Source organism: Agrobacterium sp. 22-226-1 (assembly GCF_053522345.1).
Genome location: NZ_JBNWCP010000011.1, coordinates 1 through 113709 on the forward strand (window position 1 = coordinate 1; position 113709 = coordinate 113709).

Here is a 113709-nt window from a genome sequence, read left to right on the forward strand (position 1 = left end):
AAACAGGAACTTGACCTCTACACCAGACCCGAAACATATCTAAAAGGCGGGTCAAATCTCGGTGGAAATACCGGGTCAGTTCTCAGTGGAAATCAACACCCGTCGAAGCGGAGCCGCAGCGCGGCGTCATATTCGTGGCCCGCGCGAACGGCGGGGGAATGCGATGAGCATCGCGGCTTCGCGTTCGGGCGGGCTGCATCCGGTGTGCAGTCAGGCAGGGATTCGCCTGGCTGCGTTCCCGGTTTTCAGGGCAGGAAGGGAAGAAAGGGCGGAGGGCAAGATAAAGGAAACCGGCACCACGGGGCGGCGGTTTCAGGGCAAGCCCTTGTCTGCACACTGTTTTGGAGCGCCGTTTCCGGCACCTTGCTTCTTGAGCCCACGTGCCGCGCCTCAGTGCAAAGCCTTGGCTTTGCTGGGTTTCGACCGGCACCATAGCCCGAAATCGGACGGTTTTCCGCATTTTTGGCCGGAGGCGCGCCCTTGAGCGCCGACGACGAATTCCGTTTCCGGCCGAAGCCCGGCCGCATCCGCGCCGACACGCCGAAGCTCGGCAAGGCCAAGAGCTTTCTCACCCAGGCGAAGAAGATCGCCCGCCAGCAGAGCAACAGCCCGTCGCGGTCATCCGCGTCATCGCCATCGCGCTCTCGATTCTCGGCGACCGCCAAGGGCGGCAAGGCGTCGCGGACGAGCGCGCCGGGCCTGAAGCGCGGACGCGGCGCGGCCTTCGTTCGCGCCCGCACCTTGTCGGGCGGCTGGAGGCACAACGCGCCCGGTCAGCGCCGCGTCGTCGTCAAGACCCGCTACGTTCAGGGCGCGGGCAAGAATGGAAAGTCCGCCGCCCATCTGCGCTACATCCAGCGCGACGGCACCTCGCGCGACGGCGAACGCGGCCAGCTCTATTCGGCGACCGAGGATCGCGCCGACGGTGCGGCCTTCGTCGAGCGCGGCGCGGATGATCGCCACCAGTTCCGGTTCATCGTCTCGCCCGAGGACGCCGCGGACCTCTCCGACCTCACGGCCTATACCCGTGACCTCATGCGCCAGGTCGAAACCGATCTCGGCACCCGGCTCGATTGGGTCGCGGTCAATCACCACAATACCGGCCATCCCCACGTCCATGTCATCGTGCGCGGCAAGGACGAGCTGGGCGAAAACCTCGTCATCAACGGCGACTATCTCGCCAACGGTATCCGCGAGCGGGCGAGCGAGCTGACCACGCTGGAGCTAGGCCCCGTCACCGAGATCGAGCAGAGCCGCAAGCTCTGGGCCGAAATCGATCAGGACCGTTTCACCCGCATCGACCGTGCGTTGGTCGAGGAAGCCGATGAACGCTTCCTCGACCTGCGCCATGAGGCCGCCGATCCGAAGCGCCAGTTCAACCGGACGCTGCGCCTGCGCCGTCTCGCCAAACTGGAGAAGATGGGCCTCGCCACCGAGCACGCGCCGGGCGTTTGGGAATTGGGCGAGCGCATGGAACCGGCGCTGCGCGAGCTGGGCGAGCACGGCGACATCATCCGCAACATGCACAAGACGCTTAAGGCCGACGGGCTGGAGCGCGACCCCATGACCTTCCAGATTCACGATGGGCCGCCGAAGACTCCTATCGCCGGCCGCGTCGTCGACAAATATCTGACCGACGAGCTGGGCGAGAACCTGACCGTGGTGGTCGACGGCATCGACGGCCGCACGCACCATGTCGACGGCATCGACGCCGCCCGTGTCGCGGATGCACGGATCGGCAGCGTCGTCGAGATCGGCCCCGCCGACACCGCGAGCCGTCCGTCCGACCGCACCATCGCGACAGTCGCCGAAGGCGGCGTCTATCGGCCGAGCCGTCATCTCGAACAGGCGAAGTTCGAGGGCCGCGTGCCGGGCGGCGACTATGACGGCTATGTCGACGCCCATGTGCGCCGGCTGGAGGCGCTGCGCCGCGCCGGCATCGTCGAGCGGATCGACGCCGACCAATGGCGCATCCCCGACGACTTCGAGAGCCGCGCCGCCGCCTATGACGCGGGCCGCAACAAGCATGCCAATATCCGCATCCTCTCAGCCGCCCAGCTCGAACAGCAGATCGGCGCGGACGGCGCGACCTGGCTCGACCGGCGGCTCATGACGGCGGAAATATCCGACCTCGCGCCGACCGGCTTCGGCCTTGAGGTGCGCCAGGCGATCGACCGCCGCCGCGAGCATCATATCGACCGTGGCGACGCGACGCTCGGCCTGAACGGCGGCACGCTCTATCGGCGCAATCTCCTCGCCACGCTGCGCGCGCGGGAGATCGAACGCATCGGCGGCGAGATGGCTGCGACGAAGAACCTGCCGTTCCGCGCCGCCAGCGACGGCGAGACCGTCAGCGGCAGATTCACCGGGACCGTCCAGCTATCGAGCGGCAAGTTCGCCGTCGTCGAGCAGAGCCACGAGTTCACCCTTGTCCCGTGGCGCCCGGTCATCGACCGCCAACTTGGCCGTGAGGTGAGCGGTATCGTGCAGGGCGGATCGGTGTCGTGGCAGATTGGCCGACAACGGGGCCTAGCTCTGTAGCGATGTTTCGGTTGCCGGATGAAGCCGGTGAGGGCCGCTCTTGGGATCAAGCAAACCCGATCACACTTTATCCTGGATCGCGCAAATCTCCGCTTATGGAGAGAAGTCCAAGCATCCCAGTTGTGACGAAGATCGCCGCGAAGCCAGCCCAGACCGTCATGACGAATATCACGTCGCGAGAACGGACCACCGACGGTTTACGATCGCTACGACAGCTGAAGGCACCGAACCCGCGTGCATCCATGGCAAGGGAGAGACGTGTCGCGTAGCGGGCACCGGCCGCGAGCAGCGGAACAATCGATCGACCGGTGCGACGCAAATAGCCGACCGGACCAGCAGGATCGATGATGCCGCGCGCCCGCTGAGCCGCACGCAATGTGAGGAGCTCCTGACGGTAACGGGGTGCGAATCGCATCGCGGCGATCGAACCGTATGCAAAGCGATAGGGAAGGTGGCATTGGTGGACCAGTGCGCTTGCGAGCTGGTCGGTCGTGGTGCCGAGGGATCCAAGCAGCGCCAACATCATCATCGCCGCCAAGCGCACGGCGGTTGAGGCACCATGATGCACGGCGGCTGCGCGCAACGTAATCCACCCGTCGATGACAATAGGTGAGTCCCTGACGAGATCGGATCGGGTGAGCAGAGCGAAGACGAGGGTCGTCCAGGCGCCGACCAGCAGTATCGCTACGGCTCCGGCGAGCAACCCGCGAAGCCGCAGCGGGACACCAGAGACAATAGCGACAAGCGCGAACCCTGCGACGACGGCAGGTGTGGCGATGTCGCGGGTGAACAAGAGTAGAGCGAGCGGCGGGAGCGTTGCGGCGAGTTTGGCGACTGGGTTGATCGTCGCCAGCCAGCCCCGGCGGGTTGCGGTGGTTGCGGTATTGTGCCCGTCGCTCATGGCGCGATTTCCCGGATCTGCCCGGTGCGATAGACCGTCCGCCATTCAGGTTTTTCTCGCGCGAGTGCGAGCGCGATGCGGCGCACCGGCGGCGGACGGAGGCCTGCGCGCTCAATCAGCCTGGTGTCGCAAAGGATTTCTCCTGTCGCGCCCACGTCGAGGAGACGCCCCTGTGAAAGCAGCGCCACACGATCCGCATAATCCGCGATGAGCTGCAGATCGTGTGTGATCATTATGATGGTGATGCCCGTAGCGTTGAGTTCGCAGATCATGTTTACGATTTCACGCGCACGGACTTGATCCTGCCCGAAGGTCGGTTCGTCCAGGATGAGAATTTTCGGCTCCGTAATCAGAGCAGTTGCGACGGAAAGGCGGCGCTTCTCTCCATGGGAGAGGAGAAACGGATTCACATCGGCATAGCGGGCCAGATCAAAACGCCCGAGCATGCGATCGACACGATCGTCGATTTCGTGTTTGCAACGGCGCCGGACGCGCAGGCCGTAAGCGAGTTCATCGCGGACGGTGCGTGCGAGGAACTGATGCTCGGGATTCTGGAACACATAGCCGATCCGATCACCTACCTGCCGGACGTCCAGGGCGGTCATCGGGGTGCCGGCAAGCGTGATCGAACCAGACGAGAGCGGAACCAGACCTGCGATCGCGCGCGTGAGCGTGCTCTTTCCAGCCCCGTTGACACCGGCAATGGCAAGAAACTCCCCGGACATTATCCGAAGATCAACACCGTGGAGCACAGTCACGCCCCCAAGCCTCACACTGGCGGCGTGAACGTCGATGGGAACATCTTGCTGGGCAAGCACCTGATCGCGCGATCTGTCCGTATCGGTAGTCGATACGATCGTGCCCTCAGGCGCTTCGACCGCATCGAGAGCCGGAGCAAGCTCGCTGACTGTCAGCGGCAACTCCCGTTCGGGATCGGCGTCAAGACCCAGACGGAGAGCGACGCCGGTTGCGGTTGGAAGCCAAATTCCGCGTTCAGAAAGATCGCGGGCATGCCTGCCGAGCACTTCGGCAGGAGCGCCATCGTGAATTATGGTGCCGTTGCCGTCGAGCACGACGACACGATCGGCCAGTTGGAGAGCGTCATCGAGTTCGTGTTCGACCAGGACAATCGCACGCGAGGCGTCCTTGAGGGTTGTGAGAGCAGCGTAAAACTCGGCCGAAGCGACTGGATCAAGGTTCGCGGTCGGTTCGTCGAGCACAAGCACCGGCGGGTCAAGAGCAAGCGCACAGGCAATGGCAAGACGTTGCCGGCCACCGCCGGACAACTCGGTCGGAGTGCGGAGCGCTTCCTCGCGGCTATCGGCTAAACCCATTCTGCGAAGAGCGGCGAGCGCACGGGTCTCGATCTCGTCCACCGGCACGAGAAGATTTTCCAGCCCGAAGCACACTTCATCCAGCAAGCTTCCGGTTGCGACCTGAGCATCAGGGTCCTGAAAGACGATGCCGACCTTTCCAGCAAGCTGTCCGGAGTCGACATGCCTGGTATTGATGCCGCCGCACAGCACCCGACCGCGCAGGTCCGCTTCCAGACTTGTCGGAATGAGGCCGGCGAGGGCCAGCATGACAGTGGACTTGCCGCAGCCGGAAGGACCAAGCAGCAAAACCGTCTCACCGGGATAGATGTCGAGATCGATCTTATCGCCGATCCATCTGTCGCTCGTGTCATAGCGTATGCTGACGTCTTTCAGAGAGATGACGGGGTTCGTCTTATCGGCTGTCGTCACCACGAAGTCCTCCCGCAATGCCAGCTCGGGCCAGCGCACGAGCGACGACGAGGGACAACAGGCTTCCCGCGACAAAGGAGGCGATCTGGACGGTGCAGATCAAAGCGACCAGACCGCCGTCCATACTCGGCAGGTTGTACGTATAGATACTGATGGCGCAGGAGATGAGGCCGGAGATCACGCCTGCGGCGGTGAACATGATCCAGCCAAACCAGCGGTATCGGGTCACGAAGAATGGCATCTCCATGACGGCACCCCACATCGCCATCACAACGACCATCAGCAAGGCGCCTGGAGACACGATCAACACGACACCGGCAGCGGCCGCGCCGATCACACCCGAGCCGCCGCGTCGGAGCACGCCAAGCGGCAGCAACGCGGCCATGCCCCACAAACCGAACGAAGCGGAGGCGACGGGCGGAAAGGCGGTCGTAAAGCCGACAAGGGCAAGATTGACCGGGACCAGAATAATGCCGATCGCTGCACCGAGGGCCGCCGCGATCAGGATCGTTCGTGTGCTGTAACGCCGGCGGCGCGAAGCAACAGGTTCTTGGCCGGGAATAGACACAGGCTGGTTCCGTCGAAACGTGAGCGAGCGCGTTGGTCCCGGTCGGCTGAAGGCTCGACACGGGACCGAAACGACGTTCAGAAAGTCTTGGTGATGCCAACACCCACGATGCGGCCCTGGCCGACATTGACTGTCGGGACGCCATTGAGAGGCGCGCCAAAAGCCTCGTAACGCTCATCCAGCAAGTTCCGGCCGAAGGCGTAAACCTCGAAATCCCCGCCGTCGTTCCTCCAGCCAACACGCGCGTTCACAATATGGTACGGATCGAGGTCGAAGGAATCTTCGGGATCGGCCGCGCGAGAACCGTTGAACTGATACTGGACGCTGAATGAGAACGCCCCCGGCAGGTTCATGACCGATCCCGGCGCGTCGTATTGAAGCGCGGTCGAGAATGTCCAGTCAGCTGTGTTCGGGACGCGATTGCCCTTCACCCTAGCGTAGTTCGCGCCGTTCGCGCCAAGAGAGCTGTGCGTATAACCGACGCCGCCGATGAAGCTCAGGCTTTCGGTGATGCGAGCACGAGCCTGAAGCTCGAATCCGCTCGTTGTATAGTCCTGATAGGTGGTCTTGAATGCGAGAGGTGCCCGCGGATCGAGATAGGCGATAAGGCCATTCTTGATATCGTTGTGAAACACGCTCCCGTCGAGTTGCAGACGGTCATCGAACAGGCTCGCTTTCACACCAGCCTCGTAAGTCCAACCTGTCGCGGCGGGATATGGATCGGGAAGGACACCGTTCATGACGGACGGCAGGAGCGAGTAAACGCGCGTCGAGTGTCCGCGGGCAACGGAAACATACGTCTGAATGTCGTCGGTCCACTTGTAAGACAGTGCGAGCCTGCCGGTCGGATACGTCTGCGTGGTTGAATTGCGGCCGGTCAGTCCCGGCAAGTTCAGCGCGTTGGTGAAGCCTGCATCGATATCGTCATGGCTTAGACGTGCGCCGGCGGAGGCTTCCCAGCGCTCGGCGAACGGTATCGATATGTCGCCGAACAGACCAAGATTCGTGCTGTCGATGGACGCCGTGGTCGTGTTCGGCGGGAGCGTGCATTGCAAAGCATCGCACAAACGGCTGCCTTCGGTGCGCACCACACTCGCGCCCACCACCCAGCGGATCGGATCGCCTTCAAGCGAACTCAGGCGAAATTCCTGACTGTAGATGTTTTCCTTGTCGATCGTGCCGCCAACGCCTGGGATAGCAGGCAAACCGATCCTGTCGAAAACGAGCTTGTCAGCAAAACTCGACCATCTCTCGCTTTCATTGCTCTGATACGCGCTGATCGAGGTAAACCTGAATTGATCGAAATCATGTTCGACTTTTAGCGTCACATCCCCGTGCGTTGTTTTTGCGTAGGGCTCGGTCAACGTCCCGCTGATCGGAAAGCCAGGCGTGTCGCGTAGCAGAATTGCCGGGGCGTTGCCCTTGTCGCTCAAATATGAGCCGGACAAGGTAATCGTGGTGTTCTCCAGACCATTAAAGCGCAGGCCGCCACGAAATGCGCCGATATCACGCTTACCGAGATCCTCGGTGAACAGGCTGTCGATGTCTCCGTCCTGACGTCCAAAACGAACCGCCATCCGTCCGTCGAGCGCACCGGGAATGATATTGCCGCCGAGAACTGCTTCACCCATACGGTAGCCGTTCGATCCGAACTCAGTGGTGAAGCGAATGTCGCGTTCCCCGTCAGGTTCATTGGTCACGACATTGATGGCGCCGCCGAGCGCGTTGGTGCCCCAGAGCGTGCCCTGCGGCCCTCGCAGGACTTCGACGCGATTGACATCGAGCAGAACGCTCGAAGCGCTCATCATGCTGTTGGGAACACCATCGACATTGAAGCCAACGGTGCCGTCGGAGAAATTGAGCGGCGTGCCGAGGGAGCTTACGCCACGGATCGAGAAGAACTGCGTTCCGGCGCCACGGTCGACCCATTGAACATTGGGAGAATTGCGCGCGATGGCAGGGGCGGATGCAAGGGGAGCTGCGGCCAGGTCTTCCGGCGAGACCACGGTGACGCTCTCAGGCACGTCCTGAAGTCGCTCGTCCGTTTTGCGCGCGGTGATGATGATCGGGTCGAGAACTGTGACATTGTCGGCTTCTTGGCGCGACGAACGCCGGCTTTCCTGCGCATAGGTCGGCTCCATTGCCGAAAGAGCAAAGACCAGCGTGGTCACGGAAACCCCGCTCAACATCAGATTACTTTTATTCCAAAGTGACATACCAGCCCCCAACGACGATCCCACGGACATATCTGCGAGTGATCCGCATTATCGACGTTGATAAACTTGAGGCTGAAACTCGCCTTTCGCTGTTTCGCCAAACAGCTTTCCGATCCCGCCAAAATGCTCGCTGAGGGCTTCCGGGGCTATCGGAAGGGACTATTTACTGGCGCCTGCTCGGGGCAATCAGCTCATCCATGCCCTTTGAGATGACGCTCTGGCGGCACCGCTATTCGAAACCGGCAATGGTCCGGGGAGACGAGGATCCCATTGATGATCGATTCTTGGAGGCTTTCTCCGTCAAACAGACCTGCACCCCAAGGTTAGGTAGCGGTCATGTCCCGGTCCGGGTGTTTCCATCTTCGTTCGGCATGCATGCTGATCTGCCTTGTCACGGCGTTCCCGCAACCCGCGCTGGCTGCCGTGCTTGAGCCTTCCGTCAAGAAGGCTTGCGAAGCGGAGATCCTGTCAATCTGCGTGCGGCCGTGGCGGCTTACGCCCGACGCTATATCGATCTGTGTCGAGGAAAACCGCCTCAAGCTCTCTTCGATGTGCAGAGTTCTCTGGGCCACTCTTCGCAAGTGCCAGTTGGAGGTGAAAGAGGTGTGCGGCGGACTGAACCCGCTCACGATCAATCATTGTTTGAAGAACTCCATCGGCAAGTTCACCTCGACTTGCCGGGAGACATTAAACGATAGATGAGCTTCTTGTTGCTGCCGGACTATCGGGAGAAGGCGTCTTTTCGCGGTCTCCGCGTATCATCGCCACTGCCGCGCTCCGCGAAATAGCGGCCGGGCGACTTGCCGGTCGTCTTCTTGAACATGGTGATGAAGCTGCTGGCCGTTTCGTAGCCGAGGTCGAGCGCCACCGCCTGAACGCTGTCTCCGCTCGCCATGCGCTGGAGTGCCAGTGTAACGTGAAGCTGGTGACGCCAGCGCCAGAGACTCATGCCGGTCTCGCGTCGCATCTTCCGGCTCAGCGTTCTCTCGCTCATCGCGCAGCGCACCGCCCACTGCGCCACCGATGACTTGTCATCAGGAGCGGACATCATCATGTCGGCGAGACGCCGCAGGCTGGGATCGGATGGCAATGGAAGTCGGTGGTGTTCGGTCCGGGCAGTGCTCAGTTCATCGAGGATGACAGGAAGCAACCGGACTTCCGGCCCATCCAAGGGGTAAAGCGCACTAAACTGCGCGGCGCGGATCAGTGCCTCTCGCAGCAGGGGCGAGACAGACATCGTACAGCAGGCCCGTGGAAGGTTCGGATAGACGTTGGGATCGAAGAACAGAACGTAATATTCGGTCTTGCCGAAAGCCTGACACTTATGCGGCGTGCCGGATGGAATCCATACCGCGCTTTGCGGAGAGACCGTCCAGAGGCTACGCTCGATCTCGCAAGTGAGGACACCTTTGACGGTATAGATCAGTTCGCATCTGCGGTGCTGATGCTCTGAAACCTCAAGGCGGTTTGCGACCTGCTTGAGACCGATAGCGACGACAGGCCGAGGAATCCTGTCGATTCGAGCGACGTCCCGTTGCACGTACTGCAAAGCGGTCTCCAAACCATCCATGCCTGCTTCTCCTGGCCGGCGGAACGCCGCATCGAACGATCCCGCCAAAATCTCGAACCGGCCATTCGCTTCCTTTCCACCACACGGATCGGCGACTATTTCGAATGCGCCGGGGATGGCTCGGCAGGTGCGGGAGCGCGCCGGAAACGGCCATGAAGGCCCTCGATTGCCAGAAACACCGCCGGCGTGGTCAGGAGCGACAGCACCGTTGCCACAATCAGGCCGCCTATCACGACGATCGCCATAGGGGCGCGGAACCCGCCGCCGACGGCAGCACCCAATGCGCTCGGCAACATGCCTGCCACCATCGCCAGCGTGGTCATCAGGATGGGCCGAGCCCGGGTGCAGCAGGCATGGACGATGGCGTCGGCAGGCGGCATCCCGTGATCCTCACCGATCTTGGCGAAGTCCACGAGCAGAATCGCATTCTTGGCCACGATTCCCATCAGCATGAGAACGCCGATCAGCACGGGCAGATTGATCGGTGTGCCGGTCACGAACAATGCCAGGATCGCGCCAGTCAGGGCCAGCGGCAGGGACAACAGGATGATCAGAGGCTGACGCACGCCCGAGAACAGTAACACCAGGACGGCGAACATCAGCAGCAACCCGAGGCCCAGCGCGCCGACGAAGCCGTTCATGACCTCATCCATCAGTTCGCCGTCGCCAGCAGCCTGGATTGATATGCTGGACGACAACGCCCGCACCTCTTCGGAGGCACGAATTCCGGAGAGTGCTGTGCCGAGGGTCTGCCCGGCCGCGAGGTCGGCGCCAACCAAGACACGACGTTGGCGGTCATATCGTTCGATCGACGAAGGCCCGCCTTGCCACCGAACGTCGGCAACGGCGGAGAGCGGAACGGGCCGTCCGTCGATCCGCGTAACCGGGAGTGCACGCAGCAATTCGATGTCACGCCGGGCGGCAGCATCCAGACGTATGCGTATGGGGACCAGACGGTCTTCCGCCTTGAACTTCGGCAACACGATATCTGCGTCGCCCACCGCGGCCAGGCGCACCGCATCGGCAATCTGCACGGTCGAGATATCGAGCCGGGAGGCATCAGGCAGCCGCGGCGTGATGTGGATCTCGCTGCGCGTGAAGCCGGAATCCGTGGAGACGTTCGCCAGACCCATCGCCTGCATCTGTGTCTCAACCAGCGCTGTTGCTTCGTGCAACCGTGCGGGCGAAGCCGCAGCGACGGAGATTTCCACCTCGCGCCCGAGATTGCTGTTCAGCGGCCAAGCCCGCAGGTCCGGCAGGGTGCGCAGCAAATCGCGAACGGCAAGCTGCACCTGACGCTGGCTCCGCTGCCGCTCGCCCCTCGGTTTCAGGTGGACGATCAAGGTGGAAAGTCGGAGCTCCTGCCTTCCCGAAGGCGACACACCGCCTTCCACCAGGACGTGCGCAACGTCGGGTATTTCGGCGCGCACGCGCTTTGCCATGGCATCGGTCCGGTCGGCCAACTGCGTCAGTGTGATTCCGGGAGAGGCTTCCACGGCGAATATAAGACGGCCGGTATCTTCCGCCGGCACCAGATCATCCGGCAACTGACTGGCAGCCGCCAGTGACAGCGCAAAGCCCAGGACGCTGACGATGATCACCGTACCTTTCCGGCGAACCACCCAGCCCAGTATGTGCGCATACCAGCCGGTCGATGATACCGGGGACGTCTCCTCGGATAGCGGCTTTGTCGAAGAGCGCAGCAAGTTGGCCGCCATGATGGGCGTGATCAGCCGGGCCACCAGCAGCGAGAACAGGACCGAAACCGAGACCGTCAGGCCGAACTGCTTGAAGTATTGGCCTGCGACGCCGCTCATGAAGCCCACCGGCGCGAACACCACGGCGACGCTGGTCGAGATGGCCATCACCGCTAGGCCGATCTCGGCGGTGGCGTCGAATGTGGCCTGCCGGGGCGTCTTGCCCATGTGCATGTGCCGCTCGATGTTCTCGATCTCGACGATGGCGTCGTCCACCAGGATGCCGGTCACCAGCGTCACGCCAAGGAGGCTGAGCATGTTCAGCGTGTAGCCCGCCAGATCGAGCACCCAGAAGGTCGGAACGATGGCCAGCGGCAAGGAGGTCGCGGCGATCAGGGTGGCGCGCCAGTCGCGCAGAAAGACGAAGACCACGAAGACAGCCAGTGCCGCGCCTTCGAGCAACGTGCTCATTGCTGCATCGAAAGTCTCCTGCGTGGGGGTGACGGTCTCGTCGATGCGCGTGAACGTGATATCCGGTGCCGAGGCCTGTAGCGTTGGCAGCGCATCGGCGACCGCACGCGCCACCGCGATCTCGTCGGCGCCTCGCGCGCGAAACACGGAGAAGGCAGCCGCGGCCTGCTCGCCATCGCGGCGCAGGAATGTCTGAGCTTCGGCTGTCGTATCCGTTACGCGCGCGATGTCGCCGAGGCGCAGGCTGCGGCCGGCCAGAGGCAGGAGCGTGCCGGCCAGTTCCTCAACCGAGCGTGCGCGCGCCAGTATGCGTACCGGTTGCTGACTATCGGCCGCATTCCAATGCCCGGCGGGCAGATCGACGCGGCCGCCTCGAAGGGCGTTTTGCACGTCGCCGACAGTGATGCCCAGGGACAATAGCCGGTCCGGATAGAGGGCGATTTCAATCTCCCTCGCACTCCCGCCCCGGCGCACGACATCGCCGACACCAGGCAGTCCGCGCAGGTGTTGGGAAACGGCATCGTCGATGAACCATGACAGTTCCGCAAGGGATCTGCCGGGTGACGAAACCTGCCACGTCACCAACGCCACACCTTCCGTATCGACCTTGGAAACGATCGGCGCGTCGATGTCGGCAGGCAGTTGGCTGCGCAGCGCATCGACGCGACTCTTGACCTCGAAGAGCGCGGTGTCGGGCGCCACATTCAGTTGGAACTCGATCCGAGTGGAGGAAAGTCCATCGGTGATCGAAGAACTCACATGGCGTATGCCGGTGATCCCTGCCACCGCGTTCTCGACCAGACGTGTCACGTCCGTTTCCAGCTCTTCGGGCGCGGCTCCAGGCTGCGAAATGGACACGTTGACCAGCGGTAGGTCGATGTTGGGGGTGCGCCCGACCGGCAACGACAGGAAGGATGACACGCCCAGCAAGATCAGCAAGACGAACAGCACCAGCGAGGGGACGGGCTGGCGGATTGCCCAGGCGGAAATATTGAGATTCATCGCGCGATGCCCCTTGCGTCATCGCCGACTGCAGCGATCCGAACGGGATCGCCATCGCGCAGCAGCGAGCCCGCTCTCGCCACGACAGCATCGCCAGCATTCAGCCCCTCGATGATTTCGGCATGCTCGGCGTTCTGCGCGCCCAGCGTCACGGCCCGTCGCAGGGCCTTGCCGTCTGCGACGACGAAGACATAGGCTCCTTGCTGGTCGAACAGGAGGCTGGATTGCGGAATGGCGAGGAGATCGGCACGGCCTATCCGCAGGCGGGCGCTGGCGCCAGCGCCGGAGACGAGGCCAGAGGGCGCGTTGTTGAGGCTGATCCAGGCCCGGCCCAATCGGGTCTTGCTGTCCAGTGCGCCTGACAGGCGGCGCACCGTGCCCGACATCGCTTGTCCGTCTGCCAGGGTGATGTCGGCGCTCTGGCCGACGCTGGTCTGGCGCCATGCCGTTTCGCTCAGGTCGGCCACCAGTTCCATGACGCTCTCAGCGGCGATCTCGAAGAGGGGCTTTTCGTTCGCGACCTCGCCGATTTCGATGTGTCGTCGCTGCAGCAACCCCGCCACGGGTGCGCGGACTTCGGCGCGTGCAACGTCGATTTCCAACGCGCGCACACGCGCCTGTGCTTCTACATAGCTGGCCGTTGCTGCATCGGCGGCACTGCCTGCCATCGTGCCAGAAGTCTTAAGTGCTTGGGCGCGAGCCAGCGCCTGCTCGGCACGATGAAGTTCTCCACGCGCGCCGGACAACTCAGCGCTCTGCCGCTCGGAGGACAGGCGTGCTAGGACCTGGCCGGAGCGGACCGTCTGGCCCTCTTCGGCCAGGAGTTCGGTCACCACCAGGCCGGACGTCTGTGCGTGAACCAGCGCCACACGATGCGGTATCAGCGAACCGGTCACCGTGATGGAAGAAACCAGGGGCAGGATTTGTGCGCGCACGATGCTGACGACCGGAGCGGGATCCGTCGCCGCTTCAGGTTCATCCCCATCATTGCAACCTTGAAGGACTAGCAGGACGATCAGAAGGGCGGGCCATGATCGAGGGGAATGACGAGGCATAAAAGCGTTCCTAAAAAACTGTTCAGCATGTGCCGGAGGCTGTGCGGCTCACATGATCGTTGCCGGCCGGCGCCGATGCGTCCCCGGTTCCGAACTCAGATACGCTGGTGGTCAGCACGCCACATCGAACGATCCCGCCAAGATATCTCTCAAACCGGCCAATCATCTTGTTGGAGTGCGCGCGCGGTTGCTGACAGCCGTGGCTTACTGTGGCGAAGCAGGGCATAGCCAGCGGCCGGCAGATGGCAGGATCGCGGTATTTGTTGGCAGGCTTGCCGGAGCGGTCGGCCTGTCGCCTGTGATACGGATAACTGCGTCAGTTATTGCCCGTGGACTTGCCTGTTGACCGAATAGTGATGTCGGCCTTCGGCGGCTCCCGACATCTTGCACGGTCAACGAAAGGTAAGACGATGCTCCTAGATGATTCCCGCTTTCCCCTTGTCTTCCTGCGCGAGCATGAGGACGACGGCTCGTCCATTGACGAGGTGCTGGAGAGGAACAATCAGCTTGAAAGCCTTCTGGACAAGCAGACGCCGTTCGTGCTGATCGCCGATCACTCTACGCACGATCACGATGACGAGACGCCCGAGGAGCGCAAGGCAAAGGCGCTGTTCTTCAAGCGGATCAAGGACCGGATGAGGAAGTATTGCCTTGGGTTGATTGTGATCGAAGGCCACTCTCCGATAAACGCCGCGGCACGTGTCGCCGCGTCGGCGGCAAGCAAAGCTTTGGGCTTTTCCGTCCAGTTCGCAGCCGACGAAGAGCAAGCTGCTGCCAAGGGCTTACTCTTGCTTGAAAAGCATGCCGCCTGAGCCACAATGGCGAGTGGAGAAACACTCATCATTAAGGGGTACGATACCCTGTTCAGGGCAATGAGGCCGGATTGGAATAATGTAATGGAGTTTCCGCCTAAAACTGACATCGACGCGGTGGATGAAATTCCACGCCCCGTCTTCAGTCTGATCACTGAAGCGACCTTCGTCGGTGAAACGGAGCCTCATTGCCACAACAAGGCGCAATTGATGTATGTCATCAGTGGCGTCTTGACGGTTCAGGCCGCAGGCGGCATCTGGACGGTTCCGCCGCATTGCGCCTTATGGATACCCAGCGGCGTCTCCCATGCCGGCAGGATGGATGGTCACATCAAGATCGGGAGTTTGTACATCGATCCGGGTTTGGCCGTTCCGCTTGATCAGGATTGCGGCATTTTGTTCATACAGCCCTTCCTCCGCGAGTTGATCCTGCGCTTCGATTTTGAATCACCGCTGGAAAACATGGACCGCGGGCGCGAAACACGACTCATTTCAGTGCTGCTTGATGAACTGGCCGCGGCGCCACTTGAACCATTCTACCTGCCGATGCCGAACGACCGGAGGCTCCGGCGGCTGACCGAATCCATGATCGAAAATCCGGGCCTGCGTTTCACCATCGACGAGTGGGGTGCGCGCGTCGGGGCGAGCAATCGAACCCTGAGCCGGCTGTTTCAGCGCGAAACCGGCATGTCGTTCATTCGCTGGCGCCAGCAACTGCATATCGGTCTGGCGCTGCAGCGCCTCGCGCAAGGCGAACTGGTTACGAACATCGCCATCGATCTCGGCTATGAGAGTGTCAGCGCTTTCATCTCGATGTTCAGGCGAATGCTGGGAACAACACCCGCGCGGTATTTCGGTGAAGCAGTTTCGGCGGCCTCGGATCGCGGTGACCGAAAGACGCTCGCCCACGACGAACGTGATCACGACATCGCGGAAGCGGCCAAAACAGCGCCGAATGTCGTCCCGCTAAGATCGCAGCCGCTTCAGCACAAATAGCCCGGAGGAATCATACCGGCGGCGAATGACCGGCGCTGCATGTGATCATTCGGCTCGCGGGTCCATCCCTAGAGAGGATCGCGCCATTACAATCTTTCAGTAGGGACTAGAAATGCGCCGTCGGAAACTGAGCAAGATGCCTCAAATGCCAGCAAACCCATTGCTGCTTGGCGGTCGTATTCCGATGATGTCACTTGTACAGACACTCGCTGTCGCTGAGCATCTGAATTTCCGTCACGCGGCCAATGCGCTTGGGGTTACTCAATCGAGTGTCAGCGCGCGCGTGAAAATGCTGGAAGAAGAACTTGGTATTCTTCTCTTCGAACGCCACACGCGAGGCGTGCGCATCACACAAGCGGGCCGGCACTTTATCGAAGGCGTTGCTTTGGCAATCGATCAACTCGACCAGACCGTTAGAACCGCCGGCATGTTCTCGCGCGGTGAGCAGGGGCGTCTTCGAGTCGGTATTCACGCTCTGATCCCTGGCGGCTTCCTCGCTACTCTTTTGCAACATTATCGAGAGCGGCATCCAGGCATTGAGGTAGAGATCACCGAAGGCACTGCGCGCGAGGCGGTAATGCAGCTCCGCGCTGCCCACTTGGACATAGCATTCGTAGCAGGAACACCCGACCCCCCGGATTGCCACTCACGACAGATATGGACCGAAGCGCTGATGGCAGCGCTACCAACAAACCATCCGCTTGCCGAGCGCTCCTACGTCACGTGGTCAGATCTGGCAGCGGAGACGTTCCTCGTCCGATATAGTGGCGCCGGGCCGCAAGTTTATGACCATATCGTGGCGCGCCTAGCCGGTCGCTGGTCCGCCCCCTCAATCCTCCGTTTCGATGTCGGGCAAACCACGTTGCAATCAATGGTCGAGCAAGGATTCGGCATCACCATTGTCGGGCAGGCCGCGTCGCTTTTGCCAACTCCCGGCTTGGTCTTTCTTCTCATTGCAGACGAACCTGTGTCGGTTTCATTTTCCGCAGTCTGGTCGCCGCATCACCGCGGCGCGGCGCTGCGGAACCTACTTGCACTCGCTGACGAAATGGGGCGCTCAGCCCAGCTCACTCAGGTTCTCAGCGGCTCGACTCCACAATCCCGCGAACAAACCAAGGCATAACGCAAACCTATCCGATTTGTACGCCAGAGTATCCGACCGCCCTCCCGTTTCATCTTTTTTGTTGCCTGTCCCGAAAACACCCATTCTCTGATCGGCTCCGACATTTTTGCCGATTGGAGCCTGTATGCGTGGCGGCCGAATCCTCTGGGGTCAGATCACCGTCGTTCTGACCATAGTTCTCGTCATGACCTGGGCGGCGACGCAATGGACCGCGTGGCGGCTCGGCTTTCAGCCGCAACTCGGTCAGCCTTGGTTCGAGCTGGCGGGCGTTCCGATCTACTACCCGCCGGCCTTCTTCTGGTGGTGGTTTTCCTACGACGCCTATGCGCCGTCGATCTTCACCGACGGCTCGATCATCGCCGTATCCGGCGGCTTCATCGCCATCGCCGCTGCGATTCTCATGTCCCTCATCCGCGCGCGCGAAGCCCGCAACGTCGCGACCTACGGTTCGGCGCGATGGGCCGAGAAGGAGGAGGTGCTTGTGGCGGGCCTGCTCGACCTTGATGGCGTCGTGCTCGGAAAATACGAACGGGACTATCTGCGCCATGACGGCCCGGAGCATGTCCTGTGCTTCGCGCCGACGCGATCCGGCAAGGGCGTCGGCCTCGTCGTACCGACGCTGCTGACCTGGCCGGGAAGCTGCATCGTCCACGACATCAAGGGTGAGAACTGGACGCTGACGGCGGGCTTTCGCGCCAGGCACGGCCGCGTGCTGCTGTTCGATCCGACCAATGCCCGATCGTCGGCCTACAATCCGCTGCTCGAAGTCCGGAAGGGGGAATGGGAGGTCCGCGACGTGCAGAACATCGCGGACATTCTGGTCGATCCCGAAGGCAGTCTCGACAAGCGCAATCACTGGGAAAAGACCAGCCACAGTCTGCTTGTCGGGGCGATCCTGCACGTCCTCTACGCGGAGAAGGACAAGACGCTGGCGGGCGTCGCCAATTTCCTCTCCGATCCGCGCCGCCCGGTAGAAGCCACCCTGCGGGCGATGATGGACACGCCGCATCTCGGCGAAGCCGGCGTCCATCCCGTCATTGCATCGTCGGCGCGCGAGCTGCTGAACAAATCCGACAACGAACGCTCCGGCGTGCTCTCCACCGCCATGTCGTTTCTCGGCCTCTACCGCGATCCCGTCGTGGCCCGCGTCACGGCGCGCTGCGACTGGCGCATCGCCGATCTCGTCGGCGGCAAGAAGGCGGTCAGCCTCTACCTCGTCGTGCCGCCATCCGACATCAATCGCACCAAGCCGCTCATCCGCCTCATCCTCAACCAGATCGGCCGCCGGCTCACCGAGGAGTTGACCGCGACGACGAAGCGCCACCGGCTGCTCTTGATGCTCGACGAGTTTCCGGCGCTGGGGCGCCTCGACTTCTTTGAATCGGCGCTCGCCTTCATGGCGGGCTACGGCCTCAAGGGCTTCCTGATCGCCCAATCGCTCAACCAGATCGAACGTGCCTATGGGCCGAACAACGCCATCCTCGACAATTGCCATGTGCGCGTTAGCTTCGCGACCAACGACGAGCGCACCGCCAAGCGCGTGTCCGATGCGCTCGGCACGGCGACCGAAATGCGTGATTCCACCAACTATGCCGGCCACCGGCTTTCGCCCTGGCTCGGCCACCTGATGGTCTCGCGGCAGGAGACGGCGCGGCCGCTCATGACGCCCGGCGAGATCATGCAGCTCCCGCCGTCCGAGGAAATCGTCATGGTCGCGGGCACGCCGCCGATCCGCGCCACCAAGGCCCGCTATTTCGAGGATGCGCGTTTGCAGGAGCGCATCATCACGCCACCCGAGCTGGCGACCGCTCCCGCGAACACCGCCACGTCCGACGACTGGTCGGGCCGCGTCGTCGCGGCGGCAGGTCAGACGAGCGCGACGGGCGCGGGCGAAGACGGCGGCGATCCGGCCAATGCCGGTATCCGCCGTGAGCCGGAATTGCCCGAGCACGAAGAGATCACCCCGCCGCCGTCGCCGGCACAGGAGTTCGAGCTTCTGGACGACGAACTCGATGTGGACGCTGCCAAGGCCAACGCCATGCGCAGCCGCATGCGGATGGTCGCGCGGCAAGCCTCGCTCGACCCCGGCGACGGCATCGAACTGTAAGGACCGCGCCATGCCGACCCGCACCCGCAGGAATGTCTATTTCGATCCCACCTTGCTCAAACAGGTCGACGCCCTGGCGATGCGCCGCAAGGTCTCGGCATCAGCCATCGTGGAGGCCGCCGTCGCGTCGTTCCTCTCCGGCGACACGACCGAGAAGCTGGAGGCGGCCATGTCGCGCCGCCTCGACAAGCTCGGCCGCCAGATCGACACGCTCGACGAAGATCTCGCCGTGCTCGGCGAGACGCTCTCGCTCTTCGTCCTGATCTGGCTCTCCTCTACGCCGCCGCTGCCGGAGAACGCTCAGGCCGCCGCACGCGCGAAAGGCGCCGAGCGGTTCGAGGGCTTCATGCAGAATCTCGGCCGCCGTCTGGCGAGCGGCGACAGGTTCCTGAAACAGCTTTCGCGCGACGTCGAGTCCATACCCGAAGGTCCGGCAACAGACCAGAAAGATACGAACGGCGTACCGCAAGAATAATCGACCCGTCCTATTCACCGCCGATAGCCGTCGACCGCCGCGCGGCTCTCGATACTTGTTGAACAGGCCCGATTTCGGGCTCTTTTAATCATCCCCGATCGGGGAACTGTCTGTTGCGTCCCCTTCCAAATTTGGGGACGGCATGACTTCTTCTCACCAGAAACCGGAGGCGATCCAGCGCGGCGCGCGAATGCTCCGCACGGCGCTCGGCCCGGCTATCGCACGCTTTCTGGAAGACCCCGCCGTCGTCGAGGTGATGCTGAACCCCGATGGGCGCATCTGGATCGACCGGCTCTCCGACGGACTGTCCGACACCGGCGAAGTCCTGTCGCCCGCCGATGGCGAACGCATCGTGCGCCTGGTCGCCCATCATGTCGGCGCGGAGGTTCACGCCCGAAGCCCGCGCGTCTCGGCCGAACTGCCCGAGACCGGCGAGCGGTTCGAGGGGCTTCTTCCTCCCGTCGTCGCATCGCCAGCCTTCGCCATCCGCAAGCCCGCCGTCGCCGTCTTCACGCTCGACGACTATGTGGCCGCCGGGATCATGCGCGCCGATCAGGCCGTGACGCTGCGCGAAGCCGTCGCAGCGCGCGCCAACATCCTCGTCGCGGGCGGCACCTCCACCGGCAAGACCACGCTGACCAATGCGCTTCTCGCCGAAGTGGCGAAGACCACCGATCGCGTCGTCATCATCGAGGACACGCGCGAGCTGCAATGCACCGCGCCCAACCTCGTTTCCATGCGGACCAAGGATGGCGTCGCCACGCTCTCCGATCTCGTGCGCTCCTCGCTGCGCCTGCGCCCCGACCGCATCCCGGTCGGCGAGGTGCGCGGCGCCGAAGCGCTCGATCTCCTCAAAGCCTGGGGCACCGGCCATCCCGGCGGCGTCGGCACCATCCATGCCGGAACCGGCATCGGGGCGCTGCGCCGGCTCGAACAGCTCATCCAGGAAGCCGTCGTCACGGTCCCGCGCGCCCTGATCGCCGAGACCATCGACCTTGTTGCCGTCCTCTCCGGCCGCGGGTCCGCGCGCCGGCTCGCCGAACTCGCCCGTGTCGAAGGGCTCGGGCCGGACGGTGACTACCGCATCACGCACCCCAGCCCTTTGGCCACCCCCACCAGCACAGGAGAACCCTCATGATCCGTATCCCCATGCGCGCGCGCCGCACCGTCGCGACGGTCGCCGCCGTCGCCTATGTTAATCTCGTCCTCGCGCCCGCGGCGCACGCTTCCGGCTCCTCCATGCCGTGGGAAGCGCCGCTCCAGAAAATCCTTCAGTCGATCGAAGGCCCGGTCGCGAAGATCATCGCGGTCATCATCATCATCGCGACGGGTCTGGCGCTCGCCTTCGGCGACACCTCGGGCGGCTTCCGCAAGCTGATCCAGATCGTGTTCGGCCTGTCGATCGCCTTCGCGGCGTCGAGTTTCTTCCTGTCGTTCTTCTCGTTCGGCGGCGGGGCGCTCGTCTGATGGCGGTCGCATTCGAGCAACTGGACGTGCCGGGATTCACCGTCCCGGTTCACCGCGCGCTGACCGAGCACATCCTGCTCGGCGGCGCGCCGCGCTCCGTCGCGATCCTCAACGGGACGCTGGCCGGGGCCATGGGCCTCGGCTTGCGCCTCTGGCTGGTCGGACTGCTCATCTGGGCCGTCGGCCATTTCGCGGCGGTCTGGGCGGCCAAGCGCGATCCGCTCTTCGTCGAAGTCGGGCGCCGCCATCTGCGCATCCCCGGCCATCTCGCGGTCTGAAGGAGGCGCACCCCATGATGAACCTCGCCGAATATCGCCGCTCGGCTTCACGCCTTGCCGACTATCTGCCCTGGGTCGCGCTCGCCACTGAGGGCGTCGTGCTCAACAAGGACGGCAGCTTCCAGCGCACCGCGCGCTTTCGCGGTCCTGATCTCGACAGCGCCGTCGCCGCCGAGCTGGTCGCCGTCGCCGGCCGCATCAACAACGCCTTCCGCCGCCTCGGCTCCGGCTGGTCGATCTTCGTCGAGGCGCAGCGCCACGAGGCCGCGACCTATCCCGACAGCGTGCTTCCCGATCCGGCGTCCGGCCTGGTCGACGCCGAACGCAAGGCCGATTTCGAGGAGGCCGGCGCGCATTTCGTCTCCGGCTACTATCTGACCTTCCTTTATCTGCCACCGGCCGAAGAAGCCGCGCGCGCCGAGACCTGGCTCTACGAGGGCCGCGAACGTAGCGGCGTCGATCCGCATGAGATCCTGCGCGGCTTCAGCGATCGCACCGACCGCGTGCTGGCTCTGCTCGACGGCTTCATGCCCGAATGCGCGTGGCTCGATGACAGCGAGACGCTGACCTATCTGCACTCGACCGTCTCGACCAACCGGCACCGCGTCCGCGTGCCCGAGACGCCGATCTATCTCGATGCGCTGCTCGCCGATCAGCCGCTGACCGGCGGGCTGCAGCCGCGCCTGGGGCCGGAGCATCTGCGCGTCCTCACCATCATCGGCTTTCCGACCGCGACGACGCCCGGCCTGCTCGACGATCTCAACCGGCTCGCATTCCCGTATCGCTGGTCCACCCGCGCGATCCTGCTCGACAAGACCGACGCGACCAAGCTCCTCACCAAGATCCGTCGCCAGTGGTTCGCCAAGCGCAAGTCGATCGCCGCGATCCTCAAGGAAGTTATGACCAACGAGGCATCCGCCCTCGTGGATACCGACGCGGCCAACAAGGCGGCCGACGCCGACATAGCCTTGCAGGAGCTTGGCGCGGATGTCGCCGGCATGGCCTATGTCACGGCCACCATCACCGTCTGGGATGCCGACCCGCGTATCGCCGACGAGAAATTGCGGCTGGTAGAGAAGGTTATCCAGGGCCGCGACTTCACGGCCATGGTCGAGACCGTCAACGCGGTCGATGCCTGGCTCGGCAGCTTGCCCGGCCATGCCTACGCCAACGTCCGCCAGCCGCCCATTAGCACTTTGAATCTCGCCCACATGATCCCGCTTTCGGCGGTGTGGGCGGGGCCGGAACGGGACGAGCATTTCGGTGCGCCCCCCTTGCTTTACGGCAAGACCGAAGGCTCGACCCCGTTCCGGTTATCCCTTCATGTCGGCGACGTCGGCCATACGCTGGTCGTCGGCCCGACCGGCGCGGGCAAGTCCGTGCTGCTCGCGCTCATGGCGTTGCAGTTCCGGCGCTACGAACGCTCCCAGGTCTTCGCCTTCGACTTCGGCGGTTCGATCCGCGCCGCCGCGCTCGCTATGGGCGGCGACTGGCACGATCTCGGCGGCGGTCTCACCGAAGGCTCCGACGCTTCCGTCTCGCTCCAGCCGCTCGCCCGCATCCACGACTCCTACGAACGCGCCTGGGCGGCCGACTGGATCGTGGCGATCCTGATGCGCGAGGGCATCACGATCACGCCCGAGGCGAAGGAGCATGTCTGGACGGCACTGACCTCGCTCGCGTCCGCGCCAGTCGAAGAACGCACCATCACCGGCTTCGTCGTCCTGCTCCAGTCCAACGACATCAAGCAGGCGCTCCGGCCCTATTGCGTCGGCGGGGCCTATGGCCGGCTGCTCGATGCCGAGGCCGAACATCTGGGCAGCGCCGACGTGCAGGCGTTCGAGATCGAGGGGCTGGTCGGCACAGGGGCCGCGCCCGCCGTGCTCGCCTATCTCTTCCACCGGATCGGCGACCGGCTCGACGGCCGCCCTACGCTGCTCATCATCGACGAAGGCTGGCTCGCTCTCGATGATGACAGCTTCGCCGGCCAGCTCCGCGAATGGCTGAAGACGCTGCGCAAGAAGAACGCGTCCGTCATCTTCGCCACACAGTCGCTCAGCGACATCGACAATTCGAGCATCGCACCGGCCATCATCGAAAGCTGCCCGACGCGGCTTTTGCTGCCGAACGAACGCGCGATCGAGCCGCAGATCACGGCCATCTATCGCCGCTTCGGGCTCAACGATCGCCAGATCGAAATCCTGGCGCGGGCGACGCCCAAGCGGGATTACTATTGCCAGTCGCGGCGCGGCAATCGCCTGTTCGAGCTGGGCCTGTCCGAAGTCGGCCTCGCGCTCTGCGCCGCCTCCTCGAAATTCGACCAGACGCTGATCGCCAACCTCGTCGCCGAACACGGCCGCGAAGGCTTCCTCGCCGCGTGGCTCCGCGCCCGCGACGCCGGATGGGCGGCCGACCTCATCCCGACTTTTTCCACCGCAGCAAAGGAGTCCTGACCATGATTATCCGTCGTTTCCGCTCGCGCGCCATGGCGCTCGCCGCAACCATGCTGGCGGCCGCGCCGCTCGCGCTCTCGCCGATGGTGGCGACGCCCGCGCACGCCATCATCGTCTTCGATCCCTCCAACTATGCGCAAAACGTCCTGACCGCCGCGCGCACGCTGGAGCAGATCACCCACCAGATCACCTCGCTTCAGAACGAAGCGCAGATGCTCATCAATCAGGCGAAAAATCTCGCCAGCCTGCCGTTCTCCGCACTCCAGCAGATTCAGCAGTCCGTCCAGAAGACGCAGCAGCTTTTGCAACAGGCGCAGGGCATCGCCTTCAACGTCCAGCAGATCGACCAGATGTTCCAACAGAAATACGGGAACGTCTCGCTCTCGGCTTCCGATCAGCAGCTCGTCGCCAATGCCCGCGACCGCTGGAAGAACACGGTCGGCGGTTTGCAGGACGCGATGCGCGTGCAGGCCGGCGTCGTCGGCAACATCGACAGCAATCGCACGCAGATGTCGGCGCTCGTCAGCCAGAGCCAGAGCGCGACTGGTGCGCTTCAGGCGACGCAGGCCGGCAACCAGCTCCTCGCGCTTCAGTCGCAACAGCTTTCCGATCTCGTCGCGGTCGTCTCGGCCAATGGCCGGGCGAGCGCGCTGACCGATGCGGAACGCACCGCCGCCGCCGAACAAGGGCGTGAACAGCGCCGCCGCTTCCTGACGCCCGGCGCCGGCTATCAGCCCGGCAACGCGCAGATGTTCAACAGCGGCAAGTAACCGCCAGAAGGAGTATTCCTATGGACGGCAAGATGCTGGCCCGCCTCGGCGCTATCGTGTTCGTCGCTCTCGCCATCACGGCGACGGCCATCCAGATGACCCGCAAGGAGGACGCGCCGGCATCTTCGCCGGCTGCTCTTCACCAACCCGACCGCGATCCGCTGCGTGAAGGCCAGCGCCGTTGCCAGGGGCTCGGCCAGAAAGCGGCCGACGACGCCGATTGCCTGCGCGTCTGGTCCGAGACCCGCGACCGCTTCCTTGGCCGCGCGCCCGCGCCGGCCGCACCGGAAGGGCGGTGAGCCATGGGCGGCGCGGGCGTCATCGACAACTTCCTCGGAACCTTCACCCGCTACATCGACTCGGGCTTCGGCCTCCTGTCCGGCGAAGTGGCCTTCATCGCCACGACGCTGATCGTCATCGACGTGACCCTGGCCGCGCTCTTCTGGTCCTGGGCCGCCGATGACGACATTATGGCACGGCTCGTCAAGAAGACGCTGTTCGTTGGCATCTTCGCCTACCTGATCGGCAACTGGAACAACCTGGCGAAGATCGTCTTCGACAGCTTCGCCGGCCTTGGCCTCAAGGCCAGCGGCACCGGCTTTTCGACCACCGATCTGCTCCGCCCCGGCAAGGTCGCACAGACCGGCCTCGACGCCGCCCGGCCGCTGCTCGAATCCATTTCCGACCTGATGGGCTGGGTCGCCTTCTTCGAGAACTTCATCCAGATCGCGTGCCTGCTCTTCGCCTGGGCGCTGGTGATCCTCGCCTTCTTCATCCTCGCCATCCAGCTCTTCGTCACCCTGATCGAGTTCAAATTGGCAACGCTGGCGGGCTTCGTGCTGATCCCGTTCGGCCTGTTCGGCAAGACCTCCTTCATGGCCGAAAAGGTGCTCGGCAACGTCATCTCCAGCGGCATCAAGGTTCTGGTGCTCACCGTCATCATCGGCATCGGCTCGACGCTGTTCAGCCAGTTCACCCAAGGCTTCGGCGGCAAGACCCCGAGCATCGACGACGCCATGGCCGTGGTGCTCGCCGCGCTCTCGCTGGTCGGTCTCGGCATCTTCGGCCCTGGCATCGCCAACGGCCTCGTCTCCGGCGGTCCGCAGCTTGGCGCGGGCGCAGCGGTCGGCACCGGCCTTGCAGTCGGCGGCGCGGCCATGGCCGCAGGCGGCGGCGCGATGCTCGCCGCCAAGGGGGGCACCGCCTTGCTCTCCGGTGGCGCAGCGGCCGCACGCGGCGGCGCGACCGCGGCGGGCGCCGCATCCGCCGCCTACAGCCTCGGCTCGCTCGGCAAGTCCGGCGCTTCCGGCGTCGCATCGGGCCTCGGCGGCGTCGGACGCGCAGCCGGCAGCGCAGCGGGCAATGCGGCCATGTCGCCGCTTCGCCGTGCGACCGCCAGCCTCAAATCCAGCTTCAGCGACGGCGCAAAAGCCGGATTCGGCGCAACCGGCGGCTCTTCGACCATGGGCACGGTCGGCGGCGAAGCTGCCGCTGCCGCACCCACGCCATCGGCCACTACGGACGGCACGCCGCCCGATTGGGCCAAGCGCATGAAGCGCGGCCAGACGGTCAGCCACGGCGTCAGCGCTGCCGCTCATGCCGTCCGCTCCGGCGACAGCCACGGCTCCGGTTCTTCCATCAACCTCTCTGAAAGCGACCGCTCATGAACCTCTTCAGACGACCCGCCGCGCATTACGGCAAGACAGTCCAACCCGAAACGCCTTATCAGAAGGCCGCCCAGGTCTGGGACGAGCGCATCGGCTCGGCCCGTGTGCAGGCCAGGAACTGGCGCTATATGGCCTTCGGCGCGCTGATCCTTTCGGCGGGCTTCGCGGGCGCGCTGGTGATCCAGTCCGCGCGTGGGACCGTCGTGCCGTGGGTGGTACAGGTCGACAAGCTCGGCCAGGCGCAAGCGATCGCGCCGGCCACGGCGGACTTCCGCCCGACCGATCCGCAAATCGCATGGCATCTCGCCCGCTTCATCGAGCAGGTCAGGAGCATTCCCGCCGATCCGATCATCGTCCGGCAGAACTGGCTTCGCGCCTATGACTGGACCACCGATCGCGGCGCGGGCGCGCTCAACGACTATGCCCGCACCAACGATCCCTTCGCCAAGGTCGGCAAGCAGCAGATCGCCGTCGACGTCTCCAGCGTCATCCGCGCATCGCCGGATTCGTTCCGCGTCGCCTGGACGGAACGGCGCTTCGAGAACGGCGTGCTCGCCGCGACGGAGCGATGGACGGCGATCTTGACCATCGCCGTCCAGCCGCCCCGAGACACGGAGCGGCTGAAAGCTAATCCGCTCGGCATCTACGTCAACGCCATCAATTGGTCGCGGGAGATGGGCCAATGAGGAGCACTTTCCGCACGCCTGCCGCCATCGCCCTTTTGCTGTCCGCTTCGGCACTCGCCGGCTGCGCGACCTTCAAGCCGCCCGAGATCAACTACGACGCCAGTGTGCCGCCGCTGCCCGTCGTGCCCGTCACTGTCACGGACGAGAGCCCCAAGCCGCTCCACGCGCCGCCGGCCTGGACCGTCGCGCGCGGCGGCGAGACCGCCGGCACGCCCACGGGGCGCGTCGAGAACGCCAATGCCGCCGCACGCGTGCAGCCGCGCCGCGAGGGCTATTACAACGCCATCCAGGTCTATCCGTGGTCTGAAGGCGCGCTCTATCAGGTCTATGCCGCACCCGGCCAGATCACGAGCATCGCGCTCGAACCGGGCGAGAGCCTGACCGGCTCCGGGCCGATCGCGGCGGGCGACACCGCCCGCTGGATCATCGGCGATACCGAATCCGGCTCCGGCGTCGGCCGCCGCGTCTTGGTGCTGGTGAAGCCCTCGCGCGCCGACATCACCACCAATCTCGTCATCACAACCGACAAGCGCACCTACATGATCGAGCTGCGTTCGGGCGAGAAGCCCTATATGCCCGCCGTCGCCTGGGCCTATCCGCAGCCGGCAGGCGGCGGGAGCCAAGCCCTTCCGGCAACACCGGTCATTCCGGCTGTCGCGTCGCGCAACTATCGCTACGGCCTCACCGGCGACAATCCGCCATGGAAGCCGCTCGCCGTCTATGACGATGGCCGCCGCGTCTATGTCGAGTTCCCGCGCGGGATCGTGCAGGGCGAGATGCCGCCGATCTTCGTCCTCGGCCCCAATGGCGAAACCCAGATCGTCAACAGCCGCATCTATCAACACATCCTGATCGTCGATCGTCTGTTCGGCGCGGCCGAGCTGCGCCTTGGCGCCGGCGACCGCCAGCAGACCGTCAGGATCGTCCGCACCGACGGGAGGCCGCAATCATGACCGAAGCCGAAACCAACGCCGAACCCATGCGCCTGCGCAGCGAGCCGCCGCGCGTCACCCGCCTGTCGCGCAAGATGCTCGCCAGCGTCGCCGCCGTCGCCCTGGTCGGCATCGGCGGATCGCTGATCTACGCGCTCCAGACCCGCGCGCCCGGCGATGGCGGCGAGGAGCTTTATTCGACCAACAACCGCCAGACCGCCGATGGTCTCGCCGGATTGCCGAAGGACTATACTGGCCCGGTCTTGGGACCGGCGCTGCCCGGCGATCTCGGCCGACCGATCCTCGACGCCCAGAACAACGGCCAGCCCGTCGTGACACCCGCGGTTCCGACGCCCGGCGTCAGCGAGGCCGAACAGCGACGCCGCGCCGAGGAAGAGGCCGCCCGTCTCAGCACCGTCTTCTTCCAGTCGCGGCAGGGCTCGACAGCCGCCACGCCATCCGGCGCGATGCCCGGTCTCGCGGGCCTCGACTTGGCCGGCGCAGCGGGCCAGCCCGCCACCGGACAGGACAAGCAGTTCGCTTTCCTCAACGCGGCGGCCGACCGCCGCACCGTCACGCCCGATCGCGTCACGCCGCCGGCTTCGCCCTTCGTGCTTCAGGCCGGCGCCGTCATCTCGGCGGCGCTCATCACCGGCATCCGTTCCGATCTTCCCGGCCAGATCACTGCGCAGGTCACGGAGAACATCTACGACAGCCCGACCGGGCGTATCCTGCTCGTGCCGCAGGGCACGCGCCTGATCGGCCAGTATGACAACAACGTGCAGTTCGGACAGCGCCGCGTGCTGCTTGTCTGGAACCGGCTCATCATGCCGAATGGCCGCTCGATCGTTCTCGAGCGCCAGCCCGGCGCCGACACGCAAGGGTACGCCGGCCTTGAGGATGGCGTCGATTATCACTGGTGGGACCTCGCCAAGGCCGCTGCGCTCTCGACCCTGCTCGGCGTCGGCGCGGAACTCGCCACCGACGACAATGACCGCCTGATCCGCGCCATCCGAGACGGCGCACAGGATACGGTCAACCAGGCCGGTCAGCAGATCATCCAACGACAGTTGCAGGTCGCACCCACGCTGACCATCCGGCCCGGTTTCCCGGTCAGGGTCATCGTCACGCGCGACATCGTGTTCGAGCCCTATAGGAGCTGACCATGACCAAGCTGAAACTCGGTCCCATCGCTGACGACAAGCCCGTCAGGATCGCGCTGGAGCTGCCCGCCGCACTCCACCGCGACCTGATCGAATACGGTCGCCTCCTGGCCGAAGGTGGCGCACCGATCGAGCCGGCCAAGCTGATCGTGCCGATGCTGGAGCGCTTCATCGCCACCGATCGCGGCTTTGCGAAAGCACGGCGGACGCCAAGCTGATCCGCCGCCGCGGCCCCCTGCTTTCTATGCAGGGGTGCCGCTGGCGCGCGAGCGCAAATGCGGCACGCTACCGGCCGCCGATCTCCCTCCATGCTTCGCATAAATCCGGGCCTCCTGACGCTCGGTTTTCAATCGCGAACCACGGAGGATTCAATGTCCGCGCAAGATTCCCGCGCCCGCAGGGGGCGGCCACAACGGCCAGCCCCGCAAGCACTTCCTGACGACCTTTACAATTATGGCGACGATCTCGCGCCGTCGCGCGCGCCACGCCGCCGCAACCCGTGGTCTGGCACTTTCGATGTCGAGAAGCTGCCCGTCATCGACGATTGGCCGGAGCGTGTGCCGGTCACCGAAGCCGAGGTGGACATTTTCGAGCGCTATTTCGGCGATGTTCTCGACCGGCTGTTCGGCCCCCTTGATGCCGAAGGTAATGAGGGCTTGAATAAGTTAACATCAGATGTTAACAACAAGCCATGAGCGAGGATCGTGACCCGAGCCTCGACACGCTACTGGACCTTGACGGTCAGGTGCTTGTTGTCGATCCCGAGGGCGGTCATTGGGTGAAGTTCGTCGTCACCCGCATTCCGGTCTCACCGGAAAAGCCGCAAGGCCTCGATTACTCGCTCACGCTTCACGGGCCTTCGGGCGAACGGCTGGTCGGCTTTGACAACGCCCATCCGGTCGGCCGGGGCAGAAGGGGAGAGCCGATGGACCATCGCCACCGCCTCCAGACCGTGAAGCCATACGCCTGGGAGGACGCGGCCACGCTACTGGCCGACTTCTGGCAGGCGGTGGACGCGGTGTTGAAGGAGCGAGGCGTGTTATGACCACCTTGAAAGTCGGGATTGCCGACTACGACGAGATGAAGGCCCGCACCATGCGGATCGCGCGCGGCGAGGAAAAGTCGGCGGCGGACGATCCGAAGGTGTGGTTCACCTCCACTGAATCTTTCGCGCAGGTGCTCTCCAGCGGAAATCGCGAACTGCTGCGCGTCATCGACGAGCAAGCACCCGGTTCGCTGGAGGAGCTGTCGCAGATCACCGGGCGGGCGAAGTCGAGCCTGTCTCGAACCCTCAAGACCATGGCGGGCTACGGTCTCGTCAGTATGGAGCCTGGCAAAGGCCGGAAGATCATGCCGAAGGTATTGCACGATCGGGTGGCCCTGGAACTGCCCTTGCTCGAACGGCGCGAAGCGAAGGGAGGCCGCCCATGAACATTCAAAGTCCGCATATCGTGCAGCGCGCGGCGCTCTATCTGCGCGTCTCGACGACGCGGCAGGCCGAGCATGACGTGTCGATCCCGGATCAGCGTAAGCAGGGTGAAACCTATTGTGCTTCGCGTGGATACCAGCTTGTCGAAACCTTCGTGGAGGCTGGAGCTTCCGCCACCAATGACCGCCGCCCGGAATTCCAGCGCATGATCGAAGCCGGCACATCGAAGCCTGCGCCGTTCGATGTCGTCGTGGTTCACAGTTTCTCGCGCTTCTTCCGCGATCACTTCGAGCTGGAATTCTATGTCAGGAAGCTGGCGAAGAATGGCGTCAAGCTCGTCTCCATCACGCAGGAGATGGGTGACGATCCCATGCACGTCATGATGCGGCAGATCATGGCCCTGTTCGACGAGTACCAATCGAAGGAGAACGCCAAGCACGTCCTGCGCGCCATGAACGAGAACGCCCGTCAGGGTTTCTGGAACGGCGCGCGACCGCCCATTGGCTATCGCGTCGTCGCGGCCGAGCAGCGTGGATCGAAGATCAAGAAGAAGCTGGAGATCGATCCGCTGCACGCGGAAACGGTCAGGCTCATTTATCGCCTGTTCCTCGAAGGCGGCGGTACGTCTGGCCCGAAGGGCGTCAAGGCCATTGCGACCTATCTCAACGAACGCCGCATGTTCACCCGTGACGGCGGGAAATGGGGCCTGGCGCAAATCCACGCGATCCTGACCCGCACGACCTATATCGGCGAGCACCGATTCAACACACGCTCTTTCAAGAACCGCGAGAGGAAGCCGGAGAACGAGGTCTCGATCATGGCAGTGCCGCCGCTGATAGAGAGGGAGACGTTCGACGCCGTTCAGGCGCGTCTCAAATCGCGCAATCCGATGTTGGTGCCCGCACGAGTTACGAGTGGTCCGACGCTGCTCACCGGCATCTGCTTCTGCGCGAAGTGCGGCGGTGCGATGACGCTGCGCACCGGCAAGGGCAATGGCGGGCAGTACACCTATTACACCTGCTCGACCAAAGCGCGGCAAGGCAAGGTCGGCTGCGAAGGGCGTTCGATCCGAATGGATAAGCTCGATCATCTGGTCGAGCGCCATCTTGAAGAGCGCCTTCTCCAACCGAAGCGGTTGGAGACGATCCTGTCGAGCCTTCTCGATCGCCGGCAGGAACGAGCCGAACGCCGGCGCGAACACCTAGCTGATTTAAATCGGCGAATCACCGAGACGGATCAGCGATTGGGTCGGCTCTACGATGCGATCGAAACGGGTGTGGCCGCGCTGGACGACATGGGACTGAAGGACCGGATCGCCAATCTCAAAGCGATCCGCGATCAGGCGGCGGCGGACGCCGAGCGGATACGGGCGACACTTGACAGCTCCGGGCACCGGGCCGTTACGCCAGACATGATCGACGCGCTTTCGGAAACCGCACGCAGCAGTCTGCGGATCGAAGGAGGCGGCTATCGGCGGGACCACCTGCGCGCCTTTGCCCAGCGCGTTGAGGTCGCCGATGACGAGGTTCGCATCATGGGGAGGAAATCGGACCTGCTTCAAAGCCTCGTCGCCGCTTCGAGCGGGGAATCGGCGGCGTTTGCGGTTCGCAGTTCTGTACTGAAATGGCGCACCCGACAGGATTCGAACCTGTGACCTTTGGAATCGGAATCCAACACTCTATCCAGCTGAGCTACGGGTGCAGCGGTCACGCTTGAATCGCGTGCAGCGGTTGGTTCATACCCCAGCTTTGTTTTCGCATCAATGTCTAAAAATCAAAGATTTGCGAAACGTTGTCTGTTTTTGGGCGGGGTGGGGCGCGGGGCCTGTTTTGGGGTGGCCGGGGGCCTTTGTGCGGCGACAGGGCGATGCGTCGTTTGACGTATTGTCTTTTTGCCGGAATAGGGTTTCCCTTATAAGTAGTATGTTATTGCCGGGTCGGACCGCTGTTTTGCCGCTTTCACGAAGAGGCGCTCGGATGAGGGCAACGCCTTTCAAATATGGTGCGGCGTGCGATTTTATCCCCTCAAAATTGGCGGGTAAATAGTCATACTTTTTTCGTTCGCCGGGTGGGGATCCGGAGTCGGGGTTTGCTTTGCCGACGATTAACTGTCAAATTATTATACAATATTAGTATCATCTACATTTATTTGGGATACAGTTTCGTGACGTTGTCGGTTATGATTTCGACAAGGTAAAGGAACGAATCAGGCGGGGGATCGGATGGCTTTGCGATTGGCACACAGCAACGGGCCGCGGACGGAAAAGGCCGAAAGCGGCAGCGCGGAAGCGGCGCATATCACGGCTATCGACTATGGGTTGCTGACGACTGCGATCAGCTATCATTTGCGACACTCGCAACTTGCCGTGGCAAACGGTTTTGCCGATGTGCTGGCGGAGCAGGGATTGCGGCCGGCCGATTTTTCCGTTCTCGTCATCGTCGGCGGCAATCCGGGTCTCAAGCAGAGCGATGTGGCGGAAGCGCTCGGCATACAGCGCGCCAATTTCGTCGCCATCGTCGACAGCATGGAAGAGAAGGGACTGCTCGTCCGCCGCAAATCGGAAGAGGACAGGCGCGTTCATTTCCTCGACATGACGGAGGAGGGCAGCAGCCTTCTCGACCGGCTTTCCAACACCTGGCGGGATCGTGAGGAAAAGCTGATCGACAGGATCGGCGGCAAGAAGGCCCGCGATCAGCTTCTGGCGCTGCTCGGACGCCTGCGCGACTGACCTTCGGCGAGAGCGGGGCAATCCAGGCGCAGGTCGCCGCAGGGTGCTGCCTGTGACGCAGGTGTTCCCGTCTTCCCATTGCTGCGGCATCCGCGACGGCCTTCCTGCGCTGGTCTTTCACGCCAGCCTGATCGGCAGCGGGGCTGAATTGCGTTGCAATTTTCCTGTGAAACCGCCAAGACGCATAAGCATCTTGACGCCTTTGGGCGTGGAACCGCAATCATGCGATTGACTGGAAAGGCCCGGGACGGGAACGCCATGCTGAATATCGATACGAGTCATCCGCTTTATCGTCCCCTTTGGGTCCGGTTGCTCATCGTCGGCTTTTGCGCCGCATGGGCCGTCATCGAATTCGTCAATCGCGAATTTTTCTGGGGCACCATCGTTGCCGGCATCGGCGCTTATGCGGCCTATGAATTGCTGCTGAAGTTCAAACCCGCAAGCGATGCTGCCAAAAGCGGAAATGGCGCGGATGAGCCTGCCGCCGAAAGCGCGCCCACCGACAAGAACGATGCGGGCTGAAGCGCCTCCTTTCTTTCGTTTCATGTATTTTGCGAGATAAGGCCGCCCGGCACTTTTACCGGAAATGCTCCCGCGCCCGCAGCATCCGGATCGCCTGGTCGATCAGGAGATTGGCCGCCGTCATGCGCAGCGTCGCATTGTGCCGGAACTGCGGGTTCACCCGGTCGGGATGATTGAGGCGGGCAAAGGCGCGGCGCTTTTCCGCAAGCGTTGCGGCCGTGTCGGCGTCGTGGATCGCCAGTTCCGCCGAAACATCGGCAAGCGACGTCTTTTCGAGATGGGCCGGCATCGGTTCCGGTTCGGGCTCCGGCTCCGGTTCGGGCGGTGGCGCGGGGTCGGCCAGGAAGGCGAGATAGGCATCGAGATTGCCGTTCGCAGGCGGCGGCGTTTCAATATGCGTATCGATAACGAAGCCCGAGCTGAAACCGGCAATGCGGTGACCGGCGGGCGGTGGGGGCTCCGCGCCTTCCTCTTCCGTTTCTTTTTCGTGTTTCAGCCTGTCGACGACCGACTGGAAAACGGATTGTCCGAAGAGCATGCGGCTTTTCCCTCGCCGGTCTGACTATCCGGCCTTTATGGATCATGAAGGTGGTGTCTGGCTTGCCGCGGTCACGGGCCGGTCAGCTTGCGGCTTTCATCCAGAACCAGATCGTAGAGCAGGCGGGCGCTGGGCGGCAAAACACGGCCCTTGGTGGTAATGATGCTGTATGGTTTTACGACGAGTTCGAAATCCGTCGGCAATATCCGGGTTCGGCCGATATCGGCCTGCTGGCCGGCAACGAATTCGGCCATGTCCTGCGCGATTGGGGCGATGGCATCCGTGTTGCAGACTAGCGCAAGGGTGAGTACCACGGATGGCGTGTTGATGACGTTGCGCGGCATGGCGACGCCGTGGGTGAGGAAGACATCCTCCGTGGTTCTGCGCAAGAGCGCGCCGGGCGGCTGGAAGACCCAGTCGTAACCGGAGATATCCTGCAGGGTCACTGGCTCGCCGCGAAGCAGCGGGTGGCCTTCGCGCACCACAAGACAGGCGCGCTCTATGCCGATTTCATGAATGGAAAAGAGGCCGGGATCGAAATCGTCCGGTATCCGGCCGATGATGAAATCGTGCCGGGCCGCCAGCAGTTCGCGGGCCAGCACGTTGCTGCTTTCCACCTGCACGTTGATTTCGATGCCGGGATAGGTGTCCATGGCGCGCCTGATGGCGGGAACCACGAGGCTGATCGCCGGCGCGGTGACGGCGCCGATATAGACCGAGCCGCCGCTGCCGGATTTCATCTGGTTCAGCTCGCGGCTCGCCTCGCGCAGTTCCAGCAATATGGTGCGCGCGCGCCGCGCCAGCGCCTCGCCGAATTTCGTCAGCACCACGCCGCGCGAGGCCCGCTGACAAAGGGGTGATTTGACGATCGCCTCCATTTCCGAGAGCATGCGCGAGGCTGCGGGCTGCGTCATGTTCATGGCGGCGGCGGCTGCGCTGACCTGCCCGTGCTCCTCGATCATGACCAGCATGCGCAGGTGGCTCATCTTCAATCCGGCCCGCAGCAAAGGGTTGTCCTCAAAGACGAAAAGGGCGTCCGTTGTTTGCGCCTGCTCATACACTTTTTGGTTGTTCATCCGTGGTTTTATACCCCTCATCGGTTTTTGTATCGATTTAATATATCATAATTGATATATGGAAACTGATTTATTCTATTTGACAGTTATATGGATTCAGAACAATTTGCGGAATGCCGGGGAGGAGCGGCAGCTGTTCCATTTCGCAATTGCGAAATCGGAGTGAGCGCAATGCGGCTTCTTCCTCTGACGGCATGAATTTCATGGTGCACCGCAGCATGCGGGCTCCAGAGAAGGGCTCAAGGGAGAGAGTTAATGAAGTCCATTATTTCGCTGATGGCAGCTTGTGCCATCGGTGCTGCTTCTTTCGCAGTGCCGGCTTTCGCACAGGACAAGGGTTCCGTTGGTATCGCCATGCCGACCAAGTCGTCCGCACGCTGGATCGACGACGGCAACAACATCGTGAAGCAGCTTCAGGAAGCCGGTTACACGACCGACCTGCAATATGCCGATGACGATATTCCGAACCAGCTTTCCCAGATCGAAAACATGGTCACCAAGGGCGTCAAGGTCCTCGTGATCGCATCGATCGACGGCACGACGCTGTCGGACGTCCTGAAGCAGGCCGGCGAGCAGGGCATCAAGGTCATCGCTTATGACCGCCTGATCCGCAACAGCGGCGACGTCAGCTACTACGCCACCTTCGACAACTTCCAGGTTGGCGTTCTGCAGGCGACTTCGATCGTCGACAAGCTCGGCCTGAAGGACGGCAAGGGCCCGTTCAACATCGAGCTCTTCGGCGGCTCCCCGGACGACAACAACGCCTTCTTCTTCTATGACGGCGCGATGTCGGTTCTCCAGCCTTACATCGACAGCGGCAAGCTCGTCGTGAAGTCCGGCCAGACCGGCATGGACAAGGTCGGTACGCTGCGTTGGGACCCGGCAACGGCCCAGGCCCGCATGGACAACCTGCTGTCCGCTTATTACACCGACGCGAAGGTTGACGCCGTTCTGTCGCCTTACGACGGTCTCTCCATCGGCATCATCTCCTCGCTGAAGGGCGTTGGTTATGGCACGAAGGACCAGCCGCTGCCGGTCGTTTCCGGTCAGGACGCTGAAGTTCCTTCCGTCAAGTCGATCATTGCCGGCGAACAGTATTCCACCATCTTCAAGGACACCCGCGAACTCGCCAAGGTGACCGTGAACATGGTCAACGCCGTTCTGCAGGGCAAGGAGCCTGAGGTAAACGACACCAAGACCTATGAAAATGGCGTCAAGGTCGTTCCGTCCTACCTGCTGAAGCCGGTTGCAGTGACCAAGGAGAACTACAAGCAGGTTCTCGTCGATGGCGGTTACTACAAGGAAGACCAGCTGAAATAAGCTCGACACACATGCGGGGATGACTTGGCGTCATCCCCGTTTTTCCATAAAAATAAAAACGCCGGAATTAATCGGGCGCTGGATTGCGATATGGCCAATACCATTCTCGAAATGCGGAACATCACCAAGACGTTTCCGGGCGTGAAAGCGCTTGAGAACGTCAACCTCAAGGTTAAAGAGGGTGAGATCCACGCACTCGTCGGTGAGAACGGCGCGGGGAAGTCGACCTTGATGAAGGTCCTTTCCGGTGTTTACCCCGCCGGCACCTATGAGGGCGAAATCCACTATGAAGGCGCAGTGCGGAATTTTCGCGCCATCAACGACAGTGAAGATATTGGTATCATCATCATTCACCAGGAGCTGGCGCTCGTGCCGCTCCTGTCGATTGCGGAAAACATCTTCCTTGGCAACGAGGTCGCTTCGAGCGGCGTCATCAGCTGGCAGCAGACCTTCAACCGTACCCGCGAACTTCTAAAGAAGGTGGGCCTGAAGGAATCGCCGGAGACGCTGATCACCGATATCGGTGTGGGCAAGCAGCAGCTCGTCGAAATCGCCAAGGCGCTGTCGAAGAGCGTGAAGCTGCTCATCCTCGATGAGCCGACGGCTTCGCTCAACGAAAGCGATTCCGAGGCGCTGCTGAACCTGTTGATGGAATTCCGCAAGCAGGGCATGACCTCGATCATCATCACCCACAAGCTGAACGAAGTGCGCAAGGTGGCCGACCAGATCACCGTTTTGCGCGACGGCATGACGGTGAAGACGCTCGACTGTCATCAGGAAGAAATCAGCGAGGATGTCATCATCCGCAACATGGTGGGGCGCGATCTCGAGGATCGTTATCCGCCGCGCGACGTGCCGATCGGCGGGACCATTCTCGAAGTGAAGAACTGGAACGCCTATCACCAGCAGCACCGCGACCGCCAGGTTCTGCACGATATCAACGTTACCGTGCGCAAGGGCGAAGTCGTCGGCATTGCCGGACTGATGGGTGCCGGGCGCACCGAATTCGCCATGAGCGTGTTCGGCAAGTCCTATGGTCACAAGATCAGCGGCGAAGTGCTGATCGACGGCAAGCCGGTCGATGTCAGCACCGTGCGCAAGGCCATCGATGCCGGTCTGGCCTATGTCACGGAAGACCGCAAGCATCTCGGTCTCGTGCTCAACGACAACATCCTGCACAATACCACGCTTGCCAATCTGGCCGGCGTGTCGAGTGCCAGCATCATCGACGACATCAAGGAAATGAAGGTGGCGAGCGATTTTCGCACGCGCCTGCGCATCCGCTCGTCGGGGATTTTTCAGGAAACGGTCAATCTTTCGGGCGGCAACCAGCAGAAGGTCGTGCTCTCCAAGTGGCTGTTCTCCAATCCCGACGTGCTGATCCTCGATGAACCGACCCGCGGTATCGATGTCGGCGCGAAATATGAAATCTACACCATCATCAACCAGCTCGCTGCCGACGGCAAAGGCGTTCTGATGATCTCATCGGAAATGCCCGAACTGCTCGGCAATTGCGACCGCATCTACGTCATGAACGAAGGCCGCATCGTCGCTGAATTGCCGAAGGGAGAGGCGAGCCAGGAAAGCATCATGCGCGCTATCATGCGCTCAGGGGAGAAGAACTCATGAGTTCGGCAAACACAACAAACGAAGAAAGTAACGTCATCTCGGTCGGGTCGTATATTCGCTCCAATATCCGCGAATACGGCATGCTGATCGCGCTCGTCGCCATCATGGTTTTCTTCCAGTTCTACACCGGCGGCATCCTGTTCCGCCCTGTGAACCTGACCAACCTCATCCTGCAGAACTCGTTCATCGTCATCATGGCGCTGGGCATGCTGCTCGTCATCGTGGCCGGGCATATCGACCTTTCGGTCGGTTCCATCGTCGCCTTCGTCGGCGCGATAGCGGCCATATTGACCGTGCAATGGGGCATGAACCCGTTCCTTGCGGCGCTGATTTGTCTCGTCATCGGCGGTATCATCGGTGCTGCACAGGGTTACTGGATCGCCTATCACCGCATCCCGTCTTTCATCGTGACGCTGGCGGGCATGCTGGTGTTCCGCGGCCTGACGCTCTTCGTGCTCGGCGGCAAGAACATCGGTCCGTTCCCGACCGATTTCCAGATCATCAGCACCGGCTTCCTGCCTGATATCGGCGGCATTGAAGGTCTCAACACCACCTCGATGATCCTGACGGTACTGATTACGGTCGTGCTGTTCTATCTCGCATGGCGTCGTCGCGTCGTGAACGTGAAGCACGGTATCGATGTCGAGCCTTTCGGTTTCTTCATCGCCCAGAACCTTTTGATCTCGGCCGCGATCCTGTTCCTCGGCTACCAGCTTTCCACCTATCGCGGCCTGCCCAACGTGCTGATCGTGATGCTTGTTCTCGTTGCGCTCTACAGCTTCGTAACGCGCCGCACCACCATCGGCCGCCGCATCTACGCGATGGGCGGCAATGAAAAGGCGACCAAGCTTTCCGGTATCAATACCGAGCGCCTGAGCTTCCTCACCTTCGTCAACATGGGCGTATTGGCCGGTCTTGCCGGCATGATCATCGCAACACGCCTCAACTCGGCGACGCCGAAGGCGGGTGTGGGCTTCGAGCTTGACGTCATCGCGGCCTGCTTCATCGGCGGCGCTTCGGCATCCGGCGGCGTGGGCAAGATCACCGGTGCGGTCATCGGCGCCTTCATCATGGGCGTCATGAACAACGGCATGTCGATCGTCGGCCTCGGCATCGACTTCCAGCAGATGGTCAAGGGCCTCGTGTTGCTCGCCGCCGTGTTCTTCGACGTTTACAACAAGAACAAGGGCTGATTGCCCAACCCACATAGCAAGTCAAAAAAGTGGCCGGTTTCCGGCCACTTTCATAAGGTGCAGGCGTTATGCGCCGCTTAGAAGAGACAAGGCGCGTTGCGCCGGAGGAAGGAAATCCCGTGCTTATTTCACAGATCAAGGATGCCAGTGGCAAGATCACCGTAGCCGTTCGCGAAGAAGGCGGGCAGGCGCAGGCCGTCAAGGGTGCGGCGTCGGTTTATGCGCTCGCCATGGAAGCCGCCAATGGCGGCAAGAGCCTTGCCGATGTCATTTCCGCCCATGGTCTCGGCGATGCCGTCGATCTCGAAAAGGCCTATGCCGAAGGCCGTTTCCTGCCGCCGATCACCCATCCCGATCCGGCGCATCTGCATCTGACCGGCACGGGCCTTACCCATCTGGGTTCGGCCGCGACCCGCGACAGCATGCACAAGAAGACCACGGAAGCCGCCGAGGAAAGCCTGACGGACTCCATGAAGATGTTCCGCATGGGTCTCGAAAACGGCAAGCCCAAGGCCGGCGAAAAGGGCGTTCAGCCCGAATGGTTCTACAAGGGCAACGGCCATGTGGCGGCAGCACCGGGTGCGGCTCTCACCTCTCCCTCCTTCGCGCTCGATGGCGGCGAAGAGCCGGAAATGGCCGGCATCTATGTGATCTCCGACAAGGGCGAAGCGGTGCGTATCGGCTTTGCCGTCTCGAACGAGTTTTCCGATCACGTCACCGAGCGGATCAACTATCTCTATCTCGCCCATTCCAAGCTGCGCCCGGCAAGCTTCGGTCCGGAAATCCGCGTCGGCGCTCCGCCGTCCGATATTCGCGGCACCTCGCGCATCCGTCGCGGCGACAAGGTCATCTTCGAAAAGCCCTTCGTTTCGGGTGAGGACAACATGTCCCACACCTTTGCGAACCTCGAATATCACCACTTCAAATACGGCCTGTTCCGCGCGCCCGGCGACGTGCATGTGCACATGTTCGGCACCGCGACGCTTTCCTTCGCAGAAGGCATCAAGCCGGAAGCGGGCGACGTCTTCGAGATCGAAGCCGCCGGTTTCGGCCTGCCGCTGAAGAACCCGCTGGCCGTGGATGCGGAAGAAGAGATCACCGTTCGGCAGATCTGATCTGCGGACCGGACATGCTAATGGTCGAGGGGGCAATTTTGCTCCCTCTATCCGTCATACCGGCCTTGAGCCGGTATCCAGCCAGCCCAAGTCCTTGGGCTGAAAAGAGTCTTCCTGCTGCGCCGGCGCGCGCCGCCTGGATTCCGGCTCGAGGCCGGAATGACGGAAACGATGGTTTTCGCGCGAAAACCTCTGAGCTCCATCAATCAATCCCCCAAAGCTTGCCTTCTCCAACCTCCACCGAATTACCCGCCGGATCGCGGATATAGACGGAATAGCTGTCATTCGGCCAGCGGTGGTAATGTTCGATGGGAATTCCGAGCGCTTCGAAGTGCGCCTTCCAGCCATCCACCTCCGACTTGTCCTTGGCATAAAAGCAGAAATGACCTTGCCCCACCGCGCCGTGGCGGGGGATCGGATTGTCGGGGTCGGCCCGGCGGGATTGCTCGGGGTCGAAGATCAGCAGCATCTGCTGCCCGCATCGGAAGAAGATGAATTGCCCCGGCAGCCTGCGCACCACTTCCAGCCCGAAGACATCCCGGTAAAAGGCTTCGGCGGCGTCGAGATCGTCGGCGTAGAGCGCGGTTTCCATAATGGCGGCTGGTGGTCGCATGGTTCCTCCCGGCGGTTCCGGGGTTTCCGGCCGCGGATCGCGGCGGAAACCTATTTGCCTGTTGTGTAGGTCAGCACCGTCAGGTCGTATTTGCCGACGCCACGTTCCAGAACGGTCCAGCCGCAGTTGACATAATAGGCTTCGAGACCCGGCTGGCAGCAGAGATAGCTGGTCTCGTGGCCAAGTTCGGCCGCCCTCAGCGTCGCGGCCTGCATCAAGGCTCGCGCCACGCCCGAGCGCCGGTAGTCTTCTTCAACCCACAGGGCCGCGACCCATGGCAGATATTGCGGCCGCTCCTCGAGGTCGCAATGGATGAGGAAGGCGGAGCCGACATAAGCGCCGCTGTCATGGGCGACGAAGCCGGTGGGCAACGCATGGGGGTTGGTCATGTCATTCAGGTGGTCGGCGACGTCGCCCACCTGAAGGCCGCTATCCTGCCACCATGCCGTCCAGACCCGTTCGGCGATGACGGGGCCATGCGACTGGCAGTCGCGATAGTCGGAAATGCTGTACAAGGCCGTCTCCCGGCCGGCTTTCCTCCCGCAGGCTGAAGCCGGATCATGCTTTCAAATCGATGCGGGGATTAAACCGGGTGGGACGGGGTTTCGCAACCGCCAAGTTGTCGCGCCGGATCAGGGTTTCGTTGCCGTCACATGCAGCCATGCGGTCGGGAGCCGGTCGTAACCGCTGCCCTGCCTTGCCTCGATCTCCACCGCCGCCCAGTCAAACTGTCCGTAAACGTCTTCCAGCCAGGGCTTCGAAGGGTAATTGTAATAACGGCCGAACATGTCGCGGCCTTCCGCTTCTCCCGCCTTGAAGCTGGCATAAAAAACGCCGCCCCGTTTCAGCGCGGTATGGATGCGGCCGATAATGCCCGGCAGGGCAGGGCGGGGCACATGCAGCAGGCAGGCATTGGCCCAGACGCCGTCATATCGCGCACTCTCATCGATATCCTCGAACAGCAATGTCCGGACGGGAATGCCGAGCCGGGTTTGCGCCGCCTTGGCGATTTCAGGCGTTCCGTCGGTGGGGTGGACATCGTAACCGGCGGCCAGCATGAATTCGCTGTCCTGCCCGCCGCCGCATCCCAGCTCGAGAATGCTTGCCCCCTCTTGCAACCGCGCCAGGAATGTTTCCAGATGCGGGCGATCCGCCGCCTGTCCGCGCGACGTGTAGGCCGCGGCGTTACCCGTATAAAAGCCGATTGTGTCGTCGTCCCTGCCAGTCATCGTGTCAGCTTTGCGACTGGCTCTGGCCCTGCGATTGCTGCACGGTGACCGACACATTCAGGGTCTCACCGGCGGGGCCGATGCGCATACCCGATATCGGCGCGCAATCGCGGTAGCAGAGGCCCGATGCGATGCGGACATAGCGGTCGTCGGGGCAGATATTGTTGGCGGCGTCGAAACCCACCCAGCCCAGCCCCTGAAGATGCACTTCGGCCCAGGCATGGGTGGCCGTCTGTTCTTCCACCTCTTCCATCATCAGATAACCGGAAACGTAACGGGCCGGCAGGCCCATCAGCCGGGCGGCGGAAATCAGGATATGGGCGTGGTCCTGGCAGACACCCTTGCCCGCTTCCAGCGCCGTTTCCGCCGTGGTTTCGATATCGGTTGCGCCGGGCACATACTCCACCTTGCGGTGAATATTTTCCATCAGGTCATGCAGGCGGGCCAGCTCGCTGTCGCCGGCGCTCACCTTCACCAGTTCGCGCACGAGCTTTCCCGGTTTGGTGCGTGGCGTCTCGCGCAGGAAAAGCCACAGCGGCGCATTGCCGATGTGGTAACCGAACACGCCCGCCTTGTCCTCGGTGTTCACGGTGCCGCTCGCCACCACCTTCACCCGCTGCTGCGGGCCTTCCGTTTCCACCAGCGCAACGCGGTTGCCGAAATGGTCGTCATAGGTCACTTCGACGGTGGCGCCATCGACCGAGACATCCCAGTTCTCCACCGTCTGGCCCGGGCCGGTCTGCGGCGTCAGGCGCAGCCGCTGCAACGCATAGGGCATCGGCTCGTCATAGACATATTCCGTCGTATGGGTGATTTTCAGACGCATAAGCTGTCCCCGTCCACGCGCTTATTGATAGAAGCGGTAGCCTTCCGTGATTTCCTGTCCCAGTTGCCCGTTGCGATGGACGAATCTTTCCAGAAACTCGTGCAGACCTTCGTCCATCACCCGGGCGATGGTCGTCGCGCGCAGGCTGTCGCGAATGCTCTCGGCCGTTTCATGCGCCTTGTGCCTCTCGCTGTAATCCTCGGCGATGTAATTGAGGTTGCTGGCGATCTTCTCGTAACAATAGGCAAGCGAACGCGGCATGCGGCCATTGAGGATGAGGAAGTCGGCAATATTGGCCGGCTTGTATTCCGCATCGTAGACCCAGCCATAGGAGCGGTGCGCCGAGACCGAGCGCAGGATGGACTCCCATTGCGCATTGTCGAGCGAGGAGCCGACATGCGCCACAGCCGGCAGCAGCACGTAATATTTGACGTCGAGAATGCGGGCGGTGTTGTCGGCCCGTTCGATGAAAGTGCCGATGCGGGAGAAATTATAGAGATCGTTGCGCAGCATCGAGCCGTGGAAAGCGCCGCGCACCAGGCCGGCGCGGTGTTTGATGCCATCGATGATTTGCGGCATGTCCGCCGCCTTTATCCTGCGGTCGAGACTGGTCTTCAGCTCAATCCAGAATTCGTTGGTCGCTTCCCACGTCTCGCGCGTCAGCGCGGTGCGCACCATGCGGGCATTGTTGCGGCCCGCCTCGATGCAGGAGAGGACGCTCGACGGGTTGGCCTTGTCGCGCAGGAGATAATCGATCGCATCCGCCGTCGTTACCTTGTCATGCGTTTCGAGAAACGCCTCGTGGACGCCCGCACTCTGCAACACGCCGTCCCAGTCTTCATCGCCGCTACCCGAGCGCGTCAGTGAAACGCGCAGACCCGCATCGATCAGCCGGGCGATGTTTTCAGCGCGCTCGATATACCGGAACATCCAGTAGAGCCCGTTTGCCGTTCTGCCCAGCATGGCTTAATCCTCCAGTACCCAGGTGTCCTTGGTGCCGCCGCCCTGGCTGGAATTGACCACCAGCGAGCCCTGCTTGAGGGCAACGCGGGTCAGTCCGCCGGGAATGATCTTCACCTTGTCCGAGACGAGCACATAGGGACGCAGATCGACATGGCGCGGCGCGATGCCGTTCTTCACCATGATCGGCACGGTGGAAAGCGAAAGCGTCGGCTGCGCAATATAGTTGGAGGGGCGGGCTTTCAGCTTGTCCGCAAACAGCGCCCGTTCCTTTTTCGTCGCCGTGGGGCCGACCAGCATGCCGTAACCGCCCGAACCGTGAACTTCCTTGACGACGAGATCGGCGAGGTTGTCCAGCACGTATTTCAGGCTGTCCGGCTCCGAACAGCGCCAGGTCGGCACGTTTTCCAGAAGCGGCTTGCGGCCGGTATAGAACTCGACGATTTCGGGCATGTAGGAATAGATCGCCTTGTCGTCGGAAATGCCGGTGCCCGGGGCATTGGCGATGGTGATGTTGCCGGCGCGGTAGACATCCATGATGCCGGGCACGCCAAGCGCCGAATCCGGCCGGAAGGTCAGCGGATCGAGGAAGTCGTCGTCGACGCGGCGGTAAAGCACGTCGATGGCCTCATAACCGCGGGTGGTGCGCATCTTGACCTTGCCGTCCATGACGCGCAGGTCGGAACCTTCCACCAGCTCCACGCCCATCATGTCGGCGAGGAAGGAATGTTCGTAATAGGCGGAATTGTAGATGCCGGGCGTCAGCACCGCAACGCGCGGCTTGCCGGAACAGCCGGGCGGTGCGAGCGAGGCGAGCGACTGGCGCAGCAGATAGGGGTAGTCTTCCACCCGCCGCACCCGGTTCTCATGGAAGAGTTCCGGGAACATCTGCATCATCGTCTCGCGGTTTTCCAGCATGTAGCTGACACCGGAGGGCGTGCGGGCATTGTCTTCCAGAACGTAGAACTGGTCTTCGCCGGTGCGGACGATATCCGTGCCGACAATATGGGTGTAGACGCCGCCGGGCGGGGTGAAGCCGATCATTTCCGGCAGGAAGGCTTCGTTCTTCTCGATGATTTCGCGGGGGATGCGGCCGGCGCGGATGATTTCCTGCTTATGGTAGATATCGTCGAGGAAAGCATTGAGGGCGAGGACGCGTTGTTCGATGCCCTGGGCCAGTTTGCGCCACTCCCGTCCGGAGATGATGCGCGGGATGATATCGAAGGGGATCAGTTTTTCTGAACTGTCGGCATGGCCGTAGACTGCGAAAGTAATACCGGTTTTTCGAAAGATGTTTTCCGCGTCTTTTGATTTCTGGATCAGGTGCGCCCTGTCCTGTCGGCTGTACCACTCGTTATAGTTTTCATATGGGCTTCGCGGCGTGTCGTCCGCATTTATCATTTCGTCAAATGCCAACTTCGATGTCCCCTTTTTTGCCATATGAATACAACGCCAAATGCAATGCAAGAACTATGCGGAGCTCCTTGCGAAGATTTTTCACCACTCTAGAGTTTTAAAAAAGAAGCGTTTTTTCGGTTTCAGCCTATAAATGCGGCATTGGCAAATTGGTTGCGCGGGGATGAGGCGCGTATTGGGGTGACGGTGCTGTGTGCGCCGTGGGCGAATGCATAAATTTTAGTCGGTCGCTTTCGGTTGATGAATGTCGGGCGTCGCATCAGAAAATCTGAAAGATGCGATCACGAAAACGCCTTTGACCTTTCGTCGGGATGCGGATACCGCCTTGCTGAATACCCGGTTCGATCTTTCGCCGGTTTGCGTGAAGCCGCAGAAATATCAATTCGCCGCCTTTCCCGCACCGTGTCCGGTTACGGGCATCGTGCGGCAAAGGGGATGTTCCCATGTCGCTCGACCGTCTGGCTCCGGCCATCTTCGTCTTTCTCTGGTCGACCGGCTGGGTCACCGCCAAATATGCGGTCTATTATACCGGACCGCTGACCTTTCTCTGTCTGCGCTATCTGCTGGCGGGCGCGCTGCTGTGGGCGATCTGCCGCTTTTCCTCCATCCAGTGGCCTGAGCGGCGTGCCGATCTCTTCCGGGCGATCCTGTCCGGCGTTTTCCTGCACGGCCTTTATCTCGGCATGATCTGGTGGGCGATAGGGCAGGGCGTGCCGGCGGCGATCGGCGGCATCATCGCCGGTCTGCAGCCGCTGATGACGGCGGTGGCCGCCCGCTACATGATCGGCGAAAGGATCTCGCCCTTGCAGCGCGCCGGCCTGCTCATCGGCTTTGCCGGCATTGCCATTGCCGTGCTGCCGAAGGTCATGGCCACCGGTGCTGTTGGCCTGTCGGTGCCGCTTTACGCCGTGGCGGTGAATGTGCTGGGCATGACTTCGGTTACCTATGGCACGCTCTACCAGAAGAAATATGTCCATGGCGGAAACATCATGGCGGTGGCCACGCTGCAATATGTCGGTGCGCTGCTGGTCACTGTGCCCTTCGCGCTTCTGCTGGAGGATGGGCATGTGGACTGGAGCCTCGGCCTTGCCGCCACGCTCGCCTGGTCGGTGGGTGCGATCTCCATCGGCGCCGTGGCGTTGCTTCTTTATCTCATCCGGCGCGGACAGGTCTCGCGGGCCGCCTCGCTGATCTATCTCGTGCCGCCGCTTGCGGCCGTGGAAGCAGCACTGCTTTTCGGTGAAACGCTGACACCCGCCATGATTGCCGGCACCGTTCTGGCGGTGACGGGGGTTTATCTCGCCAATCGCAGACCTGCCGCAGCGGTTGTCGCACGTTAGAGCGTTTTCGTTTTTCTTCGAGTAGCGAAAGCGCTCTAACTCTTTGTTTTTCTGCATTTTCGGACGGAAAACCGGGCTCCACTTTTCCTGGAAATGCTCTAATTACCACAACCTCATATTAGGGGTTTGTTAACCATAAAATTATACCTCTCGTTAATCCAAAGATTTGGCGGGGGTTACATGTCTATTTCACGTCGTGGTGTTCTGTTCGGATTGCCGCTGTTTCTGGCCGGCTGCGCGAATACCGGCATCGGCCAGCAGAGGCTGAATTATGCGGCAAAGCCGGAGGAGAAATTCCCGCTTCCCGCCATGCATCTCGACAAGGTCAAGCCGGAACTGCGCCGGCAGGAAGTCACCTACGATACCAGGCACCCGGCCGGAACGGTTGTGGTGGATACGCCGGCGCGGCGGCTTTATTACGTTATGGGCGACGGTCGTGCCATGCGTTACGGCGTCGGTGTCGGCCGGCAGGGTCTTGCGCTGAAGGGCGATGCCTATATCGGCCGCAAGGCGGAATGGCCGTCCTGGACGCCGACCGCGAACATGATGCGCCGCGATCCGCGCAATCTGAAATTCGCCGGCGGTATGGCGGGCGGCCCGAACAATCCGCTCGGCGCACGCGCGCTCTATCTCTATCGCGGCGGCAACGACACCATGTTCCGTCTGCACGGCACCAACCAGCCGCAATCCATCGGCCACGCCATGTCGAGCGGCTGCATCCGCATGCTGAACCACGACATCATCGATCTTTACAGCCGCGTGCCGGTCGGTTCGAAGGTCGTCGTCTTGCAGGCGTGAGGAAGAGGCGGATTTTTCCGCCTTTGCCACGCCAGAAAATGCCTGTATCCTTGAGTTGATTTTTTCGGCAGACGGTCAATTTTATGCTTGAAAATCAACCATGTGTAGAATGCCTCCCTTTCTGTATTTAAGGGAGTTCTGCTATATCGGAAACGTGATTTCCGGTGTTCGAGACGTGTATCCATAAAGGCATAAATGCACTGTATCGAGCGCGGCACCACTTCAACGGGGACACATGAACATGGCAACTTTCGACTCTCTCTCCCGCTATCGCCCGCAGGCACTCGGGGCGCTGCGCATCATGACGGCGCTGCTTTTCATGGCGCATGGAACGCAGAAGCTGTTCGGTTTTCCGGCATCGCAGATGGAAGGCTCGCTGCCGACCCTGATGCTTGTAGCCGCACTGCTGGAATTCGTCGGCGGCATTCTCGTGCTGATCGGCCTGTTCACGCGTCCCGTCGCCTTCATCCTGTCCGGCCAGATGGCGGTCGCCTATTTCATGGCGCATGCGCCGAGCAATTTCTTCCCGGCCCTGAACGGTGGCGACGCCGCCATCCTGTTCTGCTTCATCTTCCTCTATCTCTTCGTTGCCGGTCCGGGCGCCTTCTCGGTGGATGAGCGCCGGGCCTGATTGCCCGACCCGTCATCGATCTCTTTTGCCGAAGCTCCGCATGGTCACGCCGTGCGGGGTTTTTTTGAAATGAGGATTGAAACTTCGGCCGTGGCCGAAGCATAGATGCTTGTTTTCGGGTTAAGAACGGGTCATCCTGAACGCAGTTGGAAAATCGATCCGTGACCTCCCAGAACCCCATCGCCCGCGAATTGCTGTTTCTCGCCCTGTTGTCCACGCTGTGGGCCGCATCCTATACTTTCATCAAGATCGGGGTGGAGACGATACCGCCGATCACCTTCATCGCATCGAGAACCCTGATTGCCGGTCTGCTGCTCTACGCAGTTATCCGCCTACGCGGGCTGCGCCTGCCCACGGATTTGGCGACGTGGCGGCTGTTCTTCATTCAGGCCTGCATCAACAGCGTTCTGCCCTTCACGCTGATCGCCTGGGCGGAACAGAGCATCGATGCCGGTCTTGCCGTCATTCTCAATGCAACGACGCCGATCTTCACCTTTCTTCTCACCGCACTCGTCATCCGGCATGAGCCGGTCAGCGGGCGCAAGCTGTTCGGCACCATTGCCGGCATGACGGGTGTGTGCCTCATCATCGGCGTCGAAGCGCTGAGCGGCGCTGGCGAGGCGATATGGAGCCAGCTCGCCGTGCTGACGGCGGCTTTTTCCTATGCCTGTGCGGCCATTTTCAGTAAAAATTTCAAGGGGCTCGATCCGATCATGCCGGCCGCCGGCTCGCTTATCTGCGGCGCTGTTTTCCTGTTGCCCGTGAGCCTGATCGTCGACCGGCCCTGGACATTGTCGCCTTCGGCGGCGTCACTGACGGCGCTCCTGTGCCTCAGCGTGTTTTCGACCGCGCTCGCCTTCATGATCTATTTCCGGCTGATGCAGACGCTGGGCTCCGTCGGCACCACCTCGCAGGCCTATCTCAGGGTGCCGGTCGGCGTCGCCATCGGCATGGCGTTTCTGGGGGAAATGCCGACACCTGCCATGTGGGTGGGGCTCATCTGCGTCATCGCCGGCGTGCTGGCCATGACCCTGCCGTCACGGCGTCGTCCGGTCGCGCAGGGTAGTTGAAGGGAAAGAAAAGCCCCGCTGGCCGGATGTGGCTGCAGGGCTTGATTGGCGAGTGCTCGCCACTTGTTTCTTCTCCCCGAGGGGGAGAAGTCCGCGGCAGCGGGATGAGGGGGCGCCCTCGCCGGATCATGGAGACCTTACCCCCTCATCCGACCCTTCGGGCCACCTTTTCCCCGGCGGGGAGAAGAAACGCCCGGCAATGCCGGGCGTCCTTAATCCACTCAGAGCAACTTAGCGGTTACGGCCGCGATGGCCGTTGCCGGAAGCGCGTTTTTCCTGGCCGTTGCCGCCGGCAGGGGCGTGGCGGTTGGCGCCGCTGCCGCCGGGCTTGCGGGCCGGGCGACGGTGCTTGCGCGGGCCGGCCGGGCGGCCTGCGTCGCCTTCAGCCTGCTTGACGCGCTTGAAGTCGGAGGTGACTTCCAGATCGTTGTCAGCGTCGCGCGGAGCATGGTGGCGCGACGGGCGGGATTCGCCGTTGTGACGGCCGCCTTCGCGGGGACCACGCTGATGGCCGCCATTGTTGTTGCGGCCGCCGCGGTTGTTGTTTGGGCGCGTCGGGCTCGCAAGACCGGCCGGGCGTTCGCCGGAGGCGACCGGAATATCGATCTTCATCAGCTTTTCGATGTCGTGCAGCAGGCGGGTTTCGTCCGGTGCACAGAAGGCGATGGCGATGCCGTCGCGGCCGGCACGGGCGGTACGGCCGATGCGGTGAACATAGGCGTCGGGCACTTCCGGCAGGTCATAGTTGAAGACGTGGGTGACGGCCGGAATGTCGATGCCGCGGGCAGCGACGTCGGTTGCCACCAGCACCTTGATCTCGCCATCCTTGAAGCCCTTGAGAGCGCGCTCGCGCTGGCCCTGGCTCTTGTTGCCGTGGATGGAGGCGACCTTGAAGCCGATATGTTCGAGATGCTTGTAGAGCTTCTCGGCGCCGTGCTTGGTGCGCAGGAACACGATGGCGCGACCATCCGGGTTTTCGTTGAGCGACTTCTTCAGAAGCTCGGTCTTGTCGTTCTTGCCGGCGACGAAGTGAACATATTGCTCCACCTTGTCGGCTGCCTTGCCGGGCGGGGTCACTTCCACCTTGAGCGGATCGGTCAGGTAGCTGTGGGCGAGATCGGCGATCGCCTTCGGCATGGTGGCCGAGAAGAGCAGTGTCTGGCGCTTGGCCGGCACCATCTTCGAAATCTTGCGCAGATCGTGGATGAAGCCGAGATCGAGCATCTGGTCCGCTTCATCGAGCACCAGATAGGTGACCTTGGAGAGCGAGATGGCGTTGCGGGCGATGAGGTCCAGCAGGCGGCCGGGGGTCGCCACCAGAATGTCCGTGCCCTTTTCGAGCTGGAGCTGCTGCTTGTTGATCGATGCGCCGCCAACCACCTGGTTGATGCGCAGCGGCGTCTTCTTCACAAAGGAGCGCAGGTTTTCGCCGATCTGGTTCACCAGCTCGCGCGTGGGGGCGAGGATGAGGGTGCGGCAGGTGCGGTTTGCCGGGCGGTCCGCCTGCTTCATCAGCATTTCGATGATGGGCAGGCCGAAAGCGGCGGTCTTGCCGGTGCCGGTTTGTGCGAGGCCGATCAGGTCACGGCCTTCGAGCAGCAGCGGAATGGCCTTTGCCTGAATGGGAGTAGGGGTCGTATAGCCAAGCTGGGTAACGCTGGCCACGATCTTTTCGGAGAGGCCGAGTTCGCTAAAACTGGTCAATATAATGCCTTTCGGGGCGCCAAAAACCAATCGTCCGGAACAGGGCTGCTGTCCGGCGGTTTCGGCGTCAAGAACCCCGCGTGAATTGGGAACTTGTGGGTTGGAATAACTTTCTGCGCATCAGTGCGGCACATGCCGTCTTCTGTATTCTTTGCGCTTTTCCTTCATGCGGGCCAGATTCCTTATTTTAAGGACGTCTTTCCGGTCATACGCTGCAGCTCACGCGGCTGCCGAAGGTGAAAGCTTGATGGCCATGTGGGCGTTTTGTGCGTCAAAGTCAAGCGATAGTTTTGTAACGCCGCCGCCGGAGGGTGCATGGCAGCCATGCGTACCGGTAGCCGGCGATTGCCGGGACGGCGTGGGTGCCAGCGAAGAATTATGGTTAAAAAAGGGTAACGACACCGTCGGATACATAGCAAAGATCGATTTTCTCACATAACGTTTTTTGCGACGGCGTCCGGAAATATTTGATTCGACAGGAATGGACTGCAAGGTGTGGAGTATCGATTGACCGAAGGCTGCGGGTTGCTGGAAAAGGCTTGCAGGGCCGTAGCCGCCCTGGACCTGCCCGCGTGCATCAAGGACAGCGAACTTCGCTATATCGCGGTCAATTCCGCCTATGCCCGGCTCATGGGGCGTCCGTCCGGGGCATTCAAAGGACACACCAGCCTTTCCCTTTCCGCCGATATTCGCGATGCCGAGCGTGAGGACAGGGAGCGCCGTTCGCTGGTCTTCGCCACGGATGAGATGATTGCCTGCCATGGTGGGGGCGCGTCCGGGCCATACACGCTTCGCTGCGAACGTTTCACCGGTGACGACGGCAATCTGTTCCTGTTCGAAGCGTTCGAGGATATGCCGTCCGCCACCGCGGGGGTTTTTCCGCAAGCCGATAGCGCTTCGGAGCTGCTGTTTGGCAGCGGCGTGATCGATCTCGTCGATGCGGGTATCGTGATTTATGACCGCGAAAACCGGCTGGTCTACTGCAATACCCGCTTCAGGGAATTCTACAGCGCGCTCGGTGTCGACCTGAAGGCTGGCGTTCCGCTCGAGACGCTGATGAGGGCGATTTATTTTTCGAGCGGCTACCGCGATGCGAAGGCCGGCGATCCGGCGTTCGAAGGGTGGATGCAGGAGCAGCTGCGGGATTTTTCCCTGCCCTATCTCGAAAGGGTGGAGCAGTTTGCCGATGGCCGCTGGGTGCGCATGGTCAACAAGCGGCTGGAAAACGGCATGCTGGTGGGGCTGCGGGTGGATGTCACCGAGTTCAAGGCGCATGAGACGCTTCTGAGCACGCAGATCCGCGAGACCTGGCTTCTGCGCGCCGCGCTTGAACAATTGCCGGTCGGCGTGTTCCTGCGGGATCAGGACAGGCGGCTGACCTTTGCCAATGCGGCCTACGAGAAATTTCTGGGCGGCAGCCTCGCCGACCATATCGGCAAGACCGAATGCGAGATGTTTCCGGAGGAAGGCCCGCAGTTCCAGCGGGAAAACGAGCATATTCTGCGAACCGGGGAAGCCATTGAAAAGACCGGAAGCGTTCCGCTTGCGGATGGCGGCGCCATTCCCGTCATCACAAGGCTCGGCCGGGTCGCGACGCCGGACGACGACTATTATCTGGTGGGCTCGGTCACCGATGCCAGCCTGCTGCAGGACCGGGAAAAGGCGCTGATCGCCGCGCAGGCCGAGGCTGAGGCGCTGCACCGCCAGCTTGAAGCGGTTCTGCATGCCCTGCCGGTGGGCGTGCTGCTGCTCAGCGCCGATCTCGTCATCGAATATGTCAATCCGTTCTTTTATGAGGTCTGGGGCGAGATCGGCGGCGAGAAGTCGCTTGTCGGCAAAAGTTATCGCGAATTCATGGAGATGAATTTCGACAGCGGCCTTTATGACTATGGCGACAGGCCTTTCGATGAGGTCTATGGCGAGCGGGTGCAGCGGCTTCTGAAGGAGGAGGTCTTTGCGCCCCGCGAGGTGCGCAGCAAAAGCGGCAAGGTCACGGTCATTTCGAAAACCCGGCTTGAAGGCGGGAAAATCCTCAGCACCTATGCCGACGTCACCGATGTGCGTATGCGTGATGTTGAGATCAGCAAGGCGAAGGCCGAACTGGAGCGGGTCGGCGAATATATGCAGGGCGCCACGCGCGCCATGGCGCAGGGGCTGGTGCTGGTCGAGCAGGGCACGATCATCATGTCCAACGAGGCGATGGCGCGCATGTTCGACGTGCCGCCTCATCTTCTGGAAAAGGGTTGCAACTGGTCGGGTTTCTTCGCCCATTGCGCCGGGCGCGGCGATTTCGGCACGGCCGGGGAGGCTGCAGAGACGCTGCGCGCCTGGAGGGAGAATATCGCCGCCAACCGGCCGTTTTCCTGGCTCATCCATGTCGCCGGCAAAAGCTGGCTCAATCTGGAGGCCACCAACAGTTCCGGCAATTACTGGCTCATCATCGTCACCGATGTGACCGAGATGAAGCTGCGTGAAGAGGAATTGCAGCGGCTGCTATCGCGTGCGGAAGCGGCGGATCGGGCCAAATCGGAATTCCTGGCCAATATGAGCCATGAAATCCGCACGCCGATGAACGGCGTTCTCGGCATGGCGGAGCTTCTGGCCAAGTCCAATCTCGATACGCGCCAGAAGACCTTTACCGATATCATCGTCAAATCCGGCAATGCGCTTCTGACGATCATCAACGACATTCTCGATTTCTCGAAGATCGAGGCCGGGCAGATGAGGCTGCGCAGCGTGCCCTTCGATCCGGCGGAGGCGGTCGAGGATGTGGTGTCCCTGCTGTCCTCGGCGGCGCTGGAAAAGGACATAGAGCTGATCGTCCGGATCGATGCTTCTGTCTTCGGCAAGGTTATCGGCGATGCTGGTCGCTTTCGCCAGATCGTCACCAATATCGTTGGAAACGCCGTCAAGTTCACCGAAATGGGGCATGTGCTGGTCGAGCTTTCGGCACGTTCGGCGGAAGCCTCCGAGGCCATCCTGTCGCTGCGCGTCGAAGACAGCGGCATCGGCATTCCGGCCGACAAGCTCGAAACCATCTTCGACAAGTTCAGCCAGGTCGACGGTTCCGCCACGCGCCGGCACGAGGGAACGGGGCTGGGGCTGGCGATCACGGTCGGTCTCGTCGGCCTGTTCGATGGCGCGATCAAGGTCGTCAGCGATGTCGGCAGGGGATCGACCTTCGAGGTCAATATTCCGTTTCAGGTGACCGAGAGACAGCGCGACCTCCCGCTTCTTTCCGTGGCGATCGACGATATCCGCGTGCTCGTCATCGACGATAACGACGTCAATCGCCGCATATTGACGGAGCAGTTGCGCAGTTGGGGCATAGACGGCCACGCGGTGGAAGACGGGCCTTCCGGCATCGCCGTGCTTGAGGAGGCGGCTTCGCTCGGTTTTTCCATCGACGCCATCGTTCTCGATTATCATATGCCTGTCATGAACGGGCTGGACGTGGTGGAGCGGATCCGGGCGGATGCGCGCTTTGACGACATTGCCATTGTTTTCCTGACCTCCATGGATGTCGTCGGTGACGAGACGCTGTTCACCGATCTCAATGTGCAGGCGCATCTGATGAAGCCGGCGCGGGCGCGGCTCCTGCGTTCCACCCTGTTCGACGTGGTGCGGGATGTGCGGCTGAAACGCGCCCGGCAAGCGCCGGTCCCGCGTGAAACAGGTCGCGGTGACGGCGCCGTCCGGCCGGAAAAAGGCTCCGCCGAAAAAAAGCAGCGCGATGCCGCGTCGACGGCGGTGCCGGCGCGGCATCGGCCGAGCCTTGTCGATGTGCTGGTGGCCGAGGACAATGACGTCAATCAGATTGTCTTTACCCAGATATTGCAGCAGGCGGGTCTGCGCTTTCTGATCGTCGGTAATGGCAAGAAGGCCGTGCAGGCTTGGCAGGAGAATAATCCCGCCATCATCCTGATGGATGTCTCGATGCCGGTCATGAACGGACATCAGGCGACGCAGGCCATCCGCGCCGCGGAACGGACCGCCGCCGACGGCCGGCATGTGCCGATCATCGGCGTTACCGCCCATACGCAGGAGGCGGATCGGGAACTATGCCTGGAGGCGGGCATGGACGATTATCTGTCGAAGCCCATCAGCCCGGAAACGCTCGAAGGCAAGATCGCGCAATGGCTGGGCGACAACATGCCGCGCCGCGACGTGCCGGGCGTGTGAGTTTTCGACTGGAACACGCTTCTGCTTGGCGTCAGTCGGAGGGTTTGGTCCCGCAGAGCATTTCCCGCTTTCCGGCAAAACCTTTCCGGCGCTCCAGCTCAAAACCGGCGGCGATGAGGTTGCGGCGAACGAAGCCGGCGGCGGCATAGGTGGCGAATGTGCCGCCGGGCGCCGTCTTTGCGAAAAGCGCCTGCATGATTTCCAGCGACCACATGTCCGGATTGCGCGCGGGTGCGAAGCCATCGAGAAACCAGGCGTCGAAACTTTCCTCGCTTGCGGAAATGCCGGCGAGCGCCTCGCCACAGACCACTGTCAGGCGCGTTTCGTCATCGAGCTGGATTTCGACCCGTCCTTTCGGCTCGGCGGGCCAGAGGGCGGTGAGCGCCTTACGTTCGGCATCCACTTCCGGCCAGCGGGAAAGCGCCCGGTCGATTTCCTCCGCCTTCATCGGGTAGAGTTCGAAGGAGATGAAATGCAGCGTGGAGCGGCCGTTGCGCATCTCTTTCCATTGGCGCCATGTCTCGCAGAGGTTAAGCCCGGTGCCGAAGCCCAGTTCGCCGATGCGAAAGGCGCCCTCCCGTTCGAGCCAACGCTCTGGCAGGCCGTTTCCGGAGAGGAAGACATGGCCGCATTCCAGCCGGCCATCCGTCTGGCAATAAAAATGGTCGTCAAAGGCCAGTGAATAGGGCATATCCCCGTCACGCCAGTCGAGCGCGGCGGGGGCTTCCCCGGCCGGTGAACCGGCCGCTGCGCCGGTCTCTGTGATATTTTCGTTGGAATGTTTCATGGCTAAAGCCGATAATCCCGCTTTCGAACAGGGTCAATCTCCAAGATTGCCGGCTTCCGTGCCGCTTCTCATCGTCGGCGGCGGCATCATGGGGCTGTGGGCCGCCGTCAAGGCGGAAAGGCTCGGCATCGATACATTGCTGGTGGAGGCGGATCGCCCCGGCGACGGCGCCAGCGGCGGGCTGCTGGGTGCGTTGATGCCGCATATGCCGGACCGCTGGTCGGACAAGAAACAGTTCCAGTTCGATGCCCTGGTTGCGCTGGAAAAAGAGATTACCGGGCTGGAGGTGGAGACCGGGCTTTCCGCCGGCTATCGTCGCTCAGGCCGTATCATTCCGCTGCCGAAGCCGCATCTGCGCGCCATTGCCGAACGGCACGAACGGGATGCGCTGGAGAACTGGGTGTCGGGCGAGCGCCGGTTCCATTGGCATGTCGCCGACAGGCCTTCGGTTGCTGGCTGGGTGGATGATGCGGCGGGTGAGGCGGGTTTCGTGTTCGATACGCTGGCGGCGCGGGTCTTGCCACGTGCGATGATCGCCCTTCTTTCGGCTTTTCTCGGCAAGGCGCGGCATGTGCGGCTGGCGGAAGGTTGCCGCGTCATTTCGCTCGACGCGGATGCCGGGCGGGCGGCGCTGTCGTCTGGCGACGCGGTTTCTTTCGGCCATGTCATCGTCGCCAACGGCCATGGTTCCTTCCCCCTGATCCGCGACGCCCTCGGCCTGGAGGCCGGCGTGACGCTGGGGCAGGCGGTGAAGGGGCAGGCGGCACTTCTCGACGCGGCGGCCGACCCGGCGATGCCGGTCGTGTTCCTGAACGGTCTTTATATCGTACCGCATGAGGATGGCACCGTCGCGATCGGCAGTACCAGCGAAGATTGTTTTTCCGATCCCTTCAGTACCGATGAAAAGCTCGAAAAACTGCTGGCGGACGCGTCTGCCGTTGTCCCCTCGCTCGCCGGCGCGCCGGTGCTGGAACGCTGGGCGGGGCTGCGCCCGAAAGCGGTGGGGAGGGACCCGATGGTGGGCACGATCCCTGGCCATCCGAAGCTCGTTGCGCTGACCGGCGGCTTCAAGGTCAGCTTCGGGCTTGCGCATTTTCTTGCCGATGCGGCGTTGCAGAGCGTGTGCGGTCACACACCTGTCATCCCCTCGGGCTTTCACCTTCAACAACACGTGAGTATTGCCGTCGCGGACTTTAGAAAGTTCTGATCAGGCCGCTTACGTCGTTAATCTGTCACGCAAATCACTTATCTGCTGGCCTGCAACGAGGCCGGTTTGTCCGCTTTTGCGGCGAGGTGACAGCGCATGCGATACGCCATTCATTTCACGCCTTCCCCCAATGACCCCCTGACGCAGGCGGCCGCCGCGTGGTTGGGGCGCGATGCCTATTCCGGTCAGGCGGTGGAGCCGCCGGGCATGATCGATCTCGGCATGCAGGAGATTTCCTACCATACGGCGCTGCCGCGCCGTTACGGTTTCCATGGCACGATCAAGGCTCCCTTCCGTCTTGCGGAGGGCCATTCCGAGGCCGCGCTTCTGCGCGACCTGATGTATTTTTCCGGCAGGCAGGAGCCCTTCACGCTGCCGCAACTGGTGGTGGCAAGGCAGGAGAATGTCTTCAGCCTCGTTCCCGAGCGCCCCTGCGAAGTGCTGCATTTTTTTGCCGCCCGCGTGGTGCAGGAATTCGACCGTTACCGGGCGCCGCTCTCCGACGCGGAAATCGAGCGTGCGGATCCGGATCGGCTTTCGGCCTCGCAGCTCACCAATCTGCATCGCTGGGGCAGCCCGCATGTGATGGACGAGTTCCGGTTCCAGATGTCGCTGACCGGCGGTGTGGAAGCGTCCAGCAGCCAGAGGATAGAGCGGGCCGTGCGCAAGGTTTTCGAGCCGCTGCTGACGCGATCTCTGCAGTTTTCCAGCCTTGCGCTTTTCATCGAGGATGAGCCGGGCGCGCCTTTCCGGGTACACTCGCTTCACCCCATGGGCCGCGTTTCTGCCCGAAAGATCGCCTGAAGAGCGCTCCGGAGTAATCGTATACAAAAAAGCATCGGAATGTCGGCAAGATTGATCTCGACATTCCGGATGCGGATGCTACCGTCCGGATATCGCATATCTGAAGCGTGTGTTCTCCCCGTTCCGGGTCATCGCGCTTCGGAGGTCTGTTTTATGTCTCCCGAAATCGGTTTCCGCCTTGGGAGAGATGGTCTGGGTGGCTGCATGATTTTCGAAAATTACTCCCGCAATCTGGTGGGCTATGGCCGCAATGTTCCCGATCCGAAATGGCCGGGCGGCGCGCGCATCGCCGTGCAATTCGTCATCAATTACGAGGAGGGTGGCGAGAGCTGCATTCTCGACAATGACAAGGCGTCGGAATCGCTGCTGTCTGAAATCGTCGGCGCCCAGCCCTGGCCCGGCCAGCGCAACCTGAACATGGAATCGATCTATGAATATGGCTCGCGCGCCGGCTTCTGGCGGCTGTGGCGCATGTTCACCGGTCTCGGCGTTACCACCACCGTTTATGGCGTGACCGCCGCCATGGCCCGCAACCCGGAAGCCGTTGCGGCGATGAAGGAAGCGGGCTGGGAAATCGCCAGCCACGGTTACCGCTGGCTGGAATACAAGGATTTTTCCGAAGAAGAAGAGCGCAAGCATATAGTCGAAGCCGTGCGCCTGCACACGGAGGTTACGGGCGAGCGTCCTTACGGCATGTATCAGGGCAAGCCTTCGGACAATACGCTGCGCCTTGTCATGGAAGAGGGCGGTTTCCTCTATTCGTCGGACTCCTATGCCGACGATCTGCCCTATTGGGTGAAGGGCGTGAAGGACGAGCCTTTCCTGATCATTCCCTATACGCTTGAAACCAACGATATGCGTTTCGCCACGCCGCAGGGTTTCAATTCCGGCGACCAGTTCTTCACCTATCTGAAAGATGCTTTCGACGTGCTTTATCAGGAAGGTATTGAAGGCGCGCCGAAGATGATGAGCGTCGGCCTGCATTGCCGTCTTGTCGGCCGTCCCGGCCGCGCCGCAGCCCTTCGCCGTTTCATCGAATATGTGCTCGGCCATGAGAAAGTGTGGATCCCGCAGCGCATCGAGATTGCCCGTCACTGGCATGAACATCACAAGCCGGAGGCGCTCTGATGGTGACGCGCGAGGACTTTGTCGCCCGCTTCGGCGGCGTGTTCGAACATTCGCCCTTCATCGCCGAACGGGCCTATGACGCCGGCGGAGCCGGCCTGGAACTGACGGCGAAGGCGGTTCACGCCGTGCTTTGTGCGCAGTTTCGCGCGGCTTCCGAGGCGGAAAGGCTCGGCGTGTTGCGGGCGCATCCCGATCTTGCCGGCAAGCTGGCGATTGCGGGCGAGTTGACGGCCGACAGCCGCAACGAACAGGCCGGTGCGGGACTGGACCGGCTTACCCGGCAAGAGCACGCCCGTTTTACCGAATTGAACGGCGCCTATACCGAAAAATTCGGCTTTCCCTTCATCATCGCGGTCAAGGGGCTGAACAGGGACGATATTCTAGCTGCCTTCGAGACGCGCATCGGCAACGGTGCAGCCGAAGAATTTGAGACGGCGACGGCGCAGGTGGAGAAGATCGCCTGGCTGCGCCTTTCCGCGATGTTGCCGGAAGGCTGAATTGGCGAGTGGTGGCCGTTCTGCTAGAATCGCGCCGTCTGGAGATTGAGACCATGAGACCTTCCGAGGTGCTGGAAAAGAACAGGGAAGCGATCCGCGAAGCGACGAAACGCTTCAACGCGGCAAACCCGCGCGTGTTCGGCTCCGTCGCCCGCGGCGAGGACCGGCCGGACAGCGATCTCGACATTCTGGTGGATGCGCTGCCGGGCACGACATTGTTCGATCTCGGCGGTTTGCTGGAGGAATTGAAGGCGCTGCTTGGTGTGGAGGTCGACGTCGTCACCTCGGGCGGCCTGCATTCGGATATACGGGCGCGCGTTCTGAAGGAAGCCAAAGCGGTATGAGCACGGATCGGCTTCTGCTCTATCTGAAGGAGATGGATGTTGCCGCCTCCAGAATACGGGATTTCATTCAGGATATGGATGAGGCCGCTTTTTCTTCCGACACGCGGACGCAGATGGCGGTCATGATGGGTCTTGCCCTGATTGGCGAGGCGGTCGCCAAGCTGGACAGGCATTACCCCGCATTTTTACAGCAGCACCCGGAAATTCCCTGGATCAAGATGAAGGGTATGCGCAATCTGATCGTGCATGATTATTTCCGGGCGGAGCTCTCGGTCGTCTGGAAAACGATAACGCAGAGCATTCCGGATTTGCAGGCGCGTCTCTCCCTCCTCCGAAACTTGCATGCTGAGGGTGAGTGACTTTTCTGATATGACGCCGGAGAAAATGAGGGCGTTTCGTTATAATGGTGGGTCTGGAGATTGAGATCATGAGACCGTCCGAGGTGCTGGAAAGGAATAGGGAAGCGATCCGCGAAGCGACGAAACGCTTCAACGCGGCAAACCCGCGCGTGTTCGGCTCCGTCGCCCGCGGCGAAGACCGGCCGGACAGCGATCTCGACATTCTGGTGGATGCGCTGCCGGGGGCGACCTTGTTCGATCTGGGCGGCCTGTTGGAAGAGCTATCGGCCATCATGCGCGGCACAGAAATTCATCTGCTGACGCCGGGGGACTTTCCCGAGCGCGTCCGTGTGAAGGTTCTGCAGGAAGCGAAGCCTGTATGAGCGTCGAGCGGCTGCACGTTTATCTTCAGGATATCAGGCAAGTTGCTTCGGAAACCATCGACTTCGTTCGACTGAAAACGAAGGATGAATTTTTGGCTGATCTCGTCCGCCAACGGGCGGTCGCGATGAACCTTCTGATTATCGGCGAAACGACCGCGCGGATAATGGAAGAGTTCCCCGCTTTTGTGGCGGATTTTCCCGATATTCCGTGGGTCAAGATGCGCGGAATGCGAAACAGGATCGCGCACGGTTATATGAGCATCAATCTTGAAACGGTCTGGGATACGACACAGACGGCCATACCGGACCTTCTGGACAAACTCTCTCTTCTGCGAAACTGGCATGCCCAAGGTGAATGACATTTGACTGATTTTCTCGACATAAAACCTCTCACCAAAGAGGCTTTCGCATCCTTCGGTGATGTGATCGAAACCACACCCTCCTCCATGCGGCATATCAATGGCGGCCAGACCGAGCGGCATCATGCGCTTGCAGCTCCGGAGGCGGCGGGTGAGGGCGCGCGTGTCATCCTCAATATTTTCCGCGGGCAGCCGCGCGCCTTTCCGCATCAAATCGAGATGATGGAACGGCATCCGCTCGGCAGCCAGAGTTTTTCGCCGCTTTCCGGCCGGCCCTTCCTCGTGGTCGTCGCCGATGACGATGGCGGCCGGCCCGGCCGGCCGCAGGTGTTTCTGGCGCGGGGCGATCAGGGCGTGAATTACCGCCGCAATGTCTGGCATTATCCGCTGATGCCGTTGCAGGCGGTTTCGGATTTTCTGGTTGCCGACCGTGATGGGCCGGGTAACAATCTGGAAGAGTATTTTTTCGATAAGCCCTATATGATCGCGGAGCCCAAGCCATGACCGGTTTGACCACCCATGTCCTCGATGCCGCCCATGGCACGCCTGCCGAAGGGCTGACGATCGAGCTTTACCGGCTTTCCGGCGATCGCCGCGAGAAGCTGAAGACGGTGAAGACCAATAGCGACGGCCGTGTCGATGGCGGGCCGCTGCTCGCCGGAGAGAGTTTCAAGGTGGGTCAATACGAGCTGGTTTTCCATGCCGGCGATTATCTGCGCGGCAAGGGTGTGGCGCTGCCGGAGCCGGCCTTTCTCGATATCGTCCCGATCCGTTTCGGCATTGCCGATGAGAGCGGCCACTACCATGTGCCGCTTCTGCTTTCGCCCTATAGTTATTCCACCTATCGAGGAAGCTGATTGCCATGATCTTTGCCGCCATTGCCGATATTCACGGAAACTGCGCCGCGCTCGAAGCCGTGCTGGAGGATATCGCGAGGCTTGGCATCAAGGACATCGTCAATCTCGGCGATTGTTTCAGCGGCCCGCTGGAAGCGGGGTTTACCGGCGATGTGCTTGTTGGCAACTGGATTCCCAGCATTCGCGGCAATCATGACCGGGAACTGATCGACCGTGCCCCGGAGGAGATGGGAAGCTGGGAAAGGCCGGCGCATGCGCAGCTGAGCGCCGCCCATCTGGACTGGCTGCAAACCCTGCCATTCAGCATGGTGTTCAAGGATGTCGCCTATTGCTGCCATGGCTCGCCGCGTGACGATCTGGAATATTGGCTGGAAACGCTGTCACCGGAAGGCGTTCTGAAATTGCGGCCGCTGGCCGAAATCGAAGCCATGGCGGAAGGCATCACCCAGCCGTTGATGCTGTGTGGCCATACCCATATTCCCCGCACCGTGCAGCTTTCCGACGGCCGGCTGATCGTCAATCCCGGCAGCGTTGGCTGCCCCGGCTGGAAGGACGACACGCCTTTCGACCATCACGTCGAGGCCGGCCATCCGCTTGCCACCTATGCCGTGCTGGAAGAGGCCGGGCGCGGCTGGCAGGTCTATTTCCGCAATATCCGTTACGACAATATGGCAATGGCGGAGATGGCGAAGGTCAACGGCATGCCTCATCTCTCCCATGCGCTGGCGGGCGGTTGGCTCAAGCGCTGATCCTCACCCCTCGCTGGTCATCACCACGCAGGAATAAGATTGCGCCTTCAGTTCCTTACAGGCGGAAACCGCCGAAGACTGGTCTTCGAAGCCGGTGAAACGGGCGCGGTAGAGGGTTGCCGAGCCGCTCTGCACGGCTTCGGTGTAGGGAGCGATCCCGGCATAATTTCCGGCGATGTTGGAGCGGGCATTGGCGAGCAGCGAGCGGGCGGCGGCTTCGCTGTCGGTGGCGGCGATCTGCACTTCCCAGCGGCTTCTCTGGCCGGCGGAGACGGCAGCGGGGGCCGGCCGCGGGATGGCCGAAACCTGCATCATGTCGGCCATCTGGTTATTCGCCGTGGCGATCTGCATGGCGACCGGATCCTGGCGGCGTTCGGCGAACATCGGCAATGGTACAGAGGCGGGCGGTACTGAGGCGGCGGGCGCGGCTGCAGGCGTCACAGCAAAGGTGCGGCTGACATTGGCGCTGGCGACGAGCTGTTCGGTGTTGCGGCTTCTCGATGCCTGCGGCACGGCCTTGTCCAGAAGGGCGGCCATCTGCGCATCGCGGCTGCGCGCGGTCTTGCCGCCCAGCACGACACCGACGACGCGGCGGCCATTGTGATTGACGGCGCTGACGAGGTTGAAGCCGGAAGCATTGGTATAACCGGTCTTGATGCCGTCCATGCCCTGATAGCGATACATCAGATTGTTATGGCCGCGAATGCGTTTTCCCCGGAAACTGAAGGATTCCATGGCAAAGAGGTCGTATTCCTTGGGAAAGTCGCGCTGCAGCGCCAGGCCGAGTTTCGCCATGTCGCGCGCAGTCGTCACCTGCGATTTGCTGGGCAGGCCGGAAGCGTTGCGGAAGACCGTTTTCGTCATGCCGAGCTGGCGGGCCTTGCGGGTCATCATCTCGGCAAACCTTGCCTCGGAGCCGCCGAGATGATCGCCCATGCCTTCCGCCATGTCGTTGGCGGATTTGACGATCATGCCGTAGACCGCCTCGCGCACGGTGAAGGTCTGCCCCTGGCGCACATAAAGCTTCGAGGGGATAACGGCCGCACCGTTCTTGGACATCTTTATCTTCTGGTCCCAGCGAAGCCGGCCGGAATGCAGCGCTTCGAAGGTCATGTAGAGCGTCATCATCTTGGTGAGCGAAGCGGGGTGGTTCAGCACATCGGCATTGCGCGCGGCCAGAACCTTGCCGGTATTGGCGTCCATGATGAAATGGGCGTAGCCGGCCTGTGCAGGCGATGCCTGCAATGAGAGGATCGCGCAAAAGAAGGCGAGTGCGAAGACCCATGCGCCCGCCATTCCCCGTTTGATCGTTCCCGACATAATCCACCCCTTTTGTTCGTCCGCCGCGATGAGCGAAGTTTTACTGACACTTTCCGGCAACAAAACCGCTAAAACTTTAGAGATCGCTTTCATGCTTAATTAAGTATGAATTTCAAGCCGGCGGCAGCCCTCACAATTTCCTTGCAAAGAAACCTACCGTCCGGTATGTTTTGAAACATGAAAAATGCACATGAACGGAAAAAGCAGCCTGAGATCGTTCGCCGCAGTCTTCTCGATTGCGCGGCGAAACTCGCTGCCGAGCAGGGTGTTGCAGCACTTTCCGTGCAGGCGGTTGCGGACGCCGCCGGGGTGACGAAGGGCGGGTTGTTTCATCATTTCGCCTCCAAGCAGGCTTTGCTGGAGGCAGTGATGGCGGACCTTCTTTCGGCGCTGGACGCGGAAATCGATGCGCTCATCTCACAGGATTGTGAAGCTTACGGATGCTTCACGAGGGCCTATGTGAACGCGGTTTTCGCCGATCGCGACCGGGAATCGGGCAGGCAATGGGCGGCGTTATCGGTGTCGATGGTCGGTGAACCGTCGCTCAGGCGCATGTGGACCAGCTGGTTCGAAGGGCGCCTCGCCCGTCATAAGGAAACGGATGAGGGGGTGGTATTGGAACTCGTAAGGCTTGCGGCTGACGGCATCTGGTTTGCCGATCTTCTGGCCGATGACGGCAGGGCAGGTGGCGACAGGGCGGCTCTCAAGGCCCGGATGATCGCCCAGACGAAAAAGGAAATGGAACAATGAACGCGGCTATCTTCACCTACGGGGCGCTCGTCGCGGCCATTGTCTGCGAGGTCATCGCCACCTCGTTCCTGCAGCAGTCGCAGCAGTTCACCCGGCTTTTGCCAACGGTGCTGATGGCGCTGTTTTACGGTGCAGCCTTTTATCTGCTGTCGTTCACGCTGCGGGCGCTGCCGGTCGGCGTGGCCTATGCGATCTGGAGCGGGCTCGGCATCGTGCTGATTTCCGGCATCGGCTATTTCGTGTTCCGCCAGGCGCTGGATATCGCCGCCGTCGTCGGCCTCGGGTTTATCGTGACGGGGGTGGTGATCGTGAATGTGTTTTCGAAGACGGTGGGGCATTGAGACTGGCTGCTGAGGGCGCTCGCGAGGGCAACGTCCGCACGCCGTCACCCCGGACTTGGATACCGGGGTCCAGCGCGATCAAGTCCTTGATCGCAGAAGGGTCTTTTCACGGCGCAGACGCGCCGTGGCTGGATGCCGGTATCCAAGTCCGGCATGACGGCAGAGAATGCGGCTCCTGCATTTCCGGAGCGCCTTCTGCCTTGTCACCATCACGCCAGAACGCTGCGGTCCACATCCGTAATCAGCCTTTTGCCGCAAAGCGCCATGCTGACATCCATTTCCTTGCGGATGATCTCCAGCGCCGTCGTCACGCCCTGCTTGCCATCGGCACCGAGGCCATAGAGGAAGGGGCGACCGATATAGGTGCCTTTGGCGCCAAGCGCCACGGCTTTCAGCACGTCCTGGCCGGAGCGGATGCCGCCATCCATGTGCACCTCGACCCTGTCGCCGACGGCATCGACGATCTTCGGCAGCATGGCGATGGAGGAATGGGCGCCATCGAGCTGGCGGCCGCCATGGTTGGAGACGATGATGGCGTCAGCGCCGGTATCGAGCGAGGCGCGGGCGTCTTCCTCGTCAAGGATGCCCTTGAGGATGAGCTTGCCGCCCCAGCGTTCCTTGATCCATTCGACATCCTTCCACGACAGGCGCGGATCGAACTGCTCCGCCGTCCAGGAGGAGAGCGAGGAGAGGTCGGAGACATTTTTGGCGTGGCCGACGATGTTGCCGAAGCTGCGGCGCTTGGTGCGGGCCATGTCCATGCACCATTTCGGCCGGGTCGCCATCTGCCAGATATGTTTCGGGGTGAATTTCGGCGGTGCGGAGAGGCCGTTGCGCAGATCCTTGTGGCGCTGGCCGAGAATTTGCAGGTCGAGCGTCAGCACCAGTGCCGAGCAGCCGGCGGCCTTGGCGCGGTCGATGAGATTGTTGACGAAGTCCCGGTCCTTCATCACGTAGAGCTGGAACCAGAAGGGTTTCGAGGTGACGGAGGCGACATCCTCGATGGAGCAGATGCTCATGGTGGAAAGCGTGAAAGGCACGCCGAATTCTTCGGCTGCTTTTGCGGCAAGCATTTCGCCATCGGCGTGTTGCATGCCGGTCAGTCCGGTGGGGGAGAGCGCCACCGGCATCGAAACTTTCTCGCCGACCATTTCTGTGGCCAGCGACCGGTCGGTCATATCCACCAGCACGCGCTGGCGCAGCTTTATCTTGGAAAAATCATCCTCATTGGCGCGGTAGGTGCCTTCCGTCCATGCGCCGCTATCGGCGTAGTCGAAAAACATTTTTGGCACGCGGCGCTGAGCCTGTTGCTTCAGGTCAGCTATGGTCAGGATTTTGCCCATGGATAAAGCCTTCACATTTGAATGATGGCTTCACATAACATGAATGGGACGGTTGCAACATCAAAATCGACGGGGTTGATCACCAGAAAGCCCGCAAAAATAGCTCGGCTCCCAATAAAAGCAGGCAGATGAGGAACCAGCGCCGGAATGTTGCCGGGCTGACGATGTTACGGATCTTCTGGCCGAGCCACATGCCGAGAAGCGCGGGCAGCACGGCGAGTGCGGAAAGCGACAGATGCTCGACGCGGAAGGCGCCTTGCGAGGTAAGGCCGGCGGCAAGTGCAATGGTCGAAACGGTGAAGGAAAGGCCGAGCGCCTGCACGAGATCGTCGCGGTTGAAGCCGAGCGACTGGATATAGGGCACGGCGGGCACGACGAAAATTCCGGTGCCGCCGGTCAGCAGGCCGGTTATCAGCCCTATGGCCGGCGAGAGCCTGGATTCCAGCCGTGCCGGAACGGAGAGGGGTTTGGCGAAGAGGCTGTAGGCCGCGTAAGCCGTGAGGCAGAGGCCGAGAGCCGAGGTGGTCCAGACGCCGGTGCCTGCCGTCATCAGCCGGATCCCGATAAGGGTGCCGGCGGCGATGGCGATCATCATCGGCCACAGCCGCGCGACGATGGCCCTGAAATCCGGCCCGGCCAGCAATTGCCAGATATTGGTGATGAAGGAGGGCAGGATGAGCAGCCCTGCGGCAAGGACGGGCGGCATGAACAGGCCGAGCACGCCCATGGCGACGGTGGGCAGTCCCATGCCGGTCACGCCCTTGACGATGCCCGCGATGGTGAAGGTCGCGAAGACCATGAGCATTGTGGTTGTGTCTAAATCCGGCAAGGGCGCACTCCAGAGGTCATTCGCATTTCGGCCGCGATGGCGTCGGGCGATCATTAAGAGGCGAGCGGATGCGGAACGGTTTCTTCTCCCCGCCGGGGAGAAGGTGGCCCGAAGGGTCGGATGAGGGGGCAACGTTGCCGTATTTCACCACCCTTGCCCCCTCATCCCGCTGCCGCGGACTTCTCCCCCTCGGGGAGAAGAAAGACGCGGCACCCGCTCACTCTAATATGTGACCGATATAAATGAGGCCGCAGCTTTATGTTTCGGCCCCAGCCGAACTATGCCAGCACGCTCTTCATCGCCTTGCCGGCCACGTAGGTTTCCACCACCGTGCGGTCGTCGCCCATGGTCAGCATCAGGAAGAGTTCTTCCGTCAGGCTGTTCACTACTTCCATCTTCAGCGCCATGGCGGGTGTCGAGGAAGCGTTCAGCACGGTGATGTCTGCGTCCGTGCCGGCCTCCAGCGTGCCGATGCGGTCGACCATCGAGAGGGCCTCGGCATTGCCGCGGGTCATCAGATACCAGCTTTCCAGCGGGTTGAGGCGCTCGCCCAGCAATTGCTGGATCTTGTAGGCCTCATCCATGGTGCGCAGCATGGAATAGCTCGATCCGCCGCCGATATCGGTCGCAACCGCGATGCGCACGGGCTTTTCGCGCCGCTGCAGTTTTTTCATCGGGAAGAGGCCGGAGCCGATGAAGAGGTTCGAGGTGGGGCAATGCACCGCCACTGCGCCGGTTTCCGACAGCACGTCCGCCTCGCGCTCCGAGAGGTGGATGGCGTGGCCGAGCAGGGTCTTTTTGCCCATCAGGCCGTAGCGCACATAGATATCGGTATAGTCGGTCGCTTCCGGGTAAAGCTCACAGGTATATTTGATCTCGTCGAGATTCTCCGAGAGATGCGTCTGGATGAAGAGATCGGGAAATTCCTGCGCCAGCGCCTGTGCGGCTTCCATCTGCTTCGGGGTGGAGGTGATGGCGAAGCGCGGCGTGATGGCGACGTGGTTGCGGCCTTTGCCGTGCCAGTCGGCGATGACAGCGCGGGTCTCGTCATAGGAGGTTTCCGGCGTGTCCAGCAGACCCTGCGGGGCGTTGCGGTCCATCATCACCTTGCCGCCCACCATCAGCATGTTGCGCTTCATGGCCTCAGTGAAGAAGGCGTCGGCGGAGGTCTTGTGCACGGAGCAATAGGCGGCGGCCGTGGTGGTGCCGTGGCGCAGCAGCTCGTCGTAAAAATGCGTGGCGATGCGCTGGGCATGGGCGCTTTCGACGAAGCGGCATTCCTCCGGGAAAGTATAGGTGTTCAGCCATTCCAGCAGGTTGGCGGCATAGGAGCCGATGACCTGCATCTGCGGGAAATGCAGGTGCATGTCGATGAGGCCCGGCACGATGAGATGCGGCCGGTGATCCTTTTCCTCGACGTCTTCGGGGGCTTGCTTGCGGATATCGGCGTAGTCGCCGATGGCGGCGATCCTGCCGTTTTCGAGAAGCAGGCCGCCGTCTTCGATATAGAGATAGCTTTGCGTATCGTCGATTGCGAGCGGCGCGCGGCGGAAGCTCAGCAGGCGGCCACGCAGCAGAACCATGCTCATTCGGTCTTTCCTTCGGCTTTTGCAGCCCCGGAAACCGCACTTTCATACCATGCGGTCAGCAGCTTGCGCTCATCCGGGGTGATGGCGGTGATGTTGCCGGGAGGCATGGCATGGCTGCGGCCGGCTTGCAAATAGATTTCACGCGCATGGGCGGCGATCTGTTCGTCGGTTTCGAGCTTCACCGATTTCGGTGTGAAGGGCACGCCTTCCCACACCGGTTCGGCCGCATGGCACATGGAACAGCGGCCTTGAACCACATCGCGCGCCTTGGCGAAATGGGCGTCGGCGACGAATTGCTGCTGCATCGGCGAAAGCGTTGCGGCCTTCTGTTCTTCTTCGCCGGTCAGCACCTTCGGCACGGTGGAAAGCCACATGATGACGATGAAGATGAGGGCGGTCAGCAGCCAGGTCCAAGTCGGCTTGCCCTTGCGGGCATGGGTCGTGTTGAACCAGTGGCGGATGGTGACGCCCATCAGGAAGACCAGTGCTGCGATGATCCAGTTAAACTGCGTGGCAAAGGCCAGCGGATAATGGTTCGACAGCATGAAGAAGATGACGGGCAGCGTCAGGTAGTTGTTGTGCAGCGAGCGCTGCTTGGCGATGCGGCCATATTTCGGGTCCGGCGTGCGCCCGGCGATCAGGTCTGCGACGACGATCTTCTGGTTGGGGATGATGATGAAGAACACATTCGCCGACATGATGGTGGCGGTAAAGGCGCCGAGATGCAGGAAGGCGGCGCGGCCGGTGAAAACCTGTGTGTAACCCCATGCCATCGCCACCAGCGCGACATAGAGCACGATCATCAGGCCCCATGTATTGTTGCCGAGCGGCGATTTGCAGAGGAAATCGTAAAACAGCCAGCCGATGGCAAGCGAGGCGAGCGACAGACAGATGGCCTGGAACTGGGTGAGCGCCAGCACGGAATGATCGATGAGGAAGAGATCGGCGCCGCCGTAATAAACGATGCAGAGCATGGCGAAGCCGGAAAGCCAGGTGACGTAGCTTTCCCATTTGAACCATGTCAGGTGCTCGGGCATCTGGGCAGGCGCGACCAGATATTTCTGGATGTGATAAAAGCCGCCGCCATGCACCTGCCATTCCTCGCCATAGGCCCCCGGCGGCAGATGCGGCCGTTTGACCAGCCCGAGATCGAGCGCGATGAAATAAAAGGATGAGCCGATCCAGGCGATGGCGGTGATGACGTGGAGCCAGCGGACGGCAAAGGCCATCCATTCCCACGCAATGGCATATTCGTACATGCGGTTCCCCTGATCCTTGTGCAGCGCACCTTGCGAGAAATTTGACCTTTAGGAAAGGGAAAAGCAGAGGGCAGGAGGTGATTGTTCACAATCTGACGCCTTTGTGTCTGCAATCTCAATTGAGTTCGCCCGTGCACGTGGGTTGGCCCGGTAAAGTTGCAGCCGCTCATTCCTGTCGCATAGTTTGTGCTTAGCTGGCTAACGCGACTCAGCTATTATCCTTTGTGCAGTCTGCCGATGTGCTAAAATATAAGGCTGCGGAGTCCTGCGGGGCGCCTTGCCGGAAATCCATTCCGGTTTTACGCCGATGCGCAGGGCTTCCATGACATGTTTCGCTGGCGGTTCTTCCGAAAGCGGGCGCTGCGAACCCTGGGTGGGGGCAGATCAGGGGGCAGGTATCGCAGTTCCCGGCGCCGTTGTGTCCGGGTGGGTATTGATGTGAAATTTGAATAAAGGGACGCAATGATCTTCCGGCAGCCGCCGTTGTTTCAACGGAGACCATGCCGATGCGCCTTGTTCTGACGGTCCTCTTCTTATCTCTGGCGTTCAGCGCCACCGCGCTTGCCCATGAATCCCACAAGGGGTTCAAATATGAAAGCTATTGCTGCAATGGCGACGCCGAAACCGGCGACTGCCAGATGATTCCCACGCGCAGTGTTCGTGTCACGCCTGACGGTTACGAGGTCTCGCTCGCACCCGGCGATCACCGCATGGTCACGCGACGCCATGTCTTCAACTGGTCGCAGCGCGAGGCAAGACGATCCGAGGATGGCGAATATCATCTCTGCCTGTTTCCGGATGAGGACACGCCGCGCTGTTTTTATGCGCCGGACATGGGGTTTTGAGGCAGTTGCTGCGGCCGGCTTTCCTCGATCCGCTTCAATATCCAGTCGCGGAACAGCCTGATCTTGCGAATGTTCCGGCGGTTTTCGGGGTAGACCAGCCAATAGTTCTTTCCTTCGCTGCTGAGGTGCTCGAAGGGTTGATACAGGCGGCCGAGCGCAATCTCATCGGCATAGAGTTCCGGGGTGAGCATGGCCACCCCCTGGCTGGCAATTGCGGCGGCGGCTTCGAAGGCCTGCACATTGAGGCGGCTGCGGGGATAACGGTCGAGGCCGGGATTTTCAACACCCACTTCCCGAAACCATTGGCTCCACCAGATGTCGCCGGGATCGATGATGCGCAGGCGCAGCAGGTCTTCCGGCTTGTGCAATCCGCCGATGCTGTCGGCAAGGCCCGGATGCAGCATCGGCGTGTAAACGCCACGCAGCAGTTGATGGTAGATCAGCCCTTTGCCGTTATCTTTGCTCCAGCGAATGGCGACATCGCAGTCCGACTGGGAAAAATCGATCAATGCGCTTGATGTGTCGAGCCGCACGGCAATCGAGGGATGTTCAAGCTGGAAAGCACCCAGATGCCGCGAAAGCCAGCGTGAGGCGAAGGTAGCGGTGGAATGGATTGTCAGGGTCGCGTCGGACGTGTCGCGCACATTGTCGACGGCCTCCCGCAGATTGTTGAAGGCTTCCGCGACTTTCGGCGCAAGTTTCTGCCCGGCCTCCGTCAGCGAGACCTGCCGCGCCTTTCTGATGAAGAGCGGCTCGCCGATATTCTCCTCCAGCAGTTTCACCTGATAGCTCACCGCCGTCTGGGTCATGCCCAGCTCTTCGCCGGCCTTGGTGAAGCTCAGATGCCTTGCGGCAGCTTCGAACACCCGCAGGGCATTGAGGGGAAACTGGCGGGACATTTTCATGGATAAGTTCTCTTTATGCCAATTGCCGAAGGTTTCATTGGTTTTTCTCCGGAAAACAGAGCATTTTTAGCTCAATTCATCAACTGAGCTTCTGACATTTTTGAATGGAGACGAACATGCGCACAGCACTCTTGCGCGCGTGGTCCCGCCTGCGTGCGGGCCTGCGGAGAGCGGAACGGTTTACCCTTGAAAGCATTGCACCGGACAATCTGGCGGATGAAAGCCTGCCGGATGGGCTCAGGCGTGATCTTGGCCTTGAGGATGGCCGTGTCGATTTTCGCTGCGACGGGTTTCGGCAGCGGAAATTGCTTGCAGCAACTCGGCTGCCACAAGGGCCGCTATGATCGCAGGCCGCTTGTCCCTGACGCTGTTGCCGCCGATGGGCAGGATGAGCTTTGCAAGGCGGGACAGGGGCTCTCCCTCCCGCTCCAGCCAATGGGCGAAGGTGGCGCGTTTGGTCTTCGAGCCGATCATGCCGACATAGGCGAGATCGTCGCGGGCAAGCGCTTCCTTCGCGATGAGGAAATCGAGCGCGTGATCGTGGGTGACGATGATGGCCGCGCCATTTGCCGGAATTTTCGCGACGAGCGCCTCCGGCATGGGGGTCAGCACGGATGCGACGTTCACTGGAAGATCGTGCAGTTCGTTTTCCCGCGTTTCCACCACTGTCAGCGTCAGGGGCAGCAGCGACAGCGCCTCGGCCAGTGCCTTCCCGACATGGCCCGCGCCGAAAATGAAGACGGAGGGCTGTTGCTCGGCCTCGCCCTTCACTCTCGCCTCCAGCGCTGCCGCGATTTCCGCCGTTATCAGCCGGAACCGGAGCAGGGTGCGGCCGCCGCAGCACTGGCCGATTTCCGGGCCCAGCGGAATATCCATGCGGTCTTCGGTAGAACCGCTCCGCAGCATCGCCCGGGCGTGGTCCATGGCCATATATTCGAACTGCCCGCCGCCAATGGTTTCCCACAGGCCGTCTTGCGAGACCAGCATGAAGGTTCCGGCCTCACGCGGCGAGGACCCTTTCACTGCCTCGATTTCCACGAGGATCGTGGCTGGATATTGCGTGAGGAAGCTGGAGAGGGAAGTCATGGGTCTCCCCTCACACCTTCTTCAGCCGTTCCACCGCCATCAGCACCCGCTCGGGCGTTGCCGGTGCATCGAGGCGCGGGCAAACCTTGTAATCGGCAACGGAGGCGACGGCCATGGAGAGGGCTTCGAGAACAGAGATCGCCAGCATGAAGGGCGGTTCGCCCACGGCCTTGGAACGGCCGATGGTGGGTTCGGCATTTTCCGCCCATTCCGCCAGCTTGACGTTAAAGCTCTTCGGCCGGTCGGAGGCGAGCGGAATCTTGTAGGTGGAGGGCGCATGGGTGCGCAGCCGTCCCTTGCCATCCCACCATAATTCCTCGGTCGTCAGCCAGCCCATGCCCTGCACGAAGGCGCCCTCGATCTGGCCGATATCGATGGCCGGGTTCAGCGACTTGCCGACATCGTGGAGGATATCGGTGCGCTCCATCATATATTCGCCGGTGAGCGTATCGATCGACACTTCCGAGCAGGCCGCGCCATAGGCGAAATAATAAAATGGCGTGCCGCGACCGGCGGCGCGATCCCAGTGGATTTTCGGCGTCTTGTAAAAACCGGCGGCGGAAAGCTGCACGCGGGCGAAATAGGCCTTTTTGATGAAATCATTGAAGGCGATTTCCTCAAGGCCGATGCGCACCCGGTTCGGCAGGAAGACGACCTCTTCTTCCGGCACGTTCCAGTTCTCGGCGGCGAATTTGACCAGCCTTTCGCGGATCTGGCGGGCGGCGTCATAGGCCGCCATGCCGTTAAGGTCCGTACCGGAGGAGGCGGCGGTGGCCGAGGTATTCGGCACTTTGCCCGTGGTCGTGGCTGTGATCTTCACCCGGCCGATATCCACCTGGAAGGCATCGGCCACCACCTGCGCCACCTTGGTGTAGAGGCCCTGACCCATTTCGGTGCCGCCATGGTTCAGGTGGATGGAGCCGTCATTATAGATATGCACCAGAGCGCCGGCCTGATTGAAGGCGGTCATGGTGAAGGAGATGCCGAATTTGACTGGGGTGAGCGCGATGCCCTTGCGGATGATCGGGCTCGTTTTGTTGAACTCGATGATCGCCTCGCGTCGCGCGCGATAGTCGCTGGAGGTTTCCAGCTCCTCGACGATGCGGGCGATGATATTGTCCTCGACCTCCTGATGATAGGGCGTCGTGGTGCGGCCCGAGCCGATCTCGCCGTAGAAATTCAGCTTGCGGATATCGAGCGGGTCCTTGCCCACCGCATAGGCGATTTCCTCGATGAAACGTTCCGCGCCCAGCATGCCCTGCGGGCCGCCGAAACCGCGAAAGGCGGTGTTGGAGACGGTGTGGGTTTTCAGCGGCCGCGAGGTGAGATGCACATGCGGGTAGAAATAGCTGGAATCAGCGTGAAACAGCGCGCGGTCCGTCACCGGGCCGGAAAGATCGGAGGAAAAGCCGCAGCGGGCGGCATAGGTGGCGTCGACGGCGTGGATACGGCCTTCCTCGTCGAAGCCAAGCTCGTAATCGACGCGGAAATCGTGGCGTTTGCCGGTGGCCGTCATGTCCTCGTCGCGGTCGGGGCGGATTTTCACGGTCCGGTTCAGCTTCTTGGCGGCGATGGCGCAGAGGGCGGCGAACTGGTTGCCCTGCGTTTCCTTGCCGCCGAAACCGCCGCCCATGCGGCGCACCTGCACCGTGACGGCGTTGGACGGGACCTGAAGCATATGGCTGACGATGTGCTGGATTTCGCTTGGATGCTGGGTGGAGCTCCACAGCGTTACCTCGTCATCCTCGCCCGGCACGGCCATCGCGATGTGGCTTTCGAGATAAAAATGCTCCTGCCCGCCGATCCGCATCGTGCCGGTGAGGCGGCGGGGCGCAACATCCATTTCCAGCTTGGCATCGCCACGCTTGAGTGTCATCGGATCGATAACGAGCGCGCCGCCATTTTCAATCGCCGTATCGATATCGGTGAAATGCGGCAGGTCCTTATAGGTGATCTTCGCCTTGCGGGCCGCCTTTCTGGCGATATCGCGGGTTTCGGCAAAAACCGCGAAGATCGGCTGGCCGTGAAATTCCACCTTGGTTTCGGCAAGCAGCGGCTCGTCGTGACGGCCGCCGGAAGAGATGTCGTTTTCGCCGGGCACGTCCTTGGCAACCATGACCCAGAGCACGCCGGGTGTTTTTTCCACTTCCGAGAGGTCCATCGAGACGATTTCGGCATGTGCCCGGTCAGAAAGGCCGAGAGCGCCGTGGATCAGTCCGGCGGGTTCGGGAATATCGTCGATATATTCGGCGCTGCCCGTCACATGCTTATGGGCGGAATCGTGCCAGAGCGAAGCGTGCATCGGGCCGTCGATTTCGGTTTTGGTCTTGTCGAAGCTTGTGGTGTCCATGGTTCAAGCCTCCTCCAGTACAAAACGCACAAGTTCCTGCTTTTGCCCCGAAGTCTCGAGGAAAAACCGCGTCAGCAGGTTCTTGGCCGTCAGTTGCCGATATTCGGCAGTCGCCCGCCAGTCGGTCAGCGGGGTGAAATCCTCGTCCAGCACATCGCGCGCCGCATCGATCGTTTCCTGGCGCCAGGGCTTGCCGAGAAGGGCTGCCTCCAGATGCGCGGCGCGTTTCGGCGTGCCGGCCATGCCGCCGAAGGCGATGCGGATGTCTTCGACCGCGCCGTCGGCATCGAGCGTCAGGTTGAAAGCGCCGCAGAGCGCGGAAATATCCTCGTCGCGGCGTTTGGAAATCTTGTAGACGGCATAGCTGCTTTCCGGCTTCCGGAACGGGATGAAGATCTTTTCGACGAATTCGCCGCTCAGCCGGTCCTGTTTGCCATAGTCGATGAAATAGCTTTCCAGCGGCAGGCTGCGGTTACCGGAGGAGGATCGCAAGGTCAGCGTCGCCCCGAGCGCGATCAGCGCCGGAGGCGTGTCGCCGATGGGCGAACCGTTGGCGATATTGCCGCCGATGGTGCCCATATTGCGCACCTGCTCGCCGCCGAGACGGTCGAACAGCCGGGCAAGCGGCGGGAAGCGTTCCGCAATGGTCTTGAAAGCCTGGCTGTAGGTGACGCCGGCACCGAGTGTCACGCCGTCCTCATCTACGGCGATGGTTTGCAGATCCCCGAGATTGTTGATGAAGATGACCGGGTTCAGCGCCCGCATCTGCTTCGTTACCCACAGGCCGACATCGGTGGAGCCGGCCACGATGGTCGCCTTCGGCTCAGCAGCGTAAATCTCGGTCAGTTCGGCCAGTGTCGCCGGAATGATGGTGCGGTCCTCGCCGTGGGTGACGGTGATCGTTTCATTGGCGCGGATCGCCCAGAGCCTTGCCATGATATCGGTGCGGTCCCGTTGCAGCGGGTCGAAGAGGGCGCTCGGGCGGGCAGCGGCGATCTTTTCGGCGGCGCGCACGATCGGCTCATAACCCGTGCATCGACAGAGATTGCCTTGCAGCGCCTTTTCGATGTCGGCGCGGCCGGGGTTTTCACTGGAAAGCCAGAGGCCGTAAAGCGACATGATGAAGCCCGGCGTGCAGAAACCGCATTGCGAGCCGTGGAAATCCACCATCGCCTGCTGCACGGGGTGAAGCGTGCCGTCGCGCGCGGCCAGATGCTCGACCGTCACGATATGGGTGCCGTGCAGCGAACCTAAAAAGCGGATGCAGGCATTGACGCTCTCATAACGCAGCGAACCGTCCAGCAGCCGCCCGACCAGCACCGTGCAGGCGCCGCAATCGCCTTCGGCGCAACCTTCCTTGGTCCCGGTCAACCGCTTGCTGATGCGGAGATAATCGAGAAGCGTGTCTGTCGGTCCGAAATCCTTCAGCGAGATGGTTTCGCTGTTGAGGATGAAGCTGATCGCGTCGTTCATGCAATGCCCTGCTTTTTTGACCGGCTGCCGAGCCGGTTTCTTGTCATTATCCCTGCGCATCATATGCACGCCCGCAGGCGTATATCGATTTCCGTTTTGGCAATTCATTGTTTCCAAAACGGAAATAAATTTCGGCAATTATTGCGCCGTCCAGCCGCCGTCGACGGAAATATGGGTACCGGTGATGTTGCTTGCCGCGTCGCTTGCCAGAAACAGCGCGGCGGCTGCCACGTCATCGACGGTGACGAACTGCTTGGTTGCCTGCAGCTCCAGCATCACGTCGTTCTTCACCGCTTCTTCGCTGATGCCGCGCACCTTGGCCATTTCCGGTATCTGCTTTTCGACGAGCGGGGTGAGCACATAACCCGGACAGATGGCGTTGACGGTAACCCCGGTCTGCGCGAGCTCGAGCGCTGCCGTCTTCGTCAGGCCCATGATGCCGTGCTTGGCCGCCACATAGGCTGATTTGAACGGCGAGGCGACGAGACCGTGGGCGGATGCGATGTTGATGATACGGCCTTTGCCGGCCTTCTTCATCAGCGGTATCGCAGCCCGCATGGTATGGAAGGAACTGGTCAGATTGATGGCGATGATCCAGTCCCATTTTTCCGTCGGAAACTCCTCGATGGGCGCGATATGCTGGATGCCGGCATTGTTGACGAGCACATCCACCGAGCCGAGTTTTTCGTGCGAGGATTGAATGAGATCGGCGACCTCGTCCGGTTTCGTCATGTCCGCGGGGTGATAAAGCACGCGCCCGCCGCTTTCCGCTTCCAGCAAAAGGCGAAGTTTTTCGATCTCGTCCTCATCGCCGAAACCGTTCAGCACAATATTGGCGCCCTCCCGCGCAAATCGCTGCGCAATCGCAAGGCCGATACCGCTTGTAGAGCCCGTCACGATAACTGTCCGATGCATGCTTTCCCCTTTTTGCATTACTTCGCACATGTTTAAGCAAGGTATGCCCAAAGGGGGCGGGCTGGCAATCGCCATTTAGGGCGCCATTTCGGGGGAGTTCGGTTGCGCGGTGAAACGGGCCGCGCCCATCCATTTTTTCGAAGCTAAGCATCCAGATTTTGCGCCAGATTCTGCATTTGCCTGCCGGGGCTTCCGTCCCTATCTCTGAGGCAAGCAAACAGAGGTATCATCTATGGAACTCGGTCTTTACACATTCGCGGATGTCAATCCCAACCCCGCCGATGGCCGTGGGCCGGAAGGCGCGCGCCGGCTGCGGGAACTCATCGAAGAGATCGAGCTTGCCGATCAGGTCGGGCTCGATGTCTTTGGCCTCGGGGAGCATCACCGTCCGGACTATGTCGTCTCCTCACCCTCCACCGTGCTCGCTGCGGCGGCGGTGAAGACGAAGAATATTCGCCTGACTAGCGCCGTTTCGGTGCTGAGTTCGGACGATCCGGTGCGGGTGTTCCAGCAGTTTTCGACCGTCGATCTCCTCTCGAACGGTCGCGCCGAAATCATGGCGGGGCGCGGGTCCTTCATCGAATCCTATCCGCTGTTCGGTTACGATCTCGAGGATTACGATGTGCTCTTCGCCGAAAAGCTCGATCTGCTTTTGGCGCTGCGGGAGCAGGAAATCGTCACCTGGTCCGGCACCAAGCACCCTGCCATTAACGGGCGCGGCGTCTATCCGCGTCCGTTGCAGGAGCGTCTGCCCGTCTGGATCGCCGTTGGCGGCACGCCGCAATCGGTGGCGCGGGCTGGCGCCATGGGGCTGCCGGTGGCGCTTGCCATCATCGGCGGGGAATATCGCCGCTTCGCACCGCTGTTCGATCTCTACCACGAGGCAGCACGACGGGCGGGTCAGGAGAAAACGAAACTGCGCACCAGCATCAATGTGCACGGCTTCATCGCTGACACCACCGACAAGGCGGCCGACCAGTTTTACGGGCCGCAGGCGGAAGTGATGAACCGCATTGGCCGCGAGCGCGGCTGGGGGCCAACGAACCGTGCGCATTTCGATGCGGCGCGTGGGCCGGAGGGCAATCTCTTCCTTGGCGAGCCGGAGCTGGTGGCGGAAAAGATCATCAAGGCGCATGGCGTGTTCAGGAATGACCGCTTCCTGCTGCAGATGGCCATCGGCCTGATGCCGCACGATCAGATCATGCGCGGCATCGAGCTTTATGGTACGAAAGTCGCCCCGATCGTCAGAAAAGAATTGACGGGGAGCGCCGATCCGGTGAAAGCCACGGCCTGATGATTGCCAAGGCGGGCGTTTTGAGACCCGCCATACAGAACGACGGACAGAGACATGGTCATTTCCACCGAAGAAGAACTGGTTCTGCTGAAGGACATCGGCCGTTTGTGCGCCGTCGCGATGCAGACCATGGCGGACGCGCTGGAACCCGGCATCACCACGGCCGAGCTGGATGCCATCGGCCGCAAGGTGCTGGAAGATAACGGTGCGCAATCGGCGCCGGAATTCTGCTACAAGTTTCCCGGCGCGACCTGCATCAGCGTCAATGAGGAAGTGGCTCATGGCATTCCGGGGCCGCGCATCATCAAGGCGGGCGACCTCGTCAATATCGATGTCTCGGCGGTGAAGAACGGCTTTTTCGGCGATACCGGCTCGTCTTTCGCCGTGCCGCCGGTGAAGAAGGACATCGAGCGGCTGTGCCGCGATGGCAAACGCGCCATGTGGACGGGCCTGCAGCAGGTGAAAACCGGCCGGCCTTTCGCCGATATCGGCAATGCCATCGGCGCCTTTGCCAAGAAGAACCGCTATACGCTGATCACCAATCTCGCCAGCCACGGTATCGGCCGCTCGCTGCACGAGGAGCCGAAGGAACTGGCGACCTGGCCGGACAAGGACGAGCGGCGCATCATGCAGGAAGGCATGGTGTTCACCGTCGAGCCGTTTCTCTCGACGGGCGCCTATTGGGCCGAAGACGGCGATGACGATCCATGGACGCTCTATAGCGATCCGAGCGCGCCGACGGTGCAGTATGAGCATACCGTGGTTGCGACCAAGAACGGGCCGCTGGTGCTGACGCTGGCTGAGTGAGGGAGCATTGCAGACGTTTGCGATGGCAGACGCATAGCCCGCCCAGCAGTGCGGACTTGCCGTATTCAAAACTCTTCCATCTCCTCATCCCTGTGCTTGTCGCAGGGATCCAGCCAGCCCAAGTCCTTGAGCTGAAAGGAGTCTTTTCGCCGCGCGGACGCGCGGCGGCTGGATTCCTGTGACAAGCACAGGAATGAGGGTTGGAAGGCGCGGCGCGGTATCCTTCACCTTAGGTCTTGAACCGATAACGACCGCTTATAACGCCGATCAAAATAACTCGCTTGTCCCTTATCCGCCCCGTTGCGATAAGCCATGCATGAGCATCGACAAGCCACTTTCCGCCAGACATCTGACCGCACTTGGATTTTCCGGGGCGTTGATGATGGCCTCCGCCATGGGTTTCGGCCGCTTTTCCTTCACCCCCATTCTGCCCGGCATGATGGCGGATGTTCCGCTTTCGGCGGGGGATGCGGGGATCGTGGCGGCCGGGAATTTCGCCGGTTATCTGGCCGGGGCGGTTCTCGCAGCCTATTCGTGGGGTTCGGGGCGGGAACGGCTGGTGGCGCTTTGCGGCCTGTTTTCCACCGGGGCACTGTTGCTTGCCATGGCGGCTTTCAATTCCGTCGCGGCCTTCACCGTCATCCGGTTTCTGGCCGGTGTCGCCAGCGCGCTGACCATGATCTTCACCTCGCAGATCGTTATCGGCCATGCCGTCAAGGCGGGCAGGGACAGCGTTCAGGCGTTGCATTATGGCGGCGTCGGTGCGGGCATCGCGATCTCCTCGCTTGCGGTCTATCTGATCGGCGTCGTTTTTGACGGCGGCGGTTCCTCATGGCGGGAGGAGTGGATCGCAGGTGCTGTCTTTTCCTTCATCACATTCATTCTCGTCTGGCGGGTGCTGCCCGCAGGCCCGCCGCGACATGCATCCTCGGTGGCGGAGCCGCCGCTCAACTGGACGCGGCCGCTCTTCCTGACGACGCTGGCCTATGGGCTTTTCGGTTTCGGTTACGTCATCACCGCCACCTTCATCGTGGCGATTGCCCGCATGGCCGCAGCCGGTGCTTTCGTGGAGTTTCTGGTCTGGTTCATCACCGGCTGCGCCGCCGCCATTTCGCTTTTCCTCTGGAAACCGGTCTTGAAATCGCAGGGGCTGAAACGCGCCTTCGTCATCGTGCTTGCCGTCGAAGCCGTCGGTGTTTTCGCTTCCGTCATGCTGCCGCCGGTGCCGGGTGTTCTCGCCGGAGGCCTGCTTCTCGGGCTGACCTTCATGGTCATCACCGCTTATGGCCTGCAGCTCGGCCGGGAATTTGCCGGGCCGAGCCCGCGTCGCGCCTTTGCGCTGATGACGGCCGCTTTCGGCACGGGGCAGATTGTCGGGCCGCTTGCCGCGGGCTGGATTGCCGAGGTAACGGGAAGTTTTACCGCGCCCAGCATTCTCGCTTCCGCCGTGCTCGTCGTCAGCATTCTGCTGATGCTGCCGGTGCTCGCGACGGAGCGGCGGCGCTAGGCTGGGGCCGTCTTTCCTGCCTTTCATCCGGTGTTTCCCTTGGGGATTGTCCGTCGCACGCGCCTTACATCTTGTTAAGGTCGACGCTTCTTCATTGCTGTGCACAAATTTCTGCCCTAGGTTCGGGCCAATAAGTGCTTCGCCAATAATGGCTGATTTCAAACGCGCGTGAGTTCGAAACGTGTTTCATTCCTTCTTTCCCAAACCGAAAATCTTCTTCACGTCGGCCATTATCTGGGCTTTTTTCGCCATTCTCGGATGGTACTTCATCGTTGAAGGGTTAGGTCGGTCTTGGGGCTATGTAATGCCTGAACAGGAACCCTACGATCTCAGCTACTTCCTGGTCCCGGCTAACCTGTTCTTTTACGCCTATCTCGCATTGTGTCTGGCGGCGTTCGGCGGCGTGTGGACCGTTATCGCCAAGGATCATCCGTGGAAATTCTGGTCCATCTGGGGATCGCTGCTGATTATCGCGGTCACCTATTTCGGCGTTCAGATTTCCGTCGTCATCAACAATTTCCGGCGGCCTTTCGGCGATCTTCTGCAAAATGCCCTTTCGAAACAGCCGGGTATCGAGGTCTGGGATTTCTACAGCCTTCAGATCGTCTTCGCCAAAATCGCCTTTCTCAGCATGGCGGTTTCGATCCTGACGGATTTCTTCACCAGCCATTATATCTTCCGCTGGCGAACCGCGATGAACGACTTCTACATGTCGAAGTGGGAAAAGCTGCGTCACATCGAAGGTGCGTCCCAGCGCGTTCAGGAAGATACGATGCGGTTCTCCTCAACGCTTGAGGGGTTGGGTATTACGCTCATCAATTCGGTGATGACGCTCGTCGTCTTCCTGCCGATCCTGTTTGCGCTGTCGTCCTATGTCTCGGAATTGCCGATCCTCGGTGAAGTGCCGCATGCGTTGTTCTGGCTGGCAATCGTCTGGTCCATCTTCGGTACGGTGCTTCTGGCGACAGTCGGCATCAAACTGCCCGGCCTGAACTTCCGCAACCAGCGCGTGGAAGCCGCCTACCGCAAGGAGCTCGTCTATGGCGAGGACCACGCCGACCGCGCCCAGCCGCCGACAGTCAAGGAACTCTACTCCAATGTGCGGAAGAATTATTTCCGCATGTACTGGCACTATCTCTATTTCAACGTCGCACGGTATTTCTACATTCAGGCCGATGCGGTGTTCCTGCTTCTGATGCTCGTTCCGACCATCGTGGCGGGTAAGATCACCTATGGTATCTACCAGCAGATCGCCACGGCCTTCGGTCAGGTCAGCAATTCGTTCCAGTATCTGGTCAATTCATGGACCACGATCATCGAGCTGCTGTCCATCCACAAACGTCTTGTGGCCTTCGAGGCCGCGATCGACGACAAGCCCCTGCCGGATATTGACGAGCGCTATCTTCAGCGCGAAGCGGAAGCCGGCGAGCTGGCGGCCAACAAGCCCTGACGAAAAAAGGCGGTCGATTGGCCGCCTTTTTCATTAGCTGAGAAGATTCAGCCCTCGGTCTTCTGCTTCTTCCGCGCCTCGATCATCGGCATCGCCTCGGCATAGCTCACACAGGCGACATCCTGCCTGCCGCAGACTTCGCGCAGAAGCCGCTCATAGGCGTTCCAATAGGCGCCGCCATTCATCTTCACGAAGTGAAAGCCCATCTGCAGCGGAATGCGCTCGCCATTATATTGCCTGTCGAATGCATTGCGGAAGGCCGTATAGGCGCGTTCCTCGAATTCCTTCGAACGATCCGGCGTTTCGACGCCGATGGAGTGGCGGATGAAGAGGTTGTAGTCCATGGCGATGATCGGGCGGTTGCCCGGACCTTCGGGAATGAGCGGCAGGCCGAAATGCTCTATGCCGTCGCGCTCCACCGGCCATTCCGGCCCCTTGGTGATGCTGGTGGCGTCATAAACGAAACGGTGCTTTTTCTGCGCTTCGGTCAGCGCCGGCCCCTGCGAGAGATAGGGCGCGCGGAAACCATTGATCTTTTTCACCATCTCGCGCCAGCCTTCAGGTTCCTCGCCCTTCTTGCCGATCATCTGCCAGGCGTTTTCCAGCGTGCTGGTGAAGGTGGTGAATTCGCCGTCCCATTGTTCGGCGGTCCATTGCCCGCCATCGAAATGGCCGCAGGTGTGGTTGCCGATTTCGTGACCCTCGCGATAGGCGGCCCAGATGTTTCTGAGCCTTGCCTCCACCTCTTCCGGCGACTGGCCGAAACCGACATTGGAGCGACCCGCCTTCTGGCCGGGTCCCTGATAGGTCTTGGCGCTGGTCTTCCTGTCCATCACCAGCGTGCAGGCCAGGAAATAGGTAAAATGCGCGCCGACTTGCTTGCCCGTCGCCCGGCTTCTTTCCCACAGCGAGTTGTCGCCCGCACCGTCGAAGGAGACGATGACGAGCTGCTTCGGCTTCTCGGCCTCTTCGGCAAAAGCGGGAAGGGCGGCGAGAAGCGACAGGGAAAAAGCGGCAAGTGAGCGAAACATCAGTTATCCGTCATATGAAACACCGTGGCCTTTTGCGGGTGGAATAAGGCGAAGCTTTGAATAGTCTGGCGTTTTCGTGACTTTCGGCCTAATTCCTGTTGCAGCTTGCGGTGATAGGGCCGCTTCGTTCCACCCGGGGGACCGTGTTTCATGCTTTTTCTCGCACTCTGTCTTGCCTTGTTCCTGCTGACCCATCTTTTGAAGGTGGTCGCACCGCAATTTCGCGCGCGGATGATCGCGGCGATGGGGGAAGGCCCCTTCAAGGGCGTCTATTCCCTCGTCAGCCTCATCACGCTCGGCCTCGTCATCTATGCCTTCGGCGAAGCGCGGCAGGAAACCGGAATGTTGTGGTATCCGCCTGTCTGGACGAGCCATCTCGCCGTGACCCTGATGCTGCCGGCGATGATCTGTCTTATCGCCAGCCTCATACCGGCTGGCCACATCGCAGTGAAGACGAAACATCCGCTCATCCTCTCGGTTAAAATCTGGGCGCTTGCGCATCTTCTGGCCAATGGTGAGACGTCTTCGATCCTTCTTTTCGCATCGTTCCTTGCCTGGGGCGTGGTGATGCGGATTTCGCTGAAGCGCCGGGAACGAGTGGGCGAAAAAGTGGTCCGGGACTTCGTTTCAGGCCGCTACGATCTGGTGGCCATTGTCGGCGGCATCGTCCTGTGGGGTGCTTTCATCCTGAAACTGCACGAATGGTTGATCGGCGTTCAGCCCATCGTCCTGTAGGAAATCAACGTTTCCCCCTTACATATCAGGCAAAATAGGCTAGAAGGCCGACCATGACCCGGTCGGTCTGGCTTTTGCTGACCCGGGTAAGCGGCTTGGTATGTCCGCGAACGGATGGATCGGCGACGATCTCCGCGCGGGTAACGGAGAATTTGATGGCAAACGAAAATGATACCTTTATCCGCGAAGTGAACGAGCAGATCCGTTCCGAGCAGCTGTCGCGCTTCTGGGGCCGTTACGGTATCGTGGTCGTGGGTGCGGCCGTTCTCGTGGTTCTCGGCGCCGCTGGTGCCGGTATCTACGAATACTGGAACACCAGCCGCGCTTCGAATTCCGGCGACCAGTTCCTTGCGGCGCTGAAGCTTGCTTCGGACAACAAGACGGATGAGGCGCTGAAGGCCTTCGCCGATCTGGAAACCTCCGGTCACGGCAATTATCCGGTTCTGGCGAAGTTCCGCTCGGCCACGCTGCTGTCGCAGAAGGGCGATGCGGCCGGCGCCATCGCCGCCTTCACCGCCATCGGCAACGACACATCCGCACCGCAGGTCTTCCGCGATACCGCCAAGGTGCGCGCGGCGTGGCTGCTGGTGGATAACGGCACCTATGACCAAGTCGTCGCACTGGCCGAGCCGCTGAGCGCGGAAGGCCAGACCATGCGGGCGTCAGCCCGTGAGGCGCTGGGTCTTGCCGCCTACAAGGCCGGCGATTTCGTCAAGGCCAAACAATGGTTCGAGCAGATCGTTGGCGACGCGCAAGCGCCGCGCAACGTGACGAACCGCGCGCAGATCATGCTCGACAATATCACCGCTTCGGGCAAGGCTGCCTAACACGGCTGCCCGACAAAGATCGCGCCGGCATTCTCCGCATTGCCAAAGCGATCCAACTCATTATTTTACGCATGTCCTTTGCCCAAAACAGGTAACGTTTTGGGCAGACGTGCTTTAAGGAACCAGGATCAATGAGCTTCACCGTCGCCATAGTCGGGCGCCCCAATGTCGGCAAGTCCACGCTTTTCAACCGTCTCGTCGGAAAGAAGCTGGCGCTGGTGGACGATACGCCGGGTGTGACCCGCGACCGCCGCCCCGGCGAGGCGAAGCTGGTCGACCTGCGTTTCACCATCATCGATACCGCCGGTCTGGAGCAATCCGGGCCGGAAACGCTTCAGGGCCGCATGTGGGCGCAGACCGAAGCGGCAATCGACGATGCCGACGTGACGCTGTTTGTCGTGGACGCCAAGGCTGGTCTGACGCCGGCCGACGAGACGCTGGCCGAAATGCTGCGCCGTCGCGGCAAGCCGGTGGTGCTGGTGGCCAACAAGTCCGAAGCGCGCGGTTCAGATGCCGGTTTCTATGATGCCTTCACGCTCGGCCTCGGTGACCCTTGCCCGATCTCGGCCGAACACGGTCAGGGCATGATCGACCTGCGCGACGCCATTGTCGAGGCAATCGGCGAAGACGTCGCTTTCCCGCCTGATGTGGATGAGGCGGAAACGGATATCGTTTTGCCGCGCAGCGAGCCGGGCAGCGAGGACGAAGAAGACGAAGAGCCGGTTTATGACGAGACCAAGCCGCTGCGCGTCGCCATTATCGGCCGGCCGAATGCGGGCAAGTCGACGCTGATCAACCGCTTCCTCGGTGAAGACCGCCTGCTGACCGGCCCGGAAGCCGGCATTACCCGCGACAGTATTTCGGTCGAATGGGACTGGCGCGGCCGCACCATCAAGATGTTCGATACGGCCGGCATGCGCCGCAAGGCCAAGGTGACGGAGAAGCTGGAAAAGCTCTCGGTGGCGGATTCGCTGCGCTCCATTCGTTTTGCCGAAACCGTGGTGATCGTGTTCGACAGCACCATCCCCTTCGAAAAGCAGGATTTGCAGCTCGTCGATCTCGTCATCCGCGAAGGCCGCGCCGCCGTGCTCGCCTTCAATAAATGGGATCTGGTCGAAGACCCGCAGGCCTATCTGGCCGATCTGCGCGAGAAGACCGAGCGTCTGCTGCCGCAGGCGCGCGGCATTCGCGCCGTGCCGATTTCCGGCCAGACGGGTTATGGCCTCGACCGGCTGATGCAGAACATCATCGATACCGACAAGGTCTGGAACCGCCGCATCTCCACCGCCCGCCTTAACCGCTGGCTGGACTCGCAGACGACCCAGCATCCGCCACCGGCCGTTTCCGGCCGCCGCCTGAAGCTGAAATATATGACGCAGGTAAAGGCCCGCCCGCCGGCCTTCATGATTTCCTGCACGCGGCCGGAAGCTATTCCGGAAAGCTATACGCGTTATCTGGTGAACGGTCTGCGCAAGGATTTCGACATGCCGGGCGTGCCGATCCGTGTGCATTATCGGGGTTCGGACAATCCGTTTGAGAGCAAGGCGAAGAAGCGGCGGTGATCTGACGCGGGCGTTGCGGCAACTTTCTTCTCCCCGCCGGGGAGAAGATGGCCCGAAGGGGCAGATGAGGGGGCAAGCTCTCCGCATATCGCTGGCCTCATCCCGCTGCCGCGGACTTCTCCCCCTCGGGGAGAAGAAACAAGGGGCGCCCGCTCGTCCCAATTTCACGGTTTTGAAGAGTAAAAGACCATGCTGATCAAGCAGACCGACTATCACCGGATTTACCGCGTCATCAACAGCCTGCTCATCAGCCAGAATGCCGATCCCGCTTCGGCCTCCATGTATTTCAGCACCTTCGGCGCCTTCATCCTGCAGCAGCATTACAAGGTGAAGGCGGTACCGAAGGGCGGGCTTGCGGCCTATAATCTCGGCGGTAGCGTCCTGCTATTCGCCGATCACCGCGAAGACGGTTATGTGACGGGTGCGGGCGAGAACTTCCACTGCTGGATCGAGGCGGATGGCTGGGCGATCGATTTCATGGCGCCGGCATTTTCGGAAGGTGCCGATGGGCTTTCCGTGCCGGCGAAAATGTTCCAGCGACCGCTTGCCGCCATGGCGGCATCCATCAATGATCTCGGACAATCCGGCGATTTCTTCTATCGCTCCGAACCCGAAGCCACGGCCAAGCGCTTTGCCGACTGGCACAGGCAGGCGATGATCGGCGATATGGCGAGCGTTGCCGCCAGCTGGTTCCGCAAGTCGCCGAAACAGATGGCCGCCTCGCTTTCGGTAGCGGATCCCGACGGCAAGTCGCGGACCGTACCGCTTTCCGGCCAGATGCTCACGGGAGCGTGGTGAAGGCAGGTTACGCCGCGCAGTGTCGATCCAAGGTTTTGTCAGCAAAAGGTCTTTTGATTTATAAGACCAATGTTGCTACGCAGGCTGGGCTTCAACAGCGACGGGATTGACGTGTTCCTATGGCCGATGACACCATTTCAATAAGCTTCACGCCCGATCCGAAACATGTGCCCGACTATGTCCACGGCTATCAACATCAGGCCTATGAAAATTACAGCATGATTTTCGACAAGGCTTGGGCTCGCCATTTTGCCTCGGCGAGAGTGAAGCTGTCGATATTTGCGGGAGTGGCTGCCGGTTTCATCTATTCCATAAGCCTGCCGTGGTTTCCGGGCGTCTGGCCGGTGGTCGGTTATTGGGTGTTTGCACCCGCACCGTTTGTGGCCCTCACCATCTGGTACATTATCTGGCAAGGCGCCAGACGGGAGATGAAATCCTACTACGAGGTTCTGGCGCACTGGAATATCGCCAATGAGCGAATGTACTCGCCTTACGCGGAGGTCGAGATAGGGCCTCAGGGCTACAAGCAGGTCACAAGACTGGACACCGTGCAGCTGAGCTGGGCGCGCTACCATCTCGCACTCACGCCGCCCGACAATCTGGTGCTGGTTTTCCACGGGACGGTGGCTGTCATACCCAACAGCGCCCTGCCGATTGCTGCAAAGGACATCATCGAGAAGATCAATCACTGGTGCGCAGCCCAGCAGAAAGAGCTTCTTCCCTTATCCTGAAGCGGCATCTGAAAATGGCGGTATCATCCGGAAACAGAGGACGGCCAGCGTGTTCTCGCGGCAGCCGCCTGACGTCAATCAGCAGCCCGACCCCGTTCTAAAGATAACGGCAGTCGCGTCCTGATTGCCTTGTGACATTCCCGCTTCGTTTCGTCCACCGTTCCCGAGCAGAATCCCGGGGATCGGCCTCACGCAAGCTGAGAACGCGACAGCAGCGGCAGGGATTTGCCGGCGGCATGAATGACATTGTCGAGGAATTGCCGCGAGGCTTTTTCCCAGCTGTAGCTTCTGGAAAGCGCCAGCGCCTCCTGCGGCGAACAATGAAGCGCCGCAAGACAGGCATCGCGAAGATTGTCGTCCAGCGCACCGGCTGCCGGGTTGCCGCCGAGAATATCGATCGGCCCCGTGACGGGGAAGGCGGCCACGGGCACGCCGCTTGCCAGCGCTTCCAGAATGGTGTTGCCGAAGGTATCGGTCTTCGAGGGGAAAACGAAGACATCGGCCTGCGCATAGGCATCGGCCAGCTCCTCGCCGGTCTTGACGCCGGTGAACAAAACGTCCGGATATTTCTCCTGCAATTCATGGCGGGCGGGGCCGTCGCCGATGACGACCTTCGAACCCGGCAGGTCCAGCTCCAGAAATTCCGGCAGGTTCTTCTCCACCGCCACACGTCCCACCGTCATGAAGATAGGTCTCGGCAGGTCGAAAGGCAGCTTTGCTTTTGGGCGGGGATGGAAAAGCTCGGCGTCGATGCCGCGGCTCCAGCGCTTCAGATTGCGCACGCCGCGCGCTTCCAGTTCGGTCTCAAGGCTCGGCGTCGCCACCATGCAGGTGTTGCCGCCATTGTGGAACCAGCGCACGAAGGCATAAAGCCAGCTTTCCGGCACAGGGAAACGCGCTGCGACATATTCGGGAAAGCGGGTGTGATAGCTGGTGGAAAAACGCATGCGGTTCTTCACGCACCAGCGCCGCGCCATGAAGCCCAGCGGCCCTTCCGTCGCAATATGCACGAAGGAAGGCTGGCTTTTTTCGATCTCCGCCGCCACACGGCGATAACCGGCAACCGAAAGGCGGATTTCCGGATAGGTGGGGCAGGGGATGCTGTAAAAACTCTGCGGTGTGACCATGCGCACATCGACGCCGAGCCGCGCGAGTTCGGTATTGGTGTTTTCTATGGAGCGAACCACGCCGTTGACCTGCGGGTGCCAGGCATCTGTGACAATCGTGATTCTCGTCATGAAACACTGATCCTGCTCATCTGCGCGCGGGCGAATCCCCATTGCCCGGCTTCTGCCCGTATATGCGGCGTGCGTGTTACAGGATCATGTCAGGGTGTGTGACGGCGGGGAAGCGGCCTCTGTGTCTAGCTTCAAGGCACACGGCCGGGTGACGTAATTATCGGTATCAGCGCGGTACATTTGAAGTTTGCGGTTGTCCGCAATGTTTTCTTCTATCCTCATCCCTGTGCCTGTCACAGGGATCCAGCCAGCCCAAGTCCTTGGGCTGAAAAGACTCTTCCCGCCGCGCAGACGCGCGTCGGCTGGATTCCTGTGACAAGCACAGGAATGAGGGAGGGCGGGGTAGCCTACCCGCGAAAATCCGCGATCGCCTAGTTTGGCTGAACGTTATCCCACCAGCGGCAGCAGCTCGGGGCTGATCAGCGCGCCGTGGTGACCGATGACGGTTGCCGCCGCCCTTGCGGCGAAGGTGGCCGCTTCCTCCGGCGAACTGCCGGTCACATAACGGGCGAGGAAAGCGCCGTTGAAGCTGTCGCCGGCGCTTGTCGTATCCACCACGTCCACGGCTTTCACCGCCGGGGCGTGACTGCGGCTGCCGCCGAAATCGAGCGTCGCGCCCTTGGCGCCGTCCTTCACGACGATGTTTTCGACGCCAAGCGAACGGTAGCGGTCGATGGTCGCTTCCACGGAGACATCGCCGAAATGGCTCGCCTCGTCATCGAAGCTTGGCATGACAAGCGTTGCGGCGCGCGCGCCGTTGGAGATGGTCTCGAGCATCGTATCTCTGTCGGCCCACAGGCGCGGGCGAATGTTGGGGTCGAAGACCACCAGCTTGCCCGCTGCCCTGGCGCGGCGCAGTTCGGCGAGGAACGTATCGACATCATGGGCGGAGGCGAGAATGGCGAGCGTGATGCCGGAGAAATAGACCACATCGGCGCTTTCCACCGTCCTGCGCAGGTGGTCCGCATCGGCGGAGAGCTGCCTTGCGGCGGCGGCGTTGCGCCAGTAGCTGAAGGTGCGCTCGCCGTCCTTCAGGTTGATGAGGTAAAGGCCGGGCGTGCCGCCCTTGATGCGGCGGATTTTCTCCGTGCCGATGCCGGCATCCGCGATGAAGGTGAGCATGTCTTCAGAGAGAGGATCGTCGCCAAGCGCGGTGAAATAATCGACCGACCAGTCGCCTGGCAGGCAGGCCCGGGCATACCAGGCGGTATTGAACGTATCGCCGGCAAAACCCTTGCGCAGCAGCCCGTTGCCGGCCTGCGACAGTTCCACCATGCATTCGCCAATCGACAGAAACCGTCCGCCCACGCCGTCATCCTCCCGTTTTTTCCAGCCATGCGGCTTACGACGAGTGCGCGCCGCTGACAAGGGCGGTTCTGGCCGATTGTGCATCTGCGAAGTTCCGGTTTACGCCGCCGCGATGGCTTTATATTCTCCTGCCAGACACATCAGGAGATCGCCCATGCCGCTAACCCATGCCCCGGTCCACAAACCCCAAGTGCAATCGGACTGGTGGAAGGGAGCGGTGATCTACCAAGTCTATCCGCGCTCGTTTCAGGATACGACCGGCGATGGTTTCGGCGATCTTGCCGGAGTAACGAAACGCCTGCCCTATATCGCTTCGCTCGGTGTCGACGGCATCTGGCTCTCGCCCTTCTTCACCTCGCCCATGGCCGATATGGGGTATGACGTTTCCGATTATTGCAATGTCGATCCGATGTTCGGCACGCTTGCCGATTTCGACGCGCTGATGGCAGAGGCGCACCGGCTGGGGCTGAAGGTCATCATCGATCAGGTCATCTCGCACACGTCGGACCAGCATCCATGGTTCGTGGACAGCCGGGCGAGCCGCACCAACAGCAAGGCCGACTGGTATGTCTGGGCCAATCCCAAGCCGGATGGCACGGCACCCACGAACTGGCTTTCCGTGTTCGGCGGCCCGGCATGGGAATGGGACGGCGTGCGCAAGCAATATTACATGCACAGCTTCCTCGCCTCGCAGCCGGATTTGAACTTCCACAATCCGGATGTGCAGGACGCTCTTCTGGAAACCGTGCGTTTCTGGCTGGATCGCGGCGTTGACGGTTTCCGGCTCGATACCGTCAACCATTATTTCCATGACAAGCTTTTGCGCGACAACCCGCCGCTTTTCGACGAGGAAAGTTTCGGTCTCGATGCTTCCGACGTCAATCCCTATGGCATGCAGGACCATCTCTACGACAAGACGCGGCCGGAAAACGTGGCCTTCCTGAAGCGTTTTCGCGCGCTGCTCGACGACTATGAGGGCCGCGCCACGGTGGGCGAGGTGGGAGACGGGGCGCGGTCGCTGAAGACGGTGGCGGCCTATACCTCCGGCAATGACAAGCTCAACATGTGCTACACTTTCGACCTGCTGGGGCCGGATTTCAGCGCGAAGCATCTGCGCGCCTCGGTCGAGACCTTCGGCAAGGTGGTGACGGATGGCTGGGTGTGCTGGGCCTTTTCCAACCACGATGTGGTGCGCCACCTCAGCCGTTTTTCCGAAAGTGTAGAGGAGCAGGTGCGGGTGGCGAAGCTTGCCATCTGCGTTCTCGCCAGCCTGCGCGGTTCCATATGTCTTTATCAGGGCGAGGAGCTGGGTCTGACCGAGGCGGAACTCGCCTTCGAGGATCTGCGCGATCCATACGGCATCCGCTTCTGGCCCGCCTTCAAGGGGCGGGACGGATGCCGCACGCCGATGGTGTGGGAGACAGGCAAGCCGAATGCCGGTTTTTCAAGTGCTGAAAAGCCCTGGCTGCCGGTGCCCTATGTCCATGCCATGCAGGCTGTGGATGCGCAGGAGCGCAAGCCGGACTCGGTCCTGAACCATTACCGCGCGGTTTTGTCGTTCCGAAAAGGTCACGGCGCGCTGCGCGATGGCGACATGCATTTTATCAAGACCAATCTCGATGTGATGGCCTTCACGCGCCAGAAGGGCAATGAAAAACTGCTCTTCGTTTTCAACCTCACTCGCGAAGCGGTGGAATTCCCGATACCGAAGGCCATGCGGGTCACCGATATACTGCCGATGCCGGGTTTCGCACCGCTATTCGATGCGGGGATCGTGAAGCTCGAGGGGCTGGATGTGTTTTGCGGGGTCGTTGCATGAGCGCGCAATTTGCCATCGAGACGGCTGGCGAAGCATCGCTCGATGAGTGGTCCCTTCTGCGGCACCGCTTGTGGCCCGATGCTTCACCCGCCGAACACCGGGCGGAATTGCAGGACGTCTCCGACAATGAAGTTGGATTTATTGCCTATGATCCGGCGGGCATGGCCATCGGTTTTGCCGAAGCCAGCCTGCGGCACGATTATGTCAACGGATGCGACACCTCGCCCGTGGCGTTTCTGGAAGGCGTTTATGTGGAAGAGGCCTTTCGCAAACAGGGCGTTGCGGCTGCATTGATTGCTGAAGTAACCCGTTGGGCGACCAGCAAGGGTGTGAGCGAGCTTGCTTCCGATGCCGATATTTCCAATGTCGATTCACACCGCATGCATGCGGCGCTGGGATTTGAGGAAACGCAGCGGGTGGTTTATTTTCGCAAGTCTCTGCCTTTGGGTTCATGACCTCCCGACACTGTTCGGCCAGCGGATCATGCAGTCTTCGCGGGCGCCTTTCCCCGATCAAATGTGGGGCCATAATCGCGTCTTGGATAGTGAATAGTGCTATTTAAGTATTGATGAACTTTATAATATCTTCAATTTTAATTAATTCACGATTAAAACTTATATATATTAGTATTAATGACGGTCGCAAAGTAATTTTTTCATATTTACTTCGCTGTTGGCGAGCCTTGGGCAAGCTTCCAGTATTAATCATTGAAACCTACAGATTTTTCGTTCTCCACCCATAAAGTGAAGCAGGGATTGTCATGTCCGTTTCAATCAAGAATTTCAATCAGCCCAATACCGCGAATTCCACCTCGCCACGCGCCAAAGCTAAGGCCGCCCTTCCATCCATCCGAGAGGTCTTCCTTTCCGGACAATCGGCGGCCCGCGCATCCACACCGAAGCCAGCCCCCAAAACCTCGTCAGCCGACTATATCGCATCGCCCGCCTTCATGCGGAATCTGAGGGCCAAGCTTTCCCTGGCGGGGGACGATCCGGCGCAATATCTGCGCGCCCGGTCGATGATGAGTGCTCTCGAGCGTGGGGCCTTGCAGGTTTCGAACCCCACCCAGGGCAAAACGATCAATGCGTGGGATCCGAACCAGAAAAACGCCAAGCCGACGACAGCCACTGACATTGCCAAGACCAACTGGGTGGATTTCCTCAACACGCAGCTGAAGCGCAGCGAAGACGGCGAGCTTTCCAGGGATGGAAGCGGAAGCTATGTCGACAAGGCGACGGGAAAACACGCCTATTTTGGCAGGGTCGCGGGCAAATATTATTACGTCACCTGGCCTTCGGAGACGAAAGCATGAGGCCGCTCTCGCGGCCTCGAAATGCGGATTGAGCGTTTTCCGCTGCCTCCGGTCGGCAAGCCACGGTCAGATCAGCGCAAACCGGTCCACATCCACCATGCCCATATCGGAAATCTTCAGATGCGGAATGACGGGCAGGGGCAGGAAGGCGACCTGCAGGAAGGGTTCTTCCAGCGTCGTGCCGAGTGCATAGGCTGCTTTTCTAAGCGTGTGCAGCGTGTCTCGAACGGTCTCATAGGGTTCGAGGCTCATCAGCCCGGCGACGGGCAAAGCGATCTCGCCCGTCACCCTGCCGTCTTCCACCACCACGAAGCCGCCCTTGATTTCGCCAAGACGGTTGGCGGCCAGCGCCATGTCGTCTTCGCTCACGCCGACGACGCAGATATTGTGGCTGTCATGGCCGACGGTGGAGGCGATGGCGCCCTTTTTCAGGCCGAAGCCCTGAACGAAACCATTGGCATGGTTGCCGTTCTTGCCGTGGCGTTCGATGACGGCGACCTTGATGATGTCGTTCTCAAGATCGACGGTGGTCTGGTTGCCATCCGTCGGCAGCCTGTAGCGGCGGTGCTCGGTAATGATCTTGCCGGGAAGCACGCCCATGACGGGGCTTTCGCCTTCCGTGACCGGCACGCCGAAATGCGAGGCAAGCACGGGTCTTGCCTTGACGCTGTCGAGGCCGACGGGTGCGACCGGTTTGCGGGTTGCAAACAGCGCATCATCGACGATCCGGCCGCCGGAAAGGACCATGCTGGCCTTGCAGTTCTGCAGGCTGTCGACGATCACAAGATCGGCCCGCCAGCCCGGTGCGACAAGGCCGCGGTCGCGCAGGCCAAAGGCTTTTGCGGCGGAAATCGAGGCGGCGCGGTAGATGGCGAGCGGTTCCACGCCACTGGCGATCGCGGTACGGATCATATAGTCGAGATGGCCCTGCTCGGCGATGTCGAGCGGATTGCGATCATCCGTGCAGAGGGCCAGATAGGGCGACAGGCGCTCGGTGATGATCGGCATCAGGGCGTGCAGGTCCTTCGAGACCGAGCCTTCACGCACCAGAATATGCATGCCCTTGCGGATTTTCTCCAGCGCCTCAGTCGCGCTTGTGCATTCATGTTCGGTGCGGATGCCGGCGGCAAGATAGCCGTTCAGCGCCGTGCCGGAGAGAAGCGGTGCATGCCCGTCGATATGCTGGCCCTGAAAGGCCTCGAGCTTCGCCATGCACACCGGATCCTTGTGGATGACACCCGGAAAATTCATGAACTCGGCAAGGCCGATGACCTTCGGGTGGCCCCGGAACGGCAGCAGCTTTTCGATGGGCAGATCGGCGCCGGCGGTTTCCAGATGGGTGGCGGGCACGCAGGAGGAGAGCTGCACCCGGATGTCCATGATGGTTTCCATGGCGCTGTCGAGGAAGAACCGAAGCCCCTCTACGCCCAGAACATTGGCGATCTCATGCGGGTCGCAAATGGCGGTGGTAACGCCATAGGGCAAAACGCAGCGGTCGAATTCGTGCGGTGTCACCAGCGACGATTCGATATGGAGATGCGTATCGATGAAACCCGGAACGACGATCTTTCCGGAAATGTCGATTTCCTGTCGCCCCTTGTAGTTCTCGCAGGTGCCGACGATGGTGTCGCCACAGATGGCGATATCCGAAGCGACGAGTTCTCCGGTGACGAGGTCGAAGAAGCGCCCGCCCTTGAGAACCATGTCCGCCGGTTCACGGCCCGTACCCTGATCGATGCGCGTTTCAAGTCTGGAATTCATGCGGGTTTCTTCGGCTCCTGATTTGCGTCGTATGCGAGAATTTTCACTATTTACATTCTGTGGTTGTTTCTTGGTCTATTCGGATTGATTCTTTGAGTTTTAAATATATCCAGAGTAAAAAATTTTCATATTTGTGTTATCTAATCTTCCGAGGTGCAAGTTTAGGCAGGGTTGGGAAGACTTGACTTCACCTTTATAGTTTAGCCGGTTGCGCGCCGACATTTTTACGAATTACGGTTTCAGGTTATCATTCCCGGGAAGGAAAATAAAAGCATCTGATGCTCAAACGAATTTCCACCCAGCAACTGACGATTGGCATGTTTATCGAAGCGGTCGAAGGAACGCTTTCGAACCAGGGATTTTTAAAACGGCACCGCTTTCTTTTGCGGCACGAGGAATTAATGCGTCAATTGAAATCAAGCGGCGCCGAAAGCATCGTCATCAACACGGCCAGGGGATACGATACCGAAGGCAGCGCGCGTTCCGCGGCCATTTCGCCGCAACCGGGCAATTGCCCGGAAACCGTCGCCGCCGTCACCCATGCCGTGCGCTCGGCCGCCGATACGATTGCCGAGACCTTTGCTTCCGCAGAGGCCGGCGGCGTTGTTTCGCTGAAGGGCATGGCTGCGGCGGCGGGCAAGATTTCCGATGCCGTGCAGTCGAACCCGGCGATTTTCATCGGCGTCACCCGCCTGAAATCGAAAGACGAAACGACCTTCGTGCACTCGGTCTCCGTCAGCGGGCTGATGATCCTCTTCGGCAATTATCTCGGGCTCGACAGGGGAACGGTCAATCTGCTCGGCATCAGCGGGTTGCTGCATGATATCGGCAAGGTGGAAATCCCCTCATCGATCCTCAACAAGGCGGAAGGGTTGAGCGCCAGCGAGCGGGAAATCATCAATCTCCATCCCGCATTCGGCCGGGATATATTGTCGCGCAACGCGCAGATGCCGGAGATGGTGCTCGATGTCTGCTTCAATCATCATGAGCGGATGGATGGCGGCGGTTATCCGAGCGGCCGTGCGGGCAGCCAGATCAGCCTCTATGCACGTATCGCGGCGATTTGCGACGTCTATGACGCCATCACCTCGGTCAGGCCCTACAAAAAGCCGTGGACGGCGAATGACGCGCTGACCTGGATGCTGCGGCGGGAAGGGCATTTCGACATGCAGCTGCTGAAGAAATTCGCGCTATGCATTTCCGCCTCGCTGCCGAGGGGCTAGTTGCCGAAGATGATCGCCATGTTCAGGCTGTCGATGTAACGCCCGTCGATCAGAACGGTGTCACGGCCCCGGCCTTCATGCACAAAACCGATCTTTTCATAAAGCGCGATTGCTCTCGTATTGTCCGCATGCACGCTCAGCTCCACGCGGTGCAGCCCGCATTGACGCGCGGCATCGAGCGTCTGCCGCATCAGCCGTCCGCCCAGCCCCTTGTCGCGATAGGCGGGCAGGATGCCCATGCCGAGCGTGCCGCGATGGGCATGGGTGGGTCTGCTCTCGCGGCGAATATCGCACCAGCCGACCACCTTGCCATCCGCAATCGCCACGAATTGCGGATGGTCGTTTTCGATCATGTCGAGAACGAAGGCGCGGACCGAATCGAGCGGCGGCGCCTCCAGGAAGCTCAGATATTTCCGCTCGCGCGACACCGCATCGAGAGCACGGTGAAAGCTTTCAACGTGCTCCGCCCGGATGGGTTCGATGCTGATGGCGTCGGCAGCAGCCATCATGCCGCCTTCGTCTTCGCCTTGCGGGTCAGATGCACCACGACGTTTTCGATCATGCGCATGCCGGCGTCCTGGCCAAGCGTCATGATCGATTCCGGGTGGAACTGAACGGCAGCCACCGGTTCCTTGGCATGTTCGATGCCCATGATCGTGCCGTCCTCGCTTTCCGCCGTGATGATGAAATCACGCGGAAGGGTGGAGGGGTCGGCGAAGATCGAGTGGTAACGGCCGACGGTCACTTCCTTGCCGAGACCGGAGAAGACGAGACCCGGTTCCAGCACGCGAATGCGCGAGGGCTTGCCATGCATCGGCACCGCAAGCTGGCGAAGTTCGCCGCCATAGGCTTCCGCCAGCGCCTGAAGGCCGAGGCAGACGCCGAAGATCGGCAATTCGCGGGCGCGGGCGGCCTTGATCGTCGCCTTGCAGTCGAAATCCGTCGGGCTGCCCGGTCCGGGAGACAGCACGACGAGATCGGGCTGGAAGCGATCGAACACTTCTGCCGCAACCGGCGTTCTGACGGTGGAGACGGTCGCGCCCGTCTGGCGGAAATAATTCGCCAGCGTGTGCACGAAGCTGTCTTCGTGGTCGACAAGCAGGATCTTCACACCGGTGCCCACCTTGGCGGCGTCGCGCTTGGTGGAAGCGGCGTTGGTGGCTTTCGCATCGCGAATGGCGGCGATCATGGCGGATGCCTTCAGCTCGGTTTCGGCTTCTTCTTCCTGCGGATTGGAATCGTTGAGCAGCGTTGCACCCGCACGCACCTCGGCAATGCCGTCCTTGATGCGGATGGTGCGCAGCGTGAGGCCGGTATTCATGTCGCCATTGAAGCCGACCATGCCGATTGCGCCGCCATACCAGGCGCGCGGGCTCTTTTCATGGCCTTCGATGAAGCGCATGGCCCAGAGTTTCGGCGCACCGGTGACGGTGACGGCCCAGGCGTGGCTGAGGAAGCCGTCAAAGGCGTCCATGTCATCGCGCAGGCGGCCTTCGATGTGGTCCACCGTGTGGATGAGGCGCGAATACATCTCGATCTGGCGGCGGCCGATGACCTTCACCGAACCCGGCTCGCAGACGCGGCTCTTGTCGTTACGGTCGACATCCGAGCACATGGTGAGTTCGGATTCGTCCTTCTTCGAATTAAGCAGTTTCAGAATCTGCTCGCTATCGGCAATCGGATCGTCGCCACGCTTGATGGTGCCGGAAATCGGGCAGGTCTCGATGCGGCGGCCGGAGACACGCACGAACATTTCCGGCGAAGCGCCGACCAGATATTCCTGATGGCCGAGATTGATGAAGAAGGAATAGGGCGAGGGATTGATCGCCTTCAGGCGGCGCGAAATCGCCGACGGATTGCTTTCGCAACGCTCCATGAATTTCTGGCCGGGAACGACCTCGAACAGATCGCCGCGGCGGAAGCTTTCCTTGGCCTTCACCACCAGTTCGGAATATTCACCGGGACGATGATCGCCCTTGGGCGGGATCGTATCGGTGGTCTTGAAAGGGTCGGGTGTGATGTTGGAGGATTTGCCGTCCGTCGTCACGCCGCCCTTTTCGAAATCGTAGCGGTCGATCCAGGCCTTGGCGGAATAGTGGTCGACGACGAGGATTTCGTCGGGCAGAAACAGCACCATGTCGCGCTGGTCTTCCGGGCGCGCCAGCGACAGCTTGATCGCATCGAACTGGAAGGCGAGATCGTAACCGAAGGCGCCGAACAGGCCGATGGCCGAATCCGCATTCGAATAAAAGAGGTCGACGATGGCGCGCAGCGCCGTGAAGACGGTCGGGATTTTCGAGCGTTCTTCCTCGGTGAAAACGCGGTCCGGCTCGTTGACGGTGAGATCGAGACGGCGCGTGGTGGAAGCGCCAAGCGTGAGATCGGGCGTCGCCTTCAGCTTTTCGGTGATGAAGGAAAGCAGCACTTCGCCGCGGCCATTATAGGCCTCGATCCACATCTTGCGGCCGAAACAGGAAATGCCGAGCGGTGGATCGACGATGGCCGTATCCCAGCGGGTGTAACGGCCCGGATATTCATAGTTGGACGAAAAAACCGCGCCGCGATGGGAATCGAGCTTTTCGATATAATTATCGATGGCGCTGGCGTAATCGGCGGGCCGACGCTTTCGGCTGACCTTGATGCCGCCTTTCGTCTCGTAGGTTTCCGCTCCGTCATCCTGAATGATCGTTACCATTTCTTTCGTACTCGTTTTTTCGCATGTCGTTATCGCAAAACCGTCAAGCACTTTTGCGCGCATGCTTTCTGTTGTTCAAGCCCGATGACAGGCGGCAAAATAACAAAAAAGCCGCCTGAAAATTCGGGCGGCTTGGACTTCGTCTGAAGACATGACTGGTCAAGGCCGCGAAAAGCTGCCCCACCACCAGTTAGCAATGTTCTTAGACACGATGTTCATGGGAAAATTGTTAGCGTGCACGATCCGCCTTGGCAAGCGGATTTCGGTGAGGGAATGAACCTTACGGGCCGTCGCGGCGTTGCACTCCTGCCGAAACGGTCAGGAGTGCCCCGAAAAATGCTTCATCGCCTGTGTCTTCTGGTAACAAGCCTCGCATTGATTTCCGCCTCTGAACCGCCGGCGCAGGTGCCGGTGCCGCAACCGAAACCGGGCGCTGGGCAATCCGCCACCCCCTCGGAAAAGCCATCGGACGAGCCGCCGCAAAGCCCGGCGGAAGCGCCGAAACCGGCCCCGAAACCGCAGGTCCCGGAAGAGCGGAAACCGGATGACGGCAAGACGCCGGCAGACAAGGGGTCCGATGACAGCAAGAAAGGCGTCGAGGACAAGGTGGGGGAGGGCAAAGAGGAGGGCGAACAACGGACACCGGATGTTGACGCTGCAAAACCGGAAGAGAAGCCGCCGGAGCCGGTGAAACCGGAAGACCCGGCCGCGCTTCAGGCATGCCTTGGCGCGTTGAAGGAGATCGGCGCGGAGTTCAAGCAGCTTGAGCCGATCCGCGATGCGGAGCAGGGATGCGGCATCGAAGCGCCTGTCGAGCTTTCCATGGTTCTACCCGGCATCAAGCTGGAACCATCGGGCACGATGCGCTGCGAAACCGCGCTTGCGCTTTCCCGCTGGACAAAGGAGATGATGGTGCCGGCGGCGGCTCTGGCTATGCCGGAGAAAAAGGTGACGGCCATCGCCAATGCCTCGACCTATATCTGCCGCAACCGCAACAGCGCGGAAAACGGCAAGATTTCCGAACATGCCAAGGGCAATGCCGTCGATATTTCCACGATCGCCTTCGATAAGGGCGAGCCGCTGGTAATGAAGCCGCGCGGTGAGGAAGGAACGCCTGAAGGCGCTTTCCAGCGCACGATTACCGCCGCCGCCTGCCTGTTCTTCCGCACGGTTCTTTCCCCCGGCAGCGACGCCACCCATCAGGACCACCTGCATCTCGACGTGCTGGAGCGCAAGGGCGGCTATCTCTATTGCCGCTGATAAAAAAGGGGCGACCCGAAGGCCGCCCCGACTGGAGATGATGTTTCTGCCCGGTTTTAGAATTTCTGGGTCAGAGAGATTTTGAAGGTGCGTCCGGCTTCCGTATAGAAGTCCACCGGCTGGTTGACGGTGCTGACGGAATTCGGGTTCACGTCGCGAACGCCGACGGCATTCCAGTATTTCCTGTCGAACAGATTGTAGATGCCGGCCTGGATGCGCAGGCCCTTGGTCTGTTCCGGTTCCCACCAGCCGGTCAGGTTGAAGACGCCGTAGCCGGGGGCGTCGAAGGTGTTGGCCACCCTGTCGTCACGCATGCCGGAGGAGAAGACACCGGTAAGTTCCGTGCCCCAGACGTCCTGCTCGTAGCCGATGCCGACGACGGACTTGAAGGGCGCGACCGTGCGAATGAATTCGTTGGTGTCGGTGTCCTTGCCATAGGCGTAAGCGAGCGAAGCATGGGCGAAGAAGCCGTTTGCGAGGTCCTTGCGGACCTTGGCTTCGACGCCTGAGATTTCGACGTTGTTACGGTTGCGATAGGTGAAGAGCGATCCGTTGCCCCTGCCGCCGAAGCCGGGGAAGAGCGTTGTCGACGTCGTGTACTGCTCGATGAAGTTCTTGTACTTGTTGTGGAACAGCGTCAGGGTTCCCGTGAGGTCGCCGGAGGCGTAGTTCGCGCCGATTTCGAAACCGTTGCTGGTTTCGGGGTTGAGGGCGGAATTGCCGACCACCGCGTAACCGGAACTGATGTTGGAGAAGTTCAGGTACAGTTCGTTGATCGTCGGGGCGCGATAGGCCATCGACCATTGCGCGAAGAGCTGCAGTTCCGGCGTGACGTCATAGGTCGCGAGAAGCTTCGGCGAGAAGCGCGAGCCGCTGTTGCCGGTCGGCAGGCCGAAGGTTCTGTAGCCGCCATTGCTGGAAACCGAGCCATCCGGGTCGTAGTCGTAGGAATCGAAGCGCAGGCCGGGGGTCAGGCGGAAGCCGTTGCCGAAGGCGATCTCGTCATCGAGATAAAGACCGAGGCTCTTGCCGCTCACGTCAGGCATGTCGGACTGGGACGAAGACGTCACGCCGGCCGTGTTGGCGTAAAGCTCCTGGCTGAAATCGGTCGTCATGGCGTTGCCGCCGAAACGGACCGTGTGCTGCACGCCGCCAAGCTCGAAGCCGGATTCAAGGCCGCCGACGATGCCGAATGCGCTGTTGCGCATGCTGTCTTCGCGAATATAGAGCGAATTGTTGGTCAGGCGGTCACCGGCGCCGGATTCCTTGGAAAGACGCGTCCAGTAGAGCGAAAGATTGGCGGCGTCGATGAAGCCGTCGGTCGAGGGCGCTTCGTATTCGTAGTCGAGCGATACGCGATCGCGCTCGGTATCCTCGTAGCCCCGGTAGTCGCCGATCCGGTAGGTCGAGCCCGAAACGCTGACGCCCTGCAGGGTCTTCATGTCGCTGCGGTTTCTCACCGAATAACGCTCGGCCGTCAGCCCGATGCGGTGACCGCCTTCAAGATCCTGACGGATCTTGAACATCAGGTTGCTTTCATAGGTGTCGGCGGGATTGGGCTTGGTGCGGCGCGTTCCGTAGACATCGGCCGTGCCCTTATTGTCCGTCTCGTTGCCGCGCTTGTAGGAGCCCTGGAACAGGACCGAGGTGTTCTCGATTTTCCTGGCGACGGCGAGCGATCCGCCCACGCTTCTGTCTTCGCTGTCATAGGTGGTCTTGGCCACACCGCCCCAGTCCCTGCCTTCGCCGATCAGGTCTTCCGGCTCGAGCGTGCGCAGCACCAGCGCGCCGCCGAGAGCACCGGAGCCGATACGGCTGGAATCTGCGCCGCGCACCACATCGACCGTCGAGAGCGAGGAAAAATCGAAGCTTGAACTCGTATCGCTGAGGGTGGTGGTTGCCTGACCCTGACGGGCGAAATTGTTGAAGTAAGGAACGGGAATATTGTCGATCAAAGTGACGACGCGTGCGCCACCGAGGCCGCGAATGAACAGGCCGCCGGGCCGGCCGGGCTTGGCGTCGACGTAATCGACGCCCGGCTCCGTGCTGTTGCCGAGGTCCTTGATGCTGCCGATGTCCTTCTTGCGGATGTCTTCCGCCGTGGTCTGGCTCGCCAGCGGCGTGTCGGCGGCGGCATTGGCGCTTTTCACGCGCTTGCCCTTGACGACGATCCTTTCAAGCGTGGTGGCGCCGTCCGCCTGCGACGCGGCATCCTGTGCCAGCGCGGGGCCGGCAAGCGGCAGAAGAGAGATGGCAGTGCACAGAAGCAGCGCGGAATGCGTGCGCGAAATGGACATTAAGTACCCCCAGGTAGGCGCGCGAATGGGCCACGGCGTGCGAAAGCACGCCGCGCTTGCCGCCGCGGCTGAAACTGTTTTGATTGTTACGGGCGAGCCGATAAGCGAGGACTAAAAAACATGATTATAACTGTCAACATTATTATATATGACTTTTCGCATCATGTTTTAAAGCATAACAGTATGTTGCAAAAATATGACGCTTATCCGCTCTCGAACCTGACTGGCGAATGGGGTGCGAAAACGCCGCGGTACGGTCAAAGTCCCGACATTGCCGCTTGCTAGGATATTCGCAGCCAGTTTACATGGCGAAACAAACCATGCCCCAACAATAAACAGATTATTAATCGGATACGGAAATGAAGTCTCTTGAACTGCTCGTCGAGCGGATCATCCTCTCCAGCCGCTGGCTGCTCGTCGTTTTTTATCTCGGGCTCGTCGCGGCACTGGCGGTTTATGCGTTTTCCTTCGCGCTCAAGTTTCTGAAAGTTGCGAAGAACGTTTTCACCTACGACGAAGCGGACATGATCCTCGCCATGCTGGGTCTGATCGATGCGGCGCTGGTCGCCAGCCTGATCGTCATGGTGATGATTTCCGGTTACGAGAACTTCGTCAGCCGCTTCGACGATGCCGATGCCGAGGTTTCCTTTCTGGGCAAGCTCGATTCCGGCAGTCTGAAAATCAAGGTCGCATCGTCGATCGTGGCGATCTCGTCGATCCACCTGCTGCAAATCTTCCTCAATGCCAGTCAATATTCGGACAGCAAGCTGATGTGGTTCACCATCATCCATCTGGCTTTTGTCGTCTCGGCGGTCATGCTCGGTTTCCTGGAAAAACTGATGGCCAAGCCGAAGGACAAATCCGAAAAGCCGGTGCTTTGATCAGGATGGTCCAGCCGATATGAAGGTCGCGACCCGTTCTGGCCACGCCGCATGTTTCTCGCTCCGGGCGCTGCGTCCCGGCGTGTCGAGGGTGCGTGAATGGTGAAGACGGAGCGTCAGGCCAGACTTTGCGACGATCTGTCGGCTGCGGCCGACAAATCCCAATGGCTGGAGGCGCTGCGGGAAGTGATGCGCGCCTTCGGTTATGCCTATGTGACCCTTTTGCGGTTGCCCGGCGGACAGAATGCCTATGCCTTGCCAACGGTTGTCGAAAGCAGCCTGCCCATCTGGGTCGTGAATGCGATGACCAGGGACGGCGCGCTTGGGGACTGTCCCGTCATCAAGCGCGGGGCGTCGTCGATGATGCCGCAATATTGGTCGCTGCAGGATCCGGATATTGCCTGCGGACCGCTGGTGGATGCGGCGGCCTCGCTGAGCAGCATGGGCATTACGTCCGGTCTGATGGTGCCGGTACACGGCATGTACGGCAACCGGCATCTGATGAATTTCGCGGGCGATCGCGATATCCTGCCGCAAGCCGCGCTCAACGAGCTGAGCATGATCGTGCTGCATGCGCTGGAGGTTTATGACCGGCTTTGCCGCACCAACTCAAAAGGTCCATCGCCTTTGACGAAGCGGGAACTCGATGTGGTGCGCTGGACGGCGCAGGGAAAGACCTCCGTGGAGATCGCCGAGCTTCTGTCCATCTCGGAACATACCGTCAATGCCTATATGAACAACGCCATCCGCAAGCTCGACTGCGTCAACCGCACCCAGCTGGTGGCCAAGACCATACGCCTTGGCCTGATAGACTGATCGATCCTGTCGTCGCTGGCAGGCCTTGCCTTACCGGTCGAGAACCGAGCGAAGCTCGACGAGATTAGAGCGAACCCGCAAAACGTAAAATCCCATGGTGGCGAGGTGCGAGGGCATGATCCAGCCGCTTTCCTCACCATTGGAAATGATCGCCGGCTGGATGCGCAGCGCTGCACGGGTCTGCAACAGCGTGTCGTTCCACAGGTTGGTCAGGTTACGCTCGCGGATGACCTGTGCGAAGTCCGATCCGGCGGCGGAAAGCACGCCGTAATAGCCGTAGAGCTGGCCATAGGCGAACCAGAAGCGGTCGTCGGCGCGGGTATCGAACCAGCCGCCATTATAGTTTTCCGAACGCTCGCGCAGAATTGCAGACGTGGAGCCGATATCACCGGCGATACGGTCGATGAACTGGATGAGGTTGTCAGCGCGGGTATCGAAGACGGCCTTGCAGGCGGTAAGCTCGCCGTTGAAGGCCTGGAAGCTGCGGATGGCGGCGCGATAATAGGCTGGCGTCGGCGTCTTCGGGCCGAAAGGATCGAGACCGAAATACCAGGAATATTCGCTGAACTGCATGTTCCCGCGCGCTTCCTGGAGATTGTTGTTGATGCCGGAGGTTCCGCGCACGCGGCCGAGCGTATCCACAAGTTCCACCGAGGTGCGGCGCACGGCCTGGTTTACACCACGCTGGAAAGACGCCTTGTTGTCCAGAAACGGCGTGCTGTCCCAGTCCATGCCGAAAAGGCCGAGACGATAGAGCAGCATGGAGGAAATCCATGCGTTCTGGTTGACGTTGAAATCGGTGAGATCGGCGGCCGCGTCGACGATGGCCGAACGCTGGCAGACCGGCGCGGATGTGTTTGCGGCGGCGCCCGTTGCGCCACCCGCCGGGGCGGCGGCGGGCAATTCCTGCCCGGCAGGCACGGTGCGCTCTTCAAGCTTGTAGCGCGCGACGTAGTCCGGGTCGAAATTCGTCCAGACCTGGGTTTGCCAGATGAAATATCCGTAGAAGCCGGCGAGAAGAATGACGATGAGGGCGATCGGGCCCTTGATGAGCCAGTTGCGGCCGCTGTACCAGCCGTGGGCGGCCATGAAGGGCCACAAAAGCCAGGCGACGAGAAGACCGGCGGCCCTGCCGATGGCGCTGAAGGCTGCCTGAATCAAAGCGGTGATCCGGTCGATCATGTCGTCATAGTCTCCTCTGCCCGTGGGGCTGGACGCCGGAAGAAAAACACGCGGCCCGCCCGCGCCCTTCGGCGCTTCGTATAAACCGCGGTCATTTACTGTCTTCCAGATATGTCCCGGTCAACCGGGATACAACATGATTGCGAAACTTTTCTCAACCTGCGGTCCGCGCCGGCCATTGTGGCTTTCCACACCGATTGTGGAGCAACAGCCGCCGCGGAACCGAAGGGATATGCGCCTAGAGGCCGAGCTTGGCGATCTCGTCGTTCAGCCGGTCGCGTGCCTTTTTCGGCAGTTTGCCGTTCTTGACGGCGTCCAGATTGGCCGGCGCGGCATCGCCGACGACAACGAGCGCGATCATGCCCATGCCGAGATGCGGTGTGCATTTGACGACGTAGGCGCCCTCCTTCTCGACCGTCAACTTCACCGTCTCGTTCATCTTGCCCTTGAAGTCTGCGACACCCTCGGGGATCATGTCCTTCACGGCTGCCGCATCATGGCCCTTGTCGACCGGAACGAAGGTGATGACGTCGCCGACGGCGGCCTTGACGGTTGCGGGCTCGAAGACCATCGCCTGACCGTCGCTGCCCTTGTTGAGCATCTTCACTTCGATTTCGGCAGCAAGGGCGGGAAAGGCGAAAAGACCTGCGAGAATGGCGAGGCCGGCGAATTTGGCAGTTCTGTTCTGCATAGTTTTGCTCCTGAGAGAAAGCACATCCACGCGAATGTGTCGCCGTCGTCTTAGCCCAGGAGCGGGGGAGCCATCTTTGCGGAAAATCAAATGCGGCAACCGGACGCAGATGTTCACTCGCCCTTGAACGTCTCCACCCAGTGGCGGCGGCAGAAGGAAACATATTTCTCGTTGCCGCCGACATCGATCTGCGCGCCTTCCGTCACGACCTTTCCTTCATTGTCGAAGCGGGCCACCATCGTCGCCTTGCGGCCGCAATGGCAGATGGTGCGGATTTCGCGAAGCTCGTCGGCAATGGCGAGCAGTTCTTTCGAGGCGGGGAAGAGCTTTCCCTGAAAATCCGTGCGCAGGCCGTAGGTCATGACCGGGATGTTCAGCCTGTCGACAATGTCGGCAAGCTGCCAGACATGGTGTTCGGAGAGAAAGTTGGCTTCATCGATGAAAACGCAGGCGACCGGCGCTTCGGCGGTGAGGGCCGATACCTCGGCGAACAGGTCGGTATTGTCATCGAAGGTCAGGGCGTCGGAGGAGAGGCCGATGCGCGAGGCGACACGGCCGACACCGGCCCGGTCGTCAAAAGCGGCCGTGAAGATCAGTGTGCGCATGCCGCGCTCCTGATAATTGTAGGATGCCTGCAGCAGCATGGTCGATTTGCCGGCGTTCATCGTCGAATAATTGAAATAGAGTTTTGCCATTATCCACTCCCGGAGCGCCCTTGCGTCCTTCGGACGCTTCTCAACAATGCTCCAACCTGTTGAATCGGCACATCGCGACTCACAAAGCCGATTCTCGTTTATGCCGATGCTGCAGCCAGCGTCTTTTGACGGCGAAGAAGCGGATTGAAAAGTGCCGCAGTGGGAAAAACACAGATTTCCGCAACCGGACTGTTTGTCGCATTCGGGCGTTGAAACCCGGTGATTTTCACGATTTTGTCGCAAACGGTGCGCCAAAGCACGCAAATGCGCGCGAGTTGATTGTGTCCGGCAGATATTGATAATGGCAAGGGAACGAAAAAACAGGGAGCAAGCCATATGTTTGCAAATAGAAGCCGCTGTCTGGCCTTGGCCGCAGCAATCTCCTCCATGACGTTCAGTGCGGCCGGTGCTGCGGAACCGGCAAGCTGTGGCATAGTGCGCTTTTCCGATGTGGGCTGGACCGACATCACCGCCACGACGGCGACCGCCACCGTGCTTCTGAAAAGCCTTGGCTATGAAACCGACGTCAAGCTTCTCTCCGTACCCGTTACCTACACATCCCTGAAAAACAAGGACATCGACGTCTTCCTCGGCAACTGGATGCCGACCATGGAAGGCGATATCGCGCCTTATCGCGAAGACAAATCCGTGGAAACGCTGCGGGAAAACCTGACCGGCGCGAAATACACGCTGGCGACCAACGCCAAGGGCGCCGAACTCGGCATCAAGGATTTCAAGGACATCGCCGCCCATAGCGCCGATCTCGGCGGCAAGATCTATGGTATCGAGCCGGGCAATGACGGCAATCGCCTGATTCTCGACATGGTGGCCAAGGACAGTTTCGGTCTGAAGTCATTCGAGGTGGTCGAGTCGTCCGAACAGGGCATGCTCTCCCAGGTGGCCCGCGCTGAAAAATCCGGCGAGCCCATCGTTTTCCTCGGCTGGGAACCGCATCCCATGAATGCGAATTTCAAGCTGACCTATCTGACCGGCGGCGACGAGGTCTTCGGCCCCAATCTCGGCGGCGCGACGATCCATACCAATGTCCGCAAGGGTTACGTCGAGGAGTGCCCGAATGTCGGCGCCTTCCTCAAGAACCTGCAATTTTCCCTGCCCATGGAAAACGAGATCATGGGCAAGATCCTGAATGACGGCCTTGAGGGCGAGGCGGCTGCAACCGCCTGGCTGAAGGCCAATCCGGCGGCGATCGAGCCCTGGCTCGCCAACGTCAAGACCAAGGACGGCAGTGCTGATGCCCTGCCTGCCGCCAAGAAGGCTCTCGGCCTCTAAGCCGCAAGACGATGCATGACTGCATCCGGCCTGCGCGGCAGGCCGGATCAGCGGGAAATAACGATGCCCATGCATGACCTTGCCTGTGAATTTTCAGACATTGAAGGTCATGCGCCAGCACCGCGTCCGGCAGTTTCGCTGCCGGCCGTCATTTCTGCATTGGAGCAATCCCGGTGAAACGGGATGACGATGCTCTATTTCTTTGTTGTCTGCGCAATTCCGGACGCAAAACCGCTCTGCACTTTTGCCGGAATTGTTTTAGTTCACGAAAGGTCTTTTCTTACCGTGGAATGGCTCAGCGCTCCTGAAAACCGCCTGCCCGTCGGCCGATATGCCAAGGAGGCCATTGACTGGCTGACCGGCAATCTCGCTTTTTTCTTCGATTGGCTTTCCTTCATTTTCCAAAGCGTCATCAACGCCCTGCTTTATGTGCTGCAGGCGCCGCATCCGCTCATCATCGTGGCGATCCTGACGGCGCTTTCCGCCTGGACGCGCCGCTCCGTCGGCATGCCGGTCTTCACGGCGCTCGGCCTGCTGCTCATCATCAATCTGGGCTACTGGAAGGCGACGACGGAAACGCTGGCGCTGGTCATCGCCGCCAGCGCCGTGTGCATGATCATCGGCATACCGCTCGGCATATTGGCGGCGCGGCGCAAATGGATCTATGCCGGCATGCGCCCGGTGCTGGACCTGATGCAGACCATCCCCACCTTCGTTTATCTGATCCCGGCGCTGGTGCTGTTCGGTCTCGGCATGGTTCCGGGGCTCATCGCCACCGTCATCTTCGCCATTCCGGCTCCCGTGCGGCTCACCCGCCTCGGCATCGTTTCGACGCCGCCGGCGCTGGTGGAGGCGGCCGTCGCTTTTGGCGCCACGCCGTCGCAAGTATTACGCAAGGTGGAGCTTCCCTTCGCCGCGCCGCAGATCATGGCCGGCCTTACCCAGACGATCATGCTGTCGCTGTCGATGGTGGTCATTTCCGCCCTCGTCGGCGCCAATGGTCTCGGCGTACCCGTGGTGCGCGCCCTGAACACCGTCAATATAGCCATGGGCTTCGAAGCGGGACTGTGCATCGTCATACTGGCGATCGTTCTCGACCGGCTTTTCCGCCTTCCCGGCGCGGAGGATGATCTATGAGTGACGCCATCATCTTCGGAAATGTCGATATCGTTTTCGGCGACCGGCCCGATGCGGCGCTGCCGCTGATCGACAAGGGCAGCACGCGTGACGAGATCAATGCCGAAACCGGACTGGTTCTCGGCGTCGCCAATGCCTCGCTCTCGGTCAGCGAGGGCGAGATACTCGTGCTCATGGGGCTTTCCGGTTCGGGCAAGTCGACCCTGCTGAGGGCCGTCAACGGGCTTGCGCCCGTGGTGCGCGGCAATGTCGGCGTGAAGACCAAAACCGGCTATGTCGATCCCTATCGCTCGACGGCGAAAGCGCTGCGCGATCTGCGCATGCACACGGTCTCCATGGTCTTCCAGCAATTCGGCCTTCTGCCCTGGCGCAATGTGGCCGATAATGTCGGCTTCGGGCTTGAGCTTTCCGGCGTGCCGGAAGCCGAGCGCAAGCGCATGGTGGCCGAGCAGCTGGAACTGGTCAATCTCTCCGCCTGGGCCGACCGCAAGGTGGGAGAGCTTTCCGGCGGCATGCAGCAGCGTGTGGGGCTGGCGAGAGCCTTTGCCACGGGCGCGCCGATCCTGTTGATGGACGAACCGTTCTCGGCGCTCGACCCTCTCATCAGAAGCCGCCTGCAGGACGAGCTTCTGGAATTCCAGAGCCGGTTGAAGAAAACGATTCTCTTCGTCAGCCACGATCTCGACGAGGCCTTCCGCATCGGCAACCGCATCGCCATGATGGAGGGCGGACGCATCATCCAGTGCGGAACGCCGCAGCAGATCGTCAAGCAGCCGGCCACGCCCTATGTCGCGGATTTCGTGCAGAACATGAACCCGATCTCCATGCTGACCGCCGCCGATGTGATGAAGCGTGGGGTGGACGAACGCAACGGGCAGATGACAGTCGCCGCCACCGCCCGTCCGTCATCGCCGCTGATCGATATTCTCGATGCGCTGTCAAAACATTCCGGCGCGATCGGCGTCGTCGACAACGGTGCGATCGTCGGCACGATTTCCGCCGATGAAGTCGTGGCGGGGCTGACGCGTCACCGCAAGAAATAACGATTCGCCTGTCTGAAAAAGAGAAAGGGCCTTCCCGCGCGGAGGGCCCTTTTTCTTTTCCGGCAAGGTCTTTGCGGCGCAAGTTATACCTTCCCACGGTAGCAAAGAATATTTTTGATATCACAAGTTATGCATGAAAATAATTACTAATAAAAATCATATTGCAAACTTAGAGAAAATTGCGCAAAGTTAATCTAGATTCTTTAGCTCGCTGCTAAATTTAAGGTGGTAATAGATTGTCACCCCAAAATCCGGCATCGGGTGTTAAGATTGAGGCGCTCAACTTTTGATCGTTTATTGCTTATAAATACTGCTGCTAATACATGTGTTTATCATTAAATTGACAAAAAACAGGCAAAAAGCTGATAATTTGGTCACAATATTTTAAGTAAATAACCGGTGAAGAATAGTCTTTGAAAGGGACACGATATAAGCAAGATTTAGGTATATACAACGTATCGACTGAATTATAAAAACACCTTTTGGAACACCTATAATAGCCACCATGACCGTCTTTTTCGACTGTCATCAGGAGACTTGAGCGTATGGATAACCAATCTCTGTCGGAACATAGCATCGCCGCTGCAGACTTGCTCTCAGCCATGGCGAATCCCAAGCGCCTGATGATCTTGTGCACGCTGGTGGATACGGAAGTGCCGGTTGGTGTTCTCGCTTCACAGGTTGGTCTCAGCCAGTCCGCTCTCTCGCAGCATCTTTCGAAATTGCGTGCCCAGCGGCTGGTGAAGACACGACGGGATGCGCAGACCATCTATTATTCCAGCAATTCCGAATCCGTGAAAAAGATCCTCGCCTCCCTCGAGGAAATTTACTGCCAGGCGCAGAAGAGCAGCAAGACCGCTGCGTGATCCCACGGCCCTGTTAAGGCCCGGCAGCATCACTCGATTGAAACCGGCGCACGACGCCGGTTTTTCTTTTCAGGGGCCTTGGCTGTGTGCATCCGGCACAGGGATCGGTGGCTGCGTATTGGCGCGGTTTTCAGGCCGGCGCAGCAAGCTGCATCTGCTGCTTGAGACGGCTTGCCGCAGCCGCATATCCGCCGTCGGCACCATCCACGAAATGCATATGGTCTCTCGAAAGCGGAGACGGAACGATACAGGTCATCAATGCGGCATTCTGTTCGTGCAGGCCGTAATAACAGCTTCCCGAGAGGCGGCCCTGTTCCAGCCGCGCGCGGATTTTTTCGAGCCGTGCAGCGTCGATATCCACCGTCATCTTCAGGCCGTCGTCGAATTTCCTGAAATCGGTGTTGCTCGCGACCGAACGCCGGTAGCGTATCGCATTGAACGGTCCGAACGAGAGCCCAGTCACGCTCAAAAGATTGACGAGCAGGGACTCGCCGAGAATGCGAAACGAGCGGCGCATCTTGCCCCAGACATCGTGATAGGCAGCGCCGGCGCGGGCTTCGAGGCCTAGCCCTTCGCGCACGAAACCGAGTTTCGGCCCATCCTCCGGCACGGGGTGGCCGTGTCTTGCGTCCTGTTCAGCCAGATCGACAAGATCGACGACCAGTTGGCGAAATGCCGGCATGTCCCGCGACGGCCCCGGCACGGCGATGATCGACACCACCTTGCCATGGGTGGCAGGAATGGGGTTCCAGCGGCATGAAAGACCGGTGAGATCGGGGCGTTCGCCCGTTTCGGCTGCGGGCAGGGCATATTGCCCCTCCTTCATCCGCGCTTCCGCCCAGCTGTTGCCGCCGCCCGAAAACATGGCGTAGGAAACATCCTCGCTCGCCTGAAAGCGCGCGACGCGAATATCGAAGCCATTCTCACGAATATCCTCGACGGGAACCAGCGCCACGCGCATGGCAAGATCGAGATCGTCCTTCACCCAGCGCTGCACATTCGAAAGCGCGGTGCGTGCGACAGAGAGCCCGTGGGGCGGCACGGCGACAGCGGCGCCATCGCCGCCGAAAACGAAGGGCAGGTCGTGACGTCCGAGGCTGTTCGATACGCCCGATATGACCGCCGCACCCGCCATGTTGACGGCCTTGTAGCGGCCGGTGCCGATTGCCGAGGTCGAATCAATGATATCGGCGATGGCCAGCCCCCATCCCGGCGGCAGGGCGCGATAAAGCGCCGGGTCGGCCACGTCTTCAAAATGCCGGAAGACGGGCAGGCCCGTCAGAAATTCTTCATCTGCTGCGATCATGGCGTATTATCCTCCAGCGGCGGCCAAACGCCAAGCGTTTACGGAAGGTCGATGCGTCCATTCAGACGGCGCAATCATGGCCGATCCGGCGATTGATTTACCGCTAATAGAGCTAATCCAGCAAAGTGACTTGCATAAATCATCAAACCTTCCGTATGAGTTGAGTGGAAGGCTCGGAATTCAAAAATGGAACGAGTTTTCGCCGGGAGGCGTCCGATAGTTTCATTCGGTCGGCGCCCCATGGCGCTCACCGGGTCCCGCGACCCCCTTTAAGGAGACACCAGGATGAAACTGAAGACATTGACCAGCGTGACGCTTGCAGCGTCCTTCGCATTCGCACCCCTTGCTCATGCCGAAATCGTCATCGGCCTGATTGCGCCGCTCACCGGTCCTGTCGCCGCCTATGGCGACCAGGTGAAGAACGGCGCCCAGACGGCAGTCAATGAAATCAACAAGAAGGGCGGCATCCTCGGCGAACAGGTCGTGCTGAAGCTTGCCGATGACGGCGGTGAGCCGAAGCAGGGCGTTTCCGCAGCCAACCAGCTGGTTGCCGAAGGCATCCACTTCGTCGTCGGTCCGGTGACGTCCGGCGTCGCCATTCCGGCATCGGATGTCTTTGCCGAAAACGGCGTGCTGATGGTGACGCCGACGGCGACCGCGCCGGGCCTGACCAAC

General features: G+C 61.1%; 106 protein-coding genes and 1 tRNA gene (1 of these 107 only partly in view). 67 read left to right on the forward strand and 40 right to left on the reverse strand.

Annotation, left to right across the window (positions count from 1 at the left end; all coding sequences use genetic code 11):
- Positions 1-1035: 1035 nt before the first annotated feature.
- Positions 1036-2541 (forward strand): DUF3363 domain-containing protein, encoded by a 1506-nt coding sequence (locus tag ACQZ5K_RS18220; RefSeq protein WP_448741126.1) that lies wholly within the window; start codon positions 1036-1038, stop codon positions 2539-2541.
- Between the two features lie 67 nt (positions 2542-2608).
- Here ACQZ5K_RS18220 and ACQZ5K_RS18225 read toward each other — a convergent pair whose 3' ends face one another.
- The 7 genes from ACQZ5K_RS18225 to ACQZ5K_RS18255 all read right to left on the reverse strand — a co-directional run bounded on the left by ACQZ5K_RS18225 (position 2609) and on the right by ACQZ5K_RS18255 (position 13766).
- Positions 2609-3442: an energy-coupling factor transporter transmembrane component T family protein gene (locus tag ACQZ5K_RS18225; RefSeq protein WP_448741041.1), complete on the reverse strand. Its 834-nt coding sequence runs from the start codon at positions 3440-3442 to the stop codon at positions 2609-2611.
- Positions 3439-5190, reverse strand: a complete 1752-nt coding sequence (locus ACQZ5K_RS18230; protein ID WP_448741042.1) for an ABC transporter ATP-binding protein — start codon at positions 5188-5190, stop codon at positions 3439-3441. The genes ACQZ5K_RS18225 and ACQZ5K_RS18230 overlap by 4 nt, the downstream gene beginning before the upstream one ends.
- Positions 5171-5755, reverse strand: a complete 585-nt coding sequence (locus tag ACQZ5K_RS18235; RefSeq protein WP_448741043.1) for an ECF transporter S component — start codon at positions 5753-5755, stop codon at positions 5171-5173. The genes ACQZ5K_RS18230 and ACQZ5K_RS18235 overlap by 20 nt, the downstream gene beginning before the upstream one ends.
- A 77-nt stretch (positions 5756-5832) precedes the next feature.
- Entirely contained in the window at positions 5833-7926 is a 2094-nt protein-coding gene (locus ACQZ5K_RS18240) for a TonB-dependent receptor (protein WP_448741044.1), read from the reverse strand.
- 766 nt (positions 7927-8692) lie between these two features.
- Positions 8693-9541: an AraC family transcriptional regulator gene (locus ACQZ5K_RS18245; protein WP_092715076.1), complete on the reverse strand. Its 849-nt coding sequence runs from the start codon at positions 9539-9541 to the stop codon at positions 8693-8695.
- Between the two features lie 95 nt (positions 9542-9636).
- Positions 9637-12711, reverse strand: coding sequence for an efflux RND transporter permease subunit (locus ACQZ5K_RS18250; RefSeq protein WP_448741045.1), 3075 nt, complete (start codon positions 12709-12711; stop codon positions 9637-9639).
- The gene (locus tag ACQZ5K_RS18255; protein ID WP_092715073.1) at positions 12708-13766 is read right to left on the reverse strand and encodes an efflux RND transporter periplasmic adaptor subunit; all 1059 of its coding nucleotides are present in this window, start codon (positions 13764-13766) and stop codon (positions 12708-12710) included. The genes ACQZ5K_RS18250 and ACQZ5K_RS18255 overlap by 4 nt, the downstream gene beginning before the upstream one ends.
- Before the next feature lie 356 nt (positions 13767-14122).
- Between ACQZ5K_RS18255 and ACQZ5K_RS18260 the strand changes: the two genes are divergently transcribed.
- The 20 genes from ACQZ5K_RS18260 (at position 14123) to ACQZ5K_RS18355 (ending at position 31778) form a co-directional block, all read left to right on the forward strand.
- A complete protein-coding gene (locus tag ACQZ5K_RS18260) occupies positions 14123-14578 on the forward strand; it encodes a hypothetical protein (RefSeq protein ID WP_256117719.1) in 456 nt (151 codons plus the stop codon).
- An 84-nt stretch (positions 14579-14662) separates the two neighbouring features.
- Positions 14663-15574, forward strand: a complete 912-nt coding sequence (locus tag ACQZ5K_RS18265) for an AraC family transcriptional regulator (protein ID WP_448741046.1) — start codon at positions 14663-14665, stop codon at positions 15572-15574.
- 145 nt (positions 15575-15719) lie between these two features.
- Positions 15720-16697: a LysR family transcriptional regulator gene (locus ACQZ5K_RS18270; protein WP_448741047.1), complete on the forward strand. Its 978-nt coding sequence runs from the start codon at positions 15720-15722 to the stop codon at positions 16695-16697.
- Between the two features lie 124 nt (positions 16698-16821).
- Positions 16822-18804 (forward strand): conjugal transfer protein TraG, encoded by a 1983-nt coding sequence (locus tag ACQZ5K_RS18275; protein WP_448741048.1) that lies wholly within the window; start codon positions 16822-16824, stop codon positions 18802-18804.
- 10 nt (positions 18805-18814) lie between these two features.
- Positions 18815-19279 (forward strand): CopG family transcriptional regulator, encoded by a 465-nt coding sequence (locus tag ACQZ5K_RS18280; RefSeq protein ID WP_448741049.1) that lies wholly within the window; start codon positions 18815-18817, stop codon positions 19277-19279.
- A gap of 142 nt (positions 19280-19421) precedes the next feature.
- Positions 19422-20417 carry a P-type conjugative transfer ATPase TrbB gene (gene trbB / locus ACQZ5K_RS18285; RefSeq protein WP_448741050.1) on the forward strand — a complete coding sequence of 332 codons (996 nt, stop codon included), beginning with the start codon at positions 19422-19424 and terminating at the stop codon, positions 20415-20417.
- Complete coding sequence (locus tag ACQZ5K_RS18290) at positions 20414-20746, forward strand: TrbC/VirB2 family protein (protein WP_448741051.1); 333 nt, start codon at positions 20414-20416, stop codon at positions 20744-20746. Before trbB ends, ACQZ5K_RS18290 begins: the two co-directional genes overlap by 4 nt.
- A complete protein-coding gene (locus ACQZ5K_RS18295) occupies positions 20746-21024 on the forward strand; it encodes a VirB3 family type IV secretion system protein (protein ID WP_448741052.1) in 279 nt (92 codons plus the stop codon). Before ACQZ5K_RS18290 ends, ACQZ5K_RS18295 begins: the two co-directional genes overlap by 1 nt.
- 14 nt (positions 21025-21038) lie before the next feature.
- Positions 21039-23477 carry a conjugal transfer protein TrbE gene (gene trbE, locus ACQZ5K_RS18300; protein WP_448741053.1) on the forward strand — a complete coding sequence of 813 codons (2439 nt, stop codon included), beginning with the start codon at positions 21039-21041 and terminating at the stop codon, positions 23475-23477.
- 2 nt (positions 23478-23479) lie between these two features.
- Positions 23480-24247: a P-type conjugative transfer protein TrbJ gene (gene trbJ, locus ACQZ5K_RS18305; RefSeq protein WP_448741054.1), complete on the forward strand. Its 768-nt coding sequence runs from the start codon at positions 23480-23482 to the stop codon at positions 24245-24247.
- Between the two features lie 20 nt (positions 24248-24267).
- Positions 24268-24546, forward strand: coding sequence for a putative entry exclusion protein TrbK-alt (gene trbK-alt / locus ACQZ5K_RS18310; RefSeq protein ID WP_448741055.1), 279 nt, complete (start codon positions 24268-24270; stop codon positions 24544-24546).
- 3 nt (positions 24547-24549) lie between these two features.
- Positions 24550-25914 (forward strand): P-type conjugative transfer protein TrbL, encoded by a 1365-nt coding sequence (trbL, locus tag ACQZ5K_RS18315; protein WP_448741056.1) that lies wholly within the window; start codon positions 24550-24552, stop codon positions 25912-25914.
- Positions 25911-26600, forward strand: a complete 690-nt coding sequence (gene trbF, locus ACQZ5K_RS18320; RefSeq protein WP_448741057.1) for a conjugal transfer protein TrbF — start codon at positions 25911-25913, stop codon at positions 26598-26600. Before trbL ends, trbF begins: the two co-directional genes overlap by 4 nt.
- A complete protein-coding gene (trbG, locus tag ACQZ5K_RS18325) occupies positions 26597-27553 on the forward strand; it encodes a P-type conjugative transfer protein TrbG (RefSeq protein ID WP_448741058.1) in 957 nt (318 codons plus the stop codon). The genes trbF and trbG overlap by 4 nt, the downstream gene beginning before the upstream one ends.
- Complete coding sequence (locus ACQZ5K_RS18330; protein ID WP_448741059.1) at positions 27550-28695, forward strand: TrbI/VirB10 family protein; 1146 nt, start codon at positions 27550-27552, stop codon at positions 28693-28695. The genes trbG and ACQZ5K_RS18330 overlap by 4 nt, the downstream gene beginning before the upstream one ends.
- Before the next feature lie 2 nt (positions 28696-28697).
- The gene (locus ACQZ5K_RS18335; protein ID WP_092715050.1) at positions 28698-28913 is read left to right on the forward strand and encodes a DUF2274 domain-containing protein; all 216 of its coding nucleotides are present in this window, start codon (positions 28698-28700) and stop codon (positions 28911-28913) included.
- Positions 28914-29066: 153 nt separating this feature from the next.
- A complete protein-coding gene (locus tag ACQZ5K_RS18340; protein WP_092715213.1) occupies positions 29067-29390 on the forward strand; it encodes a hypothetical protein in 324 nt (107 codons plus the stop codon).
- Positions 29387-29740, forward strand: a complete 354-nt coding sequence (locus tag ACQZ5K_RS18345; protein WP_448741060.1) for a toxin-antitoxin system TumE family protein — start codon at positions 29387-29389, stop codon at positions 29738-29740. Before ACQZ5K_RS18340 ends, ACQZ5K_RS18345 begins: the two co-directional genes overlap by 4 nt.
- A complete protein-coding gene (locus tag ACQZ5K_RS18350) occupies positions 29737-30126 on the forward strand; it encodes an HVO_A0114 family putative DNA-binding protein (RefSeq protein ID WP_092715048.1) in 390 nt (129 codons plus the stop codon). The genes ACQZ5K_RS18345 and ACQZ5K_RS18350 overlap by 4 nt, the downstream gene beginning before the upstream one ends.
- A complete protein-coding gene (locus ACQZ5K_RS18355; RefSeq protein ID WP_448741061.1) occupies positions 30123-31778 on the forward strand; it encodes a recombinase family protein in 1656 nt (551 codons plus the stop codon). The genes ACQZ5K_RS18350 and ACQZ5K_RS18355 overlap by 4 nt, the downstream gene beginning before the upstream one ends.
- On the opposite strand, the gene ACQZ5K_RS18360 is transcribed toward ACQZ5K_RS18355, so the two are convergent.
- Positions 31749-31825, reverse strand: a tRNA-Arg gene (locus ACQZ5K_RS18360). The genes ACQZ5K_RS18355 and ACQZ5K_RS18360 overlap by 30 nt on opposite strands.
- Before the next feature lie 520 nt (positions 31826-32345).
- On the opposite strand from ACQZ5K_RS18360, the gene ACQZ5K_RS18365 reads away from it, so the two are divergent.
- Positions 32346-32852: a MarR family winged helix-turn-helix transcriptional regulator gene (locus ACQZ5K_RS18365; RefSeq protein ID WP_003520548.1), complete on the forward strand. Its 507-nt coding sequence runs from the start codon at positions 32346-32348 to the stop codon at positions 32850-32852.
- Positions 32853-33110: 258 nt separating this feature from the next.
- Positions 33111-33374 carry a hypothetical protein gene (locus tag ACQZ5K_RS18370; RefSeq protein WP_003520547.1) on the forward strand — a complete coding sequence of 88 codons (264 nt, stop codon included), beginning with the start codon at positions 33111-33113 and terminating at the stop codon, positions 33372-33374.
- A gap of 55 nt (positions 33375-33429) precedes the next feature.
- Here the strand turns inward: ACQZ5K_RS18370 and ACQZ5K_RS18375 are convergent, their stop codons facing one another.
- On the reverse strand, positions 33430-33912 hold the full coding sequence (locus tag ACQZ5K_RS18375; protein ID WP_448741062.1) for a hypothetical protein: 483 nt from the start codon (positions 33910-33912) through the stop codon (positions 33430-33432).
- Positions 33913-33983: 71 nt separating this feature from the next.
- Complete coding sequence (locus ACQZ5K_RS18380; RefSeq protein WP_448741063.1) at positions 33984-34988, reverse strand: LysR family transcriptional regulator; 1005 nt, start codon at positions 34986-34988, stop codon at positions 33984-33986.
- 255 nt (positions 34989-35243) lie between these two features.
- Between ACQZ5K_RS18380 and chvE the strand changes: the two genes are divergently transcribed.
- From chvE to araD1, 4 genes are all read left to right on the forward strand, one after another.
- Positions 35244-36308, forward strand: a complete 1065-nt coding sequence (gene chvE, locus ACQZ5K_RS18385; RefSeq protein WP_003520542.1) for a sugar ABC transporter substrate-binding protein ChvE — start codon at positions 35244-35246, stop codon at positions 36306-36308.
- 90 nt (positions 36309-36398) lie between these two features.
- A complete protein-coding gene (gene gguA, locus ACQZ5K_RS18390) occupies positions 36399-37937 on the forward strand; it encodes a sugar ABC transporter ATP-binding protein GguA (RefSeq protein WP_059754320.1) in 1539 nt (512 codons plus the stop codon).
- Positions 37934-39130 carry a sugar ABC transporter permease GguB gene (gene gguB / locus ACQZ5K_RS18395; protein WP_059754318.1) on the forward strand — a complete coding sequence of 399 codons (1197 nt, stop codon included), beginning with the start codon at positions 37934-37936 and terminating at the stop codon, positions 39128-39130. Before gguA ends, gguB begins: the two co-directional genes overlap by 4 nt.
- Before the next feature lie 119 nt (positions 39131-39249).
- Positions 39250-40245, forward strand: coding sequence for a 2-keto-3-deoxy-L-arabinonate dehydratase AraD1 (gene araD1 / locus ACQZ5K_RS18400; RefSeq protein WP_149741145.1), 996 nt, complete (start codon positions 39250-39252; stop codon positions 40243-40245).
- Between the two features lie 202 nt (positions 40246-40447).
- Here araD1 and ACQZ5K_RS18405 read toward each other — a convergent pair whose 3' ends face one another.
- The 6 genes from ACQZ5K_RS18405 to ACQZ5K_RS18430 all read right to left on the reverse strand — a co-directional run bounded on the left by ACQZ5K_RS18405 (position 40448) and on the right by ACQZ5K_RS18430 (position 45289).
- Positions 40448-40858: a VOC family protein gene (locus tag ACQZ5K_RS18405; RefSeq protein WP_425646948.1), complete on the reverse strand. Its 411-nt coding sequence runs from the start codon at positions 40856-40858 to the stop codon at positions 40448-40450.
- Between the two features lie 50 nt (positions 40859-40908).
- The gene (locus ACQZ5K_RS18410; protein ID WP_448741064.1) at positions 40909-41373 is read right to left on the reverse strand and encodes a GNAT family N-acetyltransferase; all 465 of its coding nucleotides are present in this window, start codon (positions 41371-41373) and stop codon (positions 40909-40911) included.
- Between the two features lie 117 nt (positions 41374-41490).
- Positions 41491-42087, reverse strand: a complete 597-nt coding sequence (locus ACQZ5K_RS18415) for a class I SAM-dependent methyltransferase (protein ID WP_448741065.1) — start codon at positions 42085-42087, stop codon at positions 41491-41493.
- Between the two features lie 4 nt (positions 42088-42091).
- On the reverse strand, positions 42092-42913 hold the full coding sequence (locus ACQZ5K_RS18420) for a transglutaminase family protein (protein ID WP_003520534.1): 822 nt from the start codon (positions 42911-42913) through the stop codon (positions 42092-42094).
- Positions 42914-42934: 21 nt separating this feature from the next.
- A complete protein-coding gene (locus ACQZ5K_RS18425) occupies positions 42935-43876 on the reverse strand; it encodes an alpha-E domain-containing protein (protein ID WP_137003902.1) in 942 nt (313 codons plus the stop codon).
- A 3-nt stretch (positions 43877-43879) separates the two neighbouring features.
- Complete coding sequence (locus tag ACQZ5K_RS18430; RefSeq protein ID WP_003520532.1) at positions 43880-45289, reverse strand: circularly permuted type 2 ATP-grasp protein; 1410 nt, start codon at positions 45287-45289, stop codon at positions 43880-43882.
- A gap of 443 nt (positions 45290-45732) precedes the next feature.
- On the opposite strand from ACQZ5K_RS18430, the gene ACQZ5K_RS18435 reads away from it, so the two are divergent.
- The 4 genes from ACQZ5K_RS18435 to ACQZ5K_RS18450 all read left to right on the forward strand — a co-directional run bounded on the left by ACQZ5K_RS18435 (position 45733) and on the right by ACQZ5K_RS18450 (position 49128).
- Positions 45733-46629, forward strand: a complete 897-nt coding sequence (locus ACQZ5K_RS18435) for a DMT family transporter (protein ID WP_020811451.1) — start codon at positions 45733-45735, stop codon at positions 46627-46629.
- Between the two features lie 180 nt (positions 46630-46809).
- On the forward strand, positions 46810-47427 hold the full coding sequence (locus ACQZ5K_RS18440) for a L,D-transpeptidase (protein WP_003520529.1): 618 nt from the start codon (positions 46810-46812) through the stop codon (positions 47425-47427).
- Positions 47428-47668: 241 nt separating this feature from the next.
- A complete protein-coding gene (locus tag ACQZ5K_RS18445; RefSeq protein ID WP_031234117.1) occupies positions 47669-48058 on the forward strand; it encodes a DoxX family protein in 390 nt (129 codons plus the stop codon).
- Between the two features lie 161 nt (positions 48059-48219).
- Positions 48220-49128: a DMT family transporter gene (locus ACQZ5K_RS18450; RefSeq protein WP_448741066.1), complete on the forward strand. Its 909-nt coding sequence runs from the start codon at positions 48220-48222 to the stop codon at positions 49126-49128.
- Between the two features lie 231 nt (positions 49129-49359).
- Here ACQZ5K_RS18450 and ACQZ5K_RS18455 read toward each other — a convergent pair whose 3' ends face one another.
- Complete coding sequence (locus tag ACQZ5K_RS18455; RefSeq protein WP_035261393.1) at positions 49360-50832, reverse strand: DEAD/DEAH box helicase; 1473 nt, start codon at positions 50830-50832, stop codon at positions 49360-49362.
- Between the two features lie 507 nt (positions 50833-51339).
- Between ACQZ5K_RS18455 and ACQZ5K_RS18460 the strand changes: the two genes are divergently transcribed.
- The gene (locus ACQZ5K_RS18460; RefSeq protein ID WP_448741067.1) at positions 51340-55014 is read left to right on the forward strand and encodes a response regulator; all 3675 of its coding nucleotides are present in this window, start codon (positions 51340-51342) and stop codon (positions 55012-55014) included.
- 31 nt (positions 55015-55045) lie between these two features.
- Here ACQZ5K_RS18460 and mnmD read toward each other — a convergent pair whose 3' ends face one another.
- Complete coding sequence (mnmD, locus tag ACQZ5K_RS18465) at positions 55046-55801, reverse strand: tRNA (5-methylaminomethyl-2-thiouridine)(34)-methyltransferase MnmD (protein ID WP_448741068.1); 756 nt, start codon at positions 55799-55801, stop codon at positions 55046-55048.
- Here mnmD and ACQZ5K_RS18470 point away from each other — a divergent pair.
- The 11 genes from ACQZ5K_RS18470 (at position 55800) to ACQZ5K_RS18520 (ending at position 62467) form a co-directional block, all read left to right on the forward strand.
- Positions 55800-57008 carry an NAD(P)/FAD-dependent oxidoreductase gene (locus tag ACQZ5K_RS18470; protein WP_448741069.1) on the forward strand — a complete coding sequence of 403 codons (1209 nt, stop codon included), beginning with the start codon at positions 55800-55802 and terminating at the stop codon, positions 57006-57008. The genes mnmD and ACQZ5K_RS18470 overlap by 2 nt on opposite strands.
- 96 nt (positions 57009-57104) lie before the next feature.
- Positions 57105-57812 (forward strand): DUF1045 domain-containing protein, encoded by a 708-nt coding sequence (locus ACQZ5K_RS18475; RefSeq protein WP_003524263.1) that lies wholly within the window; start codon positions 57105-57107, stop codon positions 57810-57812.
- A 204-nt stretch (positions 57813-58016) separates the two neighbouring features.
- Entirely contained in the window at positions 58017-58940 is a 924-nt protein-coding gene (puuE, locus tag ACQZ5K_RS18480) for an allantoinase PuuE (protein WP_448741127.1), read from the forward strand.
- Positions 58940-59437, forward strand: coding sequence for a 2-oxo-4-hydroxy-4-carboxy-5-ureidoimidazoline decarboxylase (uraD, locus tag ACQZ5K_RS18485; RefSeq protein WP_448741070.1), 498 nt, complete (start codon positions 58940-58942; stop codon positions 59435-59437). The genes puuE and uraD overlap by 1 nt, the downstream gene beginning before the upstream one ends.
- 53 nt (positions 59438-59490) lie before the next feature.
- Positions 59491-59781: a nucleotidyltransferase family protein gene (locus ACQZ5K_RS18490; protein ID WP_035220685.1), complete on the forward strand. Its 291-nt coding sequence runs from the start codon at positions 59491-59493 to the stop codon at positions 59779-59781.
- Positions 59778-60140 (forward strand): HepT-like ribonuclease domain-containing protein, encoded by a 363-nt coding sequence (locus tag ACQZ5K_RS18495; protein ID WP_448741071.1) that lies wholly within the window; start codon positions 59778-59780, stop codon positions 60138-60140. The genes ACQZ5K_RS18490 and ACQZ5K_RS18495 overlap by 4 nt, the downstream gene beginning before the upstream one ends.
- Positions 60141-60208: 68 nt before the next feature.
- On the forward strand, positions 60209-60502 hold the full coding sequence (locus tag ACQZ5K_RS18500; RefSeq protein WP_080836783.1) for a nucleotidyltransferase family protein: 294 nt from the start codon (positions 60209-60211) through the stop codon (positions 60500-60502).
- Complete coding sequence (locus ACQZ5K_RS18505; protein ID WP_059754283.1) at positions 60499-60861, forward strand: HepT-like ribonuclease domain-containing protein; 363 nt, start codon at positions 60499-60501, stop codon at positions 60859-60861. The genes ACQZ5K_RS18500 and ACQZ5K_RS18505 overlap by 4 nt, the downstream gene beginning before the upstream one ends.
- A 3-nt stretch (positions 60862-60864) precedes the next feature.
- Positions 60865-61365 carry an ureidoglycolate lyase gene (locus ACQZ5K_RS18510; protein WP_078051730.1) on the forward strand — a complete coding sequence of 167 codons (501 nt, stop codon included), beginning with the start codon at positions 60865-60867 and terminating at the stop codon, positions 61363-61365.
- On the forward strand, positions 61362-61718 hold the full coding sequence (gene uraH, locus ACQZ5K_RS18515; protein WP_448741072.1) for a hydroxyisourate hydrolase: 357 nt from the start codon (positions 61362-61364) through the stop codon (positions 61716-61718). Before ACQZ5K_RS18510 ends, uraH begins: the two co-directional genes overlap by 4 nt.
- A gap of 5 nt (positions 61719-61723) precedes the next feature.
- On the forward strand, positions 61724-62467 hold the full coding sequence (locus ACQZ5K_RS18520; RefSeq protein ID WP_448741073.1) for a metallophosphoesterase family protein: 744 nt from the start codon (positions 61724-61726) through the stop codon (positions 62465-62467).
- A 3-nt stretch (positions 62468-62470) separates the two neighbouring features.
- Here ACQZ5K_RS18520 and ACQZ5K_RS18525 read toward each other — a convergent pair whose 3' ends face one another.
- Positions 62471-63763 (reverse strand): serine hydrolase, encoded by a 1293-nt coding sequence (locus tag ACQZ5K_RS18525; protein WP_448741128.1) that lies wholly within the window; start codon positions 63761-63763, stop codon positions 62471-62473.
- A 201-nt stretch (positions 63764-63964) separates the two neighbouring features.
- Here ACQZ5K_RS18525 and ACQZ5K_RS18530 point away from each other — a divergent pair, with 201 nt between their 5' ends.
- Both ACQZ5K_RS18530 and ACQZ5K_RS18535 read left to right on the forward strand, forming a co-directional pair.
- Entirely contained in the window at positions 63965-64537 is a 573-nt protein-coding gene (locus ACQZ5K_RS18530; protein WP_448741074.1) for a TetR/AcrR family transcriptional regulator, read from the forward strand.
- Positions 64534-64878: a DMT family transporter gene (locus ACQZ5K_RS18535; RefSeq protein ID WP_003524247.1), complete on the forward strand. Its 345-nt coding sequence runs from the start codon at positions 64534-64536 to the stop codon at positions 64876-64878. Before ACQZ5K_RS18530 ends, ACQZ5K_RS18535 begins: the two co-directional genes overlap by 4 nt.
- A gap of 209 nt (positions 64879-65087) precedes the next feature.
- Here the strand turns inward: ACQZ5K_RS18535 and ACQZ5K_RS18540 are convergent, their stop codons facing one another.
- The 4 genes from ACQZ5K_RS18540 to puuD form a co-directional block, all read right to left on the reverse strand.
- Positions 65088-66221, reverse strand: a complete 1134-nt coding sequence (locus tag ACQZ5K_RS18540) for an alpha-hydroxy acid oxidase (protein ID WP_059754267.1) — start codon at positions 66219-66221, stop codon at positions 65088-65090.
- A 79-nt stretch (positions 66222-66300) separates the two neighbouring features.
- Positions 66301-67020 carry a sulfite exporter TauE/SafE family protein gene (locus ACQZ5K_RS18545; protein ID WP_448741129.1) on the reverse strand — a complete coding sequence of 240 codons (720 nt, stop codon included), beginning with the start codon at positions 67018-67020 and terminating at the stop codon, positions 66301-66303.
- A 308-nt stretch (positions 67021-67328) separates the two neighbouring features.
- Positions 67329-68639 (reverse strand): guanine deaminase, encoded by a 1311-nt coding sequence (guaD, locus tag ACQZ5K_RS18550; RefSeq protein ID WP_448741075.1) that lies wholly within the window; start codon positions 68637-68639, stop codon positions 67329-67331.
- On the reverse strand, positions 68636-69898 hold the full coding sequence (gene puuD / locus ACQZ5K_RS18555; protein WP_448741076.1) for a urate hydroxylase PuuD: 1263 nt from the start codon (positions 69896-69898) through the stop codon (positions 68636-68638). Before puuD ends, guaD begins: the two co-directional genes overlap by 4 nt.
- A gap of 506 nt (positions 69899-70404) precedes the next feature.
- Here puuD and ACQZ5K_RS18560 point away from each other — a divergent pair.
- Complete coding sequence (locus ACQZ5K_RS18560) at positions 70405-70743, forward strand: hypothetical protein (protein ID WP_003524238.1); 339 nt, start codon at positions 70405-70407, stop codon at positions 70741-70743.
- Here ACQZ5K_RS18560 and ACQZ5K_RS18565 read toward each other — a convergent pair.
- The 5 genes from ACQZ5K_RS18565 to ACQZ5K_RS18585 all read right to left on the reverse strand — a co-directional run bounded on the left by ACQZ5K_RS18565 (position 70719) and on the right by ACQZ5K_RS18585 (position 77472).
- Complete coding sequence (locus ACQZ5K_RS18565) at positions 70719-71648, reverse strand: LysR substrate-binding domain-containing protein (RefSeq protein WP_080851099.1); 930 nt, start codon at positions 71646-71648, stop codon at positions 70719-70721. The two genes, ACQZ5K_RS18560 and ACQZ5K_RS18565, sit on opposite strands and share 25 nt — an antisense overlap.
- A gap of 237 nt (positions 71649-71885) precedes the next feature.
- Positions 71886-72734, reverse strand: a complete 849-nt coding sequence (gene xdhC, locus ACQZ5K_RS18570; protein WP_448741077.1) for a xanthine dehydrogenase accessory protein XdhC — start codon at positions 72732-72734, stop codon at positions 71886-71888.
- A gap of 10 nt (positions 72735-72744) precedes the next feature.
- Positions 72745-75084, reverse strand: a complete 2340-nt coding sequence (gene xdhB, locus ACQZ5K_RS18575; protein ID WP_448741078.1) for a xanthine dehydrogenase molybdopterin binding subunit — start codon at positions 75082-75084, stop codon at positions 72745-72747.
- 3 nt (positions 75085-75087) lie between these two features.
- Positions 75088-76557: a xanthine dehydrogenase small subunit gene (xdhA, locus tag ACQZ5K_RS18580; RefSeq protein WP_448741079.1), complete on the reverse strand. Its 1470-nt coding sequence runs from the start codon at positions 76555-76557 to the stop codon at positions 75088-75090.
- Between the two features lie 138 nt (positions 76558-76695).
- Positions 76696-77472: a 3-hydroxybutyrate dehydrogenase gene (locus ACQZ5K_RS18585; RefSeq protein WP_448741080.1), complete on the reverse strand. Its 777-nt coding sequence runs from the start codon at positions 77470-77472 to the stop codon at positions 76696-76698.
- Between the two features lie 232 nt (positions 77473-77704).
- Here ACQZ5K_RS18585 and ACQZ5K_RS18590 point away from each other — a divergent pair, with 232 nt between their 5' ends.
- The 4 genes from ACQZ5K_RS18590 to sbmA all read left to right on the forward strand — a co-directional run bounded on the left by ACQZ5K_RS18590 (position 77705) and on the right by sbmA (position 82530).
- Positions 77705-78766 (forward strand): LLM class flavin-dependent oxidoreductase, encoded by a 1062-nt coding sequence (locus ACQZ5K_RS18590; protein WP_003524232.1) that lies wholly within the window; start codon positions 77705-77707, stop codon positions 78764-78766.
- A 54-nt stretch (positions 78767-78820) separates the two neighbouring features.
- Complete coding sequence (map, locus tag ACQZ5K_RS18595; RefSeq protein ID WP_065655656.1) at positions 78821-79573, forward strand: type I methionyl aminopeptidase; 753 nt, start codon at positions 78821-78823, stop codon at positions 79571-79573.
- A 316-nt stretch (positions 79574-79889) separates the two neighbouring features.
- On the forward strand, positions 79890-81080 hold the full coding sequence (locus ACQZ5K_RS18600) for an MFS transporter (protein ID WP_448741081.1): 1191 nt from the start codon (positions 79890-79892) through the stop codon (positions 81078-81080).
- Positions 81081-81261: 181 nt separating this feature from the next.
- Entirely contained in the window at positions 81262-82530 is a 1269-nt protein-coding gene (sbmA, locus tag ACQZ5K_RS18605) for a peptide antibiotic transporter SbmA (RefSeq protein WP_035261556.1), read from the forward strand.
- A gap of 47 nt (positions 82531-82577) precedes the next feature.
- Here sbmA and ACQZ5K_RS18610 read toward each other — a convergent pair whose 3' ends face one another.
- Positions 82578-83561: a polysaccharide deacetylase family protein gene (locus tag ACQZ5K_RS18610; protein ID WP_448741082.1), complete on the reverse strand. Its 984-nt coding sequence runs from the start codon at positions 83559-83561 to the stop codon at positions 82578-82580.
- A gap of 150 nt (positions 83562-83711) precedes the next feature.
- Here ACQZ5K_RS18610 and ACQZ5K_RS18615 point away from each other — a divergent pair, with 150 nt between their 5' ends.
- The 5 genes from ACQZ5K_RS18615 (at position 83712) to ACQZ5K_RS18635 (ending at position 88214) form a co-directional block, all read left to right on the forward strand.
- Entirely contained in the window at positions 83712-84296 is a 585-nt protein-coding gene (locus tag ACQZ5K_RS18615) for an NnrU family protein (protein ID WP_448741083.1), read from the forward strand.
- A 155-nt stretch (positions 84297-84451) separates the two neighbouring features.
- Entirely contained in the window at positions 84452-85123 is a 672-nt protein-coding gene (locus ACQZ5K_RS18620; RefSeq protein ID WP_059754238.1) for a tetratricopeptide repeat protein, read from the forward strand.
- A gap of 131 nt (positions 85124-85254) precedes the next feature.
- Positions 85255-86685 (forward strand): ribosome biogenesis GTPase Der, encoded by a 1431-nt coding sequence (gene der, locus ACQZ5K_RS18625; protein ID WP_448736508.1) that lies wholly within the window; start codon positions 85255-85257, stop codon positions 86683-86685.
- Between the two features lie 189 nt (positions 86686-86874).
- Entirely contained in the window at positions 86875-87483 is a 609-nt protein-coding gene (locus tag ACQZ5K_RS18630) for a DUF2026 family protein (protein ID WP_448741084.1), read from the forward strand.
- Between the two features lie 119 nt (positions 87484-87602).
- Positions 87603-88214: a hypothetical protein gene (locus ACQZ5K_RS18635; protein WP_448741085.1), complete on the forward strand. Its 612-nt coding sequence runs from the start codon at positions 87603-87605 to the stop codon at positions 88212-88214.
- Between the two features lie 188 nt (positions 88215-88402).
- Here ACQZ5K_RS18635 and ACQZ5K_RS18640 read toward each other — a convergent pair whose 3' ends face one another.
- A complete protein-coding gene (locus ACQZ5K_RS18640; protein WP_035240305.1) occupies positions 88403-89452 on the reverse strand; it encodes a bifunctional monoglucosyl/glucuronosyl diacylglycerol synthase in 1050 nt (349 codons plus the stop codon).
- A gap of 387 nt (positions 89453-89839) precedes the next feature.
- Positions 89840-90760 (reverse strand): sugar kinase, encoded by a 921-nt coding sequence (locus ACQZ5K_RS18645; protein ID WP_448741130.1) that lies wholly within the window; start codon positions 90758-90760, stop codon positions 89840-89842.
- Between the two features lie 154 nt (positions 90761-90914).
- Here ACQZ5K_RS18645 and bglA point away from each other — a divergent pair, with 154 nt between their 5' ends.
- The 3 genes from bglA (at position 90915) to ACQZ5K_RS18660 (ending at position 93891) form a co-directional block, all read left to right on the forward strand.
- Positions 90915-92579: a beta-galactosidase BglA gene (bglA, locus tag ACQZ5K_RS18650; protein WP_448741086.1), complete on the forward strand. Its 1665-nt coding sequence runs from the start codon at positions 90915-90917 to the stop codon at positions 92577-92579.
- Entirely contained in the window at positions 92576-93034 is a 459-nt protein-coding gene (aac(6'), locus tag ACQZ5K_RS18655; protein WP_003524219.1) for an aminoglycoside 6'-N-acetyltransferase, read from the forward strand. Before bglA ends, aac(6') begins: the two co-directional genes overlap by 4 nt.
- Before the next feature lie 305 nt (positions 93035-93339).
- Complete coding sequence (locus ACQZ5K_RS18660; RefSeq protein WP_269831385.1) at positions 93340-93891, forward strand: hypothetical protein; 552 nt, start codon at positions 93340-93342, stop codon at positions 93889-93891.
- Between the two features lie 66 nt (positions 93892-93957).
- On the opposite strand, the gene ade is transcribed toward ACQZ5K_RS18660, so the two are convergent.
- Positions 93958-95652: an adenine deaminase gene (gene ade, locus ACQZ5K_RS18665; protein ID WP_137452874.1), complete on the reverse strand. Its 1695-nt coding sequence runs from the start codon at positions 95650-95652 to the stop codon at positions 93958-93960.
- Positions 95653-95930: 278 nt separating this feature from the next.
- Here ade and ACQZ5K_RS18670 point away from each other — a divergent pair, with 278 nt between their 5' ends.
- Positions 95931-96875, forward strand: a complete 945-nt coding sequence (locus ACQZ5K_RS18670; protein ID WP_448741087.1) for an HD-GYP domain-containing protein — start codon at positions 95931-95933, stop codon at positions 96873-96875.
- Here ACQZ5K_RS18670 and ACQZ5K_RS18675 read toward each other — a convergent pair.
- Both ACQZ5K_RS18675 and ACQZ5K_RS18680 read right to left on the reverse strand, forming a co-directional pair.
- Positions 96872-97384 carry a GNAT family N-acetyltransferase gene (locus ACQZ5K_RS18675; RefSeq protein ID WP_035262484.1) on the reverse strand — a complete coding sequence of 171 codons (513 nt, stop codon included), beginning with the start codon at positions 97382-97384 and terminating at the stop codon, positions 96872-96874. The two genes, ACQZ5K_RS18670 and ACQZ5K_RS18675, sit on opposite strands and share 4 nt — an antisense overlap.
- Complete coding sequence (locus tag ACQZ5K_RS18680) at positions 97381-99570, reverse strand: anthranilate synthase (RefSeq protein ID WP_448741088.1); 2190 nt, start codon at positions 99568-99570, stop codon at positions 97381-97383. Before ACQZ5K_RS18680 ends, ACQZ5K_RS18675 begins: the two co-directional genes overlap by 4 nt.
- 336 nt (positions 99571-99906) lie before the next feature.
- Between ACQZ5K_RS18680 and ACQZ5K_RS18685 the strand changes: the two genes are divergently transcribed.
- Positions 99907-100830, forward strand: a complete 924-nt coding sequence (locus ACQZ5K_RS18685) for an extensin family protein (protein WP_448741089.1) — start codon at positions 99907-99909, stop codon at positions 100828-100830.
- Between the two features lie 56 nt (positions 100831-100886).
- Here ACQZ5K_RS18685 and ACQZ5K_RS18690 read toward each other — a convergent pair whose 3' ends face one another.
- Positions 100887-103127, reverse strand: coding sequence for a TonB-dependent hemoglobin/transferrin/lactoferrin family receptor (locus tag ACQZ5K_RS18690; protein ID WP_448741090.1), 2241 nt, complete (start codon positions 103125-103127; stop codon positions 100887-100889).
- A gap of 359 nt (positions 103128-103486) precedes the next feature.
- Here ACQZ5K_RS18690 and ACQZ5K_RS18695 point away from each other — a divergent pair, with 359 nt between their 5' ends.
- Together ACQZ5K_RS18695 and ACQZ5K_RS18700 are read left to right on the forward strand one after the other, a co-directional pair.
- Positions 103487-104008 (forward strand): TIGR00645 family protein, encoded by a 522-nt coding sequence (locus ACQZ5K_RS18695; RefSeq protein ID WP_003524933.1) that lies wholly within the window; start codon positions 103487-103489, stop codon positions 104006-104008.
- 99 nt (positions 104009-104107) lie between these two features.
- Positions 104108-104824, forward strand: coding sequence for a helix-turn-helix transcriptional regulator (locus ACQZ5K_RS18700; protein ID WP_448733628.1), 717 nt, complete (start codon positions 104108-104110; stop codon positions 104822-104824).
- Between the two features lie 30 nt (positions 104825-104854).
- On the opposite strand, the gene ACQZ5K_RS18705 is transcribed toward ACQZ5K_RS18700, so the two are convergent.
- The 4 genes from ACQZ5K_RS18705 to ACQZ5K_RS18720 form a co-directional block, all read right to left on the reverse strand.
- The gene (locus ACQZ5K_RS18705) at positions 104855-106006 is read right to left on the reverse strand and encodes a DUF2333 family protein (RefSeq protein ID WP_196379226.1); all 1152 of its coding nucleotides are present in this window, start codon (positions 106004-106006) and stop codon (positions 104855-104857) included.
- 238 nt (positions 106007-106244) lie between these two features.
- Positions 106245-106697: a pseudoazurin gene (locus ACQZ5K_RS18710; protein WP_003524080.1), complete on the reverse strand. Its 453-nt coding sequence runs from the start codon at positions 106695-106697 to the stop codon at positions 106245-106247.
- 113 nt (positions 106698-106810) lie between these two features.
- Positions 106811-107392 carry a thymidine kinase gene (locus ACQZ5K_RS18715; protein ID WP_080851141.1) on the reverse strand — a complete coding sequence of 194 codons (582 nt, stop codon included), beginning with the start codon at positions 107390-107392 and terminating at the stop codon, positions 106811-106813.
- A gap of 98 nt (positions 107393-107490) precedes the next feature.
- A complete protein-coding gene (locus ACQZ5K_RS18720) occupies positions 107491-107826 on the reverse strand; it encodes a hypothetical protein (protein ID WP_020812126.1) in 336 nt (111 codons plus the stop codon).
- On the opposite strand from ACQZ5K_RS18720, the gene ACQZ5K_RS18725 reads away from it, so the two are divergent.
- The 4 genes from ACQZ5K_RS18725 (at position 107780) to ACQZ5K_RS18740 (ending at position 111728) form a co-directional block, all read left to right on the forward strand.
- On the forward strand, positions 107780-108682 hold the full coding sequence (locus ACQZ5K_RS18725) for a choline ABC transporter substrate-binding protein (protein WP_448741131.1): 903 nt from the start codon (positions 107780-107782) through the stop codon (positions 108680-108682). The genes ACQZ5K_RS18720 and ACQZ5K_RS18725 overlap by 47 nt on opposite strands.
- Positions 108683-108967: 285 nt before the next feature.
- Positions 108968-109819 (forward strand): choline ABC transporter permease subunit, encoded by an 852-nt coding sequence (gene choW / locus ACQZ5K_RS18730; RefSeq protein WP_059754593.1) that lies wholly within the window; start codon positions 108968-108970, stop codon positions 109817-109819.
- A complete protein-coding gene (gene choV, locus ACQZ5K_RS18735; RefSeq protein WP_065655676.1) occupies positions 109816-110862 on the forward strand; it encodes a choline ABC transporter ATP-binding protein in 1047 nt (348 codons plus the stop codon). The genes choW and choV overlap by 4 nt, the downstream gene beginning before the upstream one ends.
- Positions 110863-111407: 545 nt before the next feature.
- Positions 111408-111728 carry an ArsR/SmtB family transcription factor gene (locus ACQZ5K_RS18740; RefSeq protein ID WP_003524068.1) on the forward strand — a complete coding sequence of 107 codons (321 nt, stop codon included), beginning with the start codon at positions 111408-111410 and terminating at the stop codon, positions 111726-111728.
- Positions 111729-111858: 130 nt separating this feature from the next.
- On the opposite strand, the gene ACQZ5K_RS18745 is transcribed toward ACQZ5K_RS18740, so the two are convergent.
- Positions 111859-113034: a DUF3095 domain-containing protein gene (locus ACQZ5K_RS18745; protein WP_448741091.1), complete on the reverse strand. Its 1176-nt coding sequence runs from the start codon at positions 113032-113034 to the stop codon at positions 111859-111861.
- Positions 113035-113319: 285 nt separating this feature from the next.
- Between ACQZ5K_RS18745 and ACQZ5K_RS18750 the strand changes: the two genes are divergently transcribed.
- Positions 113320-113709 carry the beginning of a branched-chain amino acid ABC transporter substrate-binding protein gene (locus ACQZ5K_RS18750; RefSeq protein ID WP_080816186.1) on the forward strand. The gene runs 717 nt beyond the window's last position, so the window shows 390 of its 1107 coding nt (coding positions 1-390); the start codon lies at positions 113320-113322; the stop codon falls past the right edge of the window.

Coding starts and splice junctions, on each gene's coding strand:
- puuE (WP_448741127.1), top strand. CDS start 58,017: ATGATTTTCGAAAATTACTCCCGCAATCTGGTGGGCTATGGCCGCAAT.
- der (WP_448736508.1), top strand. CDS start 85,255: ATGAGCTTCACCGTCGCCATAGTCGGGCGCCCCAATGTCGGCAAGTCC.
- ACQZ5K_RS18535 (WP_003524247.1), top strand. CDS start 64,534: ATGAACGCGGCTATCTTCACCTACGGGGCGCTCGTCGCGGCCATTGTC.
- ACQZ5K_RS18520 (WP_448741073.1), top strand. CDS start 61,724: ATGATCTTTGCCGCCATTGCCGATATTCACGGAAACTGCGCCGCGCTC.
- ACQZ5K_RS18545 (WP_448741129.1), bottom strand. CDS start 67,020: ATGGTCTTCGCGACCTTCACCATCGCGGGCATCGTCAAGGGCGTGACC.
- ACQZ5K_RS18405 (WP_425646948.1), bottom strand. CDS start 40,858: ATGCGACCACCAGCCGCCATTATGGAAACCGCGCTCTACGCCGACGAT.
- ACQZ5K_RS18695 (WP_003524933.1), top strand. CDS start 103,487: ATGAAGTCTCTTGAACTGCTCGTCGAGCGGATCATCCTCTCCAGCCGC.
- chvE (WP_003520542.1), top strand. CDS start 35,244: ATGAAGTCCATTATTTCGCTGATGGCAGCTTGTGCCATCGGTGCTGCT.
- xdhC (WP_448741077.1), bottom strand. CDS start 72,734: ATGACTTCCCTCTCCAGCTTCCTCACGCAATATCCAGCCACGATCCTC.
- ACQZ5K_RS18245 (WP_092715076.1), bottom strand. CDS start 9,541: ATGGATGGTTTGGAGACCGCTTTGCAGTACGTGCAACGGGACGTCGCT.
- ACQZ5K_RS18440 (WP_003520529.1), top strand. CDS start 46,810: ATGTCTATTTCACGTCGTGGTGTTCTGTTCGGATTGCCGCTGTTTCTG.
- map (WP_065655656.1), top strand. CDS start 78,821: ATGGTCATTTCCACCGAAGAAGAACTGGTTCTGCTGAAGGACATCGGC.
- ade (WP_137452874.1), bottom strand. CDS start 95,652: ATGAATTCCAGACTTGAAACGCGCATCGATCAGGGTACGGGCCGTGAA.
- ACQZ5K_RS18355 (WP_448741061.1), top strand. CDS start 30,123: ATGAACATTCAAAGTCCGCATATCGTGCAGCGCGCGGCGCTCTATCTG.
- uraH (WP_448741072.1), top strand. CDS start 61,362: ATGACCGGTTTGACCACCCATGTCCTCGATGCCGCCCATGGCACGCCT.
- ACQZ5K_RS18225 (WP_448741041.1), bottom strand. CDS start 3,442: ATGAGCGACGGGCACAATACCGCAACCACCGCAACCCGCCGGGGCTGG.
- guaD (WP_448741075.1), bottom strand. CDS start 68,639: ATGAGCATGGTTCTGCTGCGTGGCCGCCTGCTGAGCTTCCGCCGCGCG.
- choV (WP_065655676.1), top strand. CDS start 109,816: ATGAGTGACGCCATCATCTTCGGAAATGTCGATATCGTTTTCGGCGAC.
- trbE (WP_448741053.1), top strand. CDS start 21,039: ATGATGAACCTCGCCGAATATCGCCGCTCGGCTTCACGCCTTGCCGAC.
- ACQZ5K_RS18610 (WP_448741082.1), bottom strand. CDS start 83,561: ATGTTTCGCTCACTTGCCGCTTTTTCCCTGTCGCTTCTCGCCGCCCTT.
- ACQZ5K_RS18260 (WP_256117719.1), top strand. CDS start 14,123: ATGTCGGCCTTCGGCGGCTCCCGACATCTTGCACGGTCAACGAAAGGT.
- xdhB (WP_448741078.1), bottom strand. CDS start 75,084: ATGGACACCACAAGCTTCGACAAGACCAAAACCGAAATCGACGGCCCG.
- ACQZ5K_RS18560 (WP_003524238.1), top strand. CDS start 70,405: ATGCGCCTTGTTCTGACGGTCCTCTTCTTATCTCTGGCGTTCAGCGCC.
- ACQZ5K_RS18540 (WP_059754267.1), bottom strand. CDS start 66,221: ATGGGCAAAATCCTGACCATAGCTGACCTGAAGCAACAGGCTCAGCGC.
- ACQZ5K_RS18445 (WP_031234117.1), top strand. CDS start 47,669: ATGGCAACTTTCGACTCTCTCTCCCGCTATCGCCCGCAGGCACTCGGG.
- ACQZ5K_RS18600 (WP_448741081.1), top strand. CDS start 79,890: ATGAGCATCGACAAGCCACTTTCCGCCAGACATCTGACCGCACTTGGA.
- ACQZ5K_RS18335 (WP_092715050.1), top strand. CDS start 28,698: ATGACCAAGCTGAAACTCGGTCCCATCGCTGACGACAAGCCCGTCAGG.
- trbF (WP_448741057.1), top strand. CDS start 25,911: ATGAACCTCTTCAGACGACCCGCCGCGCATTACGGCAAGACAGTCCAA.
- ACQZ5K_RS18640 (WP_035240305.1), bottom strand. CDS start 89,452: ATGACGAGAATCACGATTGTCACAGATGCCTGGCACCCGCAGGTCAAC.
- ACQZ5K_RS18615 (WP_448741083.1), top strand. CDS start 83,712: ATGCTTTTTCTCGCACTCTGTCTTGCCTTGTTCCTGCTGACCCATCTT.
- ACQZ5K_RS18365 (WP_003520548.1), top strand. CDS start 32,346: ATGGCTTTGCGATTGGCACACAGCAACGGGCCGCGGACGGAAAAGGCC.
- uraD (WP_448741070.1), top strand. CDS start 58,940: ATGGTGACGCGCGAGGACTTTGTCGCCCGCTTCGGCGGCGTGTTCGAA.
- ACQZ5K_RS18660 (WP_269831385.1), top strand. CDS start 93,340: ATGTCCGTTTCAATCAAGAATTTCAATCAGCCCAATACCGCGAATTCC.
- gguB (WP_059754318.1), top strand. CDS start 37,934: ATGAGTTCGGCAAACACAACAAACGAAGAAAGTAACGTCATCTCGGTC.
- ACQZ5K_RS18740 (WP_003524068.1), top strand. CDS start 111,408: ATGGATAACCAATCTCTGTCGGAACATAGCATCGCCGCTGCAGACTTG.
- ACQZ5K_RS18470 (WP_448741069.1), top strand. CDS start 55,800: ATGGCTAAAGCCGATAATCCCGCTTTCGAACAGGGTCAATCTCCAAGA.
- ACQZ5K_RS18670 (WP_448741087.1), top strand. CDS start 95,931: ATGCTCAAACGAATTTCCACCCAGCAACTGACGATTGGCATGTTTATC.
- ACQZ5K_RS18565 (WP_080851099.1), bottom strand. CDS start 71,648: ATGAAAATGTCCCGCCAGTTTCCCCTCAATGCCCTGCGGGTGTTCGAA.
- ACQZ5K_RS18745 (WP_448741091.1), bottom strand. CDS start 113,034: ATGATCGCAGCAGATGAAGAATTTCTGACGGGCCTGCCCGTCTTCCGG.
- ACQZ5K_RS18720 (WP_020812126.1), bottom strand. CDS start 107,826: ATGCCACAGCTTGCCGGTTCCGCAGCACCGGCCGCACTGAACGTCATG.
- ACQZ5K_RS18345 (WP_448741060.1), top strand. CDS start 29,387: ATGAGCGAGGATCGTGACCCGAGCCTCGACACGCTACTGGACCTTGAC.
- ACQZ5K_RS18420 (WP_003520534.1), bottom strand. CDS start 42,913: ATGCGTCTGAAAATCACCCATACGACGGAATATGTCTATGACGAGCCG.
- ACQZ5K_RS18700 (WP_448733628.1), top strand. CDS start 104,108: ATGGTGAAGACGGAGCGTCAGGCCAGACTTTGCGACGATCTGTCGGCT.
- trbJ (WP_448741054.1), top strand. CDS start 23,480: ATGATTATCCGTCGTTTCCGCTCGCGCGCCATGGCGCTCGCCGCAACC.
- ACQZ5K_RS18330 (WP_448741059.1), top strand. CDS start 27,550: ATGACCGAAGCCGAAACCAACGCCGAACCCATGCGCCTGCGCAGCGAG.
- ACQZ5K_RS18375 (WP_448741062.1), bottom strand. CDS start 33,912: ATGCTCTTCGGACAATCCGTTTTCCAGTCGGTCGTCGACAGGCTGAAA.
- ACQZ5K_RS18490 (WP_035220685.1), top strand. CDS start 59,491: ATGAGACCTTCCGAGGTGCTGGAAAAGAACAGGGAAGCGATCCGCGAA.
- puuD (WP_448741076.1), bottom strand. CDS start 69,898: ATGTACGAATATGCCATTGCGTGGGAATGGATGGCCTTTGCCGTCCGC.
- ACQZ5K_RS18620 (WP_059754238.1), top strand. CDS start 84,452: ATGGCAAACGAAAATGATACCTTTATCCGCGAAGTGAACGAGCAGATC.
- trbK-alt (WP_448741055.1), top strand. CDS start 24,268: ATGGACGGCAAGATGCTGGCCCGCCTCGGCGCTATCGTGTTCGTCGCT.
- ACQZ5K_RS18295 (WP_448741052.1), top strand. CDS start 20,746: ATGGCGGTCGCATTCGAGCAACTGGACGTGCCGGGATTCACCGTCCCG.
- bglA (WP_448741086.1), top strand. CDS start 90,915: ATGCCGCTAACCCATGCCCCGGTCCACAAACCCCAAGTGCAATCGGAC.
- ACQZ5K_RS18590 (WP_003524232.1), top strand. CDS start 77,705: ATGGAACTCGGTCTTTACACATTCGCGGATGTCAATCCCAACCCCGCC.
- ACQZ5K_RS18630 (WP_448741084.1), top strand. CDS start 86,875: ATGCTGATCAAGCAGACCGACTATCACCGGATTTACCGCGTCATCAAC.
- ACQZ5K_RS18725 (WP_448741131.1), top strand. CDS start 107,780: ATGACGTTCAGTGCGGCCGGTGCTGCGGAACCGGCAAGCTGTGGCATA.
- gguA (WP_059754320.1), top strand. CDS start 36,399: ATGGCCAATACCATTCTCGAAATGCGGAACATCACCAAGACGTTTCCG.
- ACQZ5K_RS18690 (WP_448741090.1), bottom strand. CDS start 103,127: ATGTCCATTTCGCGCACGCATTCCGCGCTGCTTCTGTGCACTGCCATC.
- ACQZ5K_RS18255 (WP_092715073.1), bottom strand. CDS start 13,766: ATGCCTCGTCATTCCCCTCGATCATGGCCCGCCCTTCTGATCGTCCTG.
- ACQZ5K_RS18415 (WP_448741065.1), bottom strand. CDS start 42,087: ATGACTGGCAGGGACGACGACACAATCGGCTTTTATACGGGTAACGCC.
- ACQZ5K_RS18340 (WP_092715213.1), top strand. CDS start 29,067: ATGTCCGCGCAAGATTCCCGCGCCCGCAGGGGGCGGCCACAACGGCCA.
- ACQZ5K_RS18370 (WP_003520547.1), top strand. CDS start 33,111: ATGCTGAATATCGATACGAGTCATCCGCTTTATCGTCCCCTTTGGGTC.
- ACQZ5K_RS18705 (WP_196379226.1), bottom strand. CDS start 106,006: ATGATCGACCGGATCACCGCTTTGATTCAGGCAGCCTTCAGCGCCATC.
- ACQZ5K_RS18685 (WP_448741089.1), top strand. CDS start 99,907: ATGCTTCATCGCCTGTGTCTTCTGGTAACAAGCCTCGCATTGATTTCC.
- ACQZ5K_RS18525 (WP_448741128.1), bottom strand. CDS start 63,763: ATGGCGGGCGCATGGGTCTTCGCACTCGCCTTCTTTTGCGCGATCCTC.
- ACQZ5K_RS18435 (WP_020811451.1), top strand. CDS start 45,733: ATGTCGCTCGACCGTCTGGCTCCGGCCATCTTCGTCTTTCTCTGGTCG.
- ACQZ5K_RS18495 (WP_448741071.1), top strand. CDS start 59,778: ATGAGCACGGATCGGCTTCTGCTCTATCTGAAGGAGATGGATGTTGCC.
- trbG (WP_448741058.1), top strand. CDS start 26,597: ATGAGGAGCACTTTCCGCACGCCTGCCGCCATCGCCCTTTTGCTGTCC.
- ACQZ5K_RS18710 (WP_003524080.1), bottom strand. CDS start 106,697: ATGCAGAACAGAACTGCCAAATTCGCCGGCCTCGCCATTCTCGCAGGT.
- ACQZ5K_RS18290 (WP_448741051.1), top strand. CDS start 20,414: ATGATCCGTATCCCCATGCGCGCGCGCCGCACCGTCGCGACGGTCGCC.
- ACQZ5K_RS18270 (WP_448741047.1), top strand. CDS start 15,720: ATGCCAGCAAACCCATTGCTGCTTGGCGGTCGTATTCCGATGATGTCA.
- ACQZ5K_RS18635 (WP_448741085.1), top strand. CDS start 87,603: ATGGCCGATGACACCATTTCAATAAGCTTCACGCCCGATCCGAAACAT.
- ACQZ5K_RS18280 (WP_448741049.1), top strand. CDS start 18,815: ATGCCGACCCGCACCCGCAGGAATGTCTATTTCGATCCCACCTTGCTC.
- trbL (WP_448741056.1), top strand. CDS start 24,550: ATGGGCGGCGCGGGCGTCATCGACAACTTCCTCGGAACCTTCACCCGC.
- ACQZ5K_RS18680 (WP_448741088.1), bottom strand. CDS start 99,570: ATGGTAACGATCATTCAGGATGACGGAGCGGAAACCTACGAGACGAAA.
- ACQZ5K_RS18475 (WP_003524263.1), top strand. CDS start 57,105: ATGCGATACGCCATTCATTTCACGCCTTCCCCCAATGACCCCCTGACG.
- trbB (WP_448741050.1), top strand. CDS start 19,422: ATGACTTCTTCTCACCAGAAACCGGAGGCGATCCAGCGCGGCGCGCGA.
- xdhA (WP_448741079.1), bottom strand. CDS start 76,557: ATGAACGACGCGATCAGCTTCATCCTCAACAGCGAAACCATCTCGCTG.
- ACQZ5K_RS18585 (WP_448741080.1), bottom strand. CDS start 77,472: ATGCATCGGACAGTTATCGTGACGGGCTCTACAAGCGGTATCGGCCTT.
- ACQZ5K_RS18715 (WP_080851141.1), bottom strand. CDS start 107,392: ATGGCAAAACTCTATTTCAATTATTCGACGATGAACGCCGGCAAATCG.
- ACQZ5K_RS18220 (WP_448741126.1), top strand. CDS start 1,036: ATGCGCCAGGTCGAAACCGATCTCGGCACCCGGCTCGATTGGGTCGCG.
- ACQZ5K_RS18350 (WP_092715048.1), top strand. CDS start 29,737: ATGACCACCTTGAAAGTCGGGATTGCCGACTACGACGAGATGAAGGCC.
- mnmD (WP_448741068.1), bottom strand. CDS start 55,801: ATGAAACATTCCAACGAAAATATCACAGAGACCGGCGCAGCGGCCGGT.
- ACQZ5K_RS18265 (WP_448741046.1), top strand. CDS start 14,663: ATGGAGTTTCCGCCTAAAACTGACATCGACGCGGTGGATGAAATTCCA.
- ACQZ5K_RS18275 (WP_448741048.1), top strand. CDS start 16,822: ATGCGTGGCGGCCGAATCCTCTGGGGTCAGATCACCGTCGTTCTGACC.
- ACQZ5K_RS18500 (WP_080836783.1), top strand. CDS start 60,209: ATGAGACCGTCCGAGGTGCTGGAAAGGAATAGGGAAGCGATCCGCGAA.
- ACQZ5K_RS18380 (WP_448741063.1), bottom strand. CDS start 34,988: ATGAACAACCAAAAAGTGTATGAGCAGGCGCAAACAACGGACGCCCTT.
- ACQZ5K_RS18505 (WP_059754283.1), top strand. CDS start 60,499: ATGAGCGTCGAGCGGCTGCACGTTTATCTTCAGGATATCAGGCAAGTT.
- ACQZ5K_RS18250 (WP_448741045.1), bottom strand. CDS start 12,711: ATGAATCTCAATATTTCCGCCTGGGCAATCCGCCAGCCCGTCCCCTCG.
- ACQZ5K_RS18675 (WP_035262484.1), bottom strand. CDS start 97,384: ATGATGGCTGCTGCCGACGCCATCAGCATCGAACCCATCCGGGCGGAG.
- ACQZ5K_RS18530 (WP_448741074.1), top strand. CDS start 63,965: ATGAAAAATGCACATGAACGGAAAAAGCAGCCTGAGATCGTTCGCCGC.
- ACQZ5K_RS18425 (WP_137003902.1), bottom strand. CDS start 43,876: ATGCTGGGCAGAACGGCAAACGGGCTCTACTGGATGTTCCGGTATATC.